The 114,680-nt window shown below is 62.0% G+C and carries 100 protein-coding genes, 5 tRNA genes, 1 other RNA gene and 2 pseudogenes; 47 read left to right on the top strand and 61 right to left on the bottom strand.

What is annotated here, in order from left to right:
- Positions 1-83: 83 nt before the first annotated feature.
- Positions 84-180, top strand: an RNA gene (ffs, locus tag KW821_RS16310) — signal recognition particle sRNA small type.
- Between the two features lie 461 nt (positions 181-641).
- Here the strand turns inward: ffs and KW821_RS16305 are convergent.
- Entirely contained in the window at positions 642-1,538 is an 897-nt protein-coding gene (locus tag KW821_RS16305) for a LysR family transcriptional regulator (RefSeq protein ID WP_218292179.1), read from the bottom strand.
- Positions 1,539-1,785: 247 nt separating this feature from the next.
- Between KW821_RS16305 and KW821_RS16300 the strand changes: the two genes are divergently transcribed.
- The gene (locus tag KW821_RS16300; protein ID WP_182785576.1) at positions 1,786-2,439 is read left to right on the top strand and encodes an NAD(P)H-dependent oxidoreductase; all 654 of its coding nucleotides are present in this window, start codon (positions 1,786-1,788) and stop codon (positions 2,437-2,439) included.
- A 418-nt stretch (positions 2,440-2,857) separates the two neighbouring features.
- Here the strand turns inward: KW821_RS16300 and KW821_RS16295 are convergent, their stop codons facing one another.
- Positions 2,858-3,826 carry a LysR family transcriptional regulator gene (locus KW821_RS16295; protein ID WP_182785575.1) on the bottom strand — a complete coding sequence of 323 codons (969 nt, stop codon included), beginning with the start codon at positions 3,824-3,826 and terminating at the stop codon, positions 2,858-2,860.
- 137 nt (positions 3,827-3,963) lie between these two features.
- Here KW821_RS16295 and KW821_RS16290 point away from each other — a divergent pair, with 137 nt between their 5' ends.
- From KW821_RS16290 to KW821_RS16260, 6 genes are all read left to right on the top strand, one after another.
- Positions 3,964-5,112, top strand: a complete 1,149-nt coding sequence (locus KW821_RS16290) for an iron-containing alcohol dehydrogenase (RefSeq protein ID WP_218292178.1) — start codon at positions 3,964-3,966, stop codon at positions 5,110-5,112.
- A 104-nt stretch (positions 5,113-5,216) separates the two neighbouring features.
- On the top strand, positions 5,217-6,200 hold the full coding sequence (locus KW821_RS16285; protein WP_218292177.1) for an aldo/keto reductase: 984 nt from the start codon (positions 5,217-5,219) through the stop codon (positions 6,198-6,200).
- 103 nt (positions 6,201-6,303) lie between these two features.
- Positions 6,304-7,332 (top strand): MBL fold metallo-hydrolase, encoded by a 1,029-nt coding sequence (locus KW821_RS16280; RefSeq protein ID WP_256353524.1) that lies wholly within the window; start codon positions 6,304-6,306, stop codon positions 7,330-7,332.
- A gap of 27 nt (positions 7,333-7,359) precedes the next feature.
- The gene (locus KW821_RS16275) at positions 7,360-7,830 is read left to right on the top strand and encodes a cupin domain-containing protein (RefSeq protein WP_218292176.1); all 471 of its coding nucleotides are present in this window, start codon (positions 7,360-7,362) and stop codon (positions 7,828-7,830) included.
- Between the two features lie 380 nt (positions 7,831-8,210).
- The gene (locus tag KW821_RS16265; RefSeq protein WP_256353523.1) at positions 8,211-9,272 is read left to right on the top strand and encodes an alpha/beta fold hydrolase; all 1,062 of its coding nucleotides are present in this window, start codon (positions 8,211-8,213) and stop codon (positions 9,270-9,272) included.
- A 126-nt stretch (positions 9,273-9,398) separates the two neighbouring features.
- Positions 9,399-10,250 carry an aldo/keto reductase gene (locus KW821_RS16260; protein ID WP_218292174.1) on the top strand — a complete coding sequence of 284 codons (852 nt, stop codon included), beginning with the start codon at positions 9,399-9,401 and terminating at the stop codon, positions 10,248-10,250.
- 122 nt (positions 10,251-10,372) lie between these two features.
- On the opposite strand, the gene KW821_RS16255 is transcribed toward KW821_RS16260, so the two are convergent.
- Entirely contained in the window at positions 10,373-10,759 is a 387-nt protein-coding gene (locus tag KW821_RS16255; RefSeq protein ID WP_256353522.1) for a helix-turn-helix domain-containing protein, read from the bottom strand.
- A gap of 72 nt (positions 10,760-10,831) precedes the next feature.
- Here KW821_RS16255 and KW821_RS16250 point away from each other — a divergent pair, with 72 nt between their 5' ends.
- Positions 10,832-11,842 (top strand): NAD(P)-dependent alcohol dehydrogenase, encoded by a 1,011-nt coding sequence (locus KW821_RS16250; RefSeq protein ID WP_218292173.1) that lies wholly within the window; start codon positions 10,832-10,834, stop codon positions 11,840-11,842.
- 17 nt (positions 11,843-11,859) lie between these two features.
- Here KW821_RS16250 and KW821_RS16245 read toward each other — a convergent pair.
- Together KW821_RS16245 and KW821_RS16240 are read right to left on the bottom strand one after the other, a co-directional pair.
- Positions 11,860-11,958 (bottom strand): annotated as a pseudogene (locus KW821_RS16245) (IS5/IS1182 family transposase); the annotation flags it as partial.
- Between the two features lie 485 nt (positions 11,959-12,443).
- Positions 12,444-12,932, bottom strand: coding sequence for a tetratricopeptide repeat protein (locus KW821_RS16240; protein WP_170176004.1), 489 nt, complete (start codon positions 12,930-12,932; stop codon positions 12,444-12,446).
- Between the two features lie 472 nt (positions 12,933-13,404).
- On the opposite strand from KW821_RS16240, the gene KW821_RS16235 reads away from it, so the two are divergent.
- Entirely contained in the window at positions 13,405-13,977 is a 573-nt protein-coding gene (locus tag KW821_RS16235) for an NADPH-dependent FMN reductase (protein ID WP_042653708.1), read from the top strand.
- A gap of 234 nt (positions 13,978-14,211) precedes the next feature.
- On the opposite strand, the gene KW821_RS16230 is transcribed toward KW821_RS16235, so the two are convergent.
- Positions 14,212-14,871, bottom strand: a complete 660-nt coding sequence (locus tag KW821_RS16230; RefSeq protein ID WP_218292172.1) for a carbonic anhydrase — start codon at positions 14,869-14,871, stop codon at positions 14,212-14,214.
- Between the two features lie 364 nt (positions 14,872-15,235).
- Between KW821_RS16230 and KW821_RS16225 the strand changes: the two genes are divergently transcribed.
- Entirely contained in the window at positions 15,236-16,621 is a 1,386-nt protein-coding gene (locus KW821_RS16225) for an FAD-binding oxidoreductase (protein WP_218292171.1), read from the top strand.
- A gap of 76 nt (positions 16,622-16,697) precedes the next feature.
- On the top strand, positions 16,698-17,084 hold the full coding sequence (locus KW821_RS16220) for a hypothetical protein (protein WP_218292170.1): 387 nt from the start codon (positions 16,698-16,700) through the stop codon (positions 17,082-17,084).
- Between the two features lie 220 nt (positions 17,085-17,304).
- Here the strand turns inward: KW821_RS16220 and KW821_RS16215 are convergent, their stop codons facing one another.
- The 4 genes from KW821_RS16215 to KW821_RS16200 form a co-directional block, all read right to left on the bottom strand.
- Entirely contained in the window at positions 17,305-18,369 is a 1,065-nt protein-coding gene (locus KW821_RS16215; RefSeq protein ID WP_218292169.1) for a hypothetical protein, read from the bottom strand.
- A gap of 58 nt (positions 18,370-18,427) precedes the next feature.
- Positions 18,428-20,383, bottom strand: a complete 1,956-nt coding sequence (locus KW821_RS16210; protein WP_256353521.1) for an alkyl/aryl-sulfatase — start codon at positions 20,381-20,383, stop codon at positions 18,428-18,430.
- A gap of 92 nt (positions 20,384-20,475) precedes the next feature.
- On the bottom strand, positions 20,476-21,381 hold the full coding sequence (locus KW821_RS16205) for a transporter (RefSeq protein ID WP_218292168.1): 906 nt from the start codon (positions 21,379-21,381) through the stop codon (positions 20,476-20,478).
- Between the two features lie 687 nt (positions 21,382-22,068).
- Positions 22,069-22,953, bottom strand: coding sequence for a LysR family transcriptional regulator (locus tag KW821_RS16200; protein WP_218292167.1), 885 nt, complete (start codon positions 22,951-22,953; stop codon positions 22,069-22,071).
- Between the two features lie 160 nt (positions 22,954-23,113).
- Between KW821_RS16200 and fdhD the strand changes: the two genes are divergently transcribed.
- From fdhD to KW821_RS16185, 3 genes are all read left to right on the top strand, one after another.
- Positions 23,114-23,899 carry a formate dehydrogenase accessory sulfurtransferase FdhD gene (gene fdhD / locus KW821_RS16195; RefSeq protein WP_218292166.1) on the top strand — a complete coding sequence of 262 codons (786 nt, stop codon included), beginning with the start codon at positions 23,114-23,116 and terminating at the stop codon, positions 23,897-23,899.
- On the top strand, positions 23,883-26,174 hold the full coding sequence (locus KW821_RS16190) for an FdhF/YdeP family oxidoreductase (protein ID WP_218292165.1): 2,292 nt from the start codon (positions 23,883-23,885) through the stop codon (positions 26,172-26,174). The genes fdhD and KW821_RS16190 overlap by 17 nt, the downstream gene beginning before the upstream one ends.
- Positions 26,175-26,449: 275 nt before the next feature.
- A complete protein-coding gene (locus KW821_RS16185; protein ID WP_232018934.1) occupies positions 26,450-27,580 on the top strand; it encodes a hypothetical protein in 1,131 nt (376 codons plus the stop codon).
- 16 nt (positions 27,581-27,596) lie between these two features.
- Here the strand turns inward: KW821_RS16185 and KW821_RS16180 are convergent, their stop codons facing one another.
- Together KW821_RS16180 and KW821_RS16175 are read right to left on the bottom strand one after the other, a co-directional pair.
- Positions 27,597-29,174, bottom strand: coding sequence for a sensor domain-containing diguanylate cyclase (locus tag KW821_RS16180; RefSeq protein ID WP_218292164.1), 1,578 nt, complete (start codon positions 29,172-29,174; stop codon positions 27,597-27,599).
- 229 nt (positions 29,175-29,403) lie between these two features.
- A complete protein-coding gene (locus tag KW821_RS16175) occupies positions 29,404-30,300 on the bottom strand; it encodes a LysR family transcriptional regulator (protein ID WP_218292163.1) in 897 nt (298 codons plus the stop codon).
- Between the two features lie 147 nt (positions 30,301-30,447).
- Between KW821_RS16175 and KW821_RS16170 the strand changes: the two genes are divergently transcribed.
- The gene (locus tag KW821_RS16170; RefSeq protein WP_218292162.1) at positions 30,448-31,884 is read left to right on the top strand and encodes a glycoside hydrolase family 1 protein; all 1,437 of its coding nucleotides are present in this window, start codon (positions 30,448-30,450) and stop codon (positions 31,882-31,884) included.
- A 158-nt stretch (positions 31,885-32,042) separates the two neighbouring features.
- Here KW821_RS16170 and KW821_RS16165 read toward each other — a convergent pair whose 3' ends face one another.
- Together KW821_RS16165 and KW821_RS16160 are read right to left on the bottom strand one after the other, a co-directional pair.
- On the bottom strand, positions 32,043-32,801 hold the full coding sequence (locus KW821_RS16165) for an SDR family NAD(P)-dependent oxidoreductase (RefSeq protein ID WP_218292161.1): 759 nt from the start codon (positions 32,799-32,801) through the stop codon (positions 32,043-32,045).
- Between the two features lie 150 nt (positions 32,802-32,951).
- Positions 32,952-33,962, bottom strand: coding sequence for an AraC family transcriptional regulator (locus tag KW821_RS16160; RefSeq protein ID WP_218292160.1), 1,011 nt, complete (start codon positions 33,960-33,962; stop codon positions 32,952-32,954).
- A gap of 228 nt (positions 33,963-34,190) precedes the next feature.
- On the opposite strand from KW821_RS16160, the gene KW821_RS16155 reads away from it, so the two are divergent.
- The 3 genes from KW821_RS16155 (at position 34,191) to KW821_RS16145 (ending at position 38,281) form a co-directional block, all read left to right on the top strand.
- Positions 34,191-36,215 carry a glycoside hydrolase family 3 protein gene (locus tag KW821_RS16155; protein WP_218292159.1) on the top strand — a complete coding sequence of 675 codons (2,025 nt, stop codon included), beginning with the start codon at positions 34,191-34,193 and terminating at the stop codon, positions 36,213-36,215.
- 197 nt (positions 36,216-36,412) lie between these two features.
- On the top strand, positions 36,413-37,258 hold the full coding sequence (gene nfo, locus KW821_RS16150) for a deoxyribonuclease IV (protein WP_218292158.1): 846 nt from the start codon (positions 36,413-36,415) through the stop codon (positions 37,256-37,258).
- A gap of 21 nt (positions 37,259-37,279) precedes the next feature.
- On the top strand, positions 37,280-38,281 hold the full coding sequence (locus tag KW821_RS16145) for a Gfo/Idh/MocA family protein (protein WP_218292157.1): 1,002 nt from the start codon (positions 37,280-37,282) through the stop codon (positions 38,279-38,281).
- Positions 38,282-38,350: 69 nt separating this feature from the next.
- Here KW821_RS16145 and KW821_RS16140 read toward each other — a convergent pair whose 3' ends face one another.
- Positions 38,351-39,265 (bottom strand): LysR substrate-binding domain-containing protein, encoded by a 915-nt coding sequence (locus KW821_RS16140; RefSeq protein WP_218292156.1) that lies wholly within the window; start codon positions 39,263-39,265, stop codon positions 38,351-38,353.
- Between the two features lie 104 nt (positions 39,266-39,369).
- Here KW821_RS16140 and KW821_RS16135 point away from each other — a divergent pair, with 104 nt between their 5' ends.
- The 4 genes from KW821_RS16135 (at position 39,370) to KW821_RS16120 (ending at position 43,830) form a co-directional block, all read left to right on the top strand.
- Positions 39,370-40,359, top strand: coding sequence for a TDT family transporter (locus KW821_RS16135; protein ID WP_218292155.1), 990 nt, complete (start codon positions 39,370-39,372; stop codon positions 40,357-40,359).
- A 264-nt stretch (positions 40,360-40,623) separates the two neighbouring features.
- Entirely contained in the window at positions 40,624-41,613 is a 990-nt protein-coding gene (gene lpxM, locus KW821_RS16130; protein ID WP_218292154.1) for a lauroyl-Kdo(2)-lipid IV(A) myristoyltransferase, read from the top strand.
- A gap of 152 nt (positions 41,614-41,765) precedes the next feature.
- Entirely contained in the window at positions 41,766-42,761 is a 996-nt protein-coding gene (locus KW821_RS16125; RefSeq protein ID WP_218292153.1) for a lauroyl-Kdo(2)-lipid IV(A) myristoyltransferase, read from the top strand.
- A 208-nt stretch (positions 42,762-42,969) separates the two neighbouring features.
- Complete coding sequence (locus KW821_RS16120; protein ID WP_218292152.1) at positions 42,970-43,830, top strand: PA4780 family RIO1-like protein kinase; 861 nt, start codon at positions 42,970-42,972, stop codon at positions 43,828-43,830.
- Positions 43,831-43,936: 106 nt separating this feature from the next.
- On the opposite strand, the gene KW821_RS16115 is transcribed toward KW821_RS16120, so the two are convergent.
- Both KW821_RS16115 and KW821_RS16110 read right to left on the bottom strand, forming a co-directional pair.
- Positions 43,937-44,815, bottom strand: coding sequence for a pirin family protein (locus KW821_RS16115; RefSeq protein ID WP_218292151.1), 879 nt, complete (start codon positions 44,813-44,815; stop codon positions 43,937-43,939).
- Positions 44,816-44,895: 80 nt separating this feature from the next.
- Positions 44,896-45,708, bottom strand: a complete 813-nt coding sequence (locus tag KW821_RS16110; protein WP_218292150.1) for a DUF3106 domain-containing protein — start codon at positions 45,706-45,708, stop codon at positions 44,896-44,898.
- A gap of 130 nt (positions 45,709-45,838) precedes the next feature.
- Here KW821_RS16110 and KW821_RS16105 point away from each other — a divergent pair, with 130 nt between their 5' ends.
- Entirely contained in the window at positions 45,839-48,250 is a 2,412-nt protein-coding gene (locus tag KW821_RS16105; protein WP_218292149.1) for a DNA polymerase II, read from the top strand.
- A gap of 116 nt (positions 48,251-48,366) precedes the next feature.
- Here KW821_RS16105 and KW821_RS16100 read toward each other — a convergent pair.
- From KW821_RS16100 to KW821_RS16070, 7 genes are all read right to left on the bottom strand, one after another.
- A tRNA-Val gene (locus KW821_RS16100) sits at positions 48,367-48,443 on the bottom strand.
- Between the two features lie 35 nt (positions 48,444-48,478).
- Positions 48,479-48,555: transfer RNA gene (locus KW821_RS16095), tRNA-Val, on the bottom strand.
- A 64-nt stretch (positions 48,556-48,619) separates the two neighbouring features.
- Positions 48,620-48,696, bottom strand: a tRNA-Val gene (locus tag KW821_RS16090).
- A gap of 18 nt (positions 48,697-48,714) precedes the next feature.
- Positions 48,715-48,791 (bottom strand) — tRNA-Val (locus KW821_RS16085).
- A gap of 13 nt (positions 48,792-48,804) precedes the next feature.
- Positions 48,805-48,881, bottom strand: a tRNA-Val gene (locus tag KW821_RS16080).
- Between the two features lie 183 nt (positions 48,882-49,064).
- Positions 49,065-50,444 (bottom strand): MATE family efflux transporter, encoded by a 1,380-nt coding sequence (locus KW821_RS16075; protein WP_218292148.1) that lies wholly within the window; start codon positions 50,442-50,444, stop codon positions 49,065-49,067.
- 152 nt (positions 50,445-50,596) lie between these two features.
- Positions 50,597-50,803, bottom strand: coding sequence for a YaeP family protein (locus KW821_RS16070; protein ID WP_042653731.1), 207 nt, complete (start codon positions 50,801-50,803; stop codon positions 50,597-50,599).
- Positions 50,804-50,939: 136 nt separating this feature from the next.
- Here KW821_RS16070 and KW821_RS16065 point away from each other — a divergent pair, with 136 nt between their 5' ends.
- A complete protein-coding gene (locus KW821_RS16065; RefSeq protein ID WP_218292147.1) occupies positions 50,940-51,557 on the top strand; it encodes a riboflavin synthase subunit alpha in 618 nt (205 codons plus the stop codon).
- A gap of 646 nt (positions 51,558-52,203) precedes the next feature.
- Here the strand turns inward: KW821_RS16065 and KW821_RS16060 are convergent.
- From KW821_RS16060 to KW821_RS16045, 5 genes and pseudogenes are all read right to left on the bottom strand, one after another.
- Positions 52,204-52,407, bottom strand: coding sequence for a CPXCG motif-containing cysteine-rich protein (locus KW821_RS16060; protein ID WP_017412080.1), 204 nt, complete (start codon positions 52,405-52,407; stop codon positions 52,204-52,206).
- Between the two features lie 135 nt (positions 52,408-52,542).
- A pseudogene (locus tag KW821_RS21915) lies at positions 52,543-52,659 on the bottom strand (hexitol phosphatase HxpB); the annotation flags it as partial.
- A 394-nt stretch (positions 52,660-53,053) separates the two neighbouring features.
- On the bottom strand, positions 53,054-53,713 hold the full coding sequence (gene hxpB, locus KW821_RS16055) for a hexitol phosphatase HxpB (protein WP_218292146.1): 660 nt from the start codon (positions 53,711-53,713) through the stop codon (positions 53,054-53,056).
- A 106-nt stretch (positions 53,714-53,819) separates the two neighbouring features.
- Positions 53,820-54,998 (bottom strand): formate-dependent phosphoribosylglycinamide formyltransferase, encoded by a 1,179-nt coding sequence (gene purT, locus KW821_RS16050; protein WP_218292145.1) that lies wholly within the window; start codon positions 54,996-54,998, stop codon positions 53,820-53,822.
- Positions 54,999-55,069: 71 nt separating this feature from the next.
- Complete coding sequence (locus KW821_RS16045; protein WP_042653772.1) at positions 55,070-55,960, bottom strand: DMT family transporter; 891 nt, start codon at positions 55,958-55,960, stop codon at positions 55,070-55,072.
- 225 nt (positions 55,961-56,185) lie between these two features.
- Between KW821_RS16045 and KW821_RS16040 the strand changes: the two genes are divergently transcribed.
- Positions 56,186-56,773, top strand: coding sequence for an FMN-dependent NADH-azoreductase (locus KW821_RS16040; RefSeq protein WP_218292144.1), 588 nt, complete (start codon positions 56,186-56,188; stop codon positions 56,771-56,773).
- Between the two features lie 103 nt (positions 56,774-56,876).
- Here KW821_RS16040 and KW821_RS16035 read toward each other — a convergent pair whose 3' ends face one another.
- The 4 genes from KW821_RS16035 to KW821_RS16020 all read right to left on the bottom strand — a co-directional run bounded on the left by KW821_RS16035 (position 56,877) and on the right by KW821_RS16020 (position 59,251).
- Positions 56,877-57,053: a hypothetical protein gene (locus KW821_RS16035; RefSeq protein WP_126623314.1), complete on the bottom strand. Its 177-nt coding sequence runs from the start codon at positions 57,051-57,053 to the stop codon at positions 56,877-56,879.
- A 159-nt stretch (positions 57,054-57,212) separates the two neighbouring features.
- A complete protein-coding gene (locus KW821_RS16030) occupies positions 57,213-57,401 on the bottom strand; it encodes a DUF4250 domain-containing protein (RefSeq protein ID WP_218292143.1) in 189 nt (62 codons plus the stop codon).
- Complete coding sequence (locus KW821_RS16025) at positions 57,398-57,868, bottom strand: MarR family winged helix-turn-helix transcriptional regulator (protein WP_042653740.1); 471 nt, start codon at positions 57,866-57,868, stop codon at positions 57,398-57,400. The genes KW821_RS16030 and KW821_RS16025 overlap by 4 nt, the downstream gene beginning before the upstream one ends.
- Before the next feature lie 150 nt (positions 57,869-58,018).
- Positions 58,019-59,251 (bottom strand): UPF0149 family protein, encoded by a 1,233-nt coding sequence (locus KW821_RS16020; RefSeq protein WP_218292142.1) that lies wholly within the window; start codon positions 59,249-59,251, stop codon positions 58,019-58,021.
- Between the two features lie 271 nt (positions 59,252-59,522).
- Between KW821_RS16020 and KW821_RS16015 the strand changes: the two genes are divergently transcribed.
- Both KW821_RS16015 and KW821_RS16010 read left to right on the top strand, forming a co-directional pair.
- Positions 59,523-60,395, top strand: coding sequence for a S1 RNA-binding domain-containing protein (locus KW821_RS16015; RefSeq protein ID WP_218292141.1), 873 nt, complete (start codon positions 59,523-59,525; stop codon positions 60,393-60,395).
- The gene (locus KW821_RS16010) at positions 60,396-60,707 is read left to right on the top strand and encodes a DUF1289 domain-containing protein (RefSeq protein WP_218292140.1); all 312 of its coding nucleotides are present in this window, start codon (positions 60,396-60,398) and stop codon (positions 60,705-60,707) included.
- Positions 60,708-60,758: 51 nt separating this feature from the next.
- Here KW821_RS16010 and KW821_RS16005 read toward each other — a convergent pair whose 3' ends face one another.
- Positions 60,759-61,082, bottom strand: a complete 324-nt coding sequence (locus tag KW821_RS16005) for an HI1450 family dsDNA-mimic protein (protein WP_042654857.1) — start codon at positions 61,080-61,082, stop codon at positions 60,759-60,761.
- A gap of 158 nt (positions 61,083-61,240) precedes the next feature.
- Here KW821_RS16005 and KW821_RS21735 point away from each other — a divergent pair, with 158 nt between their 5' ends.
- Complete coding sequence (locus KW821_RS21735; RefSeq protein ID WP_256351777.1) at positions 61,241-61,372, top strand: hypothetical protein; 132 nt, start codon at positions 61,241-61,243, stop codon at positions 61,370-61,372.
- On the opposite strand, the gene mtgA is transcribed toward KW821_RS21735, so the two are convergent.
- The 5 genes from mtgA to minC form a co-directional block, all read right to left on the bottom strand.
- On the bottom strand, positions 61,369-62,076 hold the full coding sequence (gene mtgA / locus KW821_RS16000) for a monofunctional biosynthetic peptidoglycan transglycosylase (protein ID WP_218292209.1): 708 nt from the start codon (positions 62,074-62,076) through the stop codon (positions 61,369-61,371). The genes KW821_RS21735 and mtgA overlap by 4 nt on opposite strands.
- A 53-nt stretch (positions 62,077-62,129) precedes the next feature.
- Entirely contained in the window at positions 62,130-62,456 is a 327-nt protein-coding gene (locus KW821_RS15995; RefSeq protein ID WP_042654855.1) for an HI1450 family dsDNA-mimic protein, read from the bottom strand.
- 193 nt (positions 62,457-62,649) lie between these two features.
- A complete protein-coding gene (gene minE / locus KW821_RS15990) occupies positions 62,650-62,916 on the bottom strand; it encodes a cell division topological specificity factor MinE (RefSeq protein ID WP_005311265.1) in 267 nt (88 codons plus the stop codon).
- 2 nt (positions 62,917-62,918) lie between these two features.
- On the bottom strand, positions 62,919-63,731 hold the full coding sequence (minD, locus tag KW821_RS15985; protein ID WP_042654854.1) for a septum site-determining protein MinD: 813 nt from the start codon (positions 63,729-63,731) through the stop codon (positions 62,919-62,921).
- 18 nt (positions 63,732-63,749) lie between these two features.
- A complete protein-coding gene (gene minC, locus KW821_RS15980) occupies positions 63,750-64,466 on the bottom strand; it encodes a septum site-determining protein MinC (RefSeq protein ID WP_218292139.1) in 717 nt (238 codons plus the stop codon).
- A gap of 106 nt (positions 64,467-64,572) precedes the next feature.
- On the opposite strand from minC, the gene KW821_RS15975 reads away from it, so the two are divergent.
- A complete protein-coding gene (locus KW821_RS15975; protein WP_042654852.1) occupies positions 64,573-64,851 on the top strand; it encodes a YcgL domain-containing protein in 279 nt (92 codons plus the stop codon).
- Positions 64,851-65,810 carry a lytic transglycosylase domain-containing protein gene (locus tag KW821_RS15970; RefSeq protein WP_218292138.1) on the top strand — a complete coding sequence of 320 codons (960 nt, stop codon included), beginning with the start codon at positions 64,851-64,853 and terminating at the stop codon, positions 65,808-65,810. The genes KW821_RS15975 and KW821_RS15970 overlap by 1 nt, the downstream gene beginning before the upstream one ends.
- A gap of 143 nt (positions 65,811-65,953) precedes the next feature.
- On the opposite strand, the gene KW821_RS15965 is transcribed toward KW821_RS15970, so the two are convergent.
- The 3 genes from KW821_RS15965 to KW821_RS15955 all read right to left on the bottom strand — a co-directional run bounded on the left by KW821_RS15965 (position 65,954) and on the right by KW821_RS15955 (position 69,445).
- On the bottom strand, positions 65,954-67,324 hold the full coding sequence (locus KW821_RS15965) for an L-serine ammonia-lyase (protein ID WP_042654850.1): 1,371 nt from the start codon (positions 67,322-67,324) through the stop codon (positions 65,954-65,956).
- Positions 67,325-67,610: 286 nt separating this feature from the next.
- Positions 67,611-68,993 (bottom strand): L-serine ammonia-lyase, encoded by a 1,383-nt coding sequence (locus KW821_RS15960; RefSeq protein WP_042654849.1) that lies wholly within the window; start codon positions 68,991-68,993, stop codon positions 67,611-67,613.
- 167 nt (positions 68,994-69,160) lie between these two features.
- The gene (locus tag KW821_RS15955; RefSeq protein WP_042654848.1) at positions 69,161-69,445 is read right to left on the bottom strand and encodes a pyrimidine/purine nucleoside phosphorylase; all 285 of its coding nucleotides are present in this window, start codon (positions 69,443-69,445) and stop codon (positions 69,161-69,163) included.
- 270 nt (positions 69,446-69,715) lie between these two features.
- Between KW821_RS15955 and KW821_RS15950 the strand changes: the two genes are divergently transcribed.
- The gene (locus KW821_RS15950) at positions 69,716-70,954 is read left to right on the top strand and encodes a dicarboxylate/amino acid:cation symporter (RefSeq protein ID WP_084228415.1); all 1,239 of its coding nucleotides are present in this window, start codon (positions 69,716-69,718) and stop codon (positions 70,952-70,954) included.
- A gap of 145 nt (positions 70,955-71,099) precedes the next feature.
- On the opposite strand, the gene KW821_RS15945 is transcribed toward KW821_RS15950, so the two are convergent.
- Positions 71,100-71,495 (bottom strand): MerR family DNA-binding transcriptional regulator, encoded by a 396-nt coding sequence (locus tag KW821_RS15945; RefSeq protein WP_218292137.1) that lies wholly within the window; start codon positions 71,493-71,495, stop codon positions 71,100-71,102.
- 133 nt (positions 71,496-71,628) lie between these two features.
- Here KW821_RS15945 and KW821_RS15940 point away from each other — a divergent pair, with 133 nt between their 5' ends.
- Positions 71,629-72,792 (top strand): acetyl-CoA C-acyltransferase, encoded by a 1,164-nt coding sequence (locus KW821_RS15940; RefSeq protein WP_218292136.1) that lies wholly within the window; start codon positions 71,629-71,631, stop codon positions 72,790-72,792.
- A gap of 473 nt (positions 72,793-73,265) precedes the next feature.
- Positions 73,266-74,570, top strand: a complete 1,305-nt coding sequence (locus KW821_RS15935) for an outer membrane protein transport protein (RefSeq protein WP_218292135.1) — start codon at positions 73,266-73,268, stop codon at positions 74,568-74,570.
- A 95-nt stretch (positions 74,571-74,665) separates the two neighbouring features.
- On the opposite strand, the gene KW821_RS15930 is transcribed toward KW821_RS15935, so the two are convergent.
- The 11 genes from KW821_RS15930 to KW821_RS15880 form a co-directional block, all read right to left on the bottom strand.
- Positions 74,666-75,889 carry an EAL and HDOD domain-containing protein gene (locus tag KW821_RS15930; RefSeq protein WP_218292134.1) on the bottom strand — a complete coding sequence of 408 codons (1,224 nt, stop codon included), beginning with the start codon at positions 75,887-75,889 and terminating at the stop codon, positions 74,666-74,668.
- 115 nt (positions 75,890-76,004) lie between these two features.
- Positions 76,005-77,261 carry an outer membrane protein transport protein gene (locus KW821_RS15925; RefSeq protein ID WP_218292133.1) on the bottom strand — a complete coding sequence of 419 codons (1,257 nt, stop codon included), beginning with the start codon at positions 77,259-77,261 and terminating at the stop codon, positions 76,005-76,007.
- A 252-nt stretch (positions 77,262-77,513) separates the two neighbouring features.
- Positions 77,514-78,785, bottom strand: coding sequence for an outer membrane protein transport protein (locus KW821_RS15920; protein ID WP_218292132.1), 1,272 nt, complete (start codon positions 78,783-78,785; stop codon positions 77,514-77,516).
- Positions 78,786-79,193: 408 nt separating this feature from the next.
- Complete coding sequence (locus tag KW821_RS15915; protein ID WP_218292131.1) at positions 79,194-79,943, bottom strand: DUF3379 domain-containing protein; 750 nt, start codon at positions 79,941-79,943, stop codon at positions 79,194-79,196.
- Positions 79,936-80,526 (bottom strand): sigma-70 family RNA polymerase sigma factor, encoded by a 591-nt coding sequence (locus KW821_RS15910; protein ID WP_084228414.1) that lies wholly within the window; start codon positions 80,524-80,526, stop codon positions 79,936-79,938. Before KW821_RS15910 ends, KW821_RS15915 begins: the two co-directional genes overlap by 8 nt.
- A gap of 41 nt (positions 80,527-80,567) precedes the next feature.
- On the bottom strand, positions 80,568-82,010 hold the full coding sequence (locus tag KW821_RS15905) for a hypothetical protein (protein ID WP_371317615.1): 1,443 nt from the start codon (positions 82,008-82,010) through the stop codon (positions 80,568-80,570).
- Positions 82,011-82,153: 143 nt separating this feature from the next.
- Positions 82,154-83,623, bottom strand: a complete 1,470-nt coding sequence (locus KW821_RS15900; RefSeq protein ID WP_218292130.1) for a tetratricopeptide repeat protein — start codon at positions 83,621-83,623, stop codon at positions 82,154-82,156.
- 21 nt (positions 83,624-83,644) lie between these two features.
- On the bottom strand, positions 83,645-84,613 hold the full coding sequence (locus KW821_RS15895) for a VWA domain-containing protein (protein ID WP_218292129.1): 969 nt from the start codon (positions 84,611-84,613) through the stop codon (positions 83,645-83,647).
- Positions 84,610-85,128: a DUF4381 family protein gene (locus KW821_RS15890; protein WP_218292128.1), complete on the bottom strand. Its 519-nt coding sequence runs from the start codon at positions 85,126-85,128 to the stop codon at positions 84,610-84,612. Before KW821_RS15890 ends, KW821_RS15895 begins: the two co-directional genes overlap by 4 nt.
- Positions 85,113-85,997, bottom strand: coding sequence for a DUF58 domain-containing protein (locus KW821_RS15885; RefSeq protein ID WP_218292127.1), 885 nt, complete (start codon positions 85,995-85,997; stop codon positions 85,113-85,115). Before KW821_RS15885 ends, KW821_RS15890 begins: the two co-directional genes overlap by 16 nt.
- A 106-nt stretch (positions 85,998-86,103) precedes the next feature.
- Positions 86,104-87,054, bottom strand: a complete 951-nt coding sequence (locus KW821_RS15880) for a MoxR family ATPase (protein ID WP_042654836.1) — start codon at positions 87,052-87,054, stop codon at positions 86,104-86,106.
- A gap of 181 nt (positions 87,055-87,235) precedes the next feature.
- Between KW821_RS15880 and fadI the strand changes: the two genes are divergently transcribed.
- The 4 genes from fadI (at position 87,236) to KW821_RS15860 (ending at position 91,869) form a co-directional block, all read left to right on the top strand.
- Entirely contained in the window at positions 87,236-88,546 is a 1,311-nt protein-coding gene (gene fadI, locus KW821_RS15875) for an acetyl-CoA C-acyltransferase FadI (RefSeq protein WP_042654835.1), read from the top strand.
- Complete coding sequence (gene fadJ / locus KW821_RS15870; RefSeq protein ID WP_218292126.1) at positions 88,546-90,693, top strand: fatty acid oxidation complex subunit alpha FadJ; 2,148 nt, start codon at positions 88,546-88,548, stop codon at positions 90,691-90,693. The genes fadI and fadJ overlap by 1 nt, the downstream gene beginning before the upstream one ends.
- A gap of 297 nt (positions 90,694-90,990) precedes the next feature.
- Positions 90,991-91,131: a TIGR02808 family protein gene (locus KW821_RS15865; RefSeq protein WP_084228413.1), complete on the top strand. Its 141-nt coding sequence runs from the start codon at positions 90,991-90,993 to the stop codon at positions 91,129-91,131.
- A 180-nt stretch (positions 91,132-91,311) separates the two neighbouring features.
- Complete coding sequence (locus tag KW821_RS15860; protein ID WP_218292125.1) at positions 91,312-91,869, top strand: YaeQ family protein; 558 nt, start codon at positions 91,312-91,314, stop codon at positions 91,867-91,869.
- Between the two features lie 310 nt (positions 91,870-92,179).
- On the opposite strand, the gene KW821_RS15855 is transcribed toward KW821_RS15860, so the two are convergent.
- The 5 genes from KW821_RS15855 to KW821_RS15835 all read right to left on the bottom strand — a co-directional run bounded on the left by KW821_RS15855 (position 92,180) and on the right by KW821_RS15835 (position 100,626).
- Positions 92,180-94,291 (bottom strand): phosphocholine-specific phospholipase C, encoded by a 2,112-nt coding sequence (locus KW821_RS15855; RefSeq protein ID WP_218292124.1) that lies wholly within the window; start codon positions 94,289-94,291, stop codon positions 92,180-92,182.
- A gap of 1,005 nt (positions 94,292-95,296) precedes the next feature.
- Positions 95,297-96,901: a sensor domain-containing diguanylate cyclase gene (locus KW821_RS15850; protein ID WP_218292123.1), complete on the bottom strand. Its 1,605-nt coding sequence runs from the start codon at positions 96,899-96,901 to the stop codon at positions 95,297-95,299.
- Between the two features lie 598 nt (positions 96,902-97,499).
- Positions 97,500-98,027: a glycine zipper 2TM domain-containing protein gene (locus KW821_RS15845; protein WP_218292207.1), complete on the bottom strand. Its 528-nt coding sequence runs from the start codon at positions 98,025-98,027 to the stop codon at positions 97,500-97,502.
- Positions 98,028-98,303: 276 nt separating this feature from the next.
- Positions 98,304-98,843 carry a glycine zipper 2TM domain-containing protein gene (locus tag KW821_RS15840; RefSeq protein WP_218292122.1) on the bottom strand — a complete coding sequence of 180 codons (540 nt, stop codon included), beginning with the start codon at positions 98,841-98,843 and terminating at the stop codon, positions 98,304-98,306.
- Between the two features lie 256 nt (positions 98,844-99,099).
- Positions 99,100-100,626, bottom strand: coding sequence for a YfcC family protein (locus KW821_RS15835; RefSeq protein WP_218292121.1), 1,527 nt, complete (start codon positions 100,624-100,626; stop codon positions 99,100-99,102).
- A gap of 651 nt (positions 100,627-101,277) precedes the next feature.
- Here KW821_RS15835 and KW821_RS15830 point away from each other — a divergent pair.
- On the top strand, positions 101,278-102,900 hold the full coding sequence (locus tag KW821_RS15830; RefSeq protein WP_218292120.1) for an acyl-CoA synthetase: 1,623 nt from the start codon (positions 101,278-101,280) through the stop codon (positions 102,898-102,900).
- 130 nt (positions 102,901-103,030) lie between these two features.
- Here KW821_RS15830 and KW821_RS15825 read toward each other — a convergent pair whose 3' ends face one another.
- Positions 103,031-103,345 carry a hypothetical protein gene (locus tag KW821_RS15825; protein WP_218292119.1) on the bottom strand — a complete coding sequence of 105 codons (315 nt, stop codon included), beginning with the start codon at positions 103,343-103,345 and terminating at the stop codon, positions 103,031-103,033.
- A 92-nt stretch (positions 103,346-103,437) separates the two neighbouring features.
- Positions 103,438-103,743, bottom strand: coding sequence for a hypothetical protein (locus KW821_RS15820; RefSeq protein WP_218292118.1), 306 nt, complete (start codon positions 103,741-103,743; stop codon positions 103,438-103,440).
- A gap of 867 nt (positions 103,744-104,610) precedes the next feature.
- On the opposite strand from KW821_RS15820, the gene KW821_RS15815 reads away from it, so the two are divergent.
- The 8 genes from KW821_RS15815 to tagH form a co-directional block, all read left to right on the top strand.
- Positions 104,611-106,692 carry a Mu transposase C-terminal domain-containing protein gene (locus KW821_RS15815; RefSeq protein WP_218292117.1) on the top strand — a complete coding sequence of 694 codons (2,082 nt, stop codon included), beginning with the start codon at positions 104,611-104,613 and terminating at the stop codon, positions 106,690-106,692.
- On the top strand, positions 106,689-107,429 hold the full coding sequence (locus KW821_RS15810) for an ATP-binding protein (protein ID WP_218292116.1): 741 nt from the start codon (positions 106,689-106,691) through the stop codon (positions 107,427-107,429). Before KW821_RS15815 ends, KW821_RS15810 begins: the two co-directional genes overlap by 4 nt.
- An 883-nt stretch (positions 107,430-108,312) precedes the next feature.
- The gene (gene tssB / locus KW821_RS15805; RefSeq protein WP_025326628.1) at positions 108,313-108,816 is read left to right on the top strand and encodes a type VI secretion system contractile sheath small subunit; all 504 of its coding nucleotides are present in this window, start codon (positions 108,313-108,315) and stop codon (positions 108,814-108,816) included.
- 35 nt (positions 108,817-108,851) lie between these two features.
- A complete protein-coding gene (tssC, locus tag KW821_RS15800) occupies positions 108,852-110,330 on the top strand; it encodes a type VI secretion system contractile sheath large subunit (protein ID WP_218292115.1) in 1,479 nt (492 codons plus the stop codon).
- A 6-nt stretch (positions 110,331-110,336) separates the two neighbouring features.
- On the top strand, positions 110,337-110,768 hold the full coding sequence (gene tssE, locus KW821_RS15795) for a type VI secretion system baseplate subunit TssE (protein WP_218292114.1): 432 nt from the start codon (positions 110,337-110,339) through the stop codon (positions 110,766-110,768).
- Between the two features lie 3 nt (positions 110,769-110,771).
- Positions 110,772-112,538: a type VI secretion system baseplate subunit TssF gene (gene tssF, locus KW821_RS15790; RefSeq protein WP_218292113.1), complete on the top strand. Its 1,767-nt coding sequence runs from the start codon at positions 110,772-110,774 to the stop codon at positions 112,536-112,538.
- Positions 112,502-113,500, top strand: a complete 999-nt coding sequence (gene tssG / locus KW821_RS15785) for a type VI secretion system baseplate subunit TssG (protein WP_218292112.1) — start codon at positions 112,502-112,504, stop codon at positions 113,498-113,500. The genes tssF and tssG overlap by 37 nt, the downstream gene beginning before the upstream one ends.
- A 14-nt stretch (positions 113,501-113,514) precedes the next feature.
- Positions 113,515-114,680 (top strand): type VI secretion system-associated FHA domain protein TagH (gene tagH, locus KW821_RS15780; protein ID WP_218292111.1); only part of this gene is annotated, 1,166 nt, incomplete at its 3' end.

Raw genomic sequence — 114,680 nt, 5'->3', positions numbered from 1 at the left:
GAAAAAGCAGGCAAACGCACCATCCCTGGGCAGAAAGCCATTGCAATGAAACGGGACTTTGCTATTCTCGTCGCCGGTGGTCCCATTGGTCCTCTCGCATTGATAACCCGTCGACCTGGTCAGGACCGGAAGGTAGCAGCCAAGGTGGGGGACTCGAGTGCCGGGATGTGGCTGGTGGGGCCACCACCTGTTTCTGAAAATCAATAAGTTACCTTCCAATTCCCCTTCAGACCTCTTGGTAATCCACTTTGTGTGGATGACTGATCGCATCTGCAATGCGTTTCTGGCTCATCAGTCCCTAAGACATTTGCTTCCTTCGGAAGGTCGGCACACCTGCTGTCGTTGCCGACGGACATCAATATATCGCTCGGCACGCGGGATAGGCTGGCAGTCCAAAACAAGCTCGCCCAGTTATTTGTCTGTGCGCGTGCTCGCGTAAAACCCAGCCGTCATCTCTGCCATGGTTCCAGCCTCCGCCCCCTATGATGTGAACGTCCGGATTGTTGTGAGCAAGCGGCCGATCCTCTCTGGTATCTGCCGGTTCGGTGACATGTGTATCCCGGCCCAAGCGACTATGCAGGAGCAACAAGGGCGAACGAGCGCTGTTGAGCACCTTCAGCAACAGCTGAAAGCAGGCTTGCTCAGATGACAGCCCGCCGCGCGTACTCGATGAATGCCTTCAACTTGGACGGTTGATCATGCCGGCTGGGGTAGTACAGAGAGAAGCCTGGAAAGGTCGGCGAGAACGGTGCAAGGACTCGCGTCAGGCGCTTTGCCTTGATGTGTGGCAGGGCCAGCTGCTCAAAGGTGTAGGCGATCCCGACGCCTTCCAGTGCCGCCTCCGTACTGAACAGGGTGTCCGTAATGGTCAGGTTGCCCTTGACCTCGTACTCGACGATTTCCTCATTCACCTTGAACTCCCATTTGTGGATCGCGCCTGTTCCGGCGAAGCGGAAGCGGATGCAGTTGTGCTGCATGAGGTCGTCCGGATGGCTGGGCGCGGGGAAGCGCGCGAGATAATCAGGAGAGGCGACGATGGCGACTGTGATGGGGCCGCCAAGGGGAAGGGCGACCATGTCCTTGTGCAGATCTTCTCCCATGCGAATGCCCGCATCGAAACCCCGCTCGACGATGTCGACGAAGCCTTCGTCATTGGTCAGTTCAAGTTTCACGTTCGGATGCTCACGAAGGAAACCTGCCAACAGCGGTTGCAACACCATTGAGGTCGAAATGCGTGCGGCATTGATGCGTAATGTGCCGGTGGGCCCACCTTGCAGGACGTTCAGCTCTTCACCCGCCACAATGACCTGACCGAGTGCCGGGCCGATGCGGGCAAGATAGTCCTCCCCAGCCTCCGTCAGGCTCACGCTGCGTGTCGTGCGATTGAGCAGGCGTACGCCGAGACGCGCTTCCAGCTGCCTGATCGCCTGGCTCAGCGCGGAAGGCGATACCTCCAGTTCGGCAGACGCGGCAGTGAAGCCGCGATGCTCCGCGACTTTCCAAAAGGCCATCAGGCCGTCGAGTTGATTGAGTTTCATATCTTGAAGCATAGCTTCATATGGTGTGCAGGATTAAGCTATTTTTCTGCGCTAATGCGGCGCCTATAGTTGCCTTCACCGTGAAGGAGGCACCCATGAAAACCAATCCGCAAGATTGCCATGCCCTCGGGCCTCTTTCCATCAGGTGTCGTGACGCCCTGGTCAGCGTGATGGACCCCACGACGCCGAAACCAACAGGCAAGTGAGAAGGTTCATCAGACCATTGATTATTGAGGAAAAGAAGACGATGAAAAACGTATTGATCATCAACGCACATCAGTTTTTTGAAGGCATCTCCGGCGGCAAACTGAACAGCACCCTGGCAGGCATCATCAAGCAAGAGATGGCAGCGCGCGGCTATGCGGTGAAGGAGACATACATAGAGCAGGGCTACGACGTTCAGGGCGAGGTCGACAAGCATCTGTGGGCAGACATCATCATCCTGCAATCGCCGGTTTTCTGGTTCGGCATGCCGTGGATCTACAAGAAGTATGTCGATGAGGTATTTACCGCGGGCATGTTCCAGCAGCGTTTTCTGTCGGGTGATGGCAGGACGCGCGAGGATCCGCGCAAGCAATATGGCTCTGGCGGCAAGATGCATGGCAAGCAGTACATGCTGTCGCTGACCTGGAATGCACCGAGGGCGGCATTTGGCGATGCTGGGCAGATGTTGTTCGAGGGCAAAACGGTGGATGACGTCTTCGTCAGCAACACGGCCAACTACAGGTTCTGTGGCGTAGAGGTGTTGCCCTCCTTCTCGTGCTTCGATGTGATGAAGCAGCCGGATGTTGCAGGCGCTATTGAAGAATTGCGTGGCCATCTGGATGCCATCTTTGATCCCGTTGCGAGCCCCCTGCCTCAGGTGGAGAGCAAGATGGACGAGGCACTCACATCCCCTTGACGACGTCGGATGCTGGTCGACAACGAGGTGACGGTGACCGCTCAGTTGCTGGGCGTTCACCGTCTGCCTTGGCCTGTGATGTGCGATGAGTTGTCGCCACCAGTGACCACAATACTGGCCAACCCGCCAACCCGCCAACCCGCCAACCCGCCAACCCGCCAACCCGCCTGCCACCCGGCGCATGCGTCAAGGATCTCGAAGGCTCAAAAGGCGTCTCTTGGCCGACTACGAGGTTGTCATTGGCGTCGAAGTAAAGCCCGGGTTAGTCAACCAGACTCCTTTGGCTGATGCTGGAAACATCCTGGGGCACCCTTGCGTCACCGTGAGCCCGCCTATCTTTCGTGGAGGGCTCTTCGTCAGTTAGCCGTCGCCTGGTACTCCTGTCTCTGTGACAGCTCGATCACCTGCTTATCGCTCCTTATCCGGGCATTGCATCCCCGACTCCCCGAGCATGGGCAAGGCGCAGCTCCTCGGCACCGAGCACGAACTCCGGGCTGTCGGTGAGACGCTCGACCGCCAGATCGATGAAGCGGCGTACCCGGGCGGGCTGGGCCGCGCGGCTGCCGTAGTAGAGAAACAGGCTGTACATGTCTGTCATGTGGTCGAGCAGCAGGGGAACCAGGCGACCGGCCCGGATGTGCGCCGCCGCCGTCGGCCCGGCAATTTGGCCTATCACTTCTCCCGCCAGCACGGCGCCCAGCTCTACCGTCTCATCATTGGTCGATATTGCCGGACGAACGAGATGATCCTGCACGCTCTCCCCAAGCTTCACATGCCAGGGAATAAGGTGGCCGGTGCCGGCATGACGAAACACGCTGCAGCGGTGCACGCCCAGATCGTGCAGCGTGTGCGGCACCCCATGTTTGCGCAGATAGGTGGGGGAGGCGCAGATGATGAGCTGCAAGGGAAACAGGCGGCGTGCGATCAGCCCGTCCTGCGGCGAGAGCCCGATCCTAAGGCCCACATCGACTCGCTCCTCTACCCAGTTGCCGATACGGTCATCGAGCTGCACATCCGGCTGGACCTCGGGGTAGAGCCGGCAGTACTCGTCCAGCACTGGGCCGATGATCATCTGCGCGACCGAGCGTGGCCCCACGATCCGCAGTGGGCCGGCGAATGCTTCCCGGGTCTGCCTCGCGGCTGACAACGCCTGTTGCAGGCCGAGCAGGGCGGGTTGGGCTGCCTCCAGAAAACGCTGGCCCTCTTCGGTCAACGACATGCTGCGGGTGGTGCGATGGAACAGACGCACCCCGAGATAGGTCTCCAGTTGCCTCAGTGCCTTGCTGGCGGCCTGAGGGGAGATCTGCTGGGCCTCGGCTGCCTTGCTGAGGCTGCCCAGTTCCACCGTGCGCACGAAGGTGGTGATGGATCTCAATTCGCTGATCATGGTCTTTCTCGTCGATTTACATCATTTAGTTGTAACTGATTCATCCATTTGCCGTCTAGTTCGATGTTTGTTGCCCATTTATAGTTCAGCTCATCGACAAGCCTCCCGGCATGAACCCAGACAGAGAGACAGGCAAGATGGACAATTTCAGCTTTTACAACCCGACCCGGATCGAGTTTGGCACCGGCAAGGAGCGGCTCATCGGCGAGATCCTGGCCCTGCACGGCATCAAGAAGGTGCTGCTGGCCTATGGCAGCGATCGCATCAAGGGCGATGGCCTCTTCGCCAGCGTGAGCGCCAGTCTGAACGAGCAGGGGATCCCGTTCGTGGAGTGCGGCGGCATCGTCAGCAACCCGCTCATCTCCAAGGTGCGTGACGCCATCGCCCTGGCGCGGGAACAGGAGGTCGACGCCATTCTCAGCGTCGGCGGCGGCTCCGTGCTCGACAGCGCCAAGGCCATTGCCGCAGGGGCCCTCTATCAGGGGGATGTCTGGGATCTGTTCGTCGGCAAGGGGCAGATCGAGGCGGCGCTGCCGGTGTTTGCCATCCTGACCCTGGCTGCCACCGGCAGCGAGATGAACAGCGGCGCCGTGGTGACCAACGATGACACCAAAGAGAAGTTCGCCATCAACTCGGTGCACACCTTCCCGAAAGTCTCCATCGTCAATCCGGCGCTGATGCAGACGGTCTCCCGCGACTATCTGGTGTACTCGGCGGCGGACATCATAGCCCACTCCATCGAGGGCTACTTCACCGCCAAGGTGCAGCCGAAAATTCAGTCCCGCCTGGTGGAGTCCGTCATCGCCACCGTGCTGGAGACCACTGAGCAGTTGCTGGCGGATCCCGCCGATTACAACGCCCGCGCCGAGTTCGCCTGGGCGGCGACCCTGGCATTGAACGGCCTGACCTATGCGGGGACTTCGGGTTTTGGCTACCCCAACCACATGATCGAACACGCTCTCTCCGCCCTGTTCAATGTGCCCCATGGCGCCGGCCTGTCGGTGGTGATGCCCGCCTGGATGAGGTGGTACCAGGGCCAGAGTCCGGCTCAGTTCGAGCGCTTCGCCCAGCAGCTGTTTGGCTTGAATACCGCTGAGGAAGGTATTGCCGCCCTTGAGAAATGGTTTGACAAGATTGGCACGCCGACCCGCCTCTCCCAGCTCGGCATCACGGAGGCGGACCTGCCCGCCATCCTGGAGAACCTCAAGGGTAACGCCCGCTGGTTTGGCCTGGCTGAAACCTACACCCAGGACGTGCTGGCCACCATCCTTCGCAATGCTATGTGAGTGGCGGTGCCTCCAGGTCCTGTGTCAGGACTGAACCGCGCGTCGCCAGCCATCACACCATGGCGCTCTCCAAGGAGAGCGCCTTTCAAGAAAAGGGATCCATCATGCAAACACGTACTTTGGGTAACAGCGGGCTGGAAGTGTCGGCCATCGGTCTGGGCTGCATGGGGCTGAGCTTTGGCTATGGCCCGGCCACGGACAAGGGGCAGGCCATCGCCCTGATCCGCCGCGCCCATGAACTGGGGGTGACCTTCTTCGACACCGCCGAGGCCTATGGCCCTGGCGATAACGAACTGTTGCTGGGGGAGGCTCTCGCCCCGTTCCGGGACAAGGTGGTGATCGCCACCAAGTTCGGTTTCAAGCACGGCAAGGTCTCGGAGGGGCTGGACAGCCGCCCGGCCACCATCCGCGCCGTGGCGGAGGCATCGCTGCGCCGCCTCAACACCGATGTGATCGATCTCTTCTACCAGCACCGCGTCGATCCCGATGTCCCCATGGAAGAGGTGGCTGGCACAGTGCGAGACCTTATCCAGGAGGGCAAGGTGCGCCACTTCGGTCTGTCCGAGGCCGGTGTCGACTCCATTCGTCGCGCCCACGCCGTGCAGCCGGTGGCGGCGCTACAGAGCGAATACTCCCTCTGGTGGCGCGAACCGGAGCAGGCCATCCTGCCGTTGCTGGAGGAATTGGGTATCGGGTTCGTCCCTTTCAGCCCCCTCGGCAAGGGCTTCCTGACCGGAGCCATCAAGCCCGATACCCGTTTCGATGACTCGGATTTTCGCAACATAGTCCCACGTTTTGCCGAGGCGGCGCGCCAGGCAAACCAGCATCTGGTCGAAGTATTGAGCGACCTTGCGGCCAGCAAGGGGGTGACGTCTGCCCAGATCGCGATCGCCTGGTTGCTGGCGCAAAAGCCCTGGATCGCCCCCATTCCCGGCACCACCAAGCTGCATCGGCTCGAGGAGAACCTGGGCGCAGCTCGGGTGGTACTGAGCGCCACCGATCTGGGAGACATCCAGCGTGCCCTGGTCGGGATCAAGGTGGAGGGGGATCGCTATCCGTCACACCTGCAGCACAACGTGGGTCGCTAAGGCCGGATCGTCAACAGGAGTCTCATGAATGCAGAACCCCTCTGTACTCTCTCGCGCCGTCCCAAGGGGCCGGCGCTCTCTCTGGTTGCTAACAGGAGCCGTGATGGCAGGCATCTTTTCCTATGTATTGAAACCGGGCCTGCCCGCACACCCTGACTCTTCCCAGTATCAGGCGGGTCAATTCAGCAATGCCGTGACACTGCCGCAGCGCAGCACTTGGGAAGGGGTCCGGATCTGGTGGGATTTTCTGTTCGCCAAGCCTGATGGCACAGTGCCGGATCGCGCTATCCCGGTGCAGGCCATGAGCCGTGAGGGGCTGATGGCCGCCTCGGATAACAGTGTGTGGCGCCTCGGCCACTCCAGTCTGCTGCTTAAGTTGCAGGGCAAGTTCTGGCTGACGGATCCCGTGTTCAGCGAGCGCGCCTCGCCGGTGCAATGGTTTGGCCCCAAGCGCTGGCACGCACCGCCCATCACCCTGGATGCGCTGCCCCCCATAGAGGCGGTGATCCTCTCCCATGATCACTACGACCATCTCGACCATGACGCCATCCTTGCGCTGCAAGAGAAGGTCAGCCACTTCATCACGCCGCTCGGCGTGGGGGCGCGCCTGGTTGCCTGGGGTGTCCCCCGGCACAAGGTCAGGGAGCTGGATTGGTGGCAGAAGGCCCGGGTCGGCGGCATTGAGTTCATCGCCACCCCGGCCCAGCACTTCTCCGGCCGTGGCCTTAGCGATGGCAATCAGACCCTGTGGGCCTCCTGGGTCATTCGCGGGGAGGGAGCCACTCTCTTCTTCAGCGGTGACAGCGGTTACTTCGATGGCTTCAAGGAGATCGGCAAGCGTTACGGTCCGTTCGACATGACCTTCCTCGAGACCGGGGCCTACGACAAGCGCTGGGAGTACGTGCACATGTTGCCGGCGCAGACGGCGCAGGCGTTTCACGATCTGCGCGGGCTGTGGCTCTATCCGATCCACAACGGCACCTTCGATCTGGCCATGCATTCGTGGGATGACCCGCTCGAGCAGATAGTCCGTTTGGCCACCGAGCAGCAGATCCCATTGACCACCCCGGTGATGGGGGAGCCCCTGAACGTGCTGATCCCCCATGAGGGCAGCGCCTGGTGGCGCGAGTGACACATTTTTAAAGCACAGGAGTCGACAATGAACCCAATATCCGCAACCACGCTTGCCCAGGCTGAGGCAAAAGATCAGACGATACAGGTATTTTCCCCGGGGCTGGTGCCTGCAACCCAGGGTGCTAGCGAATTCTTCGTCGGGGATGTCTATGTGGATCAGCTGTATCAGGGCACGGCGCCCGCCGCCATCTCTGGCGGCCTGGTCAGCTTCACGCCGGGGGCGCGCACCGCCTGGCATACCCATCCTTTGGGCCAGACCCTCTACGTGGTCAGTGGGCTGGGGCGGGTGCAGATGGTAGAAGGTCCTGTCCAGGCGATCCGGCCAGGGGATCTGGTCTGGATCCCGGCTAGCGTGAAGCACTGGCATGGTGCGGCACCTGATACTCCCATGACCCACCTGGCGCTGGCTGAACGGCAGGATGGCCAGGTGGTGACCTGGCTTGCGCAGGTGAGCGAGCGTGATTATCGCGCCTCCGTCGCAGGGGACCGGGATTGAGCATGCGGGGGAATAACCGTCAGCCCGATCCCCAATCAGTGCACCTTGATACCGCCCCTTAGCGTGATCAAGCGCTTCTTGATCACCCATGATCTGGCGGGTAAGCGGCTCGTTCCTTTCATCACCCACGGTGGCTATGGCATCGGGGATAGCGAGGCGGTACTCGCCAGACTGGCGTCAGGTGCCCGGCGAGATGCACCACTGATCATGGAGTGCGATCAGGAGAGGCGAACGACCGAGACAGTAGCCCGGTGGCTGGAGGCCAGAGGGACTTGATCTCATCTTTGGGCGAGGCAGACAGGTCATCGTCGTGATGGCGACAGGTGACGTTCATTACGTAAACAGGATTGATGCTTGATGCCAAACAAGGGAACACAACCATGAAGAGACTCAGTAAATCATTGCTTTTTTGCATGCTGGCAGGGGTGCTTGTGGCCCCCGCTCATGCCGATCCCCTGGTTATTCAGGAGCAGGGCAGCTTTGCCGCGGGGGGCGCCGTCGTCACCGCCCCCGGCAAGTTTGACCCCAAGCAGCCACTGGAGCCTGCCGGTCAGACCTACCATGGGGATCACGCCAGCGTCTTCTATCAAATTCCGCCCAACCCGCACAAGTACCCGATCGTCATGCTCCACGGTGCCGGCCAGTCTTCCCGTACCTGGCAGACCACGCCGGATGGCCGGGAAGGTTTCCAGACCCTGTTCCTGCGCCGGGGGTTTGCGACCTATCTGGTCGATCAACCCCGCAGAGGCAGCGCGGGTCGCAGCATGGTGGAGGGGGCGGTGGCCCCCAATCCGGATGAGCAGTTGTGGTTCAATCAGTTCCGTCTTGGCGTCTGGCCGGATTATTTCAAAGACGTCCAGTTTTCTCAGCATCAAGCGGTGCTGAACCAGTATTTCCGCCAGATGACGCCCAACACCGGGCCCTTTGATGTCAATGTCATCGCCGATGCCATGGCGGCGGTGGTGGACAAGAGTGGTCCGGCCATCCTGTTCACCCACTCTCAGGGGGGCGGACCTGGCTGGCATACCGCCATAAAAAGCAACAAGGTGAAGGCCATAGTCGCGTTCGAACCAGGCAGTGGCTTCGTCTTCCCTGAGCAGGCGTTGCCAGCCCCCATGCCGAGTGCGTTCGATACCCTGAAGGGTGAGCCGGTGACAATGGCGCAGTTCATGAGCCTGACCAAGATCCCAGTGCTGATCCTGTATGGCGACAACATCCCAGACAAACCGACTGCCATGCCCGCCCAGGACAGCTGGCGAGTACGCCTGGCGATGGCCCGCCAGTGGCGGGATCTGGTCAACCAGCATGGAGGGGATGTCACTGTGGTTCACCTGCCCGAAATCGGCATCAAGGGCAACACCCACTTCCCCTTCTCCGATCTGAACAATGTTCAGATCGCCGATCTGGTGAGCCAGTTCCTGAAAGAGAAAGGTCTGCAATAACCAGGGGATAACGGCAGGGTGCCTGATATGCACAATCAAGGTGGTCAGCGCACCCTGGCAACGAATTGATCCCTGGAGACCCTTGGCTGCGTCATGCCAGTCACACCACAGCGAAAGGAAAATGAGATGAACACAGTCAGACTCAACAACGGTATCGAAATGCCCCTGCAGGGCTTTGGTGTCTTTCAGATGACGGAGGCGGCAGAGTGCGAGCGCGCCGTCATCGAAGCCATCGACAGCGGCTATCGGTTGATCGACACCGCCGCCTCCTATCAGAATGAGGCCCAGGTCGGGAACGGGATCAGGCAGAGCGGCATCGGGCGTAACGAGCTCTTTGTCACCACCAAGCTCTGGCTGCAAGACGCCAGCTATGAGGGGGCCAAGGCGCAGTTCGAGCGCTCCTTGAATCGCCTGCAGCTCGATCATGTGGATCTCTATCTCATCCATCAGCCCTACGGGGATGTCCACGGTGCATGGCGGGCGATGGAAGAGTTGCTGCAAGCCGGCAAGGTCCGCGCAATTGGCGTCAGCAACTTCCAGCCTGACAGACTTGCCGACTTGATTGCTTTCAATCATGTGGTGCCGGCCGTGAATCAGATAGAGGTGAACCCGTTCAATCAGCAACTGCATGCCGCGCCCTGGATGCAGAGTCGACGCATTCAGCCACAGGCGTGGGCTCCCTTCGCAGAAGGCAGAAATGGTCTGTTCCAGCATCCGGTGCTGACCGCCATCGGCGCGAAGCGGGGAAAGAGCGTGGGGCAAGTCGTGTTGCGCTGGATCTTCCAGCGCGGCATAGCGTCGCTGGCCAAATCGGTGCGCAAGGAGAGGATGAAGGAGAACCTCGATATCTTCGACTTCGAGCTCAGTCAGGATGAGATGGTGCAGATAGCCGCGCTGGATACGGCAACCAGTGCCTTTTTCTCTCATCGTGATCCCGCCATGGTTGAATGGCTGACGGGCCGTAAACTCGATGTTTAACCACTCGAGATGAAATAAACCATGAGGTACTTATCCATGCAAAAACGATATCTCGGCGCGAATTCAATGTTGAAGTGCAACGCCAGACCAAAAATCAGGCAGCCTTGAGAGGCGAAATATCCTCAGATAGCACGTTCTGCTTGGTAATTACCTATCCAATCCGTCAGCACTGTGACCAACCCGGCGACCTCAACACCCGCCGGGCTGAGGGAATATTCGGTATGCGGCGGGATCACAGGGAAGGAGACCCGGATGGCCAGACCGTCCTCCTCCAGTTCCTTTAAAACCTTGATGAGCATACGTTCACTGATGCCCGTTAATTTCTGACGAAGCTCGCTGAAACGGTGCGTTCCCTCCAGCAAGGCGACCAATGTCAGCGTTCCCCAACGGCTGGTGATATGGCTGAGCATTTGCCGGGAAGAACAGGACGCATCGAATGATTCCTTACTGGTGAGCATGCGTGAAAGTACATTCTTCTGCTTCCGATCACTGGTTTTTGATACTGACATTTTTGTTCGTACTTATCGGTAGGGTGTGGAAAGGTTACCTTCTCTACATCGTGGATACCAATAAGAGACCAGATGATGAAGGCTGCACTACTCGGACATATGCCTGGGATTGACCAGATCCAGTTAACGGACATCGCCGACCCAGGAAAACCCGGCCCTGGTGAAGTCAGGGTACGGATCCACAGCAATTCCCTGAATTTCCATGATTACAATGTTGCCGCAGGGATCCTTCCCTCTGTCGCTGGACGGCTGTTGATGTCAGACGGTGCCGGTGTTGTTGAGGAGATCGGGGAAGGCGTTACCGGGTTCACTGCTGGCGATCATGTTGTCTCCGTTTTCTTTCCGGACTGGGAGCAGGGGGACTGTCCTGCCATCGGCTTTAGCCGCACCCCCGGTGATGGGCTTGACGGATATGCCACCTCATATGCTGTTCGCCCGGCAAACTGGTTTATGCGTGCACCGAACGGCTGGGATCATGCTGAAGCAGCCACACTGCCCACTGCTGGATTAACCGCCTGGCGAGCCCTCGTCGTGAACGGCAACATCAAAGCCGGAGATGACGTCTTGATCCTGGGTACGGGTGGCGTCTCAGTTTTTGCCCTTCAGTTTGCACGTATGGCTGGTGCGCGTGTCTGGGCGACGACCTCTTCTGATGAGAAGGCCGAATGGTTAATACGCCAAGGTGTTAGCGGAGTGGTTAACTACCGCCGGGAGTCAGAATGGGGTAAAAAAATACTGGACATGACCGGTGGTCGGGGCGTCGATCATGTTGTGGAGATCGGTGGGCCAGGGACGCTAGCACAATCGATCACGGCTGCCAGGATTGGTGGTCACATCAGTTTAATCGGCGTATTCACTGGCATTGCCGGGCAAGTACCGACGGGGGCCATTATGGGAAAACAGCTGACAGTTAAAGGCATAACGGTCGGCAGCCGTTCACATCAACTCGATATGACCCGTGCGTTCAATGCGTCTGGAATTCGTCCTGTCATTGATTCTAGGATGCCGCTGGAAGATATTCAGGTTGCTTTTGAGCACCAGTTACATGGCAAACACATAGGCAAAATATGCCTGGATATTTAGGGAAGGTACGAATAAGTGAAGGGCTGGCGAGCCAGCTGATGCTGCTCCCGCAGATGGCGGAAGTTCATGATGGTGGTACGGTCAGGGATAGCCTGGTCGAGGGAGAGTCTGGCAAAGTGACCGTGCTCCCCTGTGGGCGCCGCAAAGACATCAAGAAATCGCCTCGTACTCGGGACAAGCTGGTCGCACGTGACAAGGTGGCTCAGTTGCTAACCTGCGCTCGTTCTCGGGTAAAGCCTGAGTCTATCCAGCTTGAGCCTTAGTCAAACTCCCTGCCGGTGCCTCCGCAGCTACAACAACAGAGACAACCTGCGGCCCATACTGCCCCTCAGTCAGCCCCTGTGGGACCCTCTGCTATTACATCCCCTGTACTCTCAGAACTCAGCGAGCGTTATCTGAAAGAAAAGGCTCTGTCATGGGCCCCCAAAGAACTCAGTAATCAGAAGAACTACATCGGCTACTTCATCACGGCGCTGGGGGATAGATCTCCCACCGCGTACAGCAAGGTCGATGTGGTCAAGTTCAAGGACGAGCTACTGAACTCAGGCAAGAGCCCTACGACCATCAACAAGTATCTCCAGAAGCTATCTCTGCGGTATGGTCAGCTTTTCCTATACAGTTCGAAATAGCCAAACGCCAGTTTTTGCGCCTCTACCAGTGCGGCAGGGGCTAGTTTCTTAACCATCTTGTCACGCGATACTATGGCTGCGTGATCACCCTTGGTTGCTGCGAGAGAAAACCACGCATAAGCCTGCCTGTAGTCCTGTTCTACTCCAAAGCCATTTTTATAGAGGTATCCAAGGTGGCGTTGTGCCTCTTTGCCCCCCTGTTCGGCGGCCTTGCGATACCAGACAGCCGCCTGTCGGTAGTCCTGTGGCACCGTCTCCCCCTTCTCACACATCATGCCGACGTTTAATTGGCAGTCTGCATTGCCCAGTTCGGCCCCTTTCTGAAACCAGAAACAAGCCTTCTGTCTGTCTTGCGGCCCATCCAATCCCAAGCCAGTGTCATACGCATGTGCCAAACAGATAGCAGCAGTCACATCGCCCTGTTCAGCTAGCTCGATCAAGGTTTCAATCGCATCGTTCATCTTAAACACCTCCTGCAGCTGGCTCATCCTGCGTCAGATAGCTGTACCGTATTTGGCAGATATCCGAGTGGTATGATTCAACCTCTCCCGCCATTTCAATTTAGCCCTAAAAACACCCCTAAAGAGGGCCGCATTGAGTGCGCCCCTTGTGGGTGAGCGTCTTTTTATTACTGATGGGGGTAGGGTAGGGGCTGCTGAAAATAATCCTCCATTTCGCGATGACTAGGGAGGCTGTGAACACGCATCTTCTGTGAGGAGACTGGGAGGTTTAGTTATTTTAATTCAACAAATTACAGGGTAGCGACATCAAGGTGATGTGGCGATGATCTCACGTCAGGGACTTGTCCGCGCCTTCCTTGGTTTATCGACTATCCTAGAGCATCTCCGATCTGTTCAACAGCATCAAGGCTCGGCTATAGGCTAAGCATGACGGCTTGGATTCGGATGGGTTAACTCTACAAAGGAGATCTTCATGGTTAAATACAAGGTTGGTTATTTCGTCGGTAGTCTCTCCAGTACATCAATTAATCGATTGCTGGCCGAGGCGCTGGTGCGTTTGGCACCGCCCGAGTTGGAGTTGATTGAGATCCCCATTCGGGACTTGCCCCTGTACAGTCAAGACTATGATGCGGACTTCCCCCCGGTGGCACGAAAATTCAAGCAGTCCATTAGCGAAGTCGATGCGGTGTTGTTCGTGACGCCGGAATTCAACCGATCCATCCCAGGTGGCCTGAAAAATGCGATCGACTGGGCCAGCCGGCCGTGGGGCCAAAACTCGTTCACACGTATGCCTTCGGCAGTAATAGGTACGTCGCCCGGTGCCATTGGCACCGCGGTCGCGCAACAGAGCTTGCGTGGCGTGCTGTGCTTTTGCAATTCGCCACTGATGAATACGCTGGAAGCCTACATTCAATTTAAACCCGGTCTGATCACCGAGGGCGGACAGGTCACGGACGATTCGACAGCTGACTTCCTGCGCAACTATATGAATGAGCTTCATGCATTCATCGTGCGGGTGCTGACCGTGTTGCCGCGCAACGCCTGAGCCGTTACCGATAATTCAGCGGCCAGGGCCAGTTGAAGTACCATTTCGTGACTGGCGCCAAGGGTATCGCGCACACCTAGGTGGAGGGCAACGTCAACAGCAATGATGCAGCCGGCTTCCAGATCGACCTAGTAGGCACACATTGTGCTGACCGATAGTGACTTCATCGAGAACAAGACACCGGCCTCAGGCCGGTGTCTTGTTTATGTAGCTGTCGTATCTGCTTAGCCCAATTCAGTCGAACGAGCCCATTGGCCCGGGGTAGGCCACCTCCTCGAGCATCCCGGTATCGACATCGTAGATGAAGCCGCGCACGCTGACCGCATCCGGGCCGCTCGTTGGTATCCAGGGGTGGTTCAGGACGGCCGACATGCCGCGCCGCACATCCCAGGCGAGGCGCTCCATGTTTCGCTCATCGCGAGGAGAATCAAGCGGCTCTATTTGCCCACGGAACGCGTGGAATGCCGACGGCGTGGCAGATGACTTCTTGCAGCTCGTGAACGCGCGGCCGGTGGCTTGGCCGAGTAGTGCCTCCGCTCTTGGGTCCCCTTCCAGACCGGCTTTGAACAGGTCGTCGGTGAAGGCGAGCATGCCGCAGCGGGTGTGATGGATCAGGATGATTTCGTCGGTGTTGAGCAGGTGATGCGAGATGATCAGGCTGCGAAGGGTGTCATCACTGACCACCCCGCCGGCGTTGCGGATGATGTGGGCGTCCCCTGTCTGCAATCCGAGCAGGTCCTCCACGTCGATCCGCGCATCCATGCAGGTCACGACCACTACTCGCCTGGCCGGCTGGATCGGCTGTTTGCCCGGATAGAGAGGCTGGTGCACGGCCTCGCCCTGCGCATACCTTTTGTTGTTCGCCAGATACTGATCCGTTTTTGACGTTGCCATGTTTGGCCCTCCGTTTCGCAATGACTGGGCGCCATCTTCAGGCTCCAGAGACGATGTGCTCTTTCACGGCTCGCACGGACGGGGTCAACAGTTTTGCGGGGAGGAAAGAATCTGTGCAGCTATGAGTGTAGCCAAGGCGTCTGGCCCTATTGGTGAAGGCCCTTCATAGACCAAGTCCTCATGCAGGGGCGCGAACACGCGGTGACTGTCCCGTGGATCGTACAGATTCGTTTAGCCGCCGCTCATCTTCCTGAGCGCCTCGGTTTGGGTCATGACAGATTGCTGCCGCGCCCACCCATCAGCTGAGCACCTTTGAGAAAGGGCACCATAATCAGTTGTCAGGTGCAAACAAAAAGGTGGCGCCATGAAGCCGTTACGAAATGCCAATATCGACGAGTTCAAAGCGCACTTCCGGGGGGAGGTGCTTCTTGCTGCAGACGCGGATTACGACGAGGTGCGCCAGATCTGGAACGCCATGATCGACCGCAAGCCCGCGCTGATCGCCCGCTGCACCTCGCCCGAAGATGTCGTGCAGGCCGTCGAGTTAGCGCGAAAACACGACCTCCTCGTCTCGATCCGAGGGGGTGGGCACAATATTGCGGGCAATGCCGTGTGCGACGGTGGTCTGATGATCGACCTCTCATTGATGAAGAGTGTGCAAGTGGACCCGGCCACTCGCCGGGCCAGCGTCGAGCCCGGCTGCACCCTTGCCGATGTCGATGCGGCCGTACAGGCCCACGGCCTCGCCACGCCACTTGGCATCAACTCGACCACGGGAGTGGCCGGCCTGACGCTCGGCGGCGGGTTCGGCTGGCTGAGCCGGAAGTTCGGCATGACCATCGACAACCTGCTCTCCGCGGAAGTCATCACGGCGGATGGCCGTCAGCTGCACGCCAGCGCAACGGAAAACGCGGATCTCTTTTGGGGGCTGCGGGGGGGCGGTGGCAACTTCGGTGTCGTCACCCGCTTCGAGTTCCAGCTCCATCCCGTCGGGCCGGATGTACTGAGCGGGCTCATCGTCTTTGCGTTCGATAAGGCGAAGCTCGTGTTGACGCGGTTCGCCCGCTTCACCGAGACGATGCCGGACGAGCTCAGCGTCTGGATGGTCACGCGCAAGGCGCCTCCGCTGCCCTTCCTGCCCGAAGACGTGCACGGCAAGGAGATGGTCGCGCTCGCCCTGTGCTATGCGGGCGATCCCAAAGAGGGCGAGAGGCTGATCGAACCGCTGCGCGGGTTTGGCACCGTGCTCGGCGAGCACATCGGGGTCCAGCCATATGTTGCCTGGCAGCAGGCGTTCGATCCGCTCCTGTCGAAGGGGGCGCGCAACTACTGGAAGTCGCACAACTTCTCGCAGCTCAGCGACGGCGCGATCGACGCCATCATCGAATACGCCGGCAAGTTGCCGTCGCCCCAGTGCGAGATCTTCATCGGCACGATCGGCGGCCAGACGGCCCGCGTCGCGCCCGAGGCGATGGCTTACTCGAGCCGGGATGCCAATTACGTGATGAACGTGCACGGTCGCTGGGAGTCGGCTGGCGAGGACGAGCGCTGCATCGCCTGGGCGCGAGAGTTCTTTACCAAGTCACAACCCTTTGCCAGCAGCGGTGCCTACATCAACTTCCTCACCCAGGACGAGACCGACCGCATCGCCTTCGCCTACGGTGCGACCTACGATCGGCTGGTGGAGATCAAGAAGAAGTACGACCCGACCAACCTCTTCCGGATGAACCAGAACATCAAACCGGTATGAGCAGCGATCATGCGCCATGCAACCTAAGCCAGAGATCGTTATTCGACCTCCACAACCACCATCGAGGAGCGTACAGATGCGTATTTCCAAGCAGGACGTACCCGTCAGAATCCAGGTGCCGGGCGCCATCGCGCGGCAACAGACCGAATTTGGCGACGCGACCGGATACGGCATGATCAGCGGCGAATATTTTTCCCTCGGCGCGGGCACGGATATTGCGCCGTTGCTGCAAGGGCTGAAGGATGATCTGTGTCAGGCCCCGCACTGGGGCTACGTATTGCAAGGCGAACTGTCGGTCACCTATGGGGATGGTTCGAGCGAGGTGATCAGCGGTGGGGATCTGTTCTATTGGCCACCCGGGCACACGGTGAGGGTAGGTCAAGACGCCGAGGTCATTCTGTTCAGCCCGCAGCACGAGCACAGTGAGGTGATCGATCACATGCTGCGCAAGCTGGGCCACTGAGTCGATCTCACCCTGTTCAATCGAGGGGACCACTGATGGTCCCCTTTTTCTTGGCATCAGAGCGTATATAAGCAGACCTATCCATCTATCCACCTATCCGGCGGGTTCCTTTTCCGTTTCGCAGTGGCTCTGCCGCGTGGGTTGGCCTTCGCATCTCGAAAAAACCAAGGAATTGAGGTCATGGTCAACGAAGGCCGGTGCGCCATTGTCTATGCCGGCGCTAGAACAGGAAGGTCGGGATGACGGGCACGAACATAAAGCGAAGGTTCCAGCGGTTGCCGAGCTGATCATCGGGGTGGATCACCGCGTATTGCACCTCAGCGCCGATCCGCACCGGCAGGCTGCCGATCTTGATGATGCGCGAGGCACCGAGGCCAACGGGGAAGCTGACCTGATTACCGCTGTCGGCTTTCCAGTTGACGGTGACATTCGGCGACATGCCGACGTGCCAGCCGGCATCGCCGGGGATGTTGCGCTGGATGAAGTACTGGATGTTGGTCAGGCTGACGTCCTTGCGATCATCATCGCCGGCGATCGACCACCAGTGCTGCGGGAAGAGGCCGAGCGACCAGTCCTCGCCGAGGTAGGCCGCCACGACGGCCGGGCCGAGAGCATACTTGCCCGTCCCCAGCACGTCCTCGGTGGCGGTGGGGAACATGGCCGTGGGGCCGAGGCCCCAGACCACCTTGCCGGTCTGGAAGTGGATAGGTTGCTTGGGGGAGAACACCCCGACATAGGTCAGATCCCCCATGCCATGAGTACGATCGAAGGGATCGTTGATCAGGCTGGTCAGGGACGGGTCCGCCATGATGTCGCTCGGGCCGAGGCCCACCAATTTTCCGGCGTCACTGTTGATAGGTGCGCTGATGTAGGTGATGGGAATGCGGTTGATCAGGTTCCACTCCTCGCCGAGGGAGATCGGGAAGGTCGGCATGAAGCTGTACTTGCCCATGTAGTGAGTCCCCTCACTGTTGGGCCCTTTGAGCGCGGTGTAGTCGAACTGGTTCACCAGCATCACCAGATTGCCTACCGGGTTGTCCATCATCTTGGCCAACTGCTGGGCCGAGGGCTGGCAGCCGGCCTTGGTCACCTCCTTCAGGTCGATGTTGGTGTCTTGCTGCAAGGCGTGGCAATCCGGGTTTTTCACCGGGTGGTCGGTGCCTGGCGCCGGCAACTCGTTGGCCATGGCGCCGCAGGCACAGCAGAGGGCAGGGAACATCAGGGCGCGAAGGCTTTGCCTGAGGTGAATAGAACGTGGTCGAGCCGTGCTTGAGTGCGTTGTCATTTCATATCCTTGGCATGCCATGGATCGCGCCCCTGGCGGGACGCGATCCATTCATCTCTTAGGGAGTGACGATATTGAACATGCTCGGGAAGTTGTCGAGCAGGCCGAGCAGCTCGTTGACCTTGCCCTGATCACCTTCCAGCTTGGCCTTGCCGGCGGCCAGCTCCTTGTCCAGAGAGGCGCCCCCCATCATCAGCCCGGCGAAGCCCAGCTTGTCGACGGTGAGGGTGGCGTCCGCCTTGTCAAAGCCCTTGTCGGCGGTGTAGATCAAGACGCCGTTACGCAGCTCGATGGCATAGGTTTGCCCCTCTGGCTGCTTCCAGTTGAGCCGCACCTGTTTGCCCACGGCCTTGGGGCCATTGATCCGCACCCCCATGTAATCGAGCAGCAGGTCCGGGCTCATCGCCGCCACCATGTCCGGGCTGGCGGTGTTGATCCCCGGCTGATTGGGCACGCCGTTGCGCAGCTCGTAGGCCCCCATCAGGTACTCGTTGCGCCAGGTCGGGTTCTCGGTCTGGTAACCCAGTTGCTCCAGGGCATCGGCCTGCAGGTTGCGGGCCGCCTGGTTGTTCGGGTCGGCGAACACCACGTGCTTGAGCACTTCCGCGGCCCAGCGGTAATCCCCCTTGGCGATGGAGTCCTTGGCCTTGCTCATCACCGTATCGGCGCCCCCCATGAACTCGACATACTTCTTGCCCGCCTCAACCGGTGGCAGTGGGTGCAGGTTGGCCGGGTTGCTGTCGTACCAGCCCAGATAGCGCTGGTAGACCGCCTTGGCGTTGTGGTTGACCGAGCCGTAGTAGCCCCGGTTGTGCCACTGTTGGCCTGTGCTGTCGGGCAGCTCCAGCTGCTCGGCGATCTCGGTCATGTTGTAGCCCTTGTTGGCCAGATTCAGTGACTGATCGTGGAGGTACTTGAACATGTCGCGTTGATCGGAGATGAAGCTGACGATGCGCTGCTGACCCCACATCGGCCAGTGGTGCTGGGCGAGCACCACTTCCACCTTGTCACCATAGCTGTTGATGGCCTGGTTCAGGGTCTTCCACCAGTTGGCCGCGTTGCGCACCTGGGCACCGCGCAGGGTGTAGAGGTTGTGCATGGTGTGGGTGGCGTCTTCGGCGGTGTTGAGCAACTTGAACTGCGGGAACCAGATCAGCATTTCGGAGGGGGCTTCGGTGCCTGGCGCCATCTGGAATTCCATCTCGACGCCATCCAGGGTGCGTTTCTCACCGGTCTTGGAGATGGTGTCGGTGGGGGGGATCAGGGTAAAGGTGCCGAAGGAGGTGGTCTTGCCGAGACCGGCATCGAGCTGGCCGCGGGCACTGCGCGGCAGCATGGCGCCGTACTGGTACAGGGTGCGGCGACTCATGGTGTTGCCGGCCAGCACGTTCTCACTCACCGCCTCGTCAAGGAAGCCATCCGGGGCGAGGATCTTCACCTTGCCGGACTTCACGTCTTCCTCGTTGGTGACCCCCTTGACGCCGCCATAGTGGTCGGCATGGCTGTGGGTGTAGATCACCGCCACCACCGGCTTCTTCGGACGGTTGGCGTAGTAGAGATCGAGCCCCGCCTTGGCCACTTCGGTGGTGACCAGCGGATCTATGATGATCAGCCCACTGTCCCCCTCGACTATGGTCATGTTGGACAGGTCGAAGCCACGGATCTGATAGACCCTATCTGTGACTTGGAACAGGCCGTTGTTGAGGTTCAGCTCGGAGATGCGCCACAGGCTGGGGTTCACCGTGTCCGGTGCATCGCCCTTGATGAAGTCGTAGCTGGTCAGATCCCAGGAGACATTGCCCTTGGCGTCTTTGATGGTCATGGGGGTCAGTGTCGCGATGAAGCCCTTCTTCGCATCCTCGAAGTCCTGCTTGTCTGCGAAGGGCAGGTCTTTCAAGACGGCGGCGTTCATCTGCTTGGTGATATCACTGGCATCCTTCGGCTCGTCGGCGCCCAGCGCCGTGAACGAGGTTAACGCGAGAGCCATGGTCAATGCCGACAGTTGGAATTTCATTCTGTACTCCTTGTGTTGAATTAAACCCATGTACTGCTTGTTCATGGAAAATCAGGGTTTCGTGATGGGATCGTGAAAAAATCCTGTGCCGCTTACCAGAGGTACTGCAGGCGCAGCGTCCAGGTGCTGACATCCGGTGAGCCGCTCTGCACCGAGACCGTGTCGCTGTAGGCGACCATGCCGCCGAACTGGGGCGAGAGCATGAAACCGATGCTGGCGCCGAGCAGGGTGTTCTCCTGCTCATTGCCCTGATCGACCCCGTTTATCCTGGTCTCGCCCCCCGAACTCCAGGTGGCGTCGAGGGAGGCCCAGATGGCCGGGTTGAAGGTGTAGCTGTAGTGGCCCTCGATGGACCAGAGTGGGTCCTGCTCCAGCTTGCTGCCGCCCTGGTACTCGCTGTTGTTGCCATAGAGCGAGACCCAGCTGTTCAGCTCCAGCCAGGTGGGGCCTATGGGGTGGCCGAAGGCCAGTTCCGGCTTGAACACCCAGCGATTGGCTCCGATGTTGATGGCGCGATCCTTGTCGTAGTCGCCATTGGGGGTGGTTACCCAGAGTGCGCCCGTGAGGAAGGTCTGCGGCTGGTAGCCGCTGGCGAACTCCGACTTGCTCAAGGCCGGGGCACCGAACAGGTTGTGGACGAAGATGACCTGGGTATCGCCTAGGCCGCTCTCCTTCCGGGTGCCGGTGAAGTGCTGCGCGTCATCGAAGGAGGCATCGACGTGGGCGTATGGCTGCAGGAGCTGGAAGCCGGAGGTGCGCCCGTCGATCGCGAAGCTGTAGGCATAGCGAAAGATGAAGAGGTCGGCGTCCAGCGACAGGCCGTCGATCGGCAAGCTGGTGTCGATCGAGGTGTTGGTGTCGACGCTGTTGTAGTAGCCGAAGACCATGTTCAAGTCGGTCGGCAGATTCTGCCAGTCGCGGGCGTTGTCGGCCTGAGCCGGTTGACTCAGGCCGCAGGCGAGGGCGACTAGTCCACCCAGATAGCGGGAAGTTCGCATGGCAATACTCCAGAGCGAGTTTAATGGCGTGCCGTTCCGTCCAACGTCCGTCGAGCCGGGTTGGAGGGGAATACCTGTTGCTGGTGCTGGTGGGTGCGAGGGATCACGGGCTGGCAATGCCTGCGGGGATCCTGGATCGTCGGTCTACGCGGGGGCCGGAATCGACAGGCACTGTCGCCGCGTTGCCGCAGCTGGCGAAGCATGGAGCATGCTGCTGGAGATGAGCGGAGTTGAGAGCTTTCTACCGAACTCAAACCTGGGGTGGCTTGGTGCAAGGCCGGCAGGGTGCCAGCGACGGGAAGATTGCATATCGATTACCTTTTCCTTGGTAAATTCCGCTACACGGCCCGATGCAGCGGTACAACTGTGGTTGAGGTGTCAGTGTGGGCGATGTTCTGTCAGGAAACCAAATGGATCTTTGGGTGTCAAAGGCGACCGCTTCCTGATAAACACAATATTTTCCTATTGTTACCAAAAAGCAACCACCAAAAGGGTGGGAACCCAGCGAAAAATAGGGTTACACCCCGTTTTCTACCCCGGGGCACCACAATTGTTGTGAGTTTGTGATCCCGCGCACGGACATAATCGGCGGGTGCGGCTGATCGCGGCCATCGTCTGCAGCCCCTCCCGTCCAGTCTTTCCGGATCGCACCAGGGTGATGGCCGAGGGGGGACAAACCGACGTCGTTCAAGGGGAGGGCAGCTCGAGAAATGCGCGCATGGCCGGGGTGACGCTGTGCTTGCGGGTGATAAAGGCGGTGGTGCCCGCCGTCGCGTCCTCCAGCGGCTGGCAGTGCACCTTGAACAGCTGGTTGGCGGTGCTGGCGATGCCGGCGCTGACCACGGCGGTGCCCAGACCATGGCTCACCGCATTGACCAGGTGGAACAGGGAGTCGGTCTCGAGCACCACCTTGAAACTCAGCTGCTGGCGGGCGGCGGCCTGCTCGAAATGGTGGCGAAACTGCATGGTCCTGCTCGGCAGGATCAGGGGGAGGGGTTGCAGATCGGCCAGTTTCAACGGGCCCTGGTTGGCGGTGCCGCCCGCCGCGGGCCGGGGGCTGAGCACCGCCATCGGATTGGGGCGGCGCAGCTGCACGTCGAGGGAGCGGCGCTGGCCGTCGGTGAGCGGCTCGTCAAAGCCGAGCCCGATGTCGGTCCGGTGCAGGTCCAACTGCTCGAGCAGGGTGCCGTGGGTCAGCACCGACAGGCGCAGGGTGACGTTGGGGTAGAGGGTATTGAAGCGCTTGATGAGCGGCATGATGTCGACGCTCGACTGCGGCACTATGCCGATGCGCAGGGCGCCACTGAGCTCGCCGCTGAACAGGCTCAGCTCCTGGCGCATCGAGTCCTGCTCCAGCAGCATCCGCTCGGCGTGGCGCAGCACCACCTCGCCGGCCTGGGTCAGCGCCACGAACTGGCTGTTGCGCACCACCAGTTCGGTGCCGAGGGATTTCTCCAGGGTAGTGATGCTGGCCGACAGGGTTGGCTGGGTGATGAAGCAGGCCTTGGCCGCCCTGGCGAAGTGGCGGTGCTGGGCCAGCTCGTAAAAGTAGCGTAACTGATTGATATTCATTGAAGCTATGCGGATGGGTACCATGAATGGGCGACAAACTTAATCAATCGAGCTGCCATCTGCAATAGGGTTGTTCTATTGGTGAATAGATTTGTTTCATTGGTTTTGCCGCCATGACTTCTCTAAACTTGGTTCTCGGATACATTTTTAAGCGTGTCGTATGGACCCTTTCAATGCATGGTTGCCCAGGCTGGACGAGCTGGTGGAAGAGGCGGCCCTGTCAGTCAATATCAACGGCATCAACCATGCCGTCATGATGGTGACCCCCGACGATCTCGATGATTTCGCCATAGGTTTCCTGTTCGGCGACGGCATCATCGCGGGCAATCAGGATGTGCACGACATCCAGATCACCCCCTCCGAGCAGGGTATGGTGCTCGATGTGACCATCGCCAACCGTTGCCTCGCCGCCCTGAGCCAGCGCAAGCGCCGCCTCACCGGCGCGACCGGCTGCGGCATCTGCGGGGTCGAGGCCATCGAACATGCCTTGCCCGCCCTGACCCCCCTAGCACCGTTGGCACCGCCTGCGGCCACTAGTCTTGCCAACTTGCGAGAACGCATCGCCCCCTGGCAGCGCAAGGCCCGCCAGAGCGGCGCGCTCCATGCCGCGCTGGCGCTCGATGAGCAGGGTGAGATAGTGGCCTGCCGGGAAGACATAGGCCGGCACAACGCCCTGGACAAGCTCATCGGCATGCAGCTGCGCCAGCCCGTGCGCGCCAGCACCCTGGTCATCACCAGCCGCTGCGGCAGCGAACTCATTCACAAGGCCGTGCAATTTGGCGCCGCTCACCTGATAAGCCTCGCATCCCCCAGCCAGCTCGCCGTGCGACTGGCCCTGAAATACAACCTGAACCTCATTCATGTGCCCAGGTTTGACGCCCCGGTCTACTATTCCCATGGCCGGCCCTCAGACCAGATCGGAGAACCCAATGTCCAGTCATATTGAGAAACCAGCCAAGGCCGGTGGATTTTCTTCCCTGCAATCCACTTTCAAGCAGGTGCTGCGTAGCCAGAAGACCCGCCAGAACATCAAGAACCTGCTGCGGGTCAACCAGACCGATGGCTTCGACTGCCCGGGCTGTGCCTGGGGTGACAACAAGCAGGGGGCCTTCCAGTTCTGCGAGAACGGCGCCAAGGCGGTGGCCTGGGAGTCGACCGGCAAGACGGTGGGGGCCGCGTTCTTTGCCGAGCATTCGGTGCGCCGCCTCGCCAGCCAGAGCGACTACTGGCTCGAATATCAGGGCCGTCTGACCGAGCCGCTGCGCTACAACCCGGCCAGCGATCACTACGAGCCGGTAAGCTGGGATCAGGCCTTCGCCATCATCGCCGCCAAGCTGCAGAGCCTGGCCAGCCCGGACGAGGTGGAGTTCTATACCTCGGGGCGGGCGAGCAACGAGGCCTCCTACCTCTATCAGCTGTTCGGTCGCCTCTATGGCACCAACAACTTCCCGGACTGCTCCAACATGTGCCACGAGGCGAGCGGCGTCGGCCTGATCCAGTCGGTCGGGGTGGGCAAGGGCACTGTGGTGCTGGAGGACTTCGACGTCGCCAAGGCGATCTTCGTGTTCGGCCAGAACCCGGGTACCAACCACCCGCGCATGATGAACGCCCTGCGCCAGGCGGCGCGCCAGGGTTGCCAGATAGTCACCTTCAACAACTTGAAAGAGGTGGCGCTGGAGCGCTTCGCCAGCCCCCAGAGCCCGGCCGAGCTGCTGACCCCGGCGGCCACCCGCATCAGCCACCAGTACCTGACCCCCAAGCTGGGCGGTGACATGGCGGCGGTGCGCGGCATGGCCAAGTACATCCTGGAGGAGGAGGGCGGACGCATCGATCTCGCCTTCATCGAGCAGCATACCGCGCACTTCGATCAATACCTTGAGCAGGTGCGGGCCACCGACTGGGCCCAGATAGAGGCCCAGTCCGGGCTTGGCCGGGACGCCATCAGCCAGGCCGCCAGGATCTTCGCCCAGAGCGACAGCGTGATCAGCTGCTGGGCCATGGGGATCACCCAGCACAAGCACTCGGTCGACACCATCCGCGAGATAGTCAACCTGCACCTGATGTGCGGCCAGATTGGCAAGCCGGGGGCGGGGCTCTGCCCGGTGCGCGGCCACAGCAACGTGCAGGGCAACCGCACCATGGGCATCAACGAGAAGCCGAATGCGGCCTTCATCGACCGGCTCGAGCGCCGTTTCTCGGGGCTCAAGCGCACGCCTGGGCACAACGTCTACGAGGCGCTCAAGGCCCTGCATGCAGGCCAGAGCAAGATGATCGTCTGCCTGGGCGGCAACCTGGCGGCGGCCGCGCCGGACACCGACTTCACCTATGAGGCGCTGCGCAACAGCGAGCTGAACGTGCAGATCAGCACCAAGCTCAACCGCAGCCACCTGATGGTGTCCCGGGATGCGCTGATCCTGCCCTGTCTCGGTCGCACCGAGCTCGACAGGCAACGTACCGGCATCCAGAAGATCACCGTGGAAGACACCTTCAGCATGGTGCACGCCTCGACCGGCATGAACGATCCTGTCTCCCCGCTCTGCCTGTCCGAGATCGACATAGTCGCCCGCATGGCCGAGGCGACCCTGGGGAGCGAGCGGGTAGATTGGCTGGCCCTGCGCGATGACTACGGACTGCTGCGGGATCTGATCGCCGAGACCATCGCCGGCTTTGACGACTTCAATCGCCGCATCGAGGAGCCCTGCGGCTTCCACCTCGAGAACGCGGCGGCCAAGCTGCGCTGGAATACCCGCAGCGGCCTCGCCGAGTTCAGGCCGAGCCGGTTGCCGGACTCCATCCTGCCCGACTGCACCCGCCACGCCGAGCAGATGGTGGATCAGCCGGTCTTGCTGCTGCAGAGTCTGCGCTCCCACGATCAGTACAACACCACCATCTACGGCATGGACGATCGCTATCGCGGCATCAAGGGGCGGCGCAACGTGGTGTTCATGAACGAGGCGGATGCCCGCGCGCTCGGGCTGGCCGAGGAGCAACAGGTGGACATGGCCGCCATCTGCAACGATGGGCGCGAACGGGTGGTGCGCGGCTTTAGCGTCATCTTCTACGAGATCCCGCGGGGCAACATCGCCGCCTACTACCCGGAGACCAACCCGCTGGTCGCCATCGATAGCATAGGCGAGGGCTCCTTCACCCCGACCTCCAAGTCGATCCCCGTGCTGGTGAGCCCGACCAGGGCGCCGGCCAGCCTCGCCGTCAACCTGTAGCCTGTCGCACTATCCCATTCGACCCCTGCCATCGGCAGGGGTTTTTTCATCTCTGGCGTTCGTGCTAACCCAGTGTGCGCCGAAGCTGTATGGCGATTGTACGGCTAACCATCTTTGGGTAGCTGGGGTCCGGGCTTGCCGATATGCTTGCCCCCCTTTCCCGGTCGCCCGTGACGAATGTCAGCGGCCGGCAACCTGAATACGGAACGCGCCTGCGAAGCTGGGTGGCCCAGCGCCGCCGCAGTACCGCGCGTGACCCAGTGCGGATCCCATACATGCGTAACTCGACCTCCCCTCTGCTGGCCGGCCTGGCCCTCACCATGACCCTGGCGGCGGCCCCCGTGACCGCGGCAGAACCCGCCAACGAGGATGCGAAAGCCGGCCAGGATGGCAAGCAGGGCGAGGAGACGGCGAAGGCCGATCGTTCCCCCTGGCTGTTCGTGCCCCTGCTGAGCTCCAGCCCCAAGCTGGACACGGCGGCGGGCCTGATGGTGGGTTATCTGCATCAGTTCGATGAAGAGTCGCGTCCGTCGCTGTTCACCCTCTCGGCCAAGTACACCACCTCCGAGTCCCTGATCGCCAGCGCCTTCGCCAAGACCTCGTTCGGGGCGGATCACCACCGTATCGTCGGCGGCATCATCTCCGGCGACATCAACAACAGCTACGAGGACTACCTCGGCACCGGCCGCGCCCTGGAGACCAACGACAACTTCCGCTCCGCCTTCTTCCGCTACTTGTACCGGGTGGAGGGGGACTGGTTCGTGGGCGGCATGGCGGCGTACTCCAACTACGAGATGCAGGGTCAGGATCCGCAGTCGGATCAGATCCTCGACGAGCTGGGGCTGGAGGGCTTCACCTCGGGGGGGCTCGGGCTGGTGGTGCAGCATGACTCTCGCGACAGCGACTTCAGCGCGACCAAGGGCTGGTACCTCAACGTCAACAACCTGGCCTATCGGGAGGGCTTGGGGGGAGAGCAGGACTTCGACATCTACCGGGTCGACTACCGGGGCTACTGGAGTCACGGGGAGGGTAACGTGCTCGCCTGGCGCAACCGCAACCAGTTCTCGCACGACGCGCCGAGCGGCTCCTATTCTCCCATCTACCTGCGCGGCTACACCCCGGGCGAGTACCTGGCCCAGAACATGTCGGCGGTCGAGGTCGAGGAGCGCTACAAGCTGGCGGATCGCTGGACCCTCACCGCCTTCGCCGGGGTGGCCTGCCTCTACGGCGACGCCGTCAACGGTGAGTCACTGGACTGCTCCGACAGTGACAACATCTATCCCGCCTGGGGGGCGGGGGTCCAGTATCTGCTCAAGCCGGAGGCGGGCATAGTCGCCAACCTCGAGTATGCGATGGGCAAGGATGACAACTCGGGCATCTATCTGAAGATGGGTTACAGCTTCTGACGCTGGGCCCCGCCCATCAACACATTCCCACCACCACGCAATTCCTGCCTCGGTGCTTGGCTTCATAAAGCGCCTTGTCCGCACACTTGAGCACCTCCCCCAGGGTGGCGCTGGCATGTTCGGGCCAATGCGCCACGCCGAGGGAGAGGGTGACTCGTCCCACCCTGGCCATCTCATGGGCCGCTACCTTCAGCCGCAGCCGCTCGGCGATCGCCTGGGCCTGCGACAGCGAGACCCCGGGTAGCAGCAACAGAAACTCCTCACCGCCGCTGCGGAACAGGGCCGCATCCGGCCTGATCTCCTGCTGCATCAGGCCGGCCAGGGCGATGATCACCTCATCCCCGACGTCGTGACCGAAGTTGTCATTGATGGCCTTGAAGTGATCGATGTCCAGCGCGATGACGGACAGGGCCCGGCGCTCGGCCTGATATTCATCCAGCATCTGCTGCATCGCCCGCCGATTGAGGAGACCAGTCATGGGATCTGTGTGGCTGTCGTTGTGCAATTTGTCGATCTTGGTATTGAGCAGGCCCAGCCCCTTGAGGATGGCCTGCTTCAACTGGGCCGCCTCGAAGTACCAGGCGCGGATGCCGGCGATGTTAGAAATCGCCTCCTGCTGATCCATCAGCCTGGCCCGGTTGGCCAGCTGGCGCAGCGGCCGGGAGATGAAGGTCGCCGAGAGCCAGATGACGAAGAGGATGAAGAGGGTGAGAGGGACCATCTGCATCAGCACGCCGGACAACTGCTCGTCGAGCCCCGCCAGGGTGGCACTGCGTGGGCGCTGGGCGACTATGCCCCAGCTCGCGCTGGCAACCGGTGCGAAGCCTGCCAGCATGTCGGTGCCCCCGGAGTTGATCACACTCAGTGCCCCCTGCTGCCCGTTCAGCACCTCGTCAACTACCTGATTGTCCTCGATCTTCTGGCCAATGCGCTGGGGATCCGGGTGATAGATCAGCGTCTTCTCCCGATCGACCACATAGAGGTAGGAGCCATCCTGGTAGTAGTGCTGGCCCAGCATGCTGGAGAGGATGCTGGCCGACTGCAGGTAGATGGTGCCGGCGACGTAGCCGAGGTAGCGCTGATCGGCCGCAAACACCGGGTAGGAGAGGCTGATGAGGTAGTTGCCGGAGAGCGAGACGAAGGGGTCCGAGATCAGCGGCTGCTGCAGGTTGAGGGCTTGCCGGGAGATGGGGGAGCTGAGCTTGGCCCCCTTGAGCTGCAGCGTCTCGGGGGAGACGGCGACTATGGTGGCGTCGCGGTTGACGATGACCACCGAGTTGAAGGTGTTGGTCTGCAGGCGCAGGCGGCTGACCTCCTCGTCGAGGCCCTCCAGGTCCCTGGCCTGCAGCAGCGGCGCCAGCAGGGAGGCGCTGTAGGCCAGCTGCCCCTGGGCGGATTGGAGCATGGCATCGGCGGAGGCGGCCAGCTTGGCGGCATAGACCCGGTTGGCCTCCAGGGTGCTGGCGATCAGCAGCTGTCGCTGGGCCTGGTGGACGGCGTAGAAACTGTTACCAAAGGTGGCCAGCACGCCGAGGACGGCCAGGGCCAGGATGAGGCGGTGCAAATCGAATTTCAGCAGCCAGTGAGGTGGCATGGGGGACAGGGATCCTTGTCGGGCGGCGCATCGAGCGCCGGGGTCTATGGGGAGATTCTAATGGGCTTGTCCGCCGAAAAGCTACTGCTAATCAGGCGGCTCGCCCATAGAGATCCATCCCCTCCCGCCGCTCGAGCCTCTTTCATCCCGAATCCATCCTTCCGTTCAGCCGTCGAGCACCGCCTTGTGCAGCGAGGCCGGCCGCAGGCTCAGCCGGCAGGGCGCTACGCTATCGGCCCTGAGCCGGGGTGGCGTCTCGGAGCTCGGGATCCCCGAGTTCGGCCACCGTCTGCCAGAAGGCGTCGATGAGCGGGTTGTCGCTCTGGGGCGGGCGGGTGAGGCCGATGATCCAGCTCGCCTCGGGCTCCATGAGCGGCAGGGCGATCACGTCCGGGTGCTCTATGGTGGTGGAGGAGGGCACCAGGGTCCAGGCGATGCCCGCCGCCGCGGTGGCGATGCCGGCGGCGAAGTCGTTCACATACTGGATGTCGCGAAAACGCAGCCCGCTCTGGGCCAGGTAGTGCACGAACTGATCGTGGAAGGAGGGGGCCTTGTCCCGGCGCAGTATGGCCAGCGGCTTGTCCACCAGATCCGCAAAGCCGCCTATCCCGCGGAAGCTGGCGGGCAGCACGGCGACGAAATGGGCGCGCACCACCGGCAGGAAGTGCCAGCCCCTGGGGGCGGGCAGGCGGCAGAAGCCGAGATCCAGCTTGCCCTCGGCGAGCGCCATCAACTGGTGATGGGTGGAGAGATCGTTGAGCTCGATATTCACCCGGGGGCGGGTCGCCCGAAAGCGGGCGATGGCGGCGGGCACCAGCAGCTTGGTGGCCACCCCGAAGCCGATGCGCAGGCTGCCGCCGCTGCCCGCCAGCACGTCGCGGGCGGTGCGGCCGAGCTGCTCGCTCTGCGCCACCAGGGCGCAGGCATCCGCATAGAGCGCCCGTCCGAGCAGGGTCAGCCGGGTGCTGCTGGCGTTGCGCTCGAACAGCTCGCCGCCAAACTCCGCCTCCAGCCGCCGTATCTGCTTGCTCAGGGCCGACTGGGTGATGTGCTGGCGCGCCGCCGCCTGGCCAAAGTGCAATACCTCCCCCAGGGTGACGAAGGCCTTCAGGTCTCTCAGCTCCATCGCTGCTCCTTCATTCCTGTGTGGAATGTTGAATGGTCAAAATTGTCATTGGACGGAATTCTAGAACTGTTCGATGCTTGTGCCAATTCATTCAGGGTGCCCAGGTTGCCAAGGTACTCAGGTTTCAAGCAGCAGGAGACAAGCCAGATGCATCACCCCAAGTTCAATGACTTCCCCGCGGACTTCCTCTGGGGCGCCGCCTCCGCCGCCTATCAGGTCGAAGGGGCCTGGGACGCCGATGGCAAGGGCCCCTCGGTGTGGGATCTGTTCACCAAGTTGCCGGGCAAGACCTTTGAGGGCAGCAACGGCGACGTGGCCGTCGATCACTATCATCGGGTGGAAGAGGACGTGGCGCTGATGGCCGAGATGGGGCTCAAGGCCTATCGCTTCTCGGTGAGCTGGCCGCGCATCTTCCCCACCGGTCGGGGCGAGGTGAACGAGGCGGGGCTGGCCTTCTACGAGCGGCTCATCGACAGCCTGATTGCCCACGGCATCGAGCCGGTGCTGACGCTCTACCACTGGGATCTGCCCCAGGCGCTGCAGGAAGAGTACGGCGGTTGGGAAGACAGGCGCATCATCGACGACTTCGAGCGCTACTGCGTCACCCTGTATCAGCGCTTCGCCGGCAAGGTGAAGTACTGGGTCTCCCTCAACGAGCAGAACTACAACCTGACCAACGCCTATCAGCTCGGCACCCATCCGCCCGCGGTGCAGGACAGGAAGCGCTTCTTCGCCGCCAACCACATCGCGTTTCTGGCCAACGCCCGGGTCATCAAGGCGTTCCGCCAGCACGTGCCGGGCGGTCTGATAGGCCCGAGCTTCGCCTACTCGCCGGCCTATCCGGCCTCCTGCGCCCCCAGCGACATGCTGGCCTATGAGAATGCCGAGGAGTTCACCAACCTCTGGTGGCTGGATGCCTACTGCTTCGGTCGCTATCCCCAGGCGGCGCTTGCCTATCTGAGGGAGACCGGTGAGGCGCCCGAGATCCTGCCGGGGGATCTGGAGCTGCTGCGGGAAGGCACACCGGATTACATAGGGGTCAACTACTACTATACCCTGACCTTCACCGACAACCCGATCGGCGGCCAGACCATGCAGCGCATCAACACCACGGGCCAGAAGGGCACCACGCCGTCCAGCGGCGTGCCGGGTCTCTACAAGACCACCCCGAACCCGCACCTCGAGACCAGCAACTGGGACTGGGCCATCGATCCCACCGGGATGCGCATCGCCCTGCGCCGTCTCTCGTCCCGCTACGGCCTGCCGCTGATGATCACCGAAAACGGCCTCGGCGAGTTTGACAAGCTGACCGCGGACGGCCGGGTGCACGACGACTACCGCATCGCCTACCTGCAGAGCCACCTGAAGGCCTGCCAGGAGGCGCTGCAGGACGGGGTCGAGCTGCTCGGCTACTGCGCCTGGTCCTTCACCGACATCCTGAGCTGGCTCAACGGCTACCAGAAGCGCTACGGCTTCGTCTATATCGAGCGGGACGAGCAGAGCAGCGGCTCCTTACGCCGCATCAAGAAGGAGAGCTTCCACTGGTACAAGAGCGTCATCGCCTCCGGCGGCAAGACGCTATAAGGCGTCGCCCCGGCGCACGGACGGTGCCAGCCCGCTGGGCCAGTCATGCAAGCGGTCAGGTAAAACCGGGCAGATACAAAGAGGCCCCACCTTATGGTGGGGCCTCTTGTTTTTGCGCTCTCCAGGGCCCCCGAGACGATGGGGTCCGGGATGGACACTCAGATAAAGATGCCGCCCGAGACCTCGATGCGCTGGGCGTTGAGCCAGCGGTTGTCATCGGAGAGCAGGGCGGCGATCACGCCGCCGACGTCGTCCGGCTGGCCGACCCGCCCCAGCGCGGTCTGGCTCGCGATGCGCTCGTTGACCGCCTTGTTGTCGCGCACCAAGCCGCCGCCGAAGTCGGTCTCGATGGCGCCGGGGGCCACCACGTTGACGGCGATCCCCCGCGGGCCCAGCTCCAGAGCCAGATAGCGGCTCAGCACCTCGATGCCCCCCTTCATGGCGGCGTAGGCGGCATAACCCGGCAGGGCGAAGCGGGTGAGACCGGTGGAGAGGTTGACGATGCGCCCGCCGTCCATGATCAGCGGCAGCAGCTTCTGGGTCAGGAAGAAGGTCCCCTTGAGGTGAATGTTGAGCAGGGTGTCGAACTGCTGCTCCGTGGTCTGCTCGAAGTCGGCGTGGATGCCGACCCCGGCGTTGTTGACCAGGAAGTTGAAGCGCTCGCGCCGCCACTCCCGTTGCAGCAGCTGGCGCACCTCGTCGGCAAAGGCCGCGAAGGAGGCGCTGTCACCCACATCCAGCGCCAGGGCGTGGGCCTTGACCCCGAGCGCCCGCGCCTGGGTCACCACGCTGGCGGCCTCGTCGGCCTGACTGCGGTAGGTGATGATGAGGTCGACCCCCTTCGCCGCGAGGGCCAGGGCCGAGTGTTTGCCGAGGCCGCGGCTGGCACCGGTGATGAGGGCAATGGGGTGGGTCATGCTGTGACTCCTGTCTGGGTGGATGGCGGGGGCTCGGTGCGAGCCGACAGGATCACAGTATTGTCTCTTTCTGGCGGGATAACGATGCCGACGGGTCAGCGCCTCGCTGTCAGCGTCGTCCGCGCTGGCTGAGTGGGCGCCGACCCGCACTCAGAGCCGGCAGCGCCGTGATCGGTACTGGCTGGGGGATTGATCGAAGGCCTCCTTGAAGAAGCGGCTGAAGCTGCTCTGGCTGGCGAAGCCGAGTCGTCCCCCCACCTCCTGCAGTTGCAGGCCGGGATCCTGCAGCAGGCGGCAGGCCTCCTCCCGCCTGACCTGATCCAGCAGCGCCGAGAAGTGGCAGCCCTCCTCGCGCAGGTAACGATTGAGGGTCCAGCGGGTTAGCTTGAGCGTCTCGCAGATCTCGCCGAGCAGCCGGTGGGGCTCGCCGTCCCCCTGCCAGAGCCGCAGCCGTATCAGCTCCAGCACCCGCTCACGGTAGCGGGTAGGCGGGTGGAGCAGGCTCATCTGGTTGCCAAGCTCCCCCAGCAGCAGGGGCTGCAGGGCCAGGTTGTGGCCGGCATAGGCGAGATCGAGCAGGGCGGCGGGGAAGCGCAGCTCAAAGCCCGTTCCCAGTTGCAGCCGCCCTCCCAGCCAGGCGGCCAGCTCGCGCCACAGCTTGGGTCGCACCGGCGTCGGCAGCACCAGCTGGCCCTGCCCCGGGTGATAAAACTGGAGCAGGGCATAGAGGTGGCAGAGGTTGGCCAGGCTGCTGATGGCGATCACGTCCGGGTGAGCGGACTCCGAATGGTAACTGAGCCTGGCTTGTCCCTCTTCCTCCCGCAGGAGGATCCGGTCGCACTCGCCGATCAGGGGGCGGTAGGAGAGGAAGAAGTGCAGTGCCTGGCGCAGGGTGGCGGCATTGCAGCAGAGGCTGGCCAGGGGCAGGAAGTCGGCAAACAGCCCGGTCAGCGAGGGGGGCGCCCAGCCGCGGGCGAGATCCGCGTGGGGGGCGACCTGGGCCAGCAGCCGGAAGTGGCGCTGGGCATCGATCCTGCCCTGGGGCAGTTGCAGCTCTTCTCTGGCTATCCCGGCGGCGAGCAGGAGCTGGGCCGGATCCCGCCCCTGAGTCTGCCAGTGGGCGAGGCAGTGCTGGGCTATCCGGTTGGAGACTGTCTTCACGGCGAAATCCTTGTCAGCGGTGGCCCACCATGATCCAGCACCGGCCACAAATTGCTGTGACCCAGGTGCGGTTAATTGTTTCAATATTGTAACCAAGCGTAATCCTGCAACCCTTTTCACAGTTTTGCATGCTGCTCCCAGCGGGCAATTTCCTGCACCCGTCGGGCAAGTGAAGGGGCTGGCTTTTCCATACAGTGGCCTGACCTACACACATGGAAGGTCACAATAATGAAATACCACCGTCTCGCCCTGACCATAGGCGCCCTGCTGCTGGCCGGGTGCAACAATGACAACGACTCCACCCCCAAGCCCGAGCAACCCAACCTGGGGCACCGCTCGGCGGCCCTGATCGAGCAGGATGGCCTGCAATTCAAGGATCTGGATGCCAGCGGCGACCTGACCCCCTATGAAGACTGGCGCCTCGGTGCCGGCGAGCGGGCGCGGGATCTGGTGGCGCGGCTCAGCCTGGCCCAGAAGGCGGGGCTGATGATGCACGGCACCCTGGTGCTGGACGGGGAGGGGCGGGTCAATCTGGCCGCCATGGACAAGATGCTGAAGAGTGATGGGGTCAACACCTTCATCACCCGCATGGCCGGCGATCCGGCGGCGATCGCCGAGGACAACAACCGGCTGCAGGCGCTGCTGGAGGGGGTGGGCCTCGGCATCCCGATGACGGTCAGCACAGATCCGCGCAATCACTTCACCCATGATCCCAATGCCACCAGCATCGGCGCCGGCGCCTTCTCCCAGTGGCCGGAGACCTTAGGATTAGCCGCCATCGGCGATGCCGTCCTGGTGCAGCGCTTCGGCGACATCGCCCGCCAGGAGTACCGCGCCGTGGGGATCCAGGAGGCCCTGTCACCCCAGGCGGATCTGGCGACCGAGCCGCGCTGGGGCCGCATCAACGGCACCTTCGGCGAGAACAACCAGCTCGCCAAGTCCCTGGTCAAGGCCTACATCGAGGGCTTCCAGCAGGGGAGTGACGGCATAGGCCCGCAGAGCGTCGTTACGGTGGTCAAGCACTTCGCCGGGGCCGGCCCGCAGAAAGACGGACTGGATGCCCACAACCCCTGGGGCAAGGAGCAGGTCTATCCGGGGGGTCAGTTCGCCTACCATCTGGTGCCCTTCGAAGGGGCCTTCGAGGCCAAGGTGGGGGCTGTCATGCCCTACTATGCCCTGCCGGAGGGCTTGACCCATGAGGGACAGGCCATCGAGGAGGTGGGCTTTGGCTTCAACCGCCAGATCCTGACCGAGCTGTTGCGGGGCCACTTCGGGTTCGAGGGGGTGGTGCTCAGCGACTGGGGCATAGTCAACGACTGCAACGCCCGCTGCGAGGAGGGATTGAGCCAGGAGGAGGTGGCGGCCGGCGTCAGCCCCTGGACTGTGCCCTTTGGCATGTCCTGGGGGGTGGAGAACCTGACCAAGGCCCAGCGCTACGCCAAGGCCATCGCCGCCGGGGTGGATCAGTTCGGTGGGGTGGAGGATCCGGCCCCCCTGCTGGCGGCCGTACAGGCGGGTCTGGTGACCGAGGCGGCGGTGTCGAACTCGGCTCTGCGCATCCTCGAGCAGAAGTTCGCACTGGGGCTGTTTGAGAACCCCTACGTCGATGCCCAGGCGGCGGTGACCCTGGTCGGCAACAGCGCCTTCCAGCAGGAGGCCCAGGCCGCGCAGGCGGCGGCCCACGTGCTGCTGAAGAATGACGGCGCCTTGCTGCCACTCAAGGCCGAGGGCAAGCGGGTCTATCTCCATAACGTCAATGCCGAGGTGGCGACGGCCAATGGCTATACGGTGGTGACGGATCTGGCCCAGGCCGATCTCGCCATCGCCCGGGTCAATGCCCCAGGCGAGCAGGATCCCCGCTTCCCGTTTGGCAGCATCCACTTCGGTCAGCTTGGCTTTGCCAGCAGCGATCAGGTGGAGCAGGAGACCGCCCATGAGGGGGTCTACCATGGGGCGGACGAGCTGGCCGCCATCCAGGCCATCGAGCAGGCCGGGGTGCCGCTGGTGCTGTCGGTCTATCTGGACAGGCCCGCCATCCTGACCGAGGTGGCCCCCGCGGCCCAGGTGTTGCTGGCCAACTTCGGTGCCCTGGATCAGGCGCTGTTCGATGTCATCAGCGGCAAGGCCAAGGCCAGGGGCAAGCTGCCGTTCGAGCTGCCCTCCAGCTGGCAGGCGGTGCTGAACCAGCAGTCGGATGTGGCGAGCGACTCCGCCAGCCCGCTCTACCCCTATGGTGCCGGGCTTGACTATTGAGTCATGACTGACCACCACCCTGAACGAGGCGCCTGCGGGCGCCTTTTCTATGGCACCCATCGAAGATCTCGGTTTGGCGCGGGCGGGGGGCTTGGGCATAATGGCGCCTCACAACGCAGACCCCATGAGGCGCCGCATCGGACGTTCAGCTTGGCGCGGGTCTGCCTGATGACGGTTCACAGTGCAGAGGAGATGTTATGAAATTTATCGGAGCCCACGTCAGTGCGGCCGGCGGGGTGGAAAACACCATCGCCCGCGCGCAGGCCATCGGGGCCAATGCCTTCGCCCTGTTCACCAAGAACCAGCGCCAATGGCAGGCGGCGCCGCTCTCCGAGGCCAGCATTCGCGCCTTCAAACAGGCCTGCGACAAGGCGGGCTTTCGCCCCGAGCAGATCCTGCCCCACGACAGCTACCTCATCAATCTGGGTCACCCTGACCCCGATGCCCTGGCCAAGTCCCGGGATGCGTTTCTGGACGAGATCAAGCGCTGCGAGCAGCTTGGCCTCTGCTACCTCAACTTCCATCCCGGCAGTCACCTGAAGCAGATCCCCGAGGCCGTCAGCCTGAAACTGGTGAGCGAGTCCATCAACTGGGCGCTGGAGCGCAGCCAGGGGGTCAGCGCCGTGATCGAGAACACCGCCGGGCAGGGCACCAACCTCGGCTGGTCGTTCGAGCACCTGGCCACCATCATCGACGGGGTGGAAGACAAGAGCCGGGTCGGCATCTGTTTCGACACCTGCCACGCCTTCGCCGCCGGCTACGATCTGCGCAGCGCCGAGAGCTGTGCCCAGGTGTTTGCGGATTTCGATCGCATCGTGGGTTTTCAGTACCTGAAGGGGATGCACATCAACGGTGCCAAGTGTACCTTCGGTAGCCGGGTCGACCGCCACCACAGCCTGCTGCAGGGTAATCTGGGGGAGGCGGTGTTCCACCACATCATGAACGATGCGCGCTTCGACGGCATTCCGCTGATCCTGGAGACCATAGACGAGACGATCTGGGGTGACGAGATCCGCTGGCTGCGCAGTCTGGCCAAGGCATAACCGGTGCAGGAGAGAGAACGGATGCAAACAGAGGAACTGACGGGGGCGCCACTGCGCTGGGGCATCGCCGGGGCGGGGGTCATAGCGCGCCGTTTCTGCCAGGATGTGAACCTGCACGCCGGCGCGGGCCGGGTGGTGGCGATCGCCGCCCGTGATCAGGGGCGGGCGAACGCGTTTGCCTGGGAGCAGGGGCTGGCGCTGGCCTATGGCAGCTACCAGGCGCTGGCCGAGAGCACCGAGGTCGATGCCGTCTATGTGGCGGTGATCCACCCGGAGCATGCCGGGCTGATCAGGCAGATGTTGCTGGCGGGCAAGCACGTGCTGGTGGAAAAACCCGCCGTCACCCGGGTGGCGGATTGGGATGCGCTGGTGGCGCTCTCCCATGAGCGCGGCCTCTTGCTGCTCGAGGCCATGAAGGTGATGTGCTTCCCGGCCATGCGCACCCTGCTGGCGCGGCTGCCCGCCTTGCCCGCCCCCCGCTCGCTGCGGGCGGCGTTCGGCTCGGTGCAGGAGCGAGGCGGCAAGCTGTTTGATCCTGGCCTGGACGGCGGTGCCGGCTGGGACGTCGGCGTCTATCCGCTCTGGCTCTATGCCGCCTTCTGTGAGCGACTGGGGCTGGCGGCGGGAGAGCCCGAGCTGCGTCTGGTGCGGGCCGAGGGGGAGGTGGATCTCGCGGCGCACTTCGTGTTTAACGGGCCCCTTGCGGCCGAACTCGGCGCCTCCATAGTCGAGGATCTCGACAAGAGTGCCTATCTGAGCGGAGATGTGAACGGAGAGCGCTGGGAGCTGGTACTGGAGGGCAAGTGGTGGAACCCGCAGCATGTTCGCCTGCTATCCGCCGGGCCCCTGGCCCATTGGCCTGAGGATATTCACCTGCCGGTGCTGGGGGGCGGCATGCAGCATGAGGCGGATCACTTCGCCGATTGCGTCCGCCAGGGGCTGCTGGACTCCCCCTGGCTGCCCCAGGCCCTGAGCCGCCGGGTGCTGGGCTGGGTCGAGGCAGGGCTGCAGATCGGGCGCTGAGTGGCTCGGAGCCATCCTGTCTGACCGAATGAAAGAGGGCGCCACGGCGCCCTCTTCGTCACGGGTCTGTCAGGGCGTCGGAGTGCCGGCTCGTGCCTGCTCAGGGCCCTGCTGGCTGCGGCAAAATGCCAAGAAGCGGCGCAGGGCGGCGGAGTGGTACTTCTGCTTGTGCCAGATGAGGGAGAGTCGGCGGGGGAAGGACTGGCTGAGGGAGAGCGCCACCAGGCGGCCGCTCTGCAACCGATCCGCCACCGCCAGCCGGGAGACGAAGGAGAGGCCGAGGCCATGCTCCACCGCCAGCATCACGGCCTCCAGGGTGTTGAGCTCGAGCCCCGCCCGCCAGTGCGGCAGCCTGGGCTGGAGCTGCTGCTCGAACTGCTCGCGGCTGCCGGACTGGGGCTCGCGCAGCACCCAGGTTTCACCGTCGAGCCGCTCGGGGGAGAGGGCCGCGTGCGCGGCCAGGGGGTGGGCTGGCGGGGCGATTATCAGCATCTCGTCCTCGAGCCAGGGCTCGGTCACCAGATCCGGGTGATGGTTCTCTCCCTCGATCAGCGCCAGATCCAGCTCGAAGTTGGCGAGGGCATGGCACAGCAGATGGGTGTTGGCGATGGTCACCCTGGGGGGCAGCCCCAGCTCGTGGGCACTGTCGGCCAGCAGGCTCGGCAGCAGGTAGTTGCCTATGGTCTGGCTGGCGCCGAGCCGCAGCTGGCCGCTGGGCTCGGCATCCGGGCGAAACAGCTGTTCTATCTCCTGCATCCGGGTCAACAGTTCCTCGGCGGCCGGTTGCAGCAGGCGCCCCTCGTTGTTGAGTTGCAGCCGCGGATGCACCCGGTCGAACAGCGGGGTGGCGAGCTGGCGCTCCAGCTCCTGCAGCGACTGGGAGACGGCGCCCTTGCTCAGGCAGAGTTCGCCCGCCGCCAGCCCCAGGTTGCCATGGCGGGCTATGGTGGCGAACACCTTGAGTTGTTGCAGGGTCAGCTTCATTTTTGTTTGGTTTTCCTGAACGTTTAATTCAATTCATTTAGATATCGTAAACGATAGACCCTCATTATCCTATGCACATCGTCATCAATAAGAGGGTATCAGACATGATCGCAAGAACCCGCCGCTCCCTGGCCGCCGCCCCGACCCCCATGGCAGGGCTGGCACTCGGGATCGCCAGCCTCGGCTGGTGTTGGGAAAACGCCGGTCAGTTCGATGGTCGCCTGCAACTGCTGGGCGGAGCCATCGCCGCGGCCCTGCTGCTGATCCTCACCTGCAAGTTCGTGCTGCACCCGCGGCTGCTGTGGCAGGATCTGGCCCACCCCGTGGTTGGCAGCGTGGTGCCCACCTATGCCATGGCCACCATGGTGGTCTCCAAGGCCGTCGGGTTGCTGGCGCCGGCGCTCGGCCAGGGGCTCTGGCTGTTTGCGGTGGTGCTGCACCTGCTGTTCCTGGCCACCTTCATCTGGCACCGGGCCAAGGCGTTCGAGCTCCATCACATGGTGCCGAGCTGGTTCGTGCCGCCGGTCGGGATCATAGTGGCGGACGTCGCCTATCCGGGCGGCCCCTTCGCCGGGCTGGCCAACGGTCTGCTCTGGTTCGGCATGATCTGCTACGGCCTGATGCTGCCGTTGATGCTCTATCGCCTGATCTTCAGCCACGAGGTGCCGGATGCCGCCAAGCCGACCATCGCCATCCTGGCCGCCCCCGCCAGCCTCTCCTTGGCCGGCTACCTGACCGTGAGCCAGGATCCGTCGCTGCTGCTGGTGGCCACCCTGCTCGGGATAGCGCTCCTGATGACGGGCATCATCTACCTGGCCTTCGTCAAGCTGCTGCGTCTGCCGTTCTCGCCAGGGTTTGCCGCCTTCACCTTCCCGCTGGTGATAGGTGCCACCGCCCTGTTCAAGGTGGCTCACCTGCTGGCGCAGTGGCCTGAGGCGGCGCACTATGGGGCGCAGATCACCCGGCTGGCCTATGTCGAGCTCGGTGTGGCGACCCTGATCGTCGGCTACGTGGCGCTGCGTTACCTGATGTTCTTCCTACCTTTGGGCCAGGCGCGCATGACGGTGGCGAACCCGCCTCTGGCGCGTCGTTAAGGGCCTGACCGGACTCGGCGAACTGTCCAATCTTGTCATCGGCAAAACACCCCCTCATGCGGGGTGTTTTGCATTGTACATGGCCGGCTGAGTTGCTTTTCTGAGCGGGAGAGGTCCGCCCTCGGGGGAGGGGCGCCAGGCCCCTTGGCCAGAGGCGTGAGCGGGATCAGGAAGCCGATGATTCAGGTGACATTAAGATAGCTTTAACTGGTATTACCTGTCAGGATTGCCACAATTGCCCATTTTCATCATTCGATAGTATCCATGTCCTCCCAAGATCCCGTTTTTGACTCCTCTTTTCAGCCCCGTTTGCTGCATCCCCGTTACTGGCCGAGCTGGCTGGCCCTGGGTGCCCTCGGCGTGTTCGCCTTCGTGCCGCCGCGCTGGCGCGACAGACTGGCCGACGCCCTGGCGCCGCTGGTGCTCAAGATCTCGAAGAAACAGGTCTATATCGCCAGGACCAACCTCGCCATCTGCTTCAAGGAGAAGAGCGAGGCCGAGCGGGACGCCATCCTGATGGCCTCCGTCCGGGTCGGCCTCAAGAGCCTGCTCGGCTTCGGCGAGTTCACGGTGCGCAGCCCCGAATACCTGATGAAACGGATCCAGGTGAGCGGCTGGGAGTACATAGAGGCGGAGCAGGCCGCCGGTCGACCGGTGATCCTGGTGGTGCCCCACAGCTGGCCCATCGATGCGGCGGGTTACTACTTTTCCCAGCGTGGCGTGCCCATGTGCACCATGATGAAGAGCGCCCGCAACCCGGTGTTCGACTGGCACATCAACCGTGAGCGGGCCAAGAATGGCTGCCGCGTCTATGAGCGCAGCGCCGGCATCAAGCCGGTGATCAAGGCGGTCAAGTCCGGCCTGAGCTTCTTCTACCTGCCGGATCAGGATCATGGCCGCGAGGCGAGCATCTTTGCCCCCTTCTTCGACTATCCCAAGGCGACCCTGCCTGCCCTGCCACGGCTGGTGAAGCTGACCGGCGCCAAGGCGGTGCCGGTGCTGGCCTGCTATGACGAGGCGGCGCACTGCTACAAGCTGGAGATAGAGGCCCCCTTCGCCGACTACCCGAGCGAGGATCTGCTGGCTGACACCTGTCGCATGAACGATTGCGTCGAGCGGCAGCTGACCCGTCACCCCGGACAGTACATGTGGTTCCTCAAGATCTTCGATACCCGCGAGGGACAGGAGGGGCCGGACGGCCTCTACGAAGAGGGGATCCGGCGCATTCGCCGTGGGCTCTCGCCCCATCCCTGAACCCCAGCTTAATGCGCAGTTGCGAATGGCCCCAAGTGGGCCATTATTTATTTCTAACTAGTCTGATCAGTGACTTGGCGGCGGCTCTGGGCGGCCTTGGAGTAGAAAAAAATGTCAGGATCACTAAAATAACCCTCTGTTTTGATGATTCGATGGCGACCATGTCCTCACAAGATCCGGTGTTCGACACCTCATTTCATCCGCGCCTGTTGCACCCGCGTCTGTGGGGAAGCTGGCTGGCACTCGGCCTGCTCTCCCTGTTGGCCTGGACGCCGGCCCGCTGGCGGGACAGGTTGGCCGACGGGCTGGCGCCCGTGCTGCTGCGGTTTTCCAAGAAACAAGTCTATATCGCCGAGACCAACCTCAAGATCTGCTTCCCCGCACTGGATGCGGCCGGGCGCAAGCGGCTGTTGCTCAAGTCCATCCGGGTCGGCCTCAAGACTTTCATGGGCTTTGGCGAGCTCACCTGGCGCGGCAAGACCTTCCTCAAGAGTCGCATCAAGGTGCGTGGCTGGGAGCATATAGAGACCGAGCTGGCCGCCGGACGCCCCATGATCTTGGTGGTGCCCCACACCTGGGCGGTGGACATGATAGGTCGCTACCTGACCGATGAGGGGGTGCCCCTCTGCACCATGATGAAGAGCCCCAAGGATCTGGTGTTCGACTGGTATATCAACCGCGAGCGCAGCAAGGGCGGGCGGGTGTATGAGCGCAGCGTCGGCATCAAGCCCGCCATCAAGGCCCTGCGCGGGGGGGACAGCTTCTTCTACCTGCCGGATCAGGATCATGGCCGCGAGGCGAGCCTGTTCGTGCCCTTCTTCGGCCACCCCAAGGCCACCCTGCCGGCCCTGCCCAAGCTGGTGAAGCTGACCGGTGCCAGGGCGGTGCCCATCCTGGCCTGTTATGACGAGGATGAAGGCTGCTATCGGCTGGAGGTGGAGCCGCCCTTCGACCCTTATCCCACGGCGGATCTGGTGGCGGACGTCAATGCCATGAACCGTATGGTGGAGCGGCAGCTCAGCCGCTTCCCGGAGCAGTACATGTGGTTTCTCAAGATCTTCGAGACCCAGGAGCATCAGGAGGGGGAAGACGGCCTCTATGAAGAGGGGATCCGGCGCATCCGGCAGGGGCTGCCCCCCGAGCCCTGACCGGTGCGGCCCTCACAAAGGTGGCTTGGCGGGCATGATAGTGTCTCATTTGTCGCCATTTTCTGCGCCCTCCGGCCGGTCCGGACGGGAAGAGGCGGGGGATAGCGACGCCAGAGGGATATGGGATGGGAAAACGAGGCTGCGCCGGACTGTCTTGTCCTACGCAAACAAGGTGCAAACAAGGTGCAAATAAGGTAAAAGGGCGGTCATGAAAATTCCAAATCGAATCCAACCTCTGGTTGATGACGGCCTGGTCGACGATGTCATCAGCCGGCTGATGAGCGGCAAAGAAGCCGACGTCTATGTGGTGCGCTGCGGCGACGAGATCCGCTGCGCCAAAGTCTATAAAGAGGCGGCCAAACGCAGCTTCAAACAGGCCGTGGTGTATCAGGAAGGGCGCAAGGTGCGTAACAGCCGCAGCGCCCGTGCCATGGAGAAGGGCTCCAAGTACGGTCGCAAGCAGCACGAAGAGGTGTGGCAGAACACCGAGGTGGACGCCCTGTTCAAGCTGGCCGCCGCCGGCGTGCGGGTGCCCAAGCCCTATGTCTGCCTCGATGGCGTGCTCCTGATGGAGCTGATCACCGACGAGGAGGGCAATGTGGCGCCCCGCCTCAACGACGTGGCGCTCAGCCCCGAGCAGGCGCTGGCCGATCACGCCAAGGTGATCCGTTACGTGGTGCGCATGCTCTGCGCCGGCCTCATCCACGGGGATCTCTCCGAGTTCAACGTGCTGGTGGATGCCCAGGGCCCCGTCATCATCGATCTGCCCCAGGTGGTGGACGCCGCCGCCAACAACCAGGCCAAGGCGATGCTGGAGCGGGATGTCAACAACATGCGTAACTACTACGGCATGTATGCGCCCGAGCTGCTCCAGACCCGTTATGCCAAGGAGATGTGGGCGCTGTTTGAAGATGGCAAGCTCAGCCCGGAGAGCGAGCTGACCGGTCTGTTCGAGGAGAGCACCGAGGCCATCGATCTCAGTGCCGTGCTGCACGAGATCGAGAGTGCGGAGGAGGAGGCGATGGAACGCCGTGCCCGCATGAAGGCCGAGCAGGAAGAGGAGTTCTGAGGCCAAGGCCCCTCGACTCGTCTCTCTCATCCCTCATCAAAAAGAGTGCCCCTGGCGCTCTTTTGTTTTTTGCGGCCCTTGATCAGCAGATGATGGGATCGGCGGATCAGAGCCCGGCCAGGGGCGGGGCGATGAGACGGGGGCCGGGGTAACCTGTCACCTCACCGAAGCGCGGATGACCGCTCTCCCAATCCAGGGCGGCGGTACGAATGGCCTCCCTGTCAAAGCTCACGAAGTTCCACCAGATCTGCAGCGGCTGGGTCAGGGGCTCACCACCGATCAGCAGCAACCGGGCGCCGGCTGCCAGCTCGACCTCCAGGCTCTGCTCACCCGGCGGCAGGTAGATGAGCTGCTCGGGGGCGAGGGGCTCCCCGGCGATGCTCACCTGACCCTGCAGGGCAAACAGGCCGTGCTCGAACGCGGGATCGAGCGCCAGCCGCAGGCGTTGCGCCTGGCGACTGTGCAGGTCCAGCCCCAGGATGGGGGAGAAGCAGAGGGTTGGCGCGCTGCGGGCCTGATAGTCGCCGATCAGCAGGGTGAAGCGGGTCTCGCCCTCCTGCCAGCTGGGCAGCTCGGGGTAGTGATCGAAGCGGGGACGGGTATCCTTGTCCGCCTCGGGCAGGGCGATCCAGAGCTGGGCGGCATGCAGATCGGGGTGGCCCGCCACCGACTCCTCGGTGTGCACTATGCCGCGCCCGGCGGTCATCAGATTGACCTGCCCCGGGCGGATAAGTTGCTCGTGCCCCAGGCTGTCGCGGTGCAAGATCTCCCCCGCCAGCATCCAGGTGAAGGTCTGCAGACCGATGTGAGGGTGGGGTCCCACGTCCAGACCCGCATCCCCGGGGGCGAAGCGGGTCGGCCCTATGTGGTCGAGAAAACACCAGGGGCCTATGGTGCGTCGCTCCTTGACCGGGATGGCGCGGGCCACCGGGATGCCGCCCACGTCGGTGAGGCGGGAGGCAATGCGTTGCCACTGTTGTTCCATGTCATGCTCCTTGCTGGGCGGTGTTCCTGCTGCATCAGGATAGTGTATCCCTCACGCTCGCCGAGAGGGATGGGTCAGGGCTAGCGGCGGCGACCTCCACCTCCGAAGCTGCGCATGGGGGTGAAACTCGGCCTTATCGCCGGTCTGACGGTGGGTATGCGCACCGGGGTGACCATGGAGCGGGGAAGGTGCGGTCTGGCATCCACCCTGGACGGGGTCCCGGGGGTCAAGATGCCGTTATTTGTCTTGGGCAGGGTGGAGGGCGTCAGTGCACCATTATTGACCCTGGGCGGGGTGGAGGGCAGCAGGCCGCCGTCGACCTTGGGCTGTGCCCCGGGTGTCAGCAAGCCATTATCGACCTTGGGCTGTGTCCTGGGTGTCAGCAAGCCGTTGTCGACCTTGGGCCGCGGCGTTGGCGCCAGCATGCCGTTCTCCCCCCTGGGGAAGGTGCCGGCTCTATAGTCCAGTGGCGAGCGGGGGCCTTTGTCGGGGTTGCTCAGGCTCGGTCTGTTCTGGCGGTTGTCACGCAGGGCCTGTTTCTGCTCCGGCGTCATGGCATTCCAGCGCGTCGCCAGCTCGCCCCGCAGGGCGGCCACATCAGGCTGGCCATTGTTGTCCTGCCAATCCTGGTACTTGTCCTTGATCTCCTGCTGGCGCTCTTCATCGAGCCCGCTCCACCATTTCTTGATCAGCTCGTCGAAATCCCCCTCGTTATCACAGCACCAGGGGTAGTGGTCATCCCAGTAATGGTAGTAATCGTCATACCACCAGGGATAGGAGCCATAGTAGCTGCCATAGGAAACACCGACGCTGGCAGTGCCGACCGTTGAAGAGGTCGTCGAGCAGCCGGCGAGGCTCAGGGCCAGCAGGGAAAGCAGCAGGGCGGTACGCATGGGAACTCCTGGGAGAGGGCGAGACCATGGGCCGATTATACGGCAAACCGTCTCGCCGAGCAGCCAGGATTGCGAGCCATTACTGTATGCACGTACAATAGTCTCATCGTCTGACTCTGACTCATGCTGCATGACCGCGACCCAGCCCGCCGCCGCCCCCAAGCTACCACTCGATGGTTTCATCCTGACCCGCCATGGGCGGGATGTGCGCGGCCGCACCGAAATCGTGATGTGGCTGTGGAGCGAGCAGGGGCCGGTGCGACTGGTGGTGCCGGGGCAGGAGCCGGTGTTCTTCCTGCCGGAGCGCCACATGGAGGAGGCGGCCCTGCTGTTCAAGGGATCCGGCGTGCGGGGCCGGTTTCGCCGGCTGCCCATGCACACCTTCGACGGCAGCAAGGTGGTGGGGTGCTATTTTTCCACCCTGAGTGCCTTCCACCGCGCCATCGAGCTGCTGCTGATCCGGGGGCTCGAGCACTTCGAGGCGGATATCCGGCTGCCGGAGCGCTTCCTGATGGAGCGTTTCATCACCGCCGGGGTGCGCTTCGGCGGCAAGACGACGCGCAAGGGGGGCAAGCAGGGTTACTGGGAGGTGAGCGAGGCGCGCTGCGCGCCCCAAGCGGTGACGCCGGCGCTCTCCTGGGTGTCGCTCGACGTGGAGTGCGCCATGGACGGGGCCCTGTTCTCGGTGGGGCTCTACAGCGAACGGGACGCCAGGGTCATCCTGATCGGGGAGCCCGAAGCCGGCTCGGATGAGTGGGAGACTTGCATCGAGTGGGTGGCGGACGAAAATGCCCTGCTCGGGGCGTTGGAGCGCTGGTTCGGTCAGCACGATCCGGATCTGGTGATCGGCTGGAACGTGGTGAACTTCGACTTTCGCCTGCTGCTGCGCCGGGCCGAGCTCAACGGGCGGCGACTGCGGCTGGGGCGGGGGCGCGAACTCTGCTTCTGGCGCTCGTCTCGCAACGATCCCCAGACCGGCAACGTCATCATCCCGGGCCGCATGGTGCTGGATGGCATAGATACCCTCAAGAGCGCCACCTGGCAGTTTCCCAGCTTCAGCCTGGATGCGGTGGCGAGCGAGCTGCTCGGCCGCGGCAAGGACATCGAGGACGTGGCGAACCGGGGGGAGAAGATCACCGAGCTGTTCCACTCCGACAAGGAGGCGCTGGCCCGCTACAACCTGGAGGACTGCAAGCTGGTGTGGGAGATCTTCGATCACTGCCACCTCATTGCCTTCGCCATCGAGCGTGCCTCCCTCACCGGGCTGGAGCTGGACAGGATCGGCGGTTCGGTGGCGGCCTTCACCAACCTCTACCTGCCGAGGCTCCACCGCGGTGGCTACGTGGCGCCCAATCTGCCCGCCGATGGCGGCCTGGCGAGCCCGGGCGGCTATGTGATGGACTCCAAACCCGGCCTCTATCACCATGTGCTGGTGCTCGACTTCAAGAGCCTCTATCCCAGCATCATCCGCACCTTCTGCATCGATCCCATGGGGTTGGTGGAGGGGTTGCAGCAGCCCGCCACCGCCATCCCCGGCTTTCGCGGCGCATTGTTCTCTCGCACCCGCCACTTTTTGCCGGATCTCATTGCCACCCTGTGGGCGGCGCGGGACAGGGCCAAGGCGGCCAGCAACAAGGCACTCTCCCAGGCCATCAAGATCATCATGAACTCCTTCTACGGGGTGCTGGGCTCGGGGGGCTGCCGCTTCTACGATCCCCGCCTTGCCTCCTCCATCACCCTGCGCGGCCACGGCATCATGCAGCAGACCCGGGAGTGGATAGAGGCGCAGGGTTATCAGGTGATCTATGGCGACACCGACTCGACCTTCGTCCACCTCAACCGGGCGGTCAGCCCGCAAGAGGCGGACGAGATCGGCCGCAAGCTGGCCAGCATGATCAACGAGAACTGGATAAGCCTGATCAAGCGCGAGTTCGACTTGCCCTGCTATCTCGAGATCGAATACGAGACCCACTACCGCCGCTTCCTGATGCCCACCATCCGCGGGCTGGAGAAGGGTAGCAAGAAGCGATACGCCGGACTGGTTGGCAAACAGGGGGAGGGAGAGGGGGAGCATCTGGTGTTCAAGGGGCTGGAATCGGTGCGCACCGACTGGACCGCGCTGGCCAAGCAGTTCCAGACCCGGCTCTTCGATCTGGTGTTTCACGATGCCGATCCCAGCGGCTATGTGCGCACCATGGTGGACGAGACCCGGGCCGGTCAGCACGACGAACTGCTGGTCTATCGCAAGCGGCTGCGCCAGAAGCTCGAGGAGTACCAGAAGAATGTGCCGCCCCACGTGCGGGCCGCGCGGCTGGCGGACGAGGAGAACCTGCGCCGCGGCCGGCCCCAGCGTTACCAGCACAGGGGCACCATCGCCTATCTGATGACCCTCAATGGACCCGAACCGCTGGAGTACAGACGCAGCGCCATCGACTACGAGCACTACATCGACAAGCAGCTGCGGCCCATCGCCGACGCCATCCTGCCCTTCATCGGCGAGTCGTTCGATCGGATCTGCGGCCAGCAGCTGGATCTCTTCTAGCGCACTCGTCGCCCCAGGAGCAGGGCGGCAGGCCGACCCTGGCCAGACGCCGACGAGAAGGTGTGATGGGAAGGTAGAATGCAAAAAGCCCGCTCGATGAGCGGGCTTTGCTAATTTGGTGCGTCCTAGTGGATTCGAACCACCGACCCCCACCATGTCAAGGTGATGCTCTAACCAGCTGAGCTAAGGACGCAGGGTGCGCGATGCGGCTTTTTCGTTTGCAAGGAGTGGTGGGTTTAATTGGATTCGAACCAACGACCCCTACCATGTCAAGGTAGTGCTCTAACCAACTGAGCTATAAACCCACATCTGGCAAACCTGTCTACTCACATGAGATTGAACCGAAAGGGGAGTCAACTCACGGGAATATGGTGCGTCCTAGTGGATTCGAACCACCGACCCCCACCATGTCAAGGTGATGCTCTAACCAGCTGAGCTAAGGACGCATATTCAATGTGCTGTGATGGTGCGTCCTAGTGGATTCGAACCACCGACCCCCACCATGTCAAGGTGGTGCTCTAACCAGCTGAGCTAAGGACGCATCACAGAAAAAGTGGTGGGTTTAATTGGATTCGAACCAACGACCCCTACCATGTCAAGGTAGTGCTCTAACCAACTGAGCTATAAACCCACTGTATGAATCGAGCCGCAGGCCCGCTTCACCACGCCAGCATTGCTGGCGTGGTCGGCATACTACCCATGCCCCCCTAGGCTGTCAACAAGGGACATGCACAAAGGAGACTGTTTGCCCAGTTCTTGCGCAGCCTGTTGATTTTGCAGGCGAGCAGCTCACGGGAGCGGGTCCGGACGTCCGTCACTGGGCCCGGGAAAGGGTGGTGCAGGCCTCGGGGCTCGCGAAGCGACCATAGATGAGTCGCAGCCGGGTGCCCAGCATCAGGGCCGCGCCGGTCAGGCCGACGATGAAGCCTATCCAGAAGCCCTGCGGTCCCATGCGTGGCACCACCCAGTCGGTCAGCCCCAGCATCATGCCGGTCGGCAGCCCCAGCCCCCAGTAGGCGACTATGGTGACGTAGAAGATCGCCTTGGTGTCCTTGTAGCCACGCAGGGCCGCGGCCGCGACCACCTGCACCGAGTCGGACACCTGATAGATGGCGGCGAAGAACAGCAGGGTGGCGGCGAGGGTGATCACCTGGATGTCATCGGTGTAGATACCCGCGATATGCTCGCGCAGCAGCACCGTCAGGGCGGCGGTGCCGGCGGCGACCGCCATGCCCAGCATCAGGCCGGTACGGGCGGCGACCCGGGCGTGGGCCGGTTGTCCTTCCCCTATGCTGTGGCCGACCCGGATGGTGACGCCGACGCCAATCGAGAGCGGCAGCATAAACACCAGGCTGGAGAAGTTCAGGGCGATCTGGTGGCTCGCCACCGTCTCCGCCCCGAACGGTGCCAGCATCAGGGCCACCACGGTGAACAGGGTCACCTCGCAGAAGATCGCCATGGCGATGGGGAAGCCGAGTCGGAACAGGCGCCAGATCCGGCTGCCGTTGGGGCGAGCGAGCTGGGCGAACAGGTTGATGGTCTTGAAGTGAGGGGAGAGCTTCACGTAGAGGATCATCGCCAGCAGCATGGCCCAGAGCACTATGGCGGTGGCCACCCCACAGCCGACCCCGCCGAGCTTGGGCATGCCGAAGTGGCCGTGGATGAAGATGTAGTTGGCGGGGATGTTGACCGCCAGCCCGACGAAGCCTATCACCATGGTGGGCATGGTGTGGGAGAGCCCCTCGCTGAAGTTGCGCAGCACCTGGAACAGCACGAAGGCGGGCAGGCCCCACAGGATGGCGTGCAGGAAGCCCGTGGTCTTGGCGGCCATGACCGGATCCACGTCCATTATATGCAGCGCCAGCGGGCTGAAGTAGAGCGCCAGCATGGCGAAGGGGATCACCATCAGCGCCAGCCAGAAGCCCTGGTGCACGGCCGGGCGTACCTCGTCCCGTTTGCGGGCCCCGTTGAGCTGGGAGACGATGGGGGTGAGCGCCATGATGATGCCTTGCGTCAGCAGGATGATCGGCAGCCAGAAGCTGGAGGCGACCGACACCGCCGCGAGATCCACGGCACTGACCTGTCCCGCCATCACGGTATCGACGAAGCTCATGGCGATCTGGGCCACCTGGGCCACCAGAATGGGGCTGGCTAGGCGAACGAGCTGCTTCGCCTCGGTCCAATAACGTTGCACTGACACCTCCGAGTGGATCAGATAAAAGAGAAAAGAACGGGTAAATGAGAAGAGCTTTTGTCTCCTCACCGGGAGGAGACAAAATGCGGGGGTGTCATTCTAGCCTGAAAATCAGCCAACGTGAAACGGTTGGCGGGCCCTGCGTGGGGGGATCAGGCGTCTTCGTGATCGCTGATCAGCAGGTTGGCGGCGGCGTAGGCGGCCTGCTGGCGTAGCTCGGCGGGGACCCGCTCGTCGCTGGCCACGGCGTCGAGTGCCCGGATGCTGGCGGCGATGGCCTGCGGCACATAGCCCTGCTCACCGGACCCAATCTGGTTATAGGCGATGCGAATGGCCTCACAACATTGATATACCTGCATTATTTCATCCTCAATCGACAGAGTGCATAGTTCGCCACTATAGCGATCGGACCGGTGCTTGTCAGCCGGCGCGCTTGTCTGAGCCGGTGGACGGGGTTAACCTGCCAGCGATTTTTGTCATAGCAGGAGACGAGACATGTTCACCGGCATAGTACAGGGGACCGCCGAACTGGTGGCCATAGAGGCGCTGCCCAACTTTCGCACCCACGTGATCCGCATGCCGAACCCGGCCTGGGGAGAGGGACTGGCGCTCGGCGCCTCGGTGGCCCACAACGGTTGCTGCCTGACGGTCACCCGCATCGAGGGGGCGCTGGTCAGCTTCGATCTGATGCAGGAGACCCTGGCGGTCACCAACCTCGGCAGCCTGCAGCTGGGGGACAAGGTGAACCTGGAGCGGGCCGCCCGTTTTGGCGACGAGATAGGCGGTCACGCCATGTCCGGCCACATCATGGGCACGGCGGAGGTGAGCGCCGTCATCGACACCCCCAACAACCGCCAGGTCTGGTATCGCCTCGCCCCCGAGTTGATGAAATACGTGCTGACCAAGGGCTACATCGGCATCGACGGCATCAGCCTGACGGTGGGCGAGGTGCGGGGGGCTGAGTTCTGCGTCAACCTGATCCCCGAGACCCTGGCCCGCACCAACCTGGGCTGGGTCAAGGCGGGTTGGCGTACCAACATCGAGATCGATCCCCAGACCCAGGCCATCGTCGATACGGTGGAGCGGGTGCTGGCAGCACGCCAGCCGGCCTGATCCGCCGGAGTTCACGCCTCAACTTCAAAAGGGCCCGCATCATGCGGGCCCTTTTCGATCCCGTGAACGGAAGACGAAACGACGCACCAGTCACGGCAGAACGGCATGCCGTGATGGATCTGTTCCACGCAACTCAAATGGCACTGCCAAAAAAAGAAGCCCATCGAGCTGACGGGCTTAAAGGAATGAACAGAAGAACCATGTGGCGAGGATGAACGCCATCCCCAGTGTGGCTGTTAAACCTCTGGCCTGCTTGGCCTGACGGACCCTGAGCGTCAGACTCTGGCCGATGGAGGAAACCGGGCCTACACTTCATGTGTCTGGCACATCCATGAGCCGACAACCATCACATAAGCGACAAGGCCCCTTGGCGAACTTCAGGATGATTTGAGGTTCTCCGAGGGGCTTTTTTCTATGGGGGAATTGGTTGAGCAGGGACATGTGAGGGGAGGTGGGCATGCTCTAGACGCTATGGCGCCGCTGCCGTCACTCATTGTCTGCGAAGTACCTGCCACAGGACAGGCTGAGCCCGCTGCGACCAGGCTGTGATACGCCCCCCTCAGGTTGTCTGCCATGGGGCGAGCGCCATCATCATGATCGCGTTGACACTGGCCGCCTGATTTAGGCCAGGCCATCGAAACCGCAATCAGAACATCTGCTCGTCGTCCGCATCCACAAACAGCTGCAGGCAGTCGCGCGCCTCATCCAGGTGCAGACGCAGGTGGATGGGGTTGCAACAGGCCATGCAATCCTCGTAGAACTCCTGATCCCCCTGGCTGGCATCCAGCTCGACCCGGGTGTGGTGGCCGCAGTGGGGGCAGACGATGCGCTTGCTGGTGTACTCGATCATGGTGACCTCCTCGGGCCGAACTGGCCGCCTCTCTCCTGATTCTAGTCGGCGAGAGGCGGCGCAACCGCGAGCAGGCGCACGTTTACGGCAGCCCCTGCCGGAGGCCTGGCTGCGAGGAGGTCGGCGTCACTAGGCCTAGCTGGCCAGCATGGTGGCATCCAGTTCGGCCAGGGTGCGCAGCTGGTGATCGGCGATGGCGAGACGGGGATCCCCCACCAGCGCCGGGCTCATGGATACGATCAGCACCTCAAGCCATTCACGCTATCCAGTTGGCCAAGGTGGCGGCATCCAGCTCGGCCAGCGATCGCAGCTGGTGATCGGCGATAGTGGGACGGGGATCCCCCACCAGCGCCGGGCTCATGGAAACGATCAGCACCTCAAGCCATTCACGCTATCCAGTTGGCCAAGGTGGCGGCATCCAGTTCGGCCAGGGTGCGCAGCTGGTGATCGGCGATGGCGAGACGGGGATCCCCCACCAGCGCCGGGCTCATGGATACGATCAGCACCTCAGGCCACTCATGCCATCCAGTTGGCCAGCATGGCGGCATCCAGCTCGGCCAGCGATCGCAGCTGATGATCGGCGATGGCGAGACGGGGATCCCCCACCAGAGCCGGGCTCATGGAAACGATCAGCACCTCAAGCCATTCACGCTATCCAGTTGGCCAAGGTGGCGGCATTCAGCTCGGCCAGCGATCGCAGCTGGTGATCGGCGATGGCGAGACGGGGATCTCCCACCAGCGCCGGGTCCGGCACGATCAGCGCCTGCATGGAGGCCGCCTTGGCCGCCAGCAGGCCGGTGAAGCTGTCCTCGATGGCGAGGCAATGCACCGGCAGGACCCCGAGCTTCTCGGCCGCATGGATATAGACATCGGGATGAGGCTTGCCGAAGCGCTCCACCTCGGCGGAGTGGACCGCGAGGAAGCGATCCTTGATGCCGAGCTTGCCGAGCACCGCCTCCACCATGTTGAAGGGGGAGGAGGTGGCCAGTCCTATCTTGAGTCCCTGCGCCTCGATCAGGGTCAGTGCCGCCAGCACCCCCTCCTTGGCCTCGCCCTCCTGCAGGATGAGTGCGATGACCCGATCCAGGATGCGCTGCACCACCTCCTCCTGGCTGGGGCCGCTCCAGGGGCGCAGCCGATACCAGTGCGCCACCAGCTGATCGATGCGTACCCCTATGGTGGAGTGGCAATCCTCTTCCGTGTGGGGGTGGCCCAGTTCGGAGAACACGGCCATCTGGGCCCGTTGCCAAAAGGGTTCAGAATCGATCAGAACACCATCCATATCGAAGATCACGGCAGCTAACATCATCTACTCCTGACTAAATTGAACTCTGGATTATAAGCCGGACGCAGAAATGCAAAAGGGGCATTTCGATGCCCCTTGCGCCCGATCATGCCGGCGTGGCTTTTCCCTAGAAGATCACCTCGACCCTGGCGGCGACGGCCTTGGCCCGCTCGACCGCCTCGTCACAGTGCTGACCACGGGCCAGTGCCACCCCGAGCCGGCGGCGACCGGCGATCTCGGGCTTGCCGAACAGTCGCAGCTGGGCACCCGGCACCAGAGACAGCGCCTCGCCAATCCCCTGATAGCGAAGGTCCTGGCTGTGGCCCTCCCGCAGCACCACGGCGGAGGCGCTCGGCCCGAACGGTGTGATGGTGCCGATGGGCAAGCCCAGGATGGCGCGCACGTGCAGGGCAAACTCGGAGAGATCCTGGGAGATCAGGGTCACCATGCCGGTGTCATGGGGGCGAGGGGAGACCTCGCTGAACCAGACGTTTTCCCCCTGCACAAACAGCTCGACCCCGAACAGGCCGTAGCCGCCGAGCGCCTCGACCACCTTGGCTGCGACCTCTTTGGATCGGGCCAGCGCCAGCTCGCTCATCTGCTGGGGCTGCCAGGACTCGCGGTAGTCGCCATCCTCCTGGCGGTGGCCGATGGGATCGCAGAAGTGGATGCCATCCACGGCGCGGATCGTGAGCAGGGTGATCTCGTAGTCAAAGGGCACGAAGCCCTCGACGATCACCTTGCCACGGCCGGCGCGGCCACCCTCCTGGGCATAGGTCCAGCTCTCGTCGAGCTTGGCGAGGTCGCGCAGCAGGCTCTGGCCCTTGCCGGACGAGCTCATCACGGGTTTCACCACGCAAGGCAGGCCGATGGCGTGGACCGCGGCGACAAACTCCTCCTGGCTCTGGGCGAATCGATAGGAGGAGGTGGGCAGACCCAGCTCCTCGGCGGCGAGGCGGCGGATCCCCTCCCGGTTCATGGTGAGCTTGGTGGCTCGGGCATTGGGCACGACCCTGACTCCTTTCTGCTCAAGCTGCGCCAGGGTATCGGTGGCGATGGCTTCAATCTCGGGGATGATGAGATCGGGTTTGACCTCGGCCACCAGGGCGCGCAGGGCGTCGCCATCGAGCATGTCCAGCACATGGGAGGCGTGGGCCACCTGCATGGCGGGGGCGTGGGGATAGCGGTCGGCGGCGATCACCTCGATCCCGAACCGTTGCAGCTCGATGGCCACTTCCTTGCCGAGTTCCCCCGAGCCAAGCAGCAGGGCGCGGGTGGCGCCGGGGCGGGTAGCGGTTCCAAACATGTGATCTCTCCTGAAGTCGTTGTGGTTGATGGCCAAGAGTTAGACAAAAAAAGAGGCACGCATGGCGTACCTCAGGAAACGGATCTGTGGGCGCGCTGCTCCAGATGGGTCAGCAGCGTGATGGCGCCAATGATGATGGCGGCGCCCAGCCACAATCGGCCGGGGGGCGCCCAGCCAAACACCAGCCAGCCAGCCAGCACGTTCATCGGCAGCTTGGCAAAGTCGAACGGCTGCACGAACGAGGCCTCGGCCACGCTGTAGGCGCGGGCGATGGACATCTGGGCCAACGCCGAGAGTACGCCGGAGGCCGCCACCAGCAGCCACTGGGTTTCGCTTGGCCACTGCCATTCCGGCAGGGCCAGCATGGCGTTGAACGGGGTGCTGAAGATGAGCAGGTAGACCACTATGGTGTGGGACGACTCGCTCGCCGCCTGGTAGCGCACCAGCAGGGAGTAACCGGCCCAGAACAGCGCGGCCGCCACCGGCAGCAAGGAGGCCCAGCTGAAGTCGTCGGTCCAGGGAGCCAGGATCAGCATGGCGCCGACAAAGCCCGCCAGGGTGGCCAGGATGCGCGCCCGGCTCACCTGCTCCTTGAGCAGCAGGGCAGACCCCAGGGTGGCAAACAGCGGGGAGGTCATCAGGAGCGCTATGCCCTGCCAGATGGGCACGGGCACTGCCAGCGCCCAGAGCCAGAACTGGATGCCGACGACGGCGAGCAGGACGCGTAGCAGGTGCAACCGCAGCTGGTTGGTCATCAGGGATTGGCGCAGGCCATGGCGGATCAGCCAGGGCAGCAGACAGATCAGGGCAACCAGGTACTGATGAAAGGCGACCTGGGTCGAGGGGAGGCCGAGCTTGAAGCTGACATACTGGCTCAGGCTGTTGACGGCGGCGAAGCAGAGACCTGCCACCATCATCCAGATTGCGCCGGCAAAGGGGGAGTGCCTGCGGGAGGGTTCCATGGGATCCGGGTCGCTGAAAAAAGTGCGGCAAATCATAACGGCAATCGTTTGTTCTGCCAAGGGTGGGGCGCGAGGTCATCGCCCCCTTGGCGATGAAATGAACAATAGTCAAAAATTTTGAATAACTTGAGCATCTATTTTCGCTATCAGGCTTGTAGCTCAATGTTTATAGTGACCTCCATCGACAGTCGTACTGTCCAACTGACAACCAAATGGAGCGTTACCATGGCCAATATCCTCGTACTCAAGTCCAGCATCCTGGGTCAATACTCTCAGTCCAACGCCCTGATCGACGGCTTCCTTGCCGATCATCAGGATGACAGCGTCACGGTACGTGACCTGGCCACCCTCAATCTGCCGGTGCTGGATGGCGAGCTGGCCCTGGGTCTGCGTGGTGGTGAGAACCTGAGCGAGCGTCAGCTGGCCGTGCTGGCACAGTCCGATGAGCTGGTCGCCGAGTTGAAGGCGAGCGATCTGGTGGTGATTGCCGCCCCCATGTACAACTTCAACATCCCGACCCAGCTGAAGAACTGGATTGACCTGGTGGCCCGTGCCGGCGTGACCTTCCGCTACACCGAGACCGGCCCGGTCGGCCTGGTGGAGAACACCCGCGCCCTGGTGATCAGCCCCCGTGGCGGCATGCACGTCGGCAGCGCCACCGATCTGGTGACCCCTTACATGCGTACCGTGCTCGGCTTCATCGGCATCAACGAGGTAGACTTCATCTACGCCGAAGGCATGGGCATGGGCCCGGACGCTCAGGCCAAGGGCCTGGAGCAGGCGAAAGAGCAGCTGGAAACCCTGGCGCTCTGATAGGACTCTTCGGTGTGTCACACACCGGATGCCGCTAAACAACAACGCAGCCTGATGGCTGCGTTGTTGTTTCTGGAAGGCGAAGAAGAAGAATGTAGAGGGCTCAATCCCAGATGAAGCGGCGACAGCCGCTGCCGACCATCAGGCACACCGCCACCAGTGAGCCCAGCAACAGGCAGCTGAGCCACTGCTCGGCACTCTCGGGCAGATGAGGGGAGAAGAGGCTGATCATGAAGATGGCGCTGAGGATGATCAGGCTGGTCTGTCGGGTCAGGATCATAGTGTCGTCCTTGGCTATGAGGTCTCAGGTAAGGCTAGTCCCCCTGTATGACAACCTGATGTATCCGTACCTCAGGTTTTGGTCTATGCGGGGTTGCTCTCACCTTAGCAGCTTTTGCCGTCAGAGCCAGCCCCCTGCGACAGCTTGTGATCCGGATCCCTATCTGAACTGCTTCTGATCCGGCCGATAGTGAAAATCGGCGCTGGCGAGGCGGGCGATCAGCTCCGCCTGATCGAGATCCTGCGCCTTGCAGAGATCGTCAAGATCATCGTAACGATCACGCAGCTGCATGTTGACCAGGCTCAGCAGCATGTTGACGTCCATGGTGGTGAAGTTGTTCAGGTTCATGGCTGTTGCTCATTGTCCAGCAGGTGCAGTTGTTCGATGGCGTCGCTGACACTCTGCAGATGCAGTCGAATGGTCTGGCGCGCCTCGCTCGGCAGATAGTCGGTGAGGGTGTGTTGCCAGCTGCCCGCTTCGGTCTTGAGCTGCTGGAACAGCGTGAGCCCCGCCGGGGTGAAGGAGACCAGACTGATCCGCTTGTCCTGGGGGCTGCTCTCGGTGAACAGTATCCCTTTCTCCACCAGGCGGTGGATCTCGCGGGAGATCCGCACCTTGTCCATCCCGCTCGCCTCCACCAGCTCCTTCTGGCTGATGGGGTAGTTGGGACCGAGCACCATCATCAGGCGCCATTGGGGCACCGTCAGCTGGTAACGTTGTTGGTAAAACTGTTCAAAGGTGTCGCGCACCATCTCAGCGGCATGCACCAGCTGATAAGGGGGATAGTGTGCGAGCAGCTCTATGATCTTTGACATATGACATCCTGCTGTGACGGCTGCATCGGGTGCAGTTTCTCTTGATACTTTGACCTTGATGATACGTAACACAAGGACATTTGTCTGAACAAGTACCAGAGAAATGTGCGGTCGCGCACGTGTTCTGTTTCACCCGGGTCTGTTCGAGGCTTAGTTTGCCTTGGTGACGGTGTGTTTACGTAACCAGATCAAGGCATTGTGGTCGAGCCAGGCCTCGCGACTCTGCAGCGTATAGAGCGCCGCCTCATCGCGACTGCCCGCCTGCCAGTGGCTGGGTTCCTGCCTTGGCAGCTTGCGCTGACCCAGCAGACATGCCGGCACATGGGGGTTGGCCGCGAGGGCGGCGACCAGATGGGGACGGGCCGCATCGCTTCCCTCGCAGACAAACACCATCAGCGCCCGGTTGTAGAGCAGCCAGCTGGAAGCTTCATCGAAGCGCAGCAGCAGGGCGCGCAGGGCGGCCCAATCCCCCAGCCTGGCATAGAGGCTGGAGAGGGGATGACGACAGCCCGGCTCATCGGCCTGGCAGAGGCGCAGCAGGGCCAGGTACTGCTCCCTTGCTTGCGCCAGCTGCCCCAGCCGCAGCAGGCAGTCGGCCCGACCGGCCCTGGCCGCCAGCAGGGGACGCGCCTCCGCTGCGCCCCAGCCATGGCCCTCATGCTGCTGCCAGAAGGCCTCATCGAGCAGCGGGGCGGCATCGTCAATCACCTTGTCAAACCAGCCGAGGCGATCCTGGGGGTCGCGGCAGGCATCGGCCAACTCGAACCACTGCTGCCATTGCTGACTCTGCTCGGTGTCGAGCGCTTCCTGGGCGGGTGGTGCCGCCTCATCTTCATCCAACTGCAGCAACCGGTTGAGGGCCGTCTTCATCTGCTGGCGCTGGCGCTTGCAAAACGCCATGAAAGGCAGCTCGCTGGCCGCGGCCTGATGCAGCATCCGGGCCATGGGTCTGTCACGAAACAGGCAAAGCTCGGCGGCGAGACTGAAACGCTGCTGGGTGACGGGATCGTTCAGATCCTGAGGGGGGGGCCAGCGGGTGACGCCCTGGCTGAAGCCGTAACTCCACTGGCCGAGGGGGTGGCTCTGCGCGAACACCTGCTCCGGCGTCTCATTGGAGAGGCGGCATTGGCTTGGCAGCGCGAGCTGGGCGGCATCGGCCTGGGCCTCCAGCTCGCCGATGAGGTGCCGTAGCGCCGCCGCACTCTCCTCATCCAGCTCGACTTCATGGGACAACAGACCGGTCAGCGGTGCCTGCCAGTCGGGGGCCTGCGGCCCCACCAGACGGGCACAGAGAAAGCCGTGCAGGGCCGGGTAGCTCATGTCCTGTCCGCTGTGGTGCTGGATCCATTGATTGAGATGACGGGTTCGAGTGGCTGGATTCATCGACGCTTCCTCTGGATTTAACGGCGGCGCAGTCTACCCAAAAATGGGGTCAAATGCAGCAAATCGGCAGCCGAATGCCGATAATATCGCCAACCGGGGGCCGGTTTGACGCGAAAAACGTGCGCGGGATCGGGCAAGGGGCTAGGTCCTGTCACGGCTCTGAGGTAACATGCGCGCCTACATGAGAAATGAAGCTGGCTGTCATCGTCCACGGGGTGACAGGGGCAATGCGCATCTATTTACGGGCACGAAATGCGGGCCCATCCGGATATTGAAAGAAGAGATCACCATGTTACAGATTGGCAAGATGAACACCCTCACCGTCGTTGAACTCGAAGATCGTGGCGCCTGGCTCGCCGCGGGCGAATATGGCGAACTGCTGCTGCCCAAGCGCCAGTTGCCGGAAGGCGTTGCCGAGGAGGGCGAGGTGTCCGTGTTCCTCTATCTGGACGCCGATTGCGAGCCGGTGATCACCACCGACAAGCCGTTTGCCATGGTGGGCGACATCGTCGGCCTCAAGGTGGTCAACGCCAACAAGATCGGCGCCTTCCTCGACTGGGGCATGAAGAAGGATCTGTTCGTGCCAAGCCGCGAGCAGAACAAGCCGATGCAGGTGGGTCACGTCTATCTGGTGCACCTGATGCTGGACAACGAGGGGCGCATGGTGGGCACCAGCCGCCTCGAGCGCTTCCTCAGCACCGATCTGCCTCCCTTCAAGGCCGGTGACGAGGTGACCGCCCTGCCGGGCGAGCATACCCCCCTCGGCATCAAGGCGATCGTCAACGGCCAGTATTCCGGCATGCTGTTCAAGAATGAGGTGTTCGGCCGGCTGATGACGGGCCGGCCGCTGACGGCCTGGGTCAAACAGGTGCGTGAGGATGGCAAGCTGGACCTGACCCTGCAAAAGCCGGGGCTGGATCGGATGGATGATGCCGGTGGCCGTATCCTCACCCGTCTGCAGAAGCAGGGCGGCAGCCTGGCGGTGGGGGACAAGAGCGAACCCGAGCTTATCTACAAGATGTTCAACATGAGCAAGGGCACCTTCAAGAAGGCCATCGGCGGCCTCTACAAGCAGGGCAAGATTGTCATCGAAGACAACAGCATCAGCCTCACCGCCACCGACAAGGCACAGGACGGCGAATAAGTGCCGAGTCCCTGCATCGGCCACTGCCAGGCCAAGGATAGGCTCTGCCTCGGTTGCGGCCGCACCCTGACCGAGATCGGCCACTGGTCAGCCATGGACGACGACGCCCAGCTGGCGCGCATGGCCGAACTGGATGGCACCCGCAGCACCCATCGCTGTCCGGGCTGCGGTGAACCGGCCTTCTGCGCCGTGTCAGCCGGCGAGAGCATCTCGGCGTGCTGGTGCAGCCAGTTGCCCGCCTTGCCCATGAGCGAGGCGAGCGCCTGCTGGTGCCGCCGCTGTCTGGCCAAGGCGATCGCCGCGCGGCCATGAACGGGGATGTCGAACATCAGAAACGAGAAAGGCGCCTATATGGCGCCTTTCTTATGCCTGCTGCTGACGGTGCCAGCGAACATACACCTCGTGCTCGGTCTGACTGCGGGGTAACAGGAAGGTGGCGTAGATCACCTCAAACTCCTCCTGATGATCCAGCAAGCCGACCCACACCTCGGCCCAGCGCTCCATGTCGACCGGCACGCCGAGTTCGGCCGACCAGTCGGCATTGGGCAGGGTCGCCTCGACGGCGCCACGCTGCTCGAACTCGAGGGTGATGTCGACGATTTGTTCGGGGGCCAGCATGTCTGCGGCCTGCTCGAGAAACTGATCATAGGCCCATTCGACCAGCTGATCCGGGGTACGCTGTTCCATGAAATCACTCCAGATACATCCAGGTTCGCCACTGTAGCAATTATTGTGCAGGGCGGCCAGAGTGGGGCTGCAACGAGTCGGCCCTACCCAAGGGGGGCGTCAGGGCATAAGGTTAACAGACCTGTCTTCATCCGGTGGCAGGACGAGGCATGGGTAGCATGAAACGACGACAGCACAGGCGGCAGATCAAGCGGCGGCGAGAGACCTGGTGGTGGCACTATCTGCCGCTGCATCGGGAGACGATCGGCGGCCACCTGGGGCCGGCGGCCGAGCGTGCAGACAAACCCTAGCCGGCCTCGTGTACCTTGTTCAGGGTGACCTGGCCGAGTTGCCCCATCTGCCGACGGATCCAGGCCGAGCGCTGTTGCACATAGGGGGAGGGGGGCTTGACTCTGTAGCGCCAGGGGTTGGGCAGGGCGGCCGCCAGCAGGGAGGCCTCGTAGCGGGTCAGGCGTGCCGCCGGCTTGCCAAAGTAGTGTTGGGCGGCGGCCTCGGCGCCATAGATGCCGGGCCCGAACTCCACTATGTTCAGGTACATCTCGAGGATGCGGGACTTGTCCCAGCCGAGCTCCATCAGCAGGGTAAACCAGGCCTCTATCCCCTTGCGCAGGAAGCTGCGATCGCTCCACATGAAGAGATTCTTCGCCGTCTGCTGGCTCAGGGTGCTGGCGCCGCGCACCCGCTCGCTGCGCTGGTTGTGCTTGAGCGCCGAGCTGATGGCATCCATGTCGAAGCCGTTGTGCTCGGCGAAGCGCTGATCCTCGGCGGCGATCACCGCCAGCTGCAGCTCCTTCGAGATCCGCTCGAGTGGCACCCAGTCGTGTCTGACCTCGGCCACCTTGGCGGGCGGGAACAGGGCCCGCTCGATGCGCCAGGTCCACATGGGGGGATCGATGAAGCGCAGCAGCGCCACCGAGACGATGGAGCACAGCAGAGCCCCCAGCAGCAGCCTGCCGAGCCAGCTCAGCAGGCGGCGCATCAGCGCCGGCCGCACGGGGTCAGGCTCCGACTCCCAGGCATAGTGGCCAGGATCATCGGGGTCGGGAATTATTGGGGCAGCCATTCGATGTGGCAGAACTTCTCGTCGACACGGCGGGAGAGCAGCATGCGGGCGAACAGGTGCTCATACTCTTGCTCGTCGTTGCCCAGCCCGATCCAGATCTCGGCGTACTCGGCATCGCTCACGGCGAAGCCCACGTCCGCTTCCCAGTCATCGGCCGGATCGCTCTCGGCCAGCAGGCCACGGCTGTTGAACTCCTGGTTGAAGCGGGCGATCTCCTGCTCCGGCAGGTTGTCGGAGGCCAGCTCCATGAAGAGTTCGAGGGCGGTATCGAGCAGTTCCTCGACGCTGTGCATTTCGTCGTTCAAAGACATATGTCATCTGTTCCAGATAATAAAAATAAGAAGCCCCGTCGTGAGCGAACGGTGGCGCGCGGTATTCTAGCTGGCCTCTTGCCCCTTGGCGAGGTGCAGCGTCACGCCGGGACTCTTGAGGGCAATAAAAAACCGGATCCTGCTACAGGATCCGGTCTTCATTGAGGGAAGGGGTCACGCATGGGGCGTCAGCTCATCCCTTCTTGTCATCGGCGAAGGTGATGTTGAGCTCCAGTACCGACAGCTCGTCACTCTTCTTGTCGAGCTGGACGGTGATCTTGTCCGGATCGATCTGCACATACTTGCGGATCACGTCGAGGAGGTCCTGCTTGAGCTGGGGCAGGTAATCCGGCCCCCCTCTGGATGAACGCTCGTGCGCGACTATGATCTGCAACCGCTCTTTGGCCAGTTGTGCGGTGTTTTGTTTCTTGTTGGAACGAAAATAATCCAATAATGACATGTTTAACTCCCGAACAGTCGGCTAAAGAAGCCCTTCTTTTCTTCTTCCAGAAAACGAAAATCCTTGGTGTCGCCCAGCAAACGCGAGACGGCATCTTCATAGGCCTGACCGGCATCGGACTCCTTGTCCAGAATGACCGGCTCCCCCGAGTTGGAGGCGCGCAGCACCGCCTGGGACTCCGGGATCACCCCGAGCAGTTTGATGGCCAGGATATCCTGCACATCCTGCACGCTCAGCATGTCGCCGCGGTTGACGCGGGTCGGGCAGTAGCGGGTCAGCAGCAGGTGCTCCTTGATCGGGTCTTCACCGCGCTCGGCACGGCGGGACTTGGAGGCCAGGATGCCGAGGATGCGATCCGAGTCACGCACGGAAGAGACTTCCGGGTTGGTGGTGACGATGGCCTCGTCGGCGAAGTAGAGCGCCATCAGCGCGCCCGACTCTATGCCGGCCGGGGAGTCGCAGACGATGTAGTCAAACTTCATCTCTGCCAGCTGATCCAGGATCTTCTCGACCCCTTCGCGGGTCAGCGCGTCCTTGTCCCGGGTCTGGGAGGCGGGCAGGATGAACAGATTTTCGCAGCGTTTGTCTTTGATGAGCGCCTGGTTGAGATTGGCTTCACCATTGATCACATTGACGAAGTCATACACCACGCGCCGCTCGCAGCCCATGATGAGATCCAGATTTCTAAGGCCAATGTCAAAATCGATGACCACTGTCTTGTGGCCACGCTGAGCCAAACCGGTGCTCAGGGCCGCGCTGGTAGTGGTCTTGCCAACGCCACCTTTGCCCGATGTAACGACTATGATTCGCGCCATTCTCGCTTCCTTGTAACTCTATTTGATACGGTCTATACGGAGTTGTTCGTTGTCCAGCCGGATATGGACCGGCTCTTGTATCAGGCCTGCCGGCAGAGCATCGCTCAGCTGGAAAGTGCCAGCGATGGAGAGCAGCTCGGCCTGCAATTGCTGACAATAAATGCGGGCAAGGGGATTGCCCTTGGCCCCGGCGATGGCCCTGCCACGCAGGGCACCATAGATATGGATGCTGTCGTCGGCGATGACTTCGGCGCCCGGACTGACCGAGCCCAGCACCACCAGCGAGGTGCCGGCGGCATAGAGCTGCTGGCCGGAACGCACCGGCCCGATGTGCACCTTGCTCGGCACCAGAGGGGTGGGCTCTGTAGCCGGGGTCTCGACAGAGGGTGGGACTGGCACGGGTTGTGGCTCGGGCTCCACCTTGCGGCTCTTGCCCGACACCATGACCGCCAGCCCCGCCGCCTTGGCCGCCGTCTTCATCGCCTCATCGCGCGCCCCCGTGATACCGACCAGCACGAAGTCTTCCGACTCGACCAACTCCCTGAGTTGCTCGAAGTCCGGGATCGCAGCCAGTCGCTCCACATTGATGACGAGGGGGGCGCAATTAAAAAACTGGGGGGCCAGCGCGACCTTGGCCGCCAACAATTGACGGATCCGCGCCGGATTGCCATCGCTGAGATGCAACACAGAAATAGTGAAGGTAGTCCCTTTCAATTCGTTATCGCGCTCAACCATGAATCTTCCCCGAACCGAGACGGTAATACGTTATTGTTATTCAATTCCTGATGTTATAGTTTGCCACCATCAGAGGCAATAAACCCGTCGGATTATATCAATTTCCATGTTGTGTGCAGTCTATAAAAGTCGCAAAAAAGCCGAGACCTATCTTTTTATTGAAAGAAGAGAGGATTTCTCCCGTGTGCCAGAGGCACTGATGAGTACCTTCGGTCGTCCCGAGCTGGTCTTGATGACCAAGCTGGACCCGGCCAAGCCCTTGGGGATCGCCTCGACCGAGCGCGTGATGGAGGCGCTGCAACGGCAGGGCTTCTATCTGCAGGTCCCCCCACCGCCGGAGAATTTGCTGGAGCAACACAAGGCGCAATTAAAGGCCTCGGCCTGATGCAGGGTCGGTTGGCGCTGTTATTGCTGGGGGCGCTATTAAGCGCGCCGCTGCAGGCCAGACCCGACTTTGCGCAGTATGTGGCCGGGCTGCGACAGGAAGCGCTCGCGGCCGGGATCCCGGCCGCCACCCTGGACGCCGCCTTTGCCGATATCCGGATCATCGAGCCGGCCATCAAACACGATCAGAATCAGCCGGAATTTAAACTGACGCTGGATACTTATATTCCCCGTGCCGTCCCCCAATGGAAAGTCAATCAGGCGAGAGCCTTATATCGCCGGCATTTGCCGTTGCTCACCAAAATAGGCCATGAATATGGGGTTCAACCCCGTTTTATTGTCGCCTTGTGGGGCATAGAAACCAATTTCGGCAAATTGACCGGACACTTTCCGCTGATATCGTCGCTGACGACCCTGGCCTGGGAAGGGCGGCGGGAGGCCTTCTTCAAGGCCCAGTTGTTCGATGCCCTGCGCATCATAGAGCAGGGACATGTGAGCCCGGCTGACTTCAAGGGCTCCTGGGCGGGGGCCATGGGGCAGGTGCAGTTCATGCCTTCGTCCTTCCTCAAGTATGCGGTCGATCAGGATGGGGACGGCAGGAAGGATCTGTGGGGCAATCTCGCGGATGTGTTTGGTTCGGCTGCCAATTATCTGCATCAGAACGGCTGGCGCGAGGATGAAACCTGGGGGCGGCGAGTCAGAGTGCCGGCGGCGCTGGACCCCGCCCTGCTCGGGCTGGAGCGGCGCAAGCCGTTGTCGGCCTGGCAGGCGCTCGGGGTACGCCAGCTCGATGGCTCAGCCTTGCCTAGGGTAGGTATGCAGGCCTCCCTCATCCGGCCGGACGATGTCCAGGGGCGCAGCTATCTCGCCTACGACAATTATCGGGTGCTGCGTCACTGGAATCGCTCCCACTATTTTGTGGTGGCGGTCGGGACCCTGGCCGATCGCATCGTGGAATAATGGGCCGGGTCTGTGTCGCCTTGGCCGAAATAGCCGAGGCTGGCCGCGCAATATCGGTGGTGGCAGTTTGATCAGCAGGGCCTGAATAACAGGCAATAAAAAAGGCGGGATTCCCCGCCTTTTTTGCATCTCAGATTTGCGATTTATTCGCAGGCAACCTGCATCACCTTGATGGCCAGGCCACCGCGGGAGGTCTCACGGTACTTGGAGTCCATGTCCTTGCCGGTGATGTACATGGTCTCGATCACCTTGTCCAGTGACACGCGCGGCTTGGAGGTGCGACGCAGCGCCATGCGGGAGGAGTTGACCGCCTTCATGGCGGCGATGGCGTTGCGCTCGATGCAGGGCACCTGCACCTGACCGGCCACCGGATCACAGGTCAGACCCAGGTTGTGTTCCATGCCGATCTCGGCGGCTTCACACACCTGCTCCGGGCTGCCGCCCATCAGTTCGGTCAGGCCGGCGGCGGCCATGGAGCAGGAGACACCCACTTCACCTTGGCAGCCCACTTCGGCGCCGGAGATGGAGGCGTTCATCTTGTAGAGCATGCCGACGGCGGCGGAGGCCAGATAGAAGCGGGTGTATTCGTCGCGGCCGACCGGTTGGATGAACTTGTCGTAGTAGGCCAGCACGGCCGGGATGATACCGGCGGCGCCGTTGGTCGGCGCGGTGACCACGCGGCCACCGGCGGCGTTCTCTTCACTCACCGCCAGGGCAAACATGTTGACCCAGTCGACGATGCTCATGGGATCGTTGGAGAGATGCTCGTTGGTGGTCAGCTGACGGTAGAGCGGGGCGGCACGACGGGGGACGCGCAGCGGGCCGGCCAGGATCCCTTCGGTGCGGCAGCCGCGCTCGATCCCTTCCCGCATGGTGGTCCAGATCTTGCCCAGCTTCTTGTAGATCTCTTCCGGGGTGTTGAAGCACTTCTCGTTTTCCAGCATCAGGGCGGAGATGGAGAAACCGGTCTGGCTGCAGTGGGCGAGCAGCTCGGCCGCGCTCTTGAACGGGTAGCTCACCGACATGTCGCCGCTGTCGGCCTTGCCGAAGTTCTCTTCGTCGACGATGAAACCACCACCGATGGAGTAATAGGTCTTGCTGTAGACAGCCTCATCTTCGATGAAGGCGGTCAGCTTCATGCCGTTTTCGTGCAGCGGCAGGGCCTCGTCATGGAACACCATGGCACCCTGCGGGAAGCTGACGGTGTGGCAATGCAGGCCGATCGGCAGGCGGCCGGTCTGCTCGACACGGGAGATGAATTCGGGGATGCCGTCGATGTCGACATTTTCCGGCAGGTTGCCGGCCAGACCCATGATGATAGCGGTATCGGTATGGTGACCTTTACCGGTCCAGGAGAGGGAGCCATAGACGTCGACCTGGATCCGGGTGATGTCACGGATCTTGCCGCCAGCACGCAGATCATCCACGAACTGCTTGGCTGCTTTCATCGGGCCGACAGTGTGGGAAGAGGAGGGGCCAACACCGATTTTGAAGATATCAAAAACGCTGATCATGTAACAATTACCTCAGGGTAGAAGGGGGCGTCATGCCCGCTCGCAGAAAGGGGGTGATCCATGGGACGGGTCTGTCGTCACAAAGGCCAATGAACCAGATAACCGCAGTGTAACGGTTCAATACCTAAAAAAAGTTGAAACAGATCTATTTTTGTTGAATCTCTGGCGCGAGTATAAAATTAATTTTGATGGTTATCCATTTTGTTAAGTGCTTGGCAAACGTTTCGCGAAAAAATACCCGGCCTGGCCGGGTATCGTGGGACGAAGTGGAGTCAATTAGCATTTTTTAACATTCTGTAATGTTAACAGCCAGGCCGCCGCGCGCCGTCTCCTTGTACTTGGTCTTCATGTCGTTGCCGGTTTCCCACATGGTCTTGATCACCTTGTCCAGCGACACCTTGTGTTCGCCGGTGCCGCGCAGGGCCAGCCGGGCGGCGTTGATCGCCTTGACCGCCCCCATGGCGTTGCGCTCTATGCAGGGCACCTGCACCAGGCCGCCGATGGGATCGCAGGTCAGCCCTAAGTTGTGCTCCATGCCGATCTCGGCGGCGTTCTCGACCACCCCCGGGCTGCCGCCGAGCAGCTCGGCCAGGGCCCCGGCCGCCATGGAGCAGGCGACACCCACTTCGCCCTGGCAACCCACCTCGGCCCCCGACAGGGAGGCGTTCTTCTTATATAGGATGCCGATGGCGGCGGCAGTGAGGAAGTAGTGCAGCAGCAGCTCGTCATCCACCTTGCGCACGAAGCGATCGTAGTAATGCAGCACCGCCGGGATGATGCCGGCGGCGCCGTTGGTGGGCGCCGTCACCACCCGGCCACCGGCGGCGTTCTCTTCGTTGACGGCGAGCGCAAACAGATCCACCCACTCCATCACCATCAGGGGATCCTTGTTGAAGTTGGTCTCGCCGTTGAGCTGGCGATAGAGGCCAGGGGCGCGGCGCTTCACCTTGAGCCCGCCCGGCAATATCCCCTCGCTGCGACAGCCGCGCTCGACACAGCCCTGCATCGCCTGCCAGATCTTGCGCAGGCCCGCCTTTATCTCCTGCTCGCTGCGAAACACCTTCTCGTTGGCCAGCATCAGGCCGGAGATGGAGAGGCCGCTCTCCTGGCAGTGGGCCAGCAGCTGGGCACCGCTCTCGAACGGGTAGGGGACGGGGTGGGCGGCGTCGAACCTGGCCGCCTCCTCCTTGGCGTTGGCGAAGTGGCTCTCCTCGATGATGAAGCCGCCACCGATGGAGTAGTAGGTCTGCTCGAACAGCAGCTCATCGGCTGCGAAGGCGCGCAGTGTCATGCCGTTGGAGTGGGCGGGCAGGGTCTTGCGCCGGTTGAAGATGATGGCGCCGACCCGGGGGAAATGGCTCGGCTGCTCCCCTGCCAGGCGCAGCGTCTGGCTGTGCTCTACCTGGCCCAGAAAGGCGGGGATGGCCTCGATATCCACCAATTCCGGCTCAAACCCGGCCAGCCCCAGGATGATGGCCTTGCCGGTGCCATGACCCTTGCCGGTCTGGCCGAGGGAGCCATAGCACTCGACCACGACCCGCTCGGTGCGGGAGAGGTGCCCTGCCTGCTTGAGTGCATTGACGAAGGCACAGGAGGCCCGCATCGGTCCCACTGTGTGGGAGGAGGAGGGGCCGATCCCGATGGAAAACAGGTCGAAGACACTGATCATGACGTACTCCGATTATGGATTTCGTCTAAACATTGTAAATTTTTTGTAGTCGATGGAAAGGGGGGAAGCGACGGCTTGTGATGGCGGTGTGGAAATGGGGCACTACAGGCTGGGCTAAAGGAGCCACGGGGAGCGGGTTGGCGCCCGTGGCCCGCATTGCGCCGCTATCAGTCGAGGAACTCGCACAGATAGGCAGTCGGGGTCTTCACGACCAGCTTGAAGGAGGAGTGGCCGGCCACGTCGAAGGATTGGCCCTGGCCATAGCTGTGCCACTCATCTTCATCGGCCAGCTGGATGGTCAGGGCACCCTTGATCACCGTCATCCGTTCGGGGGCGGCGGTGTTGAACAGGTAGTCACCCGCATCCATCACACCGACGGTGGCTTTCTCGCCTTTCTGCTCGAAACCGATGGATTTAACATTTCCATCAAAATACTCGTTAACTTTCAGCATCTTTTCTTCCCTGTATGCACGTTTGCCAAGCCAACGTAGCACACTTTTTTGGCGGTTGTCATGGTGAAACAGGGAAAAAAACGATTGCTTCTTATGAGTCTTCACTTTGTGGCCACTATGCAAATGTTCGCTACGTTCAGGAATCACGATGTTAAACGGAGAATAAATATGAGATAAAGCGCGCCGCCAGCGTAATGGCGAGGCTTTATGGCCCCAAGTGGTCGATTGCACTGGGAAAGTGTGAATAATTGCTAATTAAAGGAACATTCTGTGTTAACAAAAGGACTCATTAAGAACATTGGCTTCCAGGTCGTGGTCGCCATGGTACTGGGGGCACTGGTCGGGGCGTTCATGGGTGAACAGGCCACCGTCTTCGCACCGCTCGGTACCCTCTTCATCCAGCTGATCAAGATGCTGGTGATCCCGCTGGTGGCGGTGGCCATCTTGTCGGGGGCCGCCAATCTGGGGGCCAGCCCGGCCGCGGGCAAGATCGGCATCACCACGCTCGCCTTCTTCCTCGGCACCTCGGCGCTGGCGGTGTTGCTGGCTCTGGTGATGGGCCAGGTCTTCAAGCCCGGGGTCGGGGTCGAATTCGGCACCATGGCGGAGATGTTTACCGGTGACTACGCCGACAAGGGAGCCCTGCCGGATGCCGTGGCCACCCTGCTCGGCATGATCCCGACCAACGTGTTCCAGTCCCTGAACGAGGCGAACATCCTGCAGATCCTGGTGTTCTGCATGTTCCTCGGCATCGCGCTGGCCAAGCAGCCTCGCGAGCGGGCCAAGCCGCTGGTGGACGGGCTCAACACCCTGGTCGACGCCTTCGTCTGGATGATCAACAAGGTGATGCTGATCGCTCCCATAGGGGTATTCGGGCTGATGGCCGATGCCATCGGCACCTACGGCTTCGATGTGCTGACCCTGGTGCTCAAGCTGTTCCTGGTCTACGTTGGCGCCATCCTGATCTTCGGCTTCGTGGTCTACCCGCTGCTGATCGTGATCTTCTCCAACACGCCGGTGCGCAAGTACTTCTCGGCGATGAAGAAGCCGCAGATCGTCGCCTTCTCCACCGCCTCTTCCATGGCGACCCTGCCGGTCAACATGGAGACCTGCGAGCAGGAGCTGAAGGTCACCAACGCCACCGCCTCCTTCGTGCTGCCGCTCGGCGCCACCATCAACATGAGTGGCAACGCCATCTATTACGGCCTGGTCGCCATCTTCTTCGCCCAGGTCTATCAGATCGATCTGACCATGGGCGCCTGGGTGGCCATCATACTGACCGCGACCTTGGGGGCAATCGGTCAGGCCGGCGTGCCGGGGCCGAGCTTCCTGGTGGTAGCCGTGCTGCTGGCGGCCGGGATCCCCATCGAGGGGCTGCCGCTGCTGTTTGCACTGGATCGCCTGTTCGACATGATCCGCACTGCGCTCAACATCACCGGGGATGCGGCCTGCGCCATCATCGTCGACCGTTACAGCCCGGATTACGATCCGGATCGCTGGAACAAGTGAGCCTGAGCTGAACTGCCGCCTGCCTCTATGGCAGGCACACCAAAAAGAAGAGGGAGGCCTATGCCTCCCTCTTCTTTTATTCGCGACGAGGCGAACGGCCTGCTCGCCGGCACCTAACAAACCGGCACCGACCGGGCGTCTCTCGCTACTGCAACTGCGCCAGGGCTTGCTGGCAGCGCTGCTCGGCGGCCTCGAGCTCCAGCAGCACCATCTTGATGTCCTCCAGCTGCTGCTCCAGGGTTTCACGCTTGTCGGCCACCAGGCCCAGCATGGTCTGCAGCTGGGTGCGGCTGCTCTTGTCTGCGTCATAGAGATCGAACAGCTCGCGAATGTCCGCCAGACTGAACCCCAGGCGCTTGCCGCGCAGGGTCAGCTTGAGGCGCACCCTATCCTGTCTGCTGTAGATCCGGGTCTGGCCCTGGCGGGTCGGATTCAGCAGACCCTGATCTTCATAGAAGCGGATACTGCGGGTCGTCACATCAAATTCACGGGCCAGCTCGCTGATGCTGTAGGTCCGGGTGTCATCCTTGGATATGGTCATACGGCTGTCTTGGCTGCCATCTTGGTTGTCAATGCAGGCTGGCACCTTACCCAAACGTCAACTTCCCCGCAAGTCTTGTTCCCGCTCCGGCATCGGCATATGTTATCCCTATGTAACAAGGAGACAGTGACCGATGGATATTGTGATAGTGGCGGCCAAGCGGACCCCCATGGGCGCCTTCCAGGGCGCCTTGAGCAGCCAGAGTGCCCCCGAGCTGGGGGCCTGCGCCATCGCCGCGGCCCTGGCGGCGGCCGGGCTCGGGGGAGGGCAGGTGGATGAGGTCTACATGGGCAACGTGCTCAGTGCCGGGCTGGGGCAGGCCCCTGCCCGCCAGGCGGCGCTCAAGGCCGGGCTGCCGGACAGCGTGCCCTGTACCACCATCAACAAGGTGTGCGGCTCCGGCATGAAGGCGGTGATGCTGGCGGCCGACAGCCTGCGGCTCGGCGAGGCCGAGGTGGTGGTGGCCGGCGGCATGGAGAGCATGACGCGGGCGCCCTACCTGCTCGACAAGGCGCGCGGCGGTTTTCGCATGGGCCATCAGAGCGTGCTGGATCACATGTTCCTCGACGGGCTGCAGGATGCCTACGAGGGGCACCTGATGGGGCATTATGCGCAGGCGAGTGCCGATCGGGCCGGACTGACCCGGGCCGACATGGATGCCTTCGCCATCGCCTCCCTGGAGCGGGCCCTGGCGGCGCAACGCAGCGGTGCGTTCGGGGCCGAGCTGACCCCGGTGATGGCGCATGATCAACTGCTGCTGGCCGAGGACGAACAGCCCGCCAAGGCTAGACCCGACAAGATACCCACCTTGAAACCTGCCTTCGGCAAGCAAGGCACCATTACCGCGGCCAACGCCAGCTCGATCTCGGACGGTGCGGCGGCGCTGGTCCTGATGCGGGCCGAGACCGCCGCCCGGCTGGGGCTGCCGGTGTTGGCGAGGATAGTGGGCTATCAGAGCCATGCCGCCCTGCCGGCCGAGTTCACCAGCGCTCCCGTCGGGGCCATCGACAAGCTGCTGGCACGCGTCGGCTGGCGGGTGGACGAGGTGGATCTGTTCGAGGTGAACGAGGCCTTCGCCATGGTCAGCATGCTGGCCATGTCGGGCTGCAACATCCCCCACCACAAGCTGAACGTGAACGGGGGGGCCTGCGCCCTTGGTCATCCCCTTGGCGCCAGCGGTGCCCGCATCCTGGTGACCCTGATCCATGCCCTGCGTCTGCGAGGCTCGCGGCGTGGGGTGGCGAGCCTGTGCATCGGTGGTGGGGAGGCGACCGCCCTGGCCGTCGAGCTGGACTGAGCCAGCCAACCACATCGGCGACGGGCCTCTTCGAGGGACGTCCGGCGCCATGCCACCTCGGCTCTTGAGGTGGTAGTACTCTTATAGTGCTCGTCATGCTGGCCGCGATGGCGGCCGGCTTATCTGACTCGCGCATCCAAATCGGCGACTCAGTGCATATCAATCCCCCTTATCTCTGCCCGGCTCACCCGCTCCCTTCTTAGTGGCGTCATGGCGGCTAAAAGCCCAGTTATTGGATGGAAAAGGCAGGATTTTGCGCCCATTCAGCCGCGATTAAGCTTGGCGGCCAATTTGGTCACTGGTCTGATTTGTTGGCGGGGGCAGGGATCCCTACCATGCGCCGACACTTTTTGCCGCCCTCATCTCGAGCCGGCTCCCCGCCGACTCAGGGCCGTGCCACGCCAGCCCAGGCTGGCGCGATGACATCTATCCCGAGTGCCCGCCTTGTGGCGGGTACCAACACGAGAATCCCCATGACCACATTATTCAAGGGCCGCGCCCTCGCCAGTACCCTGGCGCTGTTGGCCACCAACAGCTTCGCCTCCGGTTTCCAGATCAACGAGCACTCCGCCGCCGGCCTCGGCCGCGCCTTTGCGGGGGAGGGTGCCATCGCCGACAACGCGTCGGTGCTGGGCCGCAACCCGGCCGCCATGATGATGTTCGACAAGACCGCCGTCTCCATGGCCGCCACCATGGTGGATCCGGACTACAGCGTGGACGGGGCCTTCGTCACCGATCTGCCGGGTAGCCGGTTTGATTCCAGCACCGCCGCCAGCCATGGCAACGCCGGTCCCAATGCGGTGGTGCCCGCCGCCTACCTGATCCACCCCATCAACGAGCAGTGGGCGGTCGGTTTCGCCATGATGACCAACTATGGTCTGGGCACCCGCTTCGACGACAGCTTCGGTGCGGGCAGCAATCCTGCCGCCGGCCTGTTGGCGGGGGAGACCTCGCTGATGAGTGTCAACCTGAACCCCAATGTGGCTTACCGCATCAACGAGCAGTGGAGCCTGGGTGCCGGCGTCAACTACACCATCGCCACCGGTTATGTGGATCGGGTCAATCCCAATGCGAACCCCAATGGTTCCCACAATACCCTGGCCAACTTCGATGGCTCTGGCAACGGCTGGGGCTGGAACGTCGGCGGCCTGTTCGAGATCAACCAGGACAACCGCCTGGCGCTGACCTACCGTTCCCAGATCGACGTGGAGCTGGAGGGAGATTACACCGGGGCTGTTGGCGCTCCCGGTTACCAGGCCGATGCCACGGTCGATGTGCCCATGCCCGCCATCGCCGAGTTCTCCGGCTATCACCGTCTGAACCAGCAATTTGCGCTGCATTACTCGGTGATGTGGACCGACTGGAGTGCCTTTGAAAAGCTGGAGGCAGTCAGCGAGCAGTGCAATCTACCGGGCGGCGTCTGCCTGAGCAAGAACGAGCAGTTGCAGGATGCGATGCGCTACGCGGTCGGCGCGACCTGGTATGTGAACCCGCAGTGGGAGGCGCGCGTCGGCGTCGCCTATGACGAGTCGGCCGTACAGAGCGAGCACGCCACCATTAGTCTGCCGGATGCAGACAAGTGGTGGTACAGCGCGGGGGCGACCTACCATCTGGATGAGACCAAGAGCATCGACTTCGGCATGACCTATATCAATGGGGAAGCGAGTGAGGTGAAGGAAGGGGTTCACAACAACGACCCGGGTCAGCCGTTCTATTTCGAAGGCAACAACGAAGGCAACGCCTTCCTGGCCTCGGTTCAGTTCAACATGCTGTTCTAAATGAAAAAGGTCCCTCTTGAGGGACCTTTTTTCTGGGGCCTGATGGGCGGCGAGGGGCCGATCGCCACCTGCTTGGTTGGCAGCGGCTTCGTCTTTCAGTCAGTCCCCGCCATGGCCTGGATCTGCTCATTGACCCAGGTGGTGGCGGCCAGATAGAGGTGGCTGACCTTCTCCTCAGTGAGCTCGAGCCGGGCCGTGCTGGCCGCGATCCGTGGCCAGTTCGCATTCTCATAATCTTCACAAAAGGCAAGGTAGAAACCCAGGCTGCCCTTGCGCTCCAGCAGGGCGGCGCGGATCTCGGCCGTCAGCGGGATGGAGCCGAGCAACTGATCCAGCGGTTGACCCAGCAAGACATCCAGCAAGGAGAACAAGCCGGTGATGAAGGCCTGCTGCGCCTGCCGGGTCGGGGCGTGGGTCTGTGCCAGCAGTTCGCAGAAGCGGGCCCGGATGAGCGACATCTGATAGAGCTCACCACTCTTGTCATGGCCGGCGCTGGTGGCGGCGACCAGGGCCACGAAGCGTTTCAACTGGGCGTGACCCAGGTAGCTGGCCGCCTGGCGAAACGAGGCGATGGGCTGGGGGAAGCGCTTGAGGTGATTGACGTAGCGCAGCAGCTTGAGGGAGAGGGAGACATCCTGGTTGAGCAACTGCTCTATCCTGTCCAGATCCGGATCCGCCTGATTGACGACCTCGAGCAGTTGCATCACCACCAGCTGATCCGGCTGCAGGGTGGTCTGTTGCACCATCTCGGGCCGGCTGAAGAAGAAGCCCTGAAACAGCTCGACCCCCAGGCTCTTCATCCGTTCAAACTCCAGCTTGTCCTCCACCTTCTCGGCAAGGTAGGTGAGCGGCAGGTGGCGGTGACTCAGGATGAAACCTTCGATCTTCGCCAGCGAAGTGGCCCGCAAGTCGAACTTGATGATGTGGATGAAGGGCAGAAAGCGCTCCCAGGCGGGGGAGAGGGTGAAATCATCCAGGGCCAGTCGATAGCCCAGCTGGTGCAACTGGCGCACCTTGGCCAGCAGCGCGTCGTCCGGGGTGGCATCTTCCAGTATTTCGATGACCACCTTGTCCTGGGGCAGGCACTCGGCCAGCCCGTCCAGCAGCAGGGAGTGGGGAAAATTGATGAAGCAGAGGCGCCCGCCGAGCAGCTGATCGATGTTCTGTTGCAGAAACTGTTCGGCCACCAGCCTGGCGGTGGCCTGTCGGGCGGAGATCAGGGGGAACACGTTATCCAGACTGTCGCGAAACAGCAGCTCATAGGCATGGGTGTTCAATTCCCGATCCAGGATGGGCTGCCTTGCTACATAGGAATACATGCATCTCTCCAGCATGGGTGCTGGCTTGATTCTATTGGGAAGCGGATCACTATGCCAGCGCTGGTCGGGTTGCACCGGTCAACAACTGGCATAGTGCTTGATAAGGTCGGGGCGGTTAGAAGAGGTAGTTCAGCTGCAGGCCGGCCAGCCAGGCGTCCCCCTCCGAGGTGCCCTGGAAGCTCGAGCTGGTCTGCGGCACGCCGGGCTTGAGCTGCATGGTTTCGGTCACATCGACCTTCTTGCCGTCGAGCAGGGTCAGGCCAAGGTCCAGCGAGAGGTTGCGATCCAGCTGATAGCCCAGCCCGGCGCTGTACCAGATCCGGTCCGAGTCGGGGATGGAGATGGTGCGGCGATCGGCGGGTACCGGGCTGCGATCATAGGCCAGACCGGAGCGCAGCTGCCACTGGGGCGCCAGCTGATAGGTCAGGCCGACGGCGTAGCGCCAGCTGTCTTCCCAGTGCTCATCCTTGATGTGCATGCTGCCATAGTGATCGAGCTCGGACTCCAGCTGGACGAACTTGCTCCAGTTGGTCCAGTTGATACTCGAATGCAGCGCCAGCGCCGGGGTCAGCTGGTGGAACAGCGCCAGCTCGGCGGTGGCGGGCAGCGGCAAATCCAGGCTGCCGGTGTCGGTGAAGGTTCGCCCCTGCAGATCGGTGCCGATGGCGTCGCCGGACAGGGTCAGGGTCACGTCGTGACGATAGGAGAGGCCGATGCGCGTCGCCTGTGACAGCTCAAGCAAGGTGCCCAGATTCCATCCCAGTGCCCAGCCATCCCCCTTGAGGTGCTTGGCAATCTTGTTGTTGGAGGGGAAGGTGCCGCCCACTTCTCCCTCGCCCTGAATGGCGGACAGGCCGGCCCCGACACTCCACATCTCGTTGATGCGATAGGCCAGCGAGGCGCCGAGATCCATGGTCTTGATGTCGGACACGTTGCCAAAGTGACCGGCGTTGTAGTTGGCGGGCATCTCGACGCCGAGGCCATAGTAGGAGGTCGCCGCCAGCCCCAGTCGCCAGCGCTCGTTGAGCGGCACTATGAGATAGGCATTGGGCACCCAGGCAGAGGCGGCGATGTCGTGGGCGCTCGCGTCCAGGGTCAGGGGGCCCATGGCGGTCGGCACCCGGGTTGTGCCCTCGATGTTGACGTCGGGGCGAATATAGATGAAGCCGCCGGAGAAGGCCGTGCGCTCGAAGCGGGTCATAGCCGCCGCGTTGCGTGAGAGCACGCTGGCGTTGTCGGCGATGGCGGCTTCACCGGCGAAGGCGCGCCCCATGCCGGTGGCCGATTGCTCGGCCAGCTGGAAACCGGCCGCCTGGGCCTGACCCGACAGCACCAGCAGGGCGATAAGAGAGGGCTTGAGGGAGGGATGCATAGCGTCTTCCTTGGGATGAACTCGTGGTTCATTCTGTTATTTGGTTGGGGGCGGGATTTTATATGGTATGACCAGTAAGGCAATGGAGGCGAGGACGCTGGCGATAAAACGGGATTAAATGCTGGGGAGTGTGGGGCTAACAGGCTGATAAAAAACGAAAAGCGTACAGCTGTTTGCTACAGCTGTACGCTGAAAGCCGGATCCGGTATAAAAAAAGAGCGCCCTGAGGCGCTCTTTTTGCTGATCCCGGGATCAGAACTTCATGTTGAACTGGGCAGAGGCCAGGAAGGCGTTACCGTGGGAGGTGCCTTTCCAGCGCAGCGCGTCGCCGTGGCTACGGAGGCCTTCGTTCACGTCCACTTCCTTGCCATCCAAGTAGGCCATGCCGAAGTCGACGCTCATGTCCTGATCGATGTGGTAGGTGGCACCGGCGCTGTACCAGATACGATCGGAGTCAGGAATACTCAGGCTGCGGTATTCAGGTTCGACCGGGCTGTTGTCGTAGGCGAAGCCGATGCGGGCTTCCCAGGCCGGGTTGACGTACCAGGTACCGCCCAGGGCGTAACGCATGGAGTCTTTGAACTTCTCGTCTTTCTGCAGGCAGACACCGCCGGCACAGGAATCGCTGGTGGCTTTGAGCTCCTGGAAGGCGCTCCAGTCGGTCCAGTTGACGGAGTAGTGCACCGCGAATTGCTGGTTCAGACGGTGGTAGCCGGCGAACTCGGCCTGAGCCGGCAGATCCAGCTTCAGGTTGCCATCGACCACCCGGTTGCCGGAGGTGGCACCCTGGAAGTCACCGTCGAAGCTCAAGTCAACCTGAGAGCGGTAGGTCAGGGCGAGGCGGTTGTACTCGTTGATCTCGTACAGGCCACCGACGTTCCAGCCGAAGCCCCAGGTATCCCCTTTCAGGTGCGCCAGGGGAGTATCGGAGTGGGCACCGGGAATGGCGGCAGCCAGGGCGCCGGCATAGCGGTTCAACTCGGCCTGGGCGTAGACGGCATTGAGGCCGGCACCGATGCTGAAGTTGGAGTTGATGCGATAGGCGACGTTGGGGTTGATGTTGAAGGTCAACAGCTCGGTGTCACCGGCGCCGGCACCGGCCGGGAAGGTCTTGGAATATTCGGTGGCCAGACCGTAGTTGGAGAACAGCCCCAGGCCCCAGGCCCACTGATCGTTCAGCGGCTGGATGAAGTAGGTGGCCGGTACGAAGGCATCCGGTGCTATGTCGCTCTCGCTGGAGGAGGCCAGCTTGTTGGGGCCCGCATAGATGTCACCCGCTACATCTACATCCGGCTTGATGTAGGTACCGGAAACAGACAGTGCCATCTTGTCGAAGGTGGTCATGGCAGCCGGGTTGCGGGACAAGACAGAGGCGTTGTCTGCGATTGCTGCTTCCCCTGCATAGGCGCGCCCCAGACCGGAGGCGGAGTGCTCGTTCAACTGGAACGCGGCGGCAAAGGTCTGGGTGCTGGCCAGGGTCACGGCCGCGGCGATCAGGCTTTTCTTGAAAAAGGCAGTTGTCATAGTGTTCTCTCTTGTAAGCAGATTTTCTGTCGATATCAGGGCTCTTTGGCCGCTATACACGACAAGATCTGTTGTTATGTAAGCTTCTTCCCATTCACTTCTGGCGTGATTCTATGGATCTGGTAGGAGGTAAGAAATCAGACCAGTGACAGCAGAATACATAAAAGTTTCCATTGTGTTAATCATTTGTTTTAACTTGGCGTTTTAATAACCGAATTTATCCATTATTGGATAAATAAAAAACAACAAGTTCCGTTTGTGTCATAAAAATAAATTGGGTGCTGTTGTGGGATCAGGCGGGCAATGAGCGGGAAAAATCGCGTAGTTAGGAATGAACAGGCAGACAACTGGCGTGTCTGCCTGTGATGCCGAGGCGGCGGGGTGCCGGTCAGCCAGGGTTAAGTTCTGTTAAATGGACCAGTGCAGCCGTGACTCGAATTGCGCGGCAACCGGTTCGAGTGACTCCTGCATATCACCGATCAACACCATGTTGGCGCCCTTGAGCGGCACTATCTCGCCCTTGAGTTGGCCATCTTCAAAGCTGGGCTGGAGGCTGAGCGGCACATGCTTGGGGACCAGGAACAGGGTGACGGGTCCCATCTTGCCCTGGATCACCATGTGCAGGGCCGGCCCCTGATAGAAGGCGCAGTGATTGACATAGGTGACCTTCATGTCCTGCATGCCCATCAGGGTGGCGCCGTATTTCTCCATCTTGGCATTGATGGTCTGCAGGCTGACCCTCTCATCCACCCCCTTGATGAAGGGCTCCTCCCCGTAGACGTGGGCCATGGCGACCTGCGCCAGCGAGAGTTCGGCGGGCGCCGTCGGCGGCCAGCTGATCCAGCGGGTGCTGATGCCGAGCAGGAAGGCGACCGAGGCCGCGATGGCGAGGGGACGCCAGCCGGTACGTGCAGGCGGGGGCGGCAGGGGTATGACGACATCGTCATCGTCGGCCTCCATCGCCTGCCTGAGCAAGATGCGCTCGGCCAGTCCGGCCGGCACCTCGACCTCCAGGGCCCGCTGCAGCTGACGATCCAGCTGCTTCATCTCGTCCAGGTGCTTGCGATTGGCAGGGGAGGTCTGCGCCGCGTCGAGGAACGCAGGATCCTGATCCATTGGATGGGCGATGGCCCTGCGGCGAAACTCAAGCTCATCCATTAGTGTGTCCTCTCTGTTGTGCGGCTGACTCCATGGCCTCTTTTATCTGGTTGCGCGCCCGAAACAGCCGGGTCATGACGGTGTTCTTGTTCAGGCCCAGCTGGCTTGCGATCTCCTCGCCACTGAATCCCCCCAGTACCTGCAACAGCAGCGGCTCCTGGTACTCGGCGGGCAGGCGGGCGATATGACGCCTGAGCCACTCGTGCTCCATCTCCTGTTCGCTGTGCAGGGCATCCGGATCGCTCTGGGGATGCTCGTCGAGATCGATGAGATCGAACTGCTTGCGCTCGAAGCGCCTGGCGTTTTCCCGCCGCACTATGGTGATGAGCCAGGCCTTGGCGGCCTTGTCGTCCTGCAGGCTGTCGATCGCCTTCCAGGCGCGCAGGAAGGTCTCCTGCACTAGATCCTCGGCGACCTGCGGGTCCCGACACAGCCAGTAGGCGTAGCGATAGATGTCCCCATGCAGGGCATGCACCAGGGCTTCATATTTGGTTTGTTTGTCTGCCATACCCCCATAGACCGGATCGGTCGCGGGATCCTTTCCCGTCCCTGAGCTTTTTTTTCTGAAAAAACCTAACGCCATTGCGGGGCTTCCTTTTTTATCTGCGGTGGCTTGCGGCGGGATCAGCGACTCACCCGCGCCAGTTTCCTGAGGCTATAGGCTATCGCAAAAGTTTCGAAGGCGCACAACCCCTCGGCGAGGGCCTGCCAGCGAACCGGCTCGGCCGCCGTTGAGGGGGGGGTGAAGCAGGCCCGATCCAGGCTGTCGAGGGCGGCACCTATGGCGGGATCGCGATGGCAGGGAAGGCTGGTGAGCTGTCGATGAGAGGCGTCCCAGCGCCGATCGGCCCAGACCAGCAGGGCTCCTCTGGCCGAGTCCGGCTCCCTGGCCACCAGGGCCCGTTGCAAGCGATGGAAGGCCAGCCAGCGTGGCCCGCTTCGCCACAGGGCGCGCAGCAGCAAGGCCCCCAGCACCCAACAGAGGCTTTCGCCGCCGGGGGCCCGGCTGTCTGCGGGCGACGAGAGGCCGGCCTCGAACCGCACCGTCTGGGCCGGCAGGCGGGCATGTTCGACGCGACCGCTCTGGGTATTGAACCAGGGCAGATCCACTGCGGGCAAGCTGTAGTAACCCGCCTCGTCTGCCGTCAATGCCTGGCGCCACTGGCGCTCGAAGCGCAGCGCTCCCTTGGCGGTGAACTGCTCGCGCTGCTGCTCTCCATCTGGCCGCAGTTGCAGGCCGGCTGGCAAGCCGAGTGGCGGCGGCAGGGACAGACGGTTGCCATCGCCACCCTCCATCACCAGGGTCAGGGTGCGGATCACCGGTTCCCCGGCCTTGGCGCCCGTCGCCGGACTGAGCTGCTGGCGCAGGGTCAGAGCGCTCGCCACCGGCTCCAGCGGGGCCTTGTCAACCTTGATAAATTGGGTGGCCGCCCTGGCGGAGAGCGCCTCGCTCTGACCGTCCTCCTGGGGCAGTCTTCCCTGAAAACGGGGGGATTCCAGCGGATGGAGCCCGGGCTCCTTGGCCTGCAGCAGCCATCTGCGGGTCAGTCGTCCCGGCATGCCGGGGCTGGCGGGGGACTCCCACCTGTCGTCGCCGAGGCGGCGGATGGTGAAGCCGTTGCCGGCCGGCTCGCTGAGGTTGGGGGCCTCCAGGTTGGCGGGCAGCCAGAGGCTCAGCTGATAGAGGAAGGGTTGCCCCGGATAGAGCGGCCCCTGATGCAGCACGCTGGCCTGCAATTCGATGGGCGAGAGGGCCGCCGCGGGCGCTGCCTCTGACTCGCTGCGCCGGGGCAGGGGGATCGCTGGGGTCTGCTCGGTGCCCAGGCTGAGGGCGGGAACCTGGTTGGCGTCGCCGGCCACCCGATGCAGCGGGATCTGCCAGCGGGTGAGGCTGTGCACCTCGGTCGTGACGCGACTCATTGTTACCCGGCCCACCGCAAACTGGCGCAGCAAGGGGCTGAGGCTGAGCTCGTCGGCGCGGCGTTCCCCATCGGCCTCGATGATGAGCAGCCAGTCACCCTCGCTCGCGCCTGCCAGCAGCTCGGCCCGTGGCGGGGCGGCCAGCACCTGGCCCGTCAATAAAAGCGTCGTCAATAGAGAGAGGATAAGCAGCCAGCGCTGCCAGCGCCCCCAGGGAGACGCACCTCTTAATAAAGAACCGCCCCCCCGACGATCTCTGTGTAGGGCGGGGCGCCTCAGCGGGTGGGCCGTCACCAGGGCTCCTCCGGCTTGAGCGATGGCGTGGCTTGAGCACGGCGCTGGGCCTCCTTGCGCAGTCGCTGCTCCAGCAGCAGCACAGGCGGGGCGGGTGGGCGCGGGCGATCCGGCGCGGCGGACTGCTCGGGGGCATCGGCGGGTTGGGGCTGCTGCGCCGCGGGGGCGGCCTGCGGCGGCTGGGCACGCAGCAGGGCCAGGTTGTAGAGCGCATCCTCATGGCCGGGCTCGAGCGCCAGGGCGGCCAGATAGGCCTGCTCGGCGCCCTTGAGATCGCCGAGCTGCACCAGTGCATTGCCCCGGTTGTAATGGGCGGTCGCGCTGGTGGCGCGGCCATAGGCGGCGACGGCCCGGGCGTAGTCACCGGCGCGATACCAGGCATTTCCCTGCCAGACGGGATCCTGGAAGTCGCGGGCCGCCGCCAGGTAGCGCCCCTGCTGGAAGGCTTGCCAGGCTTGCCGATCCTGCCCCGACAGGCCTGGGATCGGCGGAGAGGCGGGGCTCGCCTGCAGGGGCGGGTTGAACAGGCCGACACCCACGCCGAGCAGGAGCAACCAGAGCGCCCCGATGCGGGCCAGCAGTGCCAGTGGCAGCAGGGGGATCAGCAGCCAGGGGCCGAGATCCCGCGACTGGTTGGCGGTCAGGGTCTGGCTCATGGGCAGCGGCGCGAAGCGCGGCACCCCGGCCTGCAGCCACTGCAGCTCTCCCCCTGACTGGGCCGCAAGTCGTTGCATGGCCGCCCCGTCGGGGGGCGGCAATTCACGGCCAAGCCCCGCACTGGAAGGGGGCAGCTTGGCGGCCTTGCCCCCATTGGCCAGCAGGATGTCGAGACGGGGCGTCGCCGATTGCGGGCAGAGCAACGCATTCTGACAGGGCCACTGGGCGGCAATGCGCGCGATCTGGACGGGGGAGAGCCCATCGGTGATAAGCAGCAGTCGTGCCTGCTGACCGGCGGGGATCTGGCTGAGCGCCAGCGCCACGGCGCGCTCGGGGGTGCTGCCGGGGAGCGGCATGATGGCCGGGCGCAAGTCCGGCAGCAGCAGCGAGATGGCCTGATGATCCCGGGTCGCGGGCATGGCGAGGTAGGCATCGCCGGCAAACAGGATGAGGGCGATGGGGTGGGGCCCGTCCTCGGCCAGCATGTCCTGCAGCAGCAGCCGCACCCGGGTCGCCCGATCCGGCGGCAGATCCCCGGCCAGCATGGAGTCGGAGAGATCCAGCAACCAGATATCGAGCGCCGGGCTGCTGATGGGCTGGCTCTGCTGGCGCAGGGCCGGGCCGGACAGGGCCAGGATCACCGGCAGGCAGGCGAGCCAGAGCCAGGGTCTGGTGCGGCCCTGGCCCGGCAGCAGATAGGCCCCCATGGCGGGGGTGAGCAGGGGCCGCTGGCGACGACGGCGCCACCCCTGCCACAGCCAGGGCAGCAGGGCCAGCAGCCAGAGCGGGCGCAGCAGGATCAGCTCCATAGTGGCTCCTGGCGCAACTGCTTATCCATGGGGCGGCTCCGCTTGCGGGCGCCGCCACGGCAGCCGGCGCAGGCGAGTCGGCCAGATCAGCAACAGCCAGGCCAGTGCCAGGGGCCAGGGATAGAGCTCCCGGCTGGGGCGATAGAGGGTCTGCGGGCGGGCGCTGGGCTCCAGTCGATCGAGCGCCTGATTGATGGCCGCGAGATCGGCCAGGCTGCGGGCCCGGAAATAGCGGCCGTGGCCCAGCTTGGCCAACTGTTGCAGCAGGGGCTCATCCAGCTCGGCACTGGGATCGAACCCGCTCTGGGGCTGGGCATCGGCAAAGGTGCCGGGATCGGCGCCGACCCCCAGGGTGTAGAGAGTCATGCCGGCGGCCGCCGCGCGGGTGGCCTCGGTGAGCGGGTCCGCATTGCCCGCCGTGTTGCGGCCATCGGTGACCAGCAGCAGGGCGCTGGGGCGAGCGGGATCGGCGTGCTGGCGAGCCAGCTGTATGGCCTCTCCCAGTGCCGTGGTGCGCCCCACCAGATCGAAGTCCAGCTCCTTGGTCAGGGTCAACAGGGCCTGGGTCTCCTGGGTCAGGGGGGAGAGCAGATAGGCGTGATCGGCGAACACCACCAGGGCGATGCGATCGCCGGGGCGGGCCCTGATCAGCTGCCTGAGCTGCTGGCGCACGGCGCTGAGCCGGTCGCGCTGCTCCCCCTCATCCAGCATGTCTTGGGTGCGCATGCTGTCGGAGAGATCCACCGCCAGGATGAGATCCCGGCTGGCCTGATAGTGAATGAGGGGCGCCTCCTGCCATTGCGGGCGGCACAGGGCCAGCACCAGGGCGCACCAGCACAGCGTCATGCGCCAGAGCGGCTGGCCGGCATGGGGCCGCAGGAGGGGGAAGCCGTCGTGGGCCAGGGTCGATCGGCGCAGGGGTGGCAAGCCGAAGCGCACCAGCAGCGGCAGCACCAGCGCGAGTGCAAACCAGGGCCAGGCGAGGATCATGTCGCCCTTCCGTCATGGCGCCGTCGCCAGCCCGTCGCCCGGGCCAGCAGTCGGGGTGGGCTGACGCAGCGGCGTCCCCACCGCAGGTAGCAGCGCTGCAACGCCGCCTGCTGTGTGGCATCGGGCTCTCCCCGGCCGTAGAGCCAGTGGGGCCAGAGCGGGGCAAATTCGGCGAAGCGGCTGCCCCCCCTGGCATCGAGCCAGGCGAGCCAGGCCTCCCCCTGCAGGTGGCGAGCCTCGGGCCAGTGCGCCAGGGCGGCCTGGCGCAGCACGGCTTGCAGCCGGGGCACCAGTTCGGGGCCTTGCCACTCAATTTGCTGTGCCCAGCGGCGTTGGCGCCAGAGTGCCAGCGCCAGGGTGGTGATCAGCAGGGCGCACAGCAGGATGATCAGCAGCCAGCCCCAGCCCAGCAGGCGGGGATCGACGGCGCTGCCGAGGGCGGGACCCGGGTGGATGTCACGTAGCTGCGCCGCGAGGGGGGAGCCGGCCAGGGCGGCGCTCAGAGCAGACGGCATCCGCCCTCCTGCCACTGTCGCTGCAAGGACTGGCCGTTGTCGAGCCGGTAGAGACGCTGCACCAGTGGCAACAGCTGCCGCTGGCTCTGTTGGGCCTGGTAGTCGGCCGCCAGGGCATAGTGGCGGGCAAACCCCGGCTGCCCGGCGTCGAGCCAGCCGCTGCGCCTGCCGGCCCGCACCGCCAGCTGCCCCTGTTCGGGCAGCGCCGCCTCCAGCGGGTCCCGGATCTGCCAGTAGTGAATGTCGTGGCGCCGGCCGAGCAACTGCAGCTGCTTGGCGAGGGCCTCGTCGCAGGGGCGGTGATCGGCGATGAGGGTCAGTCTGGCGCCGTGGGGCAGCTTGAGCCCCGCCAGGGTCTGGGCCAGGCTGCGGGGGACGGGCGTGCGATCCAGCCCCTGCTGGTAGTGATGGCAGAGGGTCTCGAGTAGCGGGATCAGGGTGCCGCGCTGGGACTCTAATCGGGTCTCCACCCCGTGGCAGATCAGGGTGTTGGCCTGTTTCTCCCCCTGCCACAGCAGGGCGGCCGCCAGCTCGCAGCCGAGGCGGGCCTTGAGCTGAGGTCCTGAGCCGAAGTACATGGCGGGGGAGAGATCGAGCAGCAGCCAGTGGGCCTGATCCTGCTCCTCGCTATAGAGTCGGGTGTAGGGGCGCCCGAGCCGGGCGGTGACCCGCCAGTCGATGTGGCGCACCTCATCCCCCGCCTGATAGGCGCGCAGCTCGCGAAAGCTCAAGCCGGGCACCCGCCCGAGCCGGCCCTGTTTGGCCTGATGGACGCGGGCCCTGGGGCCCTGACGCGCCCACAGCCGGATGGCCAGCAGCTGGCTCAGCGGCAGGGCTATGTGGGGATGGCTGCGGGGATCCAGAGACATCAGACCCAGCCCCGCAGGCGGGCGCTCGGCACCTCGCGCTCGAGTGGAACGGTCGTCACCTGAGCAGAGGGCCGTTGTTGGGGCGATGAGGCAGGCAGACGCTGGGTCAAGGCGAGGGCACCCAGTCCAGCAGGCGGGTGATCAGCGCCTCGCTGTCGAGATTGTCGGCCAGCGCCTGATAACTGGGGATGAGGCGATGGCGCAGCACGGCGGGGGCCAGTTGCTGGATGTCTTCCGGCAGCACGAAGTCGCGCCCCGCCAGCCAGGCGCGGGCGCGGGCCGCCCTGGCGAGGCCGATGCTGGCCCTGGGGCTCGCGCCCACGGCGATGAGGGGTTCCAGCTCGGGACAGAGTCCGCTGCCCGGCCGGGTGGCGCAGACGAGCTGCACCAGGTAGTGCTCGAGTCGGGTCTGCATCTGCACCTCCTGCACCGCGGCGCGGGCCGCCAGCAGGCTGGCCTGGCTCAGGGTCACAGGGGGCGGTGGCAGCGCGTCGCCATGGGCGTTGAGCTGCAAGATGGCGAGCTCCATGGCGGGGCTGGGGTAGTCCACCACCAGTTTCAGCAGGAAGCGGTCGAGCTGGGCCTCCGGCAGCGGGTAGGTGCCCTCCTGCTCGATCGGATTCTGGGTCGCGGCCACCATAAACAGCGGCGGCAGGCGCCAGCTCTTCTTGCCGACGGTGATCTGGTGCTCGGCCATGGCCTCGAGCAGGGCGGATTGCACCTTGGCAGGGGCCCGGTTGATCTCGTCCGCCAGCACCAGGTGGTTGAACAGGGGCCCAGGCTGGAACACGAAGCTCGCATCCTGGGGGTGGAACACCTCGCTGCCGGTGAGATCGGCGGGCAGCAGATCCGGGGTGAACTGAATGCGGGCGAAGCGCCCCTCCACGGCCCCGGCCAGCGCCTTGACGGCCCGGGTCTTGGCGAGACCGGGGGCGCCTTCGATCAACACATGCCCTTCACATAGCAGGGCGATCAGCAGCCCGTCGATGAGCGGACCCTGGCCCAGGATCTGGCTGCCAAGATAGTCGCTAAGTTGTCTGAACTCGGTCGCTGCCATGGGATGAACCCGTTGTTTTAATAGGAGTTGCTCTTTTTATACTCCAGATGTCGCAAGAGGGCGAGGGAGGGGGCACAGATGGCGACAATTTAGTTTCAATCAGCCGTATGAAAGTTGTGAGTGGATTGTTAAGATGTGGCGCAATGAGGTCAGACCTCTACCTTTTAACCAAGGAGCCAGGATGAAACAGCCATTGAAACTGACGACTCGCCAGGGCGAACGGATTGCCGTCGTGGCGGGTCTGCGCACCCCCTTTGCCAAGCAGGCCACCGCCTTTCACGGCGTGCCCGCGGTGGATCTCGGCAAGCTGGTGGTGAGTGAACTGCTCGCCCGTACCGATCTCGATCCCAAGCTCATCGATCAGCTGGTGTTCGGCCAGGTGGTGCAGATGCCGGAGGCGCCCAACATCGCCCGCGAGATAGTGCTCGGCACCGGCATGAGTGTCAGCACCGATGCCTACAGCGTCTCCCGCGCCTGTGCCACCAGCTTCCAGGCGGTGGCCAACGTCACCGAGTCCATCATGGCTGGCACGGTCGATATCGCCATCGCCGGCGGCGCCGACTCCTCCTCAGTGCTGCCCATCGGCGTCAGCAAGTCGCTGGCCCGCGCCCTGGTGGATCTCAACAAGGCCCGCAACCTGCAGCAGCGTTTCAACATTCTGCGCCGGCTGCGGCTGAAAGACTTGCTGCCGGTGCCGCCGGCGGTCGCCGAGTACTCCACCGGTCTATCCATGGGGCAGACCGCCGAACAGATGGCCAAGAGTCACCAGATCAGCCGCGAGGCGCAGGATGCGCTGGCGCACCGCTCCCACAGCTTGGCCGCCGAGGCCTGGGCCCAGGGCAAGCTCAGCGGCGAGGTGTTCACCGCCCATGTGCCCCCTTACAAGTCGCCGCTGGAGCGGGACAACAACATCCGCGAGAGCTCGGATCTTGCGAGCTACGCCAAGTTGAAACCCGTGTTTGACCGGCTGCATGGCACTGTCACCGCCGCCAACGCCACCCCGCTCACCGACGGCGCCGCCGCCGTGCTGCTGATGCGGGAAGGGCGGGCGAAGGAGCTGGGTCTCGAGCCGCTCGGCTATATTCGCAGCTTCGCCTTCTCCGCCATCGATGTCTGGCAGGACATGCTGATGGGCCCCTCCTACGCCACGCCGCTGGCGCTGGACCGCGCCGGCATCACCCTCGCCGATCTGACCCTGATCGATATGCACGAGGCCTTCGCCGCCCAGACCCTGGCCAACCTCAAGATGTTTGCCAGCCACGAATTCGCCCGGGACAAATTGGGCCGTGATCAGGCCATCGGCGAGGTGGACATGGACAAGTTCAACGTGCTCGGCGGCTCCCTGGCCTACGGCCACCCCTTCGCCGCGACCGGTGCGCGGATGATCACCCAGACGCTGCACGAGTTGCGCCGTCGGGGCGGGGGACTGGGGCTCAACACCGCCTGTGCGGCGGGTGGGTTGGGTGTGGCCATGGTGTTGGAGGTGGAATGATGAGCACTAATACCTTTGCATTGGATATTCGTAAAGACGGCATCGGCATCCTCACCATGGATGTGCCCGGTGAGAGCATGAACACCCTGAAGGCCGCCTTCGCCGACGAGATCCGCGCCGTGCTGGCCCAGGTGAAGAGCAACAAGGATCTGATCGGGCTGGTGATCGTCTCCGGCAAGAAGGACTCCTTCATCGCCGGGGCCGACATCGGCATGCTGGCGGCCTGTGCCAGCGCCCAGGATGCCCAGACCCTCTCCCGGGAGGGGCAGCTGGTGTTCGCCGAGATCGAGGCGCTGAGCATCCCGGTGATCGCCGCCATCCACGGCCCCTGCCTCGGCGGCGGGCTGGAGCTGGCGCTGGCCTGTCATGGTCGGGTGGTGACCGATCACGCTAAGACCGTGCTGGGCCTGCCGGAGGTGCAACTCGGCCTGCTGCCGGGCTCCGGCGGCACCCAACGTCTGCCGCGCCTCATCGGGGTGGCCAAGGCGCTGGATCTGATGCTGACCGGCAAGCAGGTGCGCGCCAAACAGGCCAAGAAACTGGGGCTGGTGGATGAGATGGTGCCACCCTCCATCCTGCTGGAGGCGGCCATCAAACTCGCCAAGAAGGGCAAGCCGCGCCACGCACTGAAGCGGGATCTGCAGGGCAAGCTGCTGGAGACCAACGGGCTGGGCCGCAAGGTGCTGTTCGATCAGGCTCGCAAGGGGGTGAAAGCCAAGACTCGCGGCAACTACCCGGCGCCGGAGCGGATCCTGGAGGTGGTACGCATCGGCGTGGAGGAGGGGATGCAGGCCGGCCTGGCCGCTGAGTCCCGTCACTTCGGCGAGCTGGTGATGACCCCGGAGTCCGCCTCTCTGCGCTCGCTGTTCTTCGCCACCACGGAGATGAAGAAAGAAGTCACCTATCAGGGGGCCGCGCCGCGCAAGGTCGGCCATGCCGCCGTGCTGGGCGGTGGCCTGATGGGGGGCGGCATCGCCTTCGTCACCGCCACCAAGGCCGGGGTGCCGGTGCGGATCAAGGACGTGGCCAGTGCCGGGATCGGCAACGCCATGCGTTACAGCTACGAGCTGCTGGCCAAGAAGCTCAAGCGTCGCCAGATCCTGCGCAGCGAGCTGGAGAAGCAGATGAGCCTGCTGTCCGGCACCCTGGACTACTCCGGCTTCCACCGCGTCGATCTGGTGGTGGAGGCGGTGTTCGAGGATCTGGCGCTCAAGCACCAGATGGTGGCGGATGTGGAGCGCGAGTGCGCTGAACAGACGGTGTTTGCCTCCAACACCTCCTCCCTGCCGATCCACAAGATCGCGGCCGAGGCGGCGCACCCTGAGCGCATCATAGGTCTGCACTACTTCAGCCCGGTGGACAAGATGCCGCTCGCCGAGATCATTCCCCACGCCGGCACCAGCGCCGAGACGGTGGCCACCACCCTGGCCTTCGCCCGCTCCCAGGGCAAGACCCCGATCGTGGTCAAGGACGAGGCCGGTTTCTACGTGAACCGCATCCTCGCCCCCTACATGAACGAGGCGGCGCGGCTGGTACTGGAAGGGGAGCCGGTAGAGGTGCTGGATGGTGCCCTGCTCGACTTCGGCTTCCCGGTCGGCCCCATCCAGCTGTTGGACGAGGTCGGCATCGACGTGGGCGCCAAGATCTCCCCCATCCTGGAGAAAGAGCTCGGCGGCGAGCAGTTCCAGGCTCCCAAGGCGTTTGACCAGCTACTGCAAAACGATCGCAAGGGGCGCAAGAACGGCAAGGGCTTCTACCTCTACGGCAAGGCTGCGCCGCGCAACCGGCTCACCGGCAAGGAGGGCAAGAAGACGGTGGACGAGAGCGTCTACGCCGTGCTGGGGGTCAAGCCTATGCCTAAGCTCGCCAAGAATGAGATCGCGGAGCGCTGCGTGCTGATGATGCTCAACGAAGCGGCCATGGCGCTGGACAGCGGCGTGGTGGCCTCGGCCCGGGACGGCGACATCGGCGCCATTTTCGGCATCGGCTTCCCGCCCTTCCTCGGCGGCCCCTTCCGCTACATGGACAGCCTCGGCATCGCGCAACTGGTCGGGCGTCTGGAGCATTACCAGAAGCGCCTAGGTGACCGATTCGCCCCCTGCGCCCGGCTCAAGGCGATGGCGGCGGAGCAGCTGACCTTCTACTGAGGCTCTTCACCGGCATGACAACGGAGGCGACCCAGGGTCGCCTCCGTTTTTTTTGCCGGGCCCCTGCCTGCGCTATTGTTGACCAAGCGTGTTCATTAAGGGGTCGAGCGCGGGACGGAAGTGCCATTGCCCGGCCAGAATGGGGCTAAATTATTGATCTGGCGCAAACAAGTGCCCTATTTACTACTTTGGTGGCATAGGACTCGGACCGCCTTTGGGGTCAAATAGCCTTATCAGGAGCGGGGAGACAACCCGCCATCGAAAGGGACACTGGTTTCACTGGATGAAGGACACACAATGAGTCTGCTTGAACAAACCATCTGGACTGTATTGGGGTACGGGGTCATGCCCTTTATCTTCCTGAGCGGATTTGTGGCCGTAGCCGTTACCTGCTGTGTGCTGCTCAACGCCTTTGGGGTCCAGTCCGCCCAGAAGTGATCCACTTCTGTCGTTCATACTGCCAAATGCCAGTCTTCGGACTGGCATTTGTTTTTTGCCCCCAGCCACCTGCCTCCAGGCCGAACTGTTTTGCCAAGGTGGTCGAACCCGGCGCCGATTTTGATTACACTGGCGCGCAGTTTTCCGGCGCGTTCGCCTCTTCAAGGTATCAAGGTTTCTATGGCTCTCAAGGCAACCGTATTCAAGGCCCAACTCAGTCTGTCCGACATGGACCGCAATCTGTATCAAGATGTCTCCCTCACCCTGGCCCGTCACCCCTCCGAGACCGACGAGCGCATGATGATCCGGCTGGCGGCCTTCGCCTGGCACGCCGCCGAGCGGCTGGAGTTCACCAAGGGGCTCTCGGCCGATGACGAGCCCGAGCTCTGGTGCAAGAACTACTCCGACGAAATCGAACTCTGGATCGAGCTGGGCCAGCCCGACGAGAAGCGACTGAAGAAGGCGTGCAACCGCTCCCGCCAGGTGGTGCTCTATCTGTACGGTGGCCGTGGCACCAGCGTCTGGTGGAAGCAGAATCAGGGCAAGCTGAGCCAGCATGACAACCTCAGCGTGATCGAACTCTCCGACAGCCAGACCCTGCCGCTGACCGCCATGGTGGAGCGCACCATGCACCTCACCTGCACCATCTCGGATGGCCAGCTCTGGGTCAGCAACGGCACCCTGGAAGTCACCCTCGACCCTGTGGTGCTGATGGGCCGCTCCGCCCGGGAGCTCTGAGGCGGGCACCATGTTCAGTTCGAGTTGGAGGGGGACATTGCTGGCCTTGAACGCCGAGGCCGCGCCCTTCTATGTAGCTCGGCATGAAACAATGTGATGATTGGAAGATTAAAAGCGGCGGGGAAACCCGCCGTTTTGTTAACTGTCGCTAATGTCCGGTGACACTTCGCTAATCTAGCCTGCGGCCCTGTCACACAAAAGCACAGATACCGCAGTAATTGCTCGCCTGCCAAAGTGAAAAGAGGTGCCTATCTTGTGACGGGCACCTCTCTGTTGACTTGAGCCTGCAACCCGCCTCAAAGCCGGCGGATCAGATCCCCATCATGGGATCGGAGACACCATGTTGCCCGGTCTCGATACGGCCAGCATAACGCCGCTTCCAACGCTCACCATAGCGCACCGTGACGTCATACCAATTGCCCTGGCCGGCTAGCTCGACACGCTGATCCAACACCTGATTAGGTGTCAGCTCCAGTGTCATCACGCCACCAAGATAGACACTGTTGTCCAGTGTCAGCGTCAGCGGCTCATCCATCAAGTTAGTCAGGGTGAGCAACAAGGCCGGCTGCGTCAGATCATAACAAACACTTACCCGCGCCTTGCTCTCCTCATCCCCAGCCCCCGTGAAGGAACGGTGATAGCCATTTGGACCAATCAACCAGACATCGTATCCGGCAGAAGTTGAGACCGACCAATCATCTTCCATGGTTTCCTGGCTGGCGAGTGCATAACGGCGTGGCACCGCATCCAGCTTCAATTTGTCATAAATATGGAGCAGCGCCCCCTGCTCGCCGGTATTGCTCATTTTGATGCTGAGGCGATCGCTGTACTGCTCTGCATTGACATGCAGCTCATAGGGCAAGGCGCGTGACGGGCGCACCCCCATGGTCTGGCGTGGGACCTGTTGCTGATCCTCTGCCGGCGGACTGAGCTGATCCAGCTTCTGCTGCTGTCTCACCAGGATGTTGGCCTGTGCCTTGGTTACCTTGGGCAGATTGGGTAACTGTTCATCATTGGGATTGTTAAAGTTGAATGCCGAGCTCAGATCGCCGCAAATCGCACGGCGATAGGGGCTGATATTCTCCTCCTCCACGCCAAACCGGGCCTCGATAAAACGCAATACAGAGGTGTGATCAAATACTTGGGAGTTAACCCAGCCTCCGCGACTCCAGGGAGATACGATCAGTGCTGGCACCCGGGGGCCGGGACCATAGGGGCGATTATCGGTATGATACTCACCGCGCGTATCCAGGGTACAGCCCCCCTGGATCTCGCCATCCAGCAAGGTTGGCGGGGTAGGAGGGGGCAAATGATCAAAGAAGCCGTCATTCTCATCAAAGTTGATGATCAGCACCGTTTTGCTCCACAGCTCCTCATCTGACGTCAGAGCATCGAGCACCTCCTGCGTATACCAGCCTCCCTGGACAGGGCTCGATGGCCCCGGATGTTCAGAGAAATCCGCTGGTGCCACAATCCAGGAGACCTGTGGCAGAGTGCCCGCCGCCACATCCTCGCGGAGTGCGTCGAGAAAGCCACGATCTGGCATGGTATTGCTCACTCCCTTAAGCAGCGGAATGAACTGATCATCTTCAGGTTTCCAAGCCGGATAAGGTGCCCCATTGGGCTGATTGCCGCGTTGCTCATTGGCTATACGGTAATTCACAAATCCAGCTAATGGATTATCGGTAAAATTATCCGGCAGGTTTTGATACACCCTCCAGCTGACACCTGCCTCTTGCAACCGCTCAGGGTAGGTACGCCACTGATAACCTTCATCGGATTTACCCAGTGAGTCAAAGTTATTATTAATGGCTGGCGGGTTGGGATCGTCGGGGTGATTATTGGTGCCCGTCCAAAAAAATAGTCTGTTGGGATTGGTGCTACCATGGAGGGAACAATGATATGCATCACAAACGGTAAATGCATTGGCCAAGGCAAACTGAAATGGCACTTCCGTCTCGGTATAATACCCCATGGATTGTTGTTCTTTATAAGTCGGCCAACTATCCATGCGTCCATTGTCCCATGCATCCAGAGCATCATTGAACGAATGGGGCGTACCATTGACTCTCTGGGCATTGCCGATACGACTATCGAGATGATAAGGGCTCAGTAGACGATTATTTTCATCACTCCTGAACTCCTGCCACCACACAGAGTCATTCACCGTTGGTATCGGGTGACGGTCGCCAAAGCCACGGACTCCCAACATAGTTCCAAAATAGTGATCGAATGAGCGATTTTCCTGCATCAGCACCACGATATGTTCCACATCCATGATCGAACCCTGCACATTATTGGCAGAGATACTTAGCGCTCTGGCAATCGAGGGATAGAACATGCTGGAGGTGGCCACAGCAGCCACGCTGGCGCCAGATAGTTTTATAAAGTCACGGCGGCTCTTATCTATATGTTTTGACATTAAATTTCACCTAAAATGGATAAGCGAACGATCAAGGCGGGCAACGTACATCATTGGGCTCAGAGGGGGTAATAGCCTCAGGTTCTTCACTGTCATTACTATTGTTGCACCCTGTGACAATAATCAGAAACACCATAGGCAATAGCAGCCTGATATTGGATAAATGTTTTATTTTCATTCCCAAAACTCCATTTTAAAACCATGTCACAGTAGAAGGATAATTTGGTCAGTTAAACCTTAAGCCGTCTTTGTTAACAACAGATGACAACATCAACATTAATTACCGAGATAAAAATAAAATGTATGGCAACCTTGATATAAGCTGAATCGGGCTGGAGTTTAAAAATAATGCCATTGAACTTATGCTGTAATGCAACAGTGTTGGTGCAGGAAGTAGGGGTAAATGTCACATAAACAGCCAATACGGACTTTTTGAATAGCTGTTTAGAATAGTGCTATAGCTTGGAGATGTTTTAACCATGCCTTGGAAAGGTGTCACGTTGTCCATAAGGGACAAGCCACCAAGGGACCATTCCTCTGCATTTGCGGTATACCTTTAATTATCCCTCTGTAGTTGTAATGAATGTCTTTATGCCTCGCCCTCTAACAATGCATATCTGAATATGATCAGAATGTCTCACGTCTTACTCCCTTTTCCTTAAATTAGCCCTGGATCTGGCGATCAATCTCCTCATTGGACGGGAAGATCTGGCCGCTCTGGAGCGGCCGGCGACGGTGCAAGGTTGGTATAAATAGCAACGGCGGGGAGATCCGCCGTTTTGTTAGCTGCCGCGCACGTCTGATTAGGCTTCGCTAATCGAACCCAGGGCCCTCAAAGAGCAGCGAATGCTATTGCGGCGACGGGTTCAGCCTGATTTATTCGAGCCATAACGACGACTACCACCAGTGGTAATGCCAGCCAATTTATCCTGGCTGGCATTATTTTTTGCGCCTCTGTCGTGACATGCGGTTGTGGTCTCGCTATCGCACAACGAAAAAACGCGGTTAATACGCGATGGTCACCCTGTTGCGTCCTTCGTGCTTGGCGCGATAGAGCGCCTGGTCGGCCCTGGTCAGCGCGGTGTGTATGCCTTTGTTTACTGCCAGCTCATCAGGGGTCATCTGGGTAAGGCCAAAGCTCGCAGTAAAGTGGATCTGCTGGCCATTGTATTCCACCGCCTGAGCGGCGAAGCTGGCGCGGATGCGCTCCGCTACCTCGCTTGCAACCTCAAGTTCGGTCTGTGCCATGGCCACGACAAACTCCTCTCCGCCAAAGCGGGCTGCGATATCGCTGCCTCGCAGCAGGCCTTGCAATACATGGCCTACGCACCTGAGCACCGCATCGCCGCCATCATGGCCGTAGCTGTCGTTGACCTTCTTGAAGAAATCCAGATCCAGTGTCATGACACAGAGAGGTTGCCGGTGACGCTGCGCCAGGCTACAGGTGCCTTGGGCCCATTCGTCGAAGCGGCGCCGATTGGCTAGGCCAGTAAGAGGATCCTGGCGCGCCTCTTGGGCAAGGCGCGCGCGCTGCACGAAAATGATTCGCATGTGTCTCAGCAGGCACCACTGCAGGGCGGCCATGAAGATCACCGCCAAGCTGGTCCAGAAAACCTGGAGGTACCAGCCATGCAGCATGTCACGCTTGGCCATGCCCACCGCCAGTATCCATTTACCTTCGTTCAAGTTGAGGAATACCCCCAGGCGGGGGATGCCATCCACCGGTGAGAGGTAGTGATGCGCCTGGGCCGTATCGCTGGCGTAGTTCATCAGAGGCAAGAGTCGATCGTCGGGATGGGAGATGACTGAACCAGCCCCAGCCCCCATGCGGGCGAGCTGAACGGCTGTGTTGCGATCCAGCACGGCCATGGCACCACCTGGGCCAAGATCCAGGCCGCTGTGCTCCATTTTCCGGAACATCTTCTCCATGGCGCTGGAATTGAAGTAACCGGCGACGCCACCCAGATAGCGCCCCTGTGGGTCGCGGATGGCCCGGTACATCACGAAGCCCATGATGCCTGGATCGAGTCCGTGGCTCTGCCAGTAAATCAGACTCTCGGTGATCTCCTGGCTGCGCAGATCCTTGAACAGCAGCCGATCCCGGAAGCTTGCCTTGGCGAGTGTCGATGCGCTCAGTGCTTGCTCGAGTGGAAACACGCTGCTCTTGGCAACGAAATCACCGTTTGCATCGAAGATGATCACGGCGTCCAGCCAGTCCCGTTTCAGTTCCCGAACTAAAAAAGGTTCGACCTTGTCGAGTGTGACTGTGTGGTTCAGCAGTATGGCGTTACCGATGACGCGTACCTGATAACGAAGCGCATCCATGCTGGTCTCAAACTGCTGAGCCTCCAATAACGCCGTGTTGCGCAGGATGCGGGCGGTATTGTCTTCGATACGGTTGCGTTGATACACCAGGTGGCCAACGAAGAGGGAGGCCAGCAGGAGAATGAACAGCAGCAACAAGCCGCGTTGTGCAGTCAGGCTGAAGTTGCTCAGGACATAGTCGAGGATTTTGCGTAGTGAAAACCTTGATGGGAGATCTTTGCCGTCACTGGCGCGGGGTTTAACGGGGACATTCACGGCGGTATCGTGTGTCGTCTGGTCTTTCATCTCTACCTGCCTAGCAGTAAATCAGAGGGTGTTCTTTGGCCGTTGGTGTCGCTCGGCCAAGGTGGTGGCGAGCTTATCCCAATGCTGATCACGCCTTGTTTATTCGTTGATGTGCTGTTGGTGTATCCGAAGGGCTGGTGAGCAGAGCGTGATCGGGCGTTCGAGAGGCATTGCAGATATCAGAGCCAAGAGCCTTGGCTGCTGATGACTCTTTTATCATCAAGGTGGAATGTTGACCATGATATATATCAAGTGCCGGGCACAATGGCTTCTATAAACAGGCCAGCACACTGGAGCTTTCCCCTGTAATTCACCATAAACCCTAGCCCATAAGGCCCCTCGGTACGCTGCGATAACGCAGTTAATCGAGGGGCCTTTTATGTTGCCTGATACCTACCCCATAGCTCTTGCCTGGTTGCTTCGCCCCGATGTGGAAGGGGGCGAGGTCAATCACCCGGCCGGCATCCAACAGCATGGGTGTTGGGCTTATCGACAGCAGGATAAACGGATCGGGTTTTACCGAATGCGTGTTGCCTGAGAGACCATGAAAAAGGCCCGCCTGAGGGGCGGGCCTGTGGCTATCGGGGTCGGGGCGCTATCAGGCTTGGGTGCCGTCGATCACCAGCTTGCCATCCTTGACCGGGATGGTGGTGCCCGGTGCCTTGTTCATGCGGATGATGCCTTCCTGACCGGCGAGGCGGTAGGTGACGTCATAACCCAGGGTGCGGGTGCTGCTGTCCTGCACCGTCTTGCAGCGCTGCTCCTGGGTGGTGTAGGTGTCATTGGCCTGCCGGTTGGCCTGTGCCTGGCCGCCGGCATAGCCACCGGCCACGGCGCCGGCGACGGTCGCCACCTTCTTGCCGTTGCCACCGCCAAACTGGTTGCCGATGGCGCCGCCGATCGCCGCCCCGACCAGTTTGCCGGCGACCCTGTGCTCATCCTGCACCGGTTGCTGGTGGGTGACGGTGACGTTATGGCACTCCTGTCTCGGGGTCTTGATGGTCTCGGTCACCGGCTTGCTGGACAGCACCTCGGCAAACTGGGGCTCGGAGGAAAACATGGATCCGCTGGCGACGGCCGACAGCGCCAATGCGGAGGCGATGCCGACGCCGATACCTGCCAACATGGATTTGTTCATCTCACTCTCTCTACTGTTCGATTGGTCAATTGCGGCTATTGTTGGCGCTTTGCCGTCGCGGCTCAAGGGAAGGGCCCGTCCGTTGCGACAGCGGCTGACGACAGCAACCGCCGACTCGCCGACGCTGTGTCTGCAATCGGCGACAAGGGGGAGGTGAGGGATCACTGGGCGGGCGAGGGTCGTCGGCCACCAATGAGTGCCGGCCATAAATTAGAAAGGCCCGCCGGAGGGGCGGGCCTGTTGCTATCGGGGGCAGTGGCGCTATCAGCCTTGCGCGTCGTCGATCACCAGCTTGCCATCCTTGACCGGGATGGTGGCGCCCGGCGCCTTGTTCATGCGGATGATGCCCTCCTGACCGGCGAGGCGGTAGGTGACGTCATAGCCCAGGGTGCGGGTGCTGCTATCCTGCACCGTCTTGCAGCGTTGCTCCTGGGTGGTATAGATGTCCCCGGCCTGCATGTTGCCTTGCACCTGGTTACCGGCGTAGCCACCGGCCACGGCACCGGCGGCGGTGGCCACCTTCTTGCCGCTGCCACCGCCAAACTGGTTGCCGAGCACGCCACCGAGGGCCGCGCCGACCACGGTGCCCAGGATCTTGTGCTCATCCTGCACCGGCTTGCGGTGGGTGACGGTGACGTTGCGACACTCCTGTCTGGGGGTCTTGATGGTCTCGGTCACCGGCTTGCTGGCCAGCACCTCGGCAAACTGGGGCTGGGATGAAAACAGGGATCCGCTGGCCGCCGCCGACAATGCCAGCGCTGAGGCGATACCGATCCCGACACCTGCCAACATGGATTTGTTCATTTTGAGTTCTCCTGAAATGCATCCTCTGATGCTCATCACGCTTGCGGTCATCTTGGCAGAACGCCGTGGCGGCACAAGCCGATGGCCATGCAGGCACGACAATCCCTGACTTCACCAAAAAGCCCGGCGCCGACCAGGTGTCTGACTTTGGCGACAGGGACGGAGCATGGCTGGGCAACTGCTTGAAACGTATGGGTAAGACGATAAATATGAAAGCCCCCGCAGGCGGGGGCATTGCTGTAGGGCGGGAGCAGGCTCAGATCATCATGACCTGCACCACCAGCATCAGGGCGCCAAAGCCCAGCACGAAACCCACCATGGGCAGCACGAACCTGACCCACTGGTTGAACTGGATGCCGAGCATCTGCAGGGTGACCAGCACCAGCCCGGTGGGCGCCAGGAACAGCATGGCGTATTGCCCCCAGTTGTAGGCCGACACCACTATATAACGTGGGATCATCACGGTATCGGCGAGCGGCGCCATGATGGGCATGGAGAGCACCGCCAGCCCGGAGGAGGAGGGCACCACCAGTCCCAGCAGGGTGAACACCAGCATCTCGGAGACGGCGAACACGGCGCCGTGCATGCCGGAAACCAGCTCGGAGGCGTAAGCCAGTATGGTGTCCGAGATCATCCCCTGATCCAGCACCAGGTTGACCCCGCGCGCCAGGCCGATAATGAGCGACACCGCCACCAGTTCGGAGGCGCCCTGGGTGAAGGCCTCCACCGCCTCTTTCTCCTTCAGGCCCGAGATGAAGATGATGATGATGGCAATGGTGAGGAAGGAGGCAGCCATCTGCGGGAACCACCAGCCGGCCATGGAGACGCCCCACACCATCAGCGGGAAGGCGAGAATGAACAGGGTCAGGATGATCTTGCGGCGCAGGGTGAAAGGCACCCCTTCTTCCAGAGCGCCCCCTTTCAGGAAGCGGGCACGGAAGCTGTCGCGATCCTCATAGGTATAGGAGAAGGTCGGGTTGGCCTTAATCTTCTTGCAGTACCAATGGAGGTAGGCGATGACCACCAGGGTGCCCACCAGGCAGCCGACGGCGCGAAAGCCCAGCCCCTCGGTGAAGGGGATGCCGGCCGCATTGGAGGCGATCACCACCGAGAAGGGGTTGATGGTGGAGAAGGTGGTGCCCATGGAGGCGGCGAGGAAGATGGCGCCGACGCAGACGATGGAGTCATAGCCCAGCGCCAGAAAGATGGGCACCAATATGGGATAGAAGGCGACCGCCTCTTCCTCCAGCCCGCAGGTGGTGCCCCCCAGCGCCATCACGAAGCAGACCAGGGCCACGAACATGAACTCGTTGCCCCGGGTCTTGCGCGACAGCGCCACCAGCCCGGCATTGAAGGCGCCGGTCTTGTTGATGACGCCGATCAGCCCGCCGAGCACCAGGATGAAGACGATGATGTCCGCCCCCTCTATGGTGCCCTTGACCATGTTGACCGCCACGTCGGCGAGCCCCTTGGGTGATTGGGCCAGCCGCTCATAGGTGCCAGGAATGGCAATGGGTTGGCGTATGGTGCCGCTGGTGAATTGCTCCACCCCGATATTGATGTTGAGTTTTTCCAGTTCGGCCTGAGTGGCGGGTACCCGGCTTATTTCGCCTTGTGGGCTATTCACCATCAAGGTGGCGCTGGTCGGGCTATAAGAGAGTTTTGAGTAGGCGCCCGCCGGAATTATCCAGGTGAGGGCGATGGCCAGCAACATGATCAGAAACAGAATGGTAAAGGCGGTGGGAAATTGTCTGCGTGAGTGCGTATTCGGCTCGGCACACATAAAATGCTCCTTGATAAAGCAGGTTTGGGCTCGGCGGAATATCGGGTCGATAGGGTTCCATCGTCATAGCAAGCTGTGCGCATCTCTACTGTCGATAGCGCACTCTCTGGCGAGAAATCTGGCCTGATATTGAACATCCGGTAGATTGTTTCACCGAGCAACCATAACGCTCTGAGGTGAGCATGAATACAGAAGGGCGCCTGCTTTATGGGGTGGCTCACAGAATATATTTCCTTGGGCATGGTCGTCTGTGACCATTAAGTTCTGCCTTCCCCATTTAAATAAGTCATAACTATTTCCTGGTTTTTGATGGATATAAATAACAACAAATGCCCATGTGGTAAATATGTCATAGGGAGCGCATGGGCAGCCCGGTCAATGCATATTGTTTGGGGGTTTATTCTGACCGTAAATATATGAGGCGGCATCGCCCTCGATATCATGAAAATAAATTCATCTGGTGGTGATGCCTGTCTGTGCCATTTGTCCGAGGCTGACTAAGACGTTTTGCTAATACCTGCCGCCGGTGGCCCCTGATACGCTGCCATTCCCATCAGAAACCCGCCACCGCATGATGCCAGGCGGGGTTTCCCGGCCGCGGTGCGGCCACGGCATGTCAACGCTTTGTGCCACATGTGAGGAAGGAACCCGATGACAGAGCAGAACATCTATGAGATTGGCCTCGACCAGAGCGCCGCCAATTTCGAGGCCCTGACCCCCTTGAGTTTTCTGACGCGGGCCGCCCGGGTTTATCCCGACTATCCGGCGCTGATCCACGGCCCCCTCAGTCGCACCTGGGCCGAGACCGAGCGCCGTTGTCGCCGGCTCGCCTCCGCCCTGCGCCGGCACGGGATAGGCGAGGGGGACACGGTCTCCATCATAGCGCCCAATATTCCGGAAATGTTCGAGGCCCACTTCGGGGTGCCCATGAGTGGCGCCGTGCTCAACACCATCAACACCCGGCTCGATGCCGAGTCCATGGCCTTCATCTTCCGGCATGCCCAGAGCAAGGTGCTGCTGGTGGACAGGGAGTTTGGCGCCGTGGTCGGCAAGGCGCTGGCCCTGCTCGACGCCGCGCCGCTGCTCATCGCCATCGACGATCCCCTCTATCAGCAGGGGGCGCTGGTCAGCGCGCTCGACTATGAGGCCTTCATCGCCACGGGCGATGGTGAGGAGCCCGGCTGGCTGCCGAGGGACGAGTGGCAGGCGATTTCCCTCAATTACACCTCGGGCACCACCGGCAACCCCAAGGGGGTGGTCTACCACCATCGCGGTGCCCACCTCAATGCCATCAACAACGTGCTCTCCTGGGAGATGCCCAAGCATCCCGTCTATCTGTGGACCCTGCCGATGTTCCACTGCAACGGCTGGTGCTTCCCCTGGACGATGGCGGCCACCGCCGGGGTGAGTGTCTGCCTGCGCCATGTGCAGGCAGGCGCCATCTATGAGGCCCTTCATACCCACAAGGTGAGCCACTTCTGTGCGGCCCCCATAGTGCTCAACATGCTCAATAACGCCGACGAGGCGCTCAAGCAGGGGCTGGATCACCCCATCAAGGTGATGACGGCCGGCGCGGCGCCACCGGCCACGGTGATCGCCGGCATGGAGGCGATGGGGATAGCGGTGACTCACACCTATGGCTTGACCGAGACCTATGGCCCCTGTGTGGTGTGCGAGCCCCAGCGCAACTGGCAGGGGCAGGATGCCACCGTCCTGTCGCGGCTCAAGGCGCGCCAGGGGGTGGCCTCACCGCTGCAGGGGGAGATGCGGGTCGCCAATCCCGTCAGCGGCGAGCCGGTGCCCCAGGATGGCAAGACCCTGGGGGAGATCTTCCTGCGCGGCAATGTGGTGATGAAGGGCTATCTCAAGAATCCCGCGGCCAGCGAGGAGGCGATGGCGGAAGGCTGGTTCCGCAGCGGCGATCTGGCGGTCTGGCACCCGGACGGCTACGTGGAGATCAAGGACAGATCCAAGGACATCATCATCTCGGGCGGGGAGAACATCTCCAGCCTGGAGGTGGAGGATGTGCTCTATCGCCATCCCGACGTGGACGAGGCGGCGGTGATCGCCATGCCCGATGAGAAGTGGGGGGAGGTGCCCTGCGCCTTCGTCAAGCTCAAGGAAGGCAGGGAGTTGAGCCAGGCGGAGCTGATCGCGTTCTGCCGCGAGCAGATGGCCCACTTCAAGGCCCCCAAGCGCATCATCTTCACCCCGCTGCCCAAGACCTCCACCGGCAAGGTGCAAAAATACGTGCTGCGCCAGCAGCTGGAGTGAGGCTGGTTTGCCATCAAAAACGGGCCCAGGGGCCCGTTTTTTTATCGTCGGTGCAAAGCCCGCGGCGGGCCATTGTAGCGCGGTCAGCAGGCGCTCTGCTGGGGGGAGGCAATATAGGATAAGGGACCTGTCATCCCCGAGCCGATCGGCGGGGGGATTTACCGCCCTTGATGCGCTTGCTCAGCTCCTCACACAGGCCGGTGATGAAGTAATAAAGCCCTCCCTCCTCGGTGGCCTTGGTGTATTGCGTCAAGGGTTCGATCATGCCGCTGCGAAAGGTGTCGAGGGCCTCGCGATCGTTATCTGCCTCGATGTAATCCCCCACCACCTCGAAGCCCTGCTCAAGCAGTTGCGCCTTGGCGGGCAAGAAGGAGGGGGATGACATCAGCAGGAAGGTGACGCTGGCGGGATCTTGTCCCAGGCGGAAGAACTGGTATTTGCTCATAGGGCCTCTGGCGATGGACTGTGCCGCGCCATTATCCATGGGGGCACTCCCGCTGGGCAGGCCCCATGTGCGGCGCCAAAAGGGGCCTTTGTTCAGACTCGCTTCAGTCGGCGCCTTGTCGGTTTGCCCTTGCCAAACAGCCGGGGGGCATGGAGCAGCGTATAAACAAAAGCCCCGGTGGCTGTGAAGCCGCCATAGGGGCGGCTGGGATCGGCCATGTTGAGCCGATGGGATTCGGCCGCCGCGCGGGCATCAGGGGCCAGTATGGGTTCGCCGATGACCTCGAATCCCTGTGCCAGCAAGACGGCCTTGTCTGCCAGAAAGCTGGCCGACGCCATGTCGATCAAGGTGAAGGCGGCGGGCGCCGCCGGGGTGGAGAAAACCTGAAATTTGTTCATTGAGCCTGACTTGGGGAGATGAGGGCGGTTCGCCATTATCGCCGCCAACTCAGGGGAGCGCGACTCCCTGTACAGGGGGCTGGATCATGTTCGCGGCCTGTCCTGGCACGCCAGCCCGCTCAGGCGAACGGAGCTAATCCCCGAGAAATAGGCTGAAAGGCGTCAATCCTCCCACGAGGAGGGTGGTGACGCTGGTGCATAAAAAAACGGGCCAGCGGGCCCGTTAGATGGGATCTTTTTATTCCCTCAAAGTTTGGCTGAAATTATTTACCTTACAGCGAGAATATTAAGTGGGTTTAGCCGGGTTTAGCCGGGTTTAGCCGGGTTTAAGTGGGTCTAACCCAGTTTTTAGCGAATCTAGTCGGATCAAACCGAATCATATCGAATCAACAGGGGGCGCTGAGCCCCCTGTTCTTTTGGTGTTTCTTGATTTCTGGGCATGGATTACAACGTATGCCTGTCTATTGATGGCCCCTGACGGGGGATGAAATTGTTGTCGGCAAACACCAAGGTGAGAATGAGGTACGGCCTTTCACCTGCATCGACCCCACTGCTGCCATGTAGGAGCCCGACTGCCAACAGGAAAAATCTACGCTTGCATCGCTGCCATTGTTCGCGTTATATATCGTCGTCGCTGCAAAATCAGCAACCTGGAATTGGCGTTCCGGAAATAGTAGGCGGGTACAACCGCCGCTCATGAGCGGCTTTTTTGTATCTGCAGCATGGCATGACTGTTATGGGCGGGCCGTGCGGGGGCATCTTCGGATGCGCCGGTGACTACTACCGGTACGCCAACCCTGTACGGTTCGTCCACCCTAATTGGCGTTAGGGTGTGCGGGAGTTAAAACCACTTAGTAGGATTTATCCATGCCCCACCTATCCGCTGCATTTATTCCGGCGTCATCAACGCTAACACCGCAGCTTTCCACGTGCTCTACCCCCTCCTTACCTGATATGGCTGTCTTTTCTGGTTTAGCCAGTAGCCTCGAGCTCCAGCACAAAAACCACACCAGTGGTCATCCCCATACTTCCACGGCATTTTCACATCAGCGGTCGCTGCATGACGGTTCGCTGTTGCTAGACCGCCGCGTCACCCAGCACCGTGACCAGGCCCTGTGGAAATGGCAGTTACTCCAACCCGCCCTCGCGTACCCCAAACACTCTTGTGCCCGCGGTGAGCAATTGCGCCGCCTGGCCGCCGATGCCCATCAAACCTGTGATGGCCGCCGACGTGGGGTCAGTCTCGACAGTCTCTATTCTTGGCTTTCTCGTTACGAGCAGCAGGGCGTCACCGCCCTGATGCGCCGTCCCCGTTGCGATGTCGGTCGGCATCGGGTGCGTGTCACGCGGGTATGGGACCGCGCCTGCCCGTTGTCTATTGATGTTCAGGTGTCGGTGGCGGAGCAGTTAGCTGAGCAGGTGCGCTCACTCTGGGCGGCGGGAGCGCCGGGGTATCGCACGGTGGCGGAGCTTGGCAGTGCGGTGTTGTTTGATTTGTCGGTGGCAGCGGGTTGGTCTGATGTCGCCTTGGCCGATTGCCAGCTGACCCGCCACTATGTCGAGCAGTTTCGCCGTTATGCGTTGTTGGCCATGCACGATAAGGATGCCCGGTTGTTCTTTGATACCCGAGTGCCGCGCATTCGTCGTCACCGGGAAGGGCTGCTGCCGATGGACATCATTGTCGGGGATGTGCACCCCGTTGATATCCGGCTGACCCGGGCGGACGGCAGTGTGGTGATGCCCAGGGCGATAGCCTGGCTGGATGTGGCGACCCAGCGGGTACATGTGACCTTGATACAGCTTGAGAAGGGTGAAGGGGTAAAACAGGTGCACGTGGCCCAGGCCTTTGCCGCCATGTGCAGCGCCTGGGGCTTGCCGCGCCAGCTGTATCTGGACAATGGTGCCGAGTACGGCGGGCAGGAGATGTTGGACGGCTTTGCCCAGTTGGGACGTTTGACGGGGACTACGCTGGACACGCGGCTTTCGCCGGTGGTGCGGGCCCGGCCCTATAACGCCCAGGCCAAACCCATTGAGGGAATTTTTGCGGTGCTCGAGCAGCAGGTGCTGTCGATGCTGCCGGGGTGGATTGGGGGCAACCGGATGCGCCAGAAGACCCACAATGTGGGGCGGGCACCCCATGCCTTTCCCGGTGACTGGGCGGCGTTTCATCACGCCTTTGACCAAGCGCTGGCCTATTACCATGCCCGTGCCCAACCGCGCAGTCGGCATTTGTGTGGGCAGAGCCCCCATCAGGCACTGAGTGCGGCTATCACCGCAGGCTGGGCGGGCGCCCCCCAGGTTGACCCGCAGGTGCTGCAAGTGGCGTTTGCCAGTGAAGAGACCCGGCAGGTGCAAGCCGGTGGCTATGTCAGCGTGAACGGCAAGACCTACTTTGCCGACGCGCTTATCCCACACACCGGGGAGCGCTTACCGGTACGCTTTACCAAGTGGGATACGGACAGGTTATTTGTGTTTGATGAACAGCACCAGCTCATTGGCATTGCGCAAGAGGCTCACACGTTTGCCTTCTTCGGCGCGGAAGGGGCAAGGGCGCAGTCCGCGCGTGCCAAGCTGCTGACACGGCATGTGCGAGACCTGCGCGCCAACACCGTGCGGCTGGATTTGGAGCAGGCGATGCAGCGGCGGACCGAATTGGCAGACTCTGCCCCGGAGGTCCCACGCGGGCCGCGCGTTACGCTCAATGCCAGCATGAAGAGCATGCTGCAGGCGGTCAATGTCCAACAGCATACCCAGGCCCAGCAAACGGTGCACCGCTCGTCGCTGAGTCCATCCCTCAGCGCATCGCCCATCCCCTCCCAATGGCAGACGCCCCCCAATGCCTGGCTGCCAGAGCAGGTTGTATCGAAGGGAACCAGGTATGACGATGAGGCTGATATCGATGCCGATATCGATGACACCTCAGTGTGTCAGCCCGGGGGTGACCAATGAACGCCGTTATCGAAACCGTGGCGGTGCAACAGGCCCTGGTGCTGGCACACACTTTATTGAGCGAGCCAAACAACCGGGTCGGCAAAATCGATGGCAAGCCGGGCACCGGTAAAAGCACCATCGCCCACTACTTGGTCAAACAGTTGAACGCGGTGCGGGTGTGCGCCTATCAGGGCATGTCGACCAAATCCCTGATGATGGACTTGTGTGTCGCACTGGGACTGGACCCCACGAGTGGCACCGCGGCCACCCAGATAGCCCGGCTGCGCGCGCATGTGCGCAACCGCCTGGTGATAGTGGATGAAGCCAACCACCTGAAATGGCCCCAGCTTGAAGGCTTGCGCTTTTTGGCAGACGAGGCAGGCATGGCGTTGCTGCTGATGGGGACGGATTTGATGAACCGGCAGTTTCGCACGCCACAGACCGGGGTGTACCTGGCCCAGCTGGCCTCACGCATTGGTGCCAAGACCTTGCACCTGACACGGATGCGGCGCATTGATGAAGGCCAAGCCTATGTGCTGCAACCACTGTTTGGGCAAGTCGAGCGGGTGGTGGCCAAGCGCTTCATGCAGGTGAGCCAGGGCTACTGGCGCGACAGCCTGGAGCTGGCCCGCGCCTGCCAGCGACTGATGGCGCCGCACGGGCTGACGCATCTAACTATCGAGGTCATCGACACCGCTGCGCAGTGGATGGCAGAAGGGCGGCGAGCATCAACACAGCTCAGCACGGCACAATGACTCAAATCCGAACCGTGAAACGTGACCGCGATTTTTATTACATCTTGCACGATGTCAGCCCACATTCAGTGTCGCTGAACTAATATCTGCACACAGATTGCAATCTTTCGTGGTTCCAACGCTGTAGCTTGTGTAAGACCTGTGTTTTTTATCTCTTTATCTCTGTTTCAGCGCCCATTTATGGACGCTGTTTTTTTATAATCAGCAGTTGCAAGTCAGTTTTTTTCTGTCGCTTTATAATGGTTGCGATCGAGCCCTTTCAGGGGCTCATTATTTTTTGCTCATCGCTCATTGAATCGCCGCGTACTGAAAGTACGTCCTTGCCAATTTTATAGTTAACGAATTCAACACTAAAGAAACTAACAGGTGTGACATGTCTACGATGAACGATGCCCAACTTGCTCGCCTAGATCACGCTAGGCTACTACATGAAGCCATCGAAAATTGGCACCCAGGCCGCCCCCGGCGCTGGCTTGCCAAATTCGGCAATTTGCATGCCGAAGCACACAACCCTCTGGCTGAACAGTATCGTACATTGCGGCACGAAGCTGAGCGCGCATTGGGCCGACCTCACATAAAAAACGCTAATGGCTTGGCATCATATTCATTGCATCTTGAACTGTGATGTTCAAAACGAAATACAAAGATGTATTTTATATGCGCGTTTGTTGATTGTCGTTAGCGTCATCTATTTAAATATTGGAAATGCATATTACATGCCCTTTATCGTTCATCCCATCACCACTCTAGATGCTTATATTTGCCAAAAAAATAGACTGTGAAAATACATTAAAAGTGTATTTATATGCTCTCTGGTTAAGTTCACATACATGGTTCCTCCTCTATTTTAACTTTAAGGTTTCACATAGATGGTTCAAATAGTATGGGAAAAGGAATTGACGGCGCCACTGTTGCGCCCAAAGAGCGTATTAATATCAAATATGTGCCAGCAACCGGCGGTCAGCAGGCGGAAATAGAGCTGCCGTTGACCATGATGGTAGTTGGCAACATGAAGGGACGTACGGAGGAGACCCCCATCGAGGAGCGTCAGACCGTGTCCATCGACAAGAATAATTTTTCTTCTGTCATGAAAGAATCTGCACTGGAGCTGAAGTTTTCCGTTCCCAATCGTCTGGAAGAAAACAGCCAGGACGAGTTGCCCGTGTCGATCAAGATCCAGTCTCTGGAAGACTTCACCCCTGACAGCGTAGCCCAGCAGGTTCCCGAGCTGCGCAAGCTGCTGGAACTGCGTGAGGCCCTGGTTGCCCTGAAAGGACCCCTGGGAAATATCCCGTCCTTCCGCAATCGTTTGCAGGATCTGCTGTCCAGTGACGAGGCTCGCGAGCAACTGCTCAAGGAGCTGGATCTGATTAAGCCTGCCGAGTGATCGCAGATTAATTGACTGATTGATAAGGAAAAAATATGTCTCTGGTCGAAGAACAGGTTAAAGCGGGGGCAAGCGCGGCCCCTTCGTCCTTACTGGACGAAATCATGGCACAGGCGCGCATCACCCCGGTCGATGAGGGTTACAGTGTCGCCAAACAGGGCGTCGCCGCCCTGATCGCCAACATTCTGGACAGCGGCACCACTTCAGATCCGGTCAATAAGGCGCTGGTGGACAGCATGATTGTCGAGCTCGACAAGAAGCTGAGCAAGCAGATGGACGTCATCCTGCATGCCAAAGAGGTGCAGGAGCTGGAGTCTTCCTGGCGCTCGCTCAAGCTGCTGGTGGATCGCACCGATTTTCGTGAAAACATCAAGATCCAGGTGCTGCATGCGACCAAGGAAGAGCTGCTGGAAGATTTTGAGTTCTCTCCCGAGATCACCCAGTCTGGTCTCTACAAGCATGTCTACTCGACCGGCTACGGTCAGTTTGGTGGTCAGCCCATCGGCACCGTGATCGGCGACTACGCCTTCACCCACAGCTCCCCCGACATCAAGTTGATGCAATACGTCAGCGCGGTCGGTGCCATGGCACACGCCCCCTTCATCTCCTCCGTCGCCCCGGCCTTCTTTGGCGTGGACAGCTTCACCGATCTGCCGTCCATCAAGGATCTCAAGTCGGTCTTCGAAGGCCCGGCCTACACCAAGTGGCGTTCGCTGCGTGAATCGGAAGATGCCCGCTATCTGGGGCTGACCGCACCGCGTTTCCTGGCCCGTCTGCCTTATGATCCGACCGAGAACCCTATCAAGGGCTTCAACTATCAGGAAGACATCAGCTCGGATCACGATCACTACCTCTGGGGCAACACCGCCTACCTGATGGGGACCTCCCTGACCGACAGCTTCGCCAAGTACCGCTGGTGCCCGAACATCATCGGTCCCCAGAGCGGTGGTGCAATCCAGGATCTGCCGGTGCATGTCTATGAGGCCATGGGCCAGCTGCAGGCGAAGATCCCGACCGAGGTGCTGATCACCGATCGTCGTGAATATGAGCTGTCGGAAGAGGGCTTCATCACCCTGACCATGCGCAAAGACAGCGACAATGCGGCTTTCTTCTCCGCCAACTCGGTGCAAAAGCCCAAGGTGTTCCCGAACACCAAGGAAGGCAAGGAAGCGGAAACCAACTACAAACTGGGTACCCAGCTGCCCTACATGTTCATCATCAATCGCCTGGCCCACTACATCAAGGTGTTGCAGCGCGAGCAGATCGGCTCCTGGAAGGAGCGTCAGGATCTTGAGCGTGAACTGAACGGCTGGATCAAGCAGTACGTGGCCGATCAGGAAAACCCGCCGGCAGACGTGCGTAGCCGCCGCCCGCTGCGTGCCGCCCAGATCAAGGTGCTGGACGTGGAAGGCGAGCCGGGCTGGTATCAGGTCGCCATGGCCGTGCGCCCGCACTTCAAGTACATGGGCGCCAGCTTCGAGCTGTCTCTGGTGGGTCGTCTGGACAAGGAATAATGCCCGATGCCGTATCTCTCTTCCTGGGATAGAGGACATGCGGCCAGTCTGTTTGACAGGATCCGGGGGGAGGGGCTGGCCTCTTCCCCCCAATCGGACGTTGAGGAGCTGATCGATTCGGTCAAACGACAGCTCGATCAGATCCTCAACACCCGTCCCGGTAATTGTCGCAGTGCCCCCGAGCTGGGTGTCATCGATCTCAATGACGCCACTCAGGGCAGTGCCGACATCAAGGGGCGGATCCGTGAGGCGATCCGGCAATGCATCCGTCGCTATGAGCCGCGGATCATTCACGTGGATGTCCGTTCACCCGACTATCAATCGAGCCCGCTCGAGATGTCGTTTCAGGTGACGGCACACGTGAGACTGGATCACATCGAACAGGTTACCTCGTTCAACGTCCATATGGACAGCCACCGTCACTACCGCATGGTCTGATCAATGTCGCTGGAACATTACTTCAGGGATGAACTGGCATTTTTGCGCCTGCAAGGGCGCGAATTTGCCGATGCCTATCCCGAACTCACCCGTTTCCTGTCGGAGCAAAATACCGATCCGGACGTGGAGCGCCTGCTGGAAGGCTTCGCGTTTCTCACCGGCAATCTGCGCGCCAAGATCGAGGATGAGTTCCCCGAGCTGACCCACGGTCTGCTCAATATGCTCTGGCCCAACTATTTGCGCCCCGTGCCCAGCATGACCATCATGCAGTTCTCGGTCATTCCGGGCGCCATCACCCAGCCGGCGCTGGTCAAGCAGGGTTGTCAACTCGACAGCTTGCCCATCAACGAGGTGACCTGTCACTTCCAGACCAGCCACGATGCCTGGATCTACCCGGCCGATATCCGTCATATCGCCTCTCAGAGTGGCAACGATCTCTCCACCATTTCGCTGGATATCGCCCTGCATGCCCCCTTGCCATTGAGCGAACTGCAGCTGGACAAGCTGCGTTTCTTCCTCGGTGGCGACAGCTATACCGCCTATGAGCTCTATTTCTGGCTCTCCAACCAGCTCTCTCATATCGAGCTGGAGGTCGACGGCAAACGCTTTCGCCAGGAGGCCAAGGCACTCAAGCCCATCGGCTTCGAGCGCGACGACGCGCTGCTGCCCTATCCGAACAACGTCTATTCCGGCTACCGGATCCTGCAGGAGTATTTCTGCTTCCCGGAGAGTTTCCTGTTCTTCGAACTTTCCGGCGGCGACTGGCCGAAGCAACCCCTGCCGGTCAGCGAATTCAAGATCCACTTCTGTTTCGACCGGCCCCTGCCGGCGGAGCTCAAGATCCGACCCGACTCCTTCATGCTCAACTGCGTGCCGGCCATCAACCTGTTCCAGCACGACAGTGAGCCGGTCAACCTCAACGGCCGCCAGGCCGAGTACCCCCTCAAGGCGAGTTACCGCCACGCGGACAGCTTCGAGATCTTCTCGGTCGACGAGGTCGAGGGCTGGGTCGAGGGCAACCTGGGCCGCTCCCGCGGCACGCCGCGCATCTATCAGCCGTTCGAGAGTTTCCAGCACCAGATCGAGCGGGCCAAGCACCGCCTGGCGCTCTACTACCGGGTGCGGGTCAGGGAGGCGGTCAGTGGCGACGGCTTCGAGCACCAGCTCTCCTTCGTGCGGGGGGACGAGACCACCACCGTCGATCTCGATGAATCCATCTCGGTCACCCTGACCTGCACCAACCGTTCCCGCGCCGCCGCCCTCAAGGTCGGCAACATCTGCGTGCCGACCGGCAGTTCGCCCTCGTTTGCCACCTTCCGCAATCTGATCCGGCCGACCCGGCCATTGCGCCCGGCACTGGATGGCAGCCTGCACTGGACCCTCATCTCCAACCTGTCCCTCAACTATGTCTCCCTGCTGCGTCGCGATGCCCTGGTGCAGGTATTGCGCACCTATGACTTCCCAGCGCTGCACGACAAGCAGGCCGAGCAGGCCTCGCGCAAGCGGTTGGCGGGGATCGAGGAGATCGAGACCACCCCGGTCGACCGGCTGGTGCGCGGCATGCCGGTGCGCGGACTCAAGTCTGTGCTCTCCATCCGCCAGTCCGCCTTTGGCAGCGAGGGGGAGCTCTACCTGTTCAGCACAGTGCTGGCTCACTTCTTCTCGCTGTATGCCAGCGTCAATGCCTTCCACCTGCTTGAGGTGGTCAATCTCGACAACAAGGAGCGTTACCTGTGGCCAGTCCAGATCGGTCAGCACTCCCTGATGTGACGTCCGCCAGGGACGCCCCCCGCTTCAATTTCTTCCAGCTGGTCGAGTTGCTCAACCGGCTGGACGGCACCGATCAGGAGCGGGGGCTCGATCATCTGCCGGGCGATGAAGGGATCCGTTTCAAGGCGACCGCCTCCCTCGGCTTCCCCACCAGCGACGTGCTGCAGATAGGCCGCGATGGCAAGGGGCGTCATGAGCTGGAGGTGGCCTTCCTCGGCCTGCATGGCAGCCAGTCTCCCATGCCCGGCTATTACTTGGACTCGCTGGCCTGGGAGTACGCCCAGGGCGAGCAGAAGCTCGGCCTGTTTCTGGACTTCTTCCATCACCGCCTGCTGACCCTGTTGCACCGGATCTGGCGCAAGTATCGCTATCACGTGCGCTTTCAGGACAACGGCGAAGATGGTTTCTCCCGTCTGATGTTCGCCCTGGTGGGGCTGGGTAACGAGGCGGTCTGCCGCAGCCTGCCGGTCAACCGCGCCAAGATGCTCTCCTACGCCGGCATGCTGGCCAGCCCCAGCCGCTCCCCCGAGGTGGTGGCCGGCCTGGTGGCGCACTGTTTCGATCTGGCGGATGTGACGGTCAGCGCCTGGCAGTGGCGCCGGGTATCCATCCATCAGGATCAGCAAAACCGCCTGGGCAGTGTCTGCGCCACCCTAGGGGATGACTTCGTCATCGGCGACAAGGTGAACGACTGTGCGGGCAAGTTTTTATTGAAGATCAACAATCTGAGTTTTGGGCAGTTTCTCGGGTTTCTCCCGAACGGAGAGCATTTCCACGCCCTGGTGACCTTTGTCTCCTTCATCCTGCGTGACCAATTGGCCTGGGATCTGCGACTTGGCTTCGGCCAGGATCAGGCCAAAGGACTGAGGTTGGGGGAGGAGCAGAGTGCGCGCCTGGGCTGGAGTACCTTTCTCAGCCAGCCGCCGAGTGACCCGTTCGTGACCATTTGTGTGCAGGAATAAGTGCAGGAGTGAATGTGGACGACTTTAACCAGCAACTTTCCCTGGTGGTGCTCAACAGCGAGCAGCTCGATGGCAACCAGCAGGTGCAATACCGCTTCGATGAGATGGGCGGCTCCCTCGGGGCCTCCGAACAGGATGACTGGCAGCTGCGCGACAGGTTGGGGGCGGTTATGCCGGCCCACGCCAGGATCGAGCTCCATGACGGTCGCTTCTGCCTGTGCGATCTGAGCGGTCAGACCTATATCAACGGTGCGACCTCGCCCATCGGGCGGGCCCGCAAGGTGCAGCTGAAGCAGGGGGACGAGCTGATCGTCGGTCCGTTCCGGCTGCGCGCCTACCTGGGGGCCATCTCGGCCGAGCAGAGCCTGCAGCAGGTGCTGGGCAATCGTCCCTCCGAGCAACTGGACGAGTGGCTGAGCGGGGAGGTGCACCGGCCGAGCCAGGACGATCCGCGCGCCCTGGCCGTCGATCCCTTGCTGGCGCTGCAGCATGAGCGCTCTGCCCTGACGCCGCTGGTCGATCCCCGTCGCCAGAGTGACTTCCACCTGCAAGCGGATATGGAACATCCGTCCCTGTCCCCCTTTTCTGCCGTCGAGAACACCATGAACCAAGAATTTCTGGATATGCCCACCATCGAGAACCGTCCCGATTACGCCCATCCGCTGGCGGGGGTCGATCACGTCGCCCTGACGCCCTTGATGCGCGGGCTGGGTCAGCCGTTGCAGTTGCAAGATACCCAGCAGGCCCACGACATGCTCGAAGAGATGGGCAAGACGGTGCGCGCCATGGTGGAGGGCTTGCTGAAACTGCAAAGCGATCAGGTGGCGCTGGCGGACCGGCACCTGCGCCCCATCGAGGACAACCCGCTGCGGCTCGGGCTCGACTATGACGAGACCCTGGCGGTGATGTTTGCCGAGCAGAAGAGCCCGGTGCACCTGACCGCCCCGGCGGCGGTGGCCGAGAGCCTGCGCAATGTACGCATCCATCACGTCGCGAACCAGCAGGCCATAGGCGCAGCGCTCGACAGCATACTGCAGGCCTTCTCGCCGGATGCGCTGCTCGGCCGCTTCGAGCACTACCGCCGCACCGGTACCCCGGGCATGGCCGACGAGGGCTGGGCCTGGAACATGTACCAGCACTACTACCGCGAGCTCACCTCTGCCCGCCAGCAAGGGTTCGA

This window comes from Aeromonas sp. sif2416 (assembly GCF_019218665.1).
Lineage (GTDB): Bacteria > Pseudomonadota > Gammaproteobacteria > Enterobacterales > Aeromonadaceae > Aeromonas > Aeromonas encheleia.
Note: the sequence above shows the minus strand (reverse complement) of the source record. Positions and strands in the feature narration are given on the sequence as shown.

Coding starts and splice junctions, on each gene's coding strand:
- KW821_RS16305 (WP_218292179.1), bottom strand. CDS start 1,538: ATGAAACTCAATCAACTCGACGGCCTGATGGCCTTTTGGAAAGTCGCG.
- KW821_RS16300 (WP_182785576.1), top strand. CDS start 1,786: ATGAAAAACGTATTGATCATCAACGCACATCAGTTTTTTGAAGGCATC.
- KW821_RS16295 (WP_182785575.1), bottom strand. CDS start 3,826: ATGATCAGCGAATTGAGATCCATCACCACCTTCGTGCGCACGGTGGAA.
- KW821_RS16290 (WP_218292178.1), top strand. CDS start 3,964: ATGGACAATTTCAGCTTTTACAACCCGACCCGGATCGAGTTTGGCACC.
- KW821_RS16285 (WP_218292177.1), top strand. CDS start 5,217: ATGCAAACACGTACTTTGGGTAACAGCGGGCTGGAAGTGTCGGCCATC.
- KW821_RS16280 (WP_256353524.1), top strand. CDS start 6,304: ATGGCAGGCATCTTTTCCTATGTATTGAAACCGGGCCTGCCCGCACAC.
- KW821_RS16275 (WP_218292176.1), top strand. CDS start 7,360: ATGAACCCAATATCCGCAACCACGCTTGCCCAGGCTGAGGCAAAAGAT.
- KW821_RS16265 (WP_256353523.1), top strand. CDS start 8,211: ATGAAGAGACTCAGTAAATCATTGCTTTTTTGCATGCTGGCAGGGGTG.
- KW821_RS16260 (WP_218292174.1), top strand. CDS start 9,399: ATGAACACAGTCAGACTCAACAACGGTATCGAAATGCCCCTGCAGGGC.
- KW821_RS16255 (WP_256353522.1), bottom strand. CDS start 10,759: ATGTCAGTATCAAAAACCAGTGATCGGAAGCAGAAGAATGTACTTTCA.
- KW821_RS16250 (WP_218292173.1), top strand. CDS start 10,832: ATGATGAAGGCTGCACTACTCGGACATATGCCTGGGATTGACCAGATC.
- KW821_RS16240 (WP_170176004.1), bottom strand. CDS start 12,932: ATGAACGATGCGATTGAAACCTTGATCGAGCTAGCTGAACAGGGCGAT.
- KW821_RS16235 (WP_042653708.1), top strand. CDS start 13,405: ATGGTTAAATACAAGGTTGGTTATTTCGTCGGTAGTCTCTCCAGTACA.
- KW821_RS16230 (WP_218292172.1), bottom strand. CDS start 14,871: ATGGCAACGTCAAAAACGGATCAGTATCTGGCGAACAACAAAAGGTAT.
- KW821_RS16225 (WP_218292171.1), top strand. CDS start 15,236: ATGAAGCCGTTACGAAATGCCAATATCGACGAGTTCAAAGCGCACTTC.
- KW821_RS16220 (WP_218292170.1), top strand. CDS start 16,698: ATGCGTATTTCCAAGCAGGACGTACCCGTCAGAATCCAGGTGCCGGGC.
- KW821_RS16215 (WP_218292169.1), bottom strand. CDS start 18,369: ATGACAACGCACTCAAGCACGGCTCGACCACGTTCTATTCACCTCAGG.
- KW821_RS16210 (WP_256353521.1), bottom strand. CDS start 20,383: ATGAAATTCCAACTGTCGGCATTGACCATGGCTCTCGCGTTAACCTCG.
- KW821_RS16205 (WP_218292168.1), bottom strand. CDS start 21,381: ATGCGAACTTCCCGCTATCTGGGTGGACTAGTCGCCCTCGCCTGCGGC.
- KW821_RS16200 (WP_218292167.1), bottom strand. CDS start 22,953: ATGAATATCAATCAGTTACGCTACTTTTACGAGCTGGCCCAGCACCGC.
- fdhD (WP_218292166.1), top strand. CDS start 23,114: ATGGACCCTTTCAATGCATGGTTGCCCAGGCTGGACGAGCTGGTGGAA.
- KW821_RS16190 (WP_218292165.1), top strand. CDS start 23,883: ATGTCCAGTCATATTGAGAAACCAGCCAAGGCCGGTGGATTTTCTTCC.
- KW821_RS16185 (WP_232018934.1), top strand. CDS start 26,450: ATGCGTAACTCGACCTCCCCTCTGCTGGCCGGCCTGGCCCTCACCATG.
- KW821_RS16180 (WP_218292164.1), bottom strand. CDS start 29,174: ATGCCACCTCACTGGCTGCTGAAATTCGATTTGCACCGCCTCATCCTG.
- KW821_RS16175 (WP_218292163.1), bottom strand. CDS start 30,300: ATGGAGCTGAGAGACCTGAAGGCCTTCGTCACCCTGGGGGAGGTATTG.
- KW821_RS16170 (WP_218292162.1), top strand. CDS start 30,448: ATGCATCACCCCAAGTTCAATGACTTCCCCGCGGACTTCCTCTGGGGC.
- KW821_RS16165 (WP_218292161.1), bottom strand. CDS start 32,801: ATGACCCACCCCATTGCCCTCATCACCGGTGCCAGCCGCGGCCTCGGC.
- KW821_RS16155 (WP_218292159.1), top strand. CDS start 34,191: ATGAAATACCACCGTCTCGCCCTGACCATAGGCGCCCTGCTGCTGGCC.
- nfo (WP_218292158.1), top strand. CDS start 36,413: ATGAAATTTATCGGAGCCCACGTCAGTGCGGCCGGCGGGGTGGAAAAC.
- KW821_RS16145 (WP_218292157.1), top strand. CDS start 37,280: ATGCAAACAGAGGAACTGACGGGGGCGCCACTGCGCTGGGGCATCGCC.
- KW821_RS16140 (WP_218292156.1), bottom strand. CDS start 39,265: ATGAAGCTGACCCTGCAACAACTCAAGGTGTTCGCCACCATAGCCCGC.
- KW821_RS16135 (WP_218292155.1), top strand. CDS start 39,370: ATGATCGCAAGAACCCGCCGCTCCCTGGCCGCCGCCCCGACCCCCATG.
- lpxM (WP_218292154.1), top strand. CDS start 40,624: ATGTCCTCCCAAGATCCCGTTTTTGACTCCTCTTTTCAGCCCCGTTTG.
- KW821_RS16125 (WP_218292153.1), top strand. CDS start 41,766: ATGGCGACCATGTCCTCACAAGATCCGGTGTTCGACACCTCATTTCAT.
- KW821_RS16120 (WP_218292152.1), top strand. CDS start 42,970: ATGAAAATTCCAAATCGAATCCAACCTCTGGTTGATGACGGCCTGGTC.
- KW821_RS16115 (WP_218292151.1), bottom strand. CDS start 44,815: ATGGAACAACAGTGGCAACGCATTGCCTCCCGCCTCACCGACGTGGGC.
- KW821_RS16110 (WP_218292150.1), bottom strand. CDS start 45,708: ATGCGTACCGCCCTGCTGCTTTCCCTGCTGGCCCTGAGCCTCGCCGGC.
- KW821_RS16105 (WP_218292149.1), top strand. CDS start 45,839: ATGACCGCGACCCAGCCCGCCGCCGCCCCCAAGCTACCACTCGATGGT.
- KW821_RS16070 (WP_042653731.1), bottom strand. CDS start 50,803: ATGCAGGTATATCAATGTTGTGAGGCCATTCGCATCGCCTATAACCAG.
- KW821_RS16065 (WP_218292147.1), top strand. CDS start 50,940: ATGTTCACCGGCATAGTACAGGGGACCGCCGAACTGGTGGCCATAGAG.
- KW821_RS16060 (WP_017412080.1), bottom strand. CDS start 52,407: ATGATCGAGTACACCAGCAAGCGCATCGTCTGCCCCCACTGCGGCCAC.
- hxpB (WP_218292146.1), bottom strand. CDS start 53,713: ATGTTAGCTGCCGTGATCTTCGATATGGATGGTGTTCTGATCGATTCT.
- purT (WP_218292145.1), bottom strand. CDS start 54,998: ATGTTTGGAACCGCTACCCGCCCCGGCGCCACCCGCGCCCTGCTGCTT.
- KW821_RS16045 (WP_042653772.1), bottom strand. CDS start 55,960: ATGGAACCCTCCCGCAGGCACTCCCCCTTTGCCGGCGCAATCTGGATG.
- KW821_RS16040 (WP_218292144.1), top strand. CDS start 56,186: ATGGCCAATATCCTCGTACTCAAGTCCAGCATCCTGGGTCAATACTCT.
- KW821_RS16035 (WP_126623314.1), bottom strand. CDS start 57,053: ATGATCCTGACCCGACAGACCAGCCTGATCATCCTCAGCGCCATCTTC.
- KW821_RS16030 (WP_218292143.1), bottom strand. CDS start 57,401: ATGAACCTGAACAACTTCACCACCATGGACGTCAACATGCTGCTGAGC.
- KW821_RS16025 (WP_042653740.1), bottom strand. CDS start 57,868: ATGTCAAAGATCATAGAGCTGCTCGCACACTATCCCCCTTATCAGCTG.
- KW821_RS16020 (WP_218292142.1), bottom strand. CDS start 59,251: ATGAATCCAGCCACTCGAACCCGTCATCTCAATCAATGGATCCAGCAC.
- KW821_RS16005 (WP_042654857.1), bottom strand. CDS start 61,082: ATGGAACAGCGTACCCCGGATCAGCTGGTCGAATGGGCCTATGATCAG.
- KW821_RS21735 (WP_256351777.1), top strand. CDS start 61,241: ATGAAACGACGACAGCACAGGCGGCAGATCAAGCGGCGGCGAGAGACC.
- KW821_RS15995 (WP_042654855.1), bottom strand. CDS start 62,456: ATGTCTTTGAACGACGAAATGCACAGCGTCGAGGAACTGCTCGATACC.
- minE (WP_005311265.1), bottom strand. CDS start 62,916: ATGTCATTATTGGATTATTTTCGTTCCAACAAGAAACAAAACACCGCA.
- minD (WP_042654854.1), bottom strand. CDS start 63,731: ATGGCGCGAATCATAGTCGTTACATCGGGCAAAGGTGGCGTTGGCAAG.
- minC (WP_218292139.1), bottom strand. CDS start 64,466: ATGGTTGAGCGCGATAACGAATTGAAAGGGACTACCTTCACTATTTCT.
- KW821_RS15975 (WP_042654852.1), top strand. CDS start 64,573: ATGTTGTGTGCAGTCTATAAAAGTCGCAAAAAAGCCGAGACCTATCTT.
- KW821_RS15970 (WP_218292138.1), top strand. CDS start 64,851: ATGCAGGGTCGGTTGGCGCTGTTATTGCTGGGGGCGCTATTAAGCGCG.
- KW821_RS15965 (WP_042654850.1), bottom strand. CDS start 67,324: ATGATCAGCGTTTTTGATATCTTCAAAATCGGTGTTGGCCCCTCCTCT.
- KW821_RS15960 (WP_042654849.1), bottom strand. CDS start 68,993: ATGATCAGTGTCTTCGACCTGTTTTCCATCGGGATCGGCCCCTCCTCC.
- KW821_RS15955 (WP_042654848.1), bottom strand. CDS start 69,445: ATGCTGAAAGTTAACGAGTATTTTGATGGAAATGTTAAATCCATCGGT.
- KW821_RS15945 (WP_218292137.1), bottom strand. CDS start 71,495: ATGACCATATCCAAGGATGACACCCGGACCTACAGCATCAGCGAGCTG.
- KW821_RS15940 (WP_218292136.1), top strand. CDS start 71,629: ATGGATATTGTGATAGTGGCGGCCAAGCGGACCCCCATGGGCGCCTTC.
- KW821_RS15935 (WP_218292135.1), top strand. CDS start 73,266: ATGACCACATTATTCAAGGGCCGCGCCCTCGCCAGTACCCTGGCGCTG.
- KW821_RS15930 (WP_218292134.1), bottom strand. CDS start 75,889: ATGTATTCCTATGTAGCAAGGCAGCCCATCCTGGATCGGGAATTGAAC.
- KW821_RS15925 (WP_218292133.1), bottom strand. CDS start 77,261: ATGCATCCCTCCCTCAAGCCCTCTCTTATCGCCCTGCTGGTGCTGTCG.
- KW821_RS15920 (WP_218292132.1), bottom strand. CDS start 78,785: ATGACAACTGCCTTTTTCAAGAAAAGCCTGATCGCCGCGGCCGTGACC.
- KW821_RS15915 (WP_218292131.1), bottom strand. CDS start 79,943: ATGGATGAGCTTGAGTTTCGCCGCAGGGCCATCGCCCATCCAATGGAT.
- KW821_RS15910 (WP_084228414.1), bottom strand. CDS start 80,526: ATGGCGTTAGGTTTTTTCAGAAAAAAAAGCTCAGGGACGGGAAAGGAT.
- KW821_RS15900 (WP_218292130.1), bottom strand. CDS start 83,623: ATGGAGCTGATCCTGCTGCGCCCGCTCTGGCTGCTGGCCCTGCTGCCC.
- KW821_RS15895 (WP_218292129.1), bottom strand. CDS start 84,613: ATGATCCTCGCCTGGCCCTGGTTTGCACTCGCGCTGGTGCTGCCGCTG.
- KW821_RS15890 (WP_218292128.1), bottom strand. CDS start 85,128: ATGCCGTCTGCTCTGAGCGCCGCCCTGGCCGGCTCCCCCCTCGCGGCG.
- KW821_RS15885 (WP_218292127.1), bottom strand. CDS start 85,997: ATGTCTCTGGATCCCCGCAGCCATCCCCACATAGCCCTGCCGCTGAGC.
- KW821_RS15880 (WP_042654836.1), bottom strand. CDS start 87,054: ATGGCAGCGACCGAGTTCAGACAACTTAGCGACTATCTTGGCAGCCAG.
- fadI (WP_042654835.1), top strand. CDS start 87,236: ATGAAACAGCCATTGAAACTGACGACTCGCCAGGGCGAACGGATTGCC.
- fadJ (WP_218292126.1), top strand. CDS start 88,546: ATGAGCACTAATACCTTTGCATTGGATATTCGTAAAGACGGCATCGGC.
- KW821_RS15865 (WP_084228413.1), top strand. CDS start 90,991: ATGAGTCTGCTTGAACAAACCATCTGGACTGTATTGGGGTACGGGGTC.
- KW821_RS15860 (WP_218292125.1), top strand. CDS start 91,312: ATGGCTCTCAAGGCAACCGTATTCAAGGCCCAACTCAGTCTGTCCGAC.
- KW821_RS15855 (WP_218292124.1), bottom strand. CDS start 94,291: ATGTCAAAACATATAGATAAGAGCCGCCGTGACTTTATAAAACTATCT.
- KW821_RS15850 (WP_218292123.1), bottom strand. CDS start 96,901: ATGAAAGACCAGACGACACACGATACCGCCGTGAATGTCCCCGTTAAA.
- KW821_RS15845 (WP_218292207.1), bottom strand. CDS start 98,027: ATGTTGGCAGGTATCGGCGTCGGCATCGCCTCCGCATTGGCGCTGTCG.
- KW821_RS15840 (WP_218292122.1), bottom strand. CDS start 98,843: ATGAACAAATCCATGTTGGCAGGTGTCGGGATCGGTATCGCCTCAGCG.
- KW821_RS15835 (WP_218292121.1), bottom strand. CDS start 100,626: ATGTGTGCCGAGCCGAATACGCACTCACGCAGACAATTTCCCACCGCC.
- KW821_RS15830 (WP_218292120.1), top strand. CDS start 101,278: ATGACAGAGCAGAACATCTATGAGATTGGCCTCGACCAGAGCGCCGCC.
- KW821_RS15825 (WP_218292119.1), bottom strand. CDS start 103,345: ATGAGCAAATACCAGTTCTTCCGCCTGGGACAAGATCCCGCCAGCGTC.
- KW821_RS15820 (WP_218292118.1), bottom strand. CDS start 103,743: ATGAACAAATTTCAGGTTTTCTCCACCCCGGCGGCGCCCGCCGCCTTC.
- KW821_RS15815 (WP_218292117.1), top strand. CDS start 104,611: ATGCCCCACCTATCCGCTGCATTTATTCCGGCGTCATCAACGCTAACA.
- KW821_RS15810 (WP_218292116.1), top strand. CDS start 106,689: ATGAACGCCGTTATCGAAACCGTGGCGGTGCAACAGGCCCTGGTGCTG.
- tssB (WP_025326628.1), top strand. CDS start 108,313: ATGGGAAAAGGAATTGACGGCGCCACTGTTGCGCCCAAAGAGCGTATT.
- tssC (WP_218292115.1), top strand. CDS start 108,852: ATGTCTCTGGTCGAAGAACAGGTTAAAGCGGGGGCAAGCGCGGCCCCT.
- tssE (WP_218292114.1), top strand. CDS start 110,337: ATGCCGTATCTCTCTTCCTGGGATAGAGGACATGCGGCCAGTCTGTTT.
- tssF (WP_218292113.1), top strand. CDS start 110,772: ATGTCGCTGGAACATTACTTCAGGGATGAACTGGCATTTTTGCGCCTG.